Source organism: Oxynema mangrovii CENA135, from assembly GCF_016632315.1.
Classification (GTDB): Bacteria; Cyanobacteriota; Cyanobacteriia; order Cyanobacteriales; family Laspinemataceae; genus Oxynema; species Oxynema aestuarii.
Genome location: NZ_JAEOXH010000002.1, coordinates 1,066,906 through 1,182,248, shown reverse-complemented (window position 1 = coordinate 1,182,248; position 115,343 = coordinate 1,066,906). Strand labels below are relative to the sequence as shown.

87 protein-coding genes and 2 pseudogenes (1 of these 89 running past the window's edge) are annotated in these 115,343 nt (G+C 50.3%); 49 read left to right on the top strand and 40 right to left on the bottom strand.

Translation table 11 applies throughout. The features are described from left to right. Positions 1–1,934, bottom strand: partial view of a bifunctional arginine dihydrolase/ornithine cyclodeaminase gene (gene argZ / locus JJD41_RS18755; protein ID WP_200669010.1) — the 5' portion only. 178 nt of this gene lie to the left of the window's left edge; the window shows 1,934 of its 2,112 coding nt (coding positions 1–1,934); it begins with the start codon at positions 1,932–1,934; its stop codon lies beyond the left edge, outside the window. Between the two features lie 731 nt (positions 1,935–2,665). On the opposite strand from argZ, the gene JJD41_RS18750 reads away from it, so the two are divergent. Together JJD41_RS18750 and JJD41_RS18745 are read left to right on the top strand one after the other, a co-directional pair. Next, positions 2,666–4,876 (top strand): serine/threonine phosphatase, encoded by a 2,211-nt coding sequence (locus tag JJD41_RS18750; RefSeq protein ID WP_200669009.1) that lies wholly within the window; start codon positions 2,666–2,668, stop codon positions 4,874–4,876. Between the two features lie 13 nt (positions 4,877–4,889). Further along, positions 4,890–6,104: a protein kinase domain-containing protein gene (locus JJD41_RS18745; protein WP_200669008.1), complete on the top strand. Its 1,215-nt coding sequence runs from the start codon at positions 4,890–4,892 to the stop codon at positions 6,102–6,104. Between the two features lie 48 nt (positions 6,105–6,152). On the opposite strand, the gene JJD41_RS18740 is transcribed toward JJD41_RS18745, so the two are convergent. Beyond that, complete coding sequence (locus tag JJD41_RS18740) at positions 6,153–7,334, bottom strand: CAP domain-containing protein (protein WP_200669007.1); 1,182 nt, start codon at positions 7,332–7,334, stop codon at positions 6,153–6,155. Between the two features lie 368 nt (positions 7,335–7,702). On the opposite strand from JJD41_RS18740, the gene JJD41_RS25445 reads away from it, so the two are divergent. From JJD41_RS25445 to JJD41_RS18725, 4 genes are all read left to right on the top strand, one after another. Continuing rightward, positions 7,703–7,837: a hypothetical protein gene (locus tag JJD41_RS25445; protein WP_255547355.1), complete on the top strand. Its 135-nt coding sequence runs from the start codon at positions 7,703–7,705 to the stop codon at positions 7,835–7,837. Positions 7,838–7,981: 144 nt separating this feature from the next. Then, a complete protein-coding gene (ligA, locus tag JJD41_RS18735; protein WP_200669006.1) occupies positions 7,982–10,021 on the top strand; it encodes an NAD-dependent DNA ligase LigA in 2,040 nt (679 codons plus the stop codon). Positions 10,022–10,105: 84 nt separating this feature from the next. Continuing rightward, positions 10,106–11,248 (top strand): glycosyltransferase family 4 protein, encoded by a 1,143-nt coding sequence (locus JJD41_RS18730; protein WP_200669005.1) that lies wholly within the window; start codon positions 10,106–10,108, stop codon positions 11,246–11,248. 38 nt (positions 11,249–11,286) lie between these two features. Continuing rightward, complete coding sequence (locus JJD41_RS18725) at positions 11,287–11,682, top strand: hypothetical protein (RefSeq protein ID WP_200669004.1); 396 nt, start codon at positions 11,287–11,289, stop codon at positions 11,680–11,682. Between the two features lie 71 nt (positions 11,683–11,753). Here JJD41_RS18725 and JJD41_RS18720 read toward each other — a convergent pair whose 3' ends face one another. Together JJD41_RS18720 and JJD41_RS18715 are read right to left on the bottom strand one after the other, a co-directional pair. Continuing rightward, the gene (locus JJD41_RS18720) at positions 11,754–12,335 is read right to left on the bottom strand and encodes a CPBP family glutamic-type intramembrane protease (protein ID WP_200669003.1); all 582 of its coding nucleotides are present in this window, start codon (positions 12,333–12,335) and stop codon (positions 11,754–11,756) included. Positions 12,336–12,366: 31 nt separating this feature from the next. Then, entirely contained in the window at positions 12,367–13,284 is a 918-nt protein-coding gene (locus JJD41_RS18715) for a histone deacetylase family protein (protein ID WP_200669002.1), read from the bottom strand. An 81-nt stretch (positions 13,285–13,365) separates the two neighbouring features. Between JJD41_RS18715 and JJD41_RS18710 the strand changes: the two genes are divergently transcribed. Further along, complete coding sequence (locus JJD41_RS18710; RefSeq protein WP_200669001.1) at positions 13,366–13,869, top strand: hypothetical protein; 504 nt, start codon at positions 13,366–13,368, stop codon at positions 13,867–13,869. A 177-nt stretch (positions 13,870–14,046) separates the two neighbouring features. On the opposite strand, the gene JJD41_RS18705 is transcribed toward JJD41_RS18710, so the two are convergent. Both JJD41_RS18705 and JJD41_RS18700 read right to left on the bottom strand, forming a co-directional pair. After that, positions 14,047–14,631, bottom strand: coding sequence for a Uma2 family endonuclease (locus JJD41_RS18705; RefSeq protein ID WP_200669000.1), 585 nt, complete (start codon positions 14,629–14,631; stop codon positions 14,047–14,049). A gap of 233 nt (positions 14,632–14,864) precedes the next feature. Beyond that, positions 14,865–15,514 (bottom strand): annotated as a pseudogene (locus tag JJD41_RS18700) (Uma2 family endonuclease). A gap of 321 nt (positions 15,515–15,835) precedes the next feature. Between JJD41_RS18700 and JJD41_RS18695 the strand changes: the two are divergent. Continuing rightward, positions 15,836–17,071 (top strand): family 10 glycosylhydrolase, encoded by a 1,236-nt coding sequence (locus JJD41_RS18695; protein WP_200668999.1) that lies wholly within the window; start codon positions 15,836–15,838, stop codon positions 17,069–17,071. Between the two features lie 50 nt (positions 17,072–17,121). Here the strand turns inward: JJD41_RS18695 and JJD41_RS18690 are convergent, their stop codons facing one another. Beyond that, entirely contained in the window at positions 17,122–17,598 is a 477-nt protein-coding gene (locus JJD41_RS18690) for a DUF4112 domain-containing protein (protein WP_200668998.1), read from the bottom strand. A gap of 257 nt (positions 17,599–17,855) precedes the next feature. On the opposite strand from JJD41_RS18690, the gene JJD41_RS18685 reads away from it, so the two are divergent. The 3 genes from JJD41_RS18685 (at position 17,856) to JJD41_RS18675 (ending at position 19,234) form a co-directional block, all read left to right on the top strand. Then, entirely contained in the window at positions 17,856–18,062 is a 207-nt protein-coding gene (locus JJD41_RS18685; RefSeq protein WP_200668997.1) for a hypothetical protein, read from the top strand. A gap of 28 nt (positions 18,063–18,090) precedes the next feature. Next, positions 18,091–18,252, top strand: coding sequence for a rubredoxin (gene rd / locus JJD41_RS18680; RefSeq protein ID WP_168568444.1), 162 nt, complete (start codon positions 18,091–18,093; stop codon positions 18,250–18,252). A gap of 106 nt (positions 18,253–18,358) precedes the next feature. Beyond that, positions 18,359–19,234 carry an SDR family oxidoreductase gene (locus JJD41_RS18675; protein WP_200668996.1) on the top strand — a complete coding sequence of 292 codons (876 nt, stop codon included), beginning with the start codon at positions 18,359–18,361 and terminating at the stop codon, positions 19,232–19,234. A 5-nt stretch (positions 19,235–19,239) separates the two neighbouring features. Here JJD41_RS18675 and JJD41_RS18670 read toward each other — a convergent pair whose 3' ends face one another. Then, positions 19,240–20,751, bottom strand: a complete 1,512-nt coding sequence (locus tag JJD41_RS18670; RefSeq protein ID WP_234488912.1) for a hybrid sensor histidine kinase/response regulator — start codon at positions 20,749–20,751, stop codon at positions 19,240–19,242. A gap of 511 nt (positions 20,752–21,262) precedes the next feature. Beyond that, positions 21,263–22,459, bottom strand: coding sequence for a hypothetical protein (locus JJD41_RS18665; RefSeq protein ID WP_200668995.1), 1,197 nt, complete (start codon positions 22,457–22,459; stop codon positions 21,263–21,265). A gap of 549 nt (positions 22,460–23,008) precedes the next feature. Here JJD41_RS18665 and JJD41_RS18660 point away from each other — a divergent pair. The 3 genes from JJD41_RS18660 to JJD41_RS18650 all read left to right on the top strand — a co-directional run bounded on the left by JJD41_RS18660 (position 23,009) and on the right by JJD41_RS18650 (position 27,347). Beyond that, complete coding sequence (locus JJD41_RS18660; RefSeq protein WP_200668994.1) at positions 23,009–25,411, top strand: ribonuclease R family protein; 2,403 nt, start codon at positions 23,009–23,011, stop codon at positions 25,409–25,411. Positions 25,412–25,793: 382 nt separating this feature from the next. Further along, entirely contained in the window at positions 25,794–26,045 is a 252-nt protein-coding gene (locus JJD41_RS18655) for a hypothetical protein (RefSeq protein WP_200668993.1), read from the top strand. Between the two features lie 141 nt (positions 26,046–26,186). Then, positions 26,187–27,347 carry a cupin domain-containing protein gene (locus JJD41_RS18650; RefSeq protein WP_200668992.1) on the top strand — a complete coding sequence of 387 codons (1,161 nt, stop codon included), beginning with the start codon at positions 26,187–26,189 and terminating at the stop codon, positions 27,345–27,347. On the opposite strand, the gene JJD41_RS18645 is transcribed toward JJD41_RS18650, so the two are convergent. Beyond that, positions 27,344–28,183, bottom strand: a complete 840-nt coding sequence (locus JJD41_RS18645) for a hypothetical protein (protein WP_200668991.1) — start codon at positions 28,181–28,183, stop codon at positions 27,344–27,346. The two genes, JJD41_RS18650 and JJD41_RS18645, sit on opposite strands and share 4 nt — an antisense overlap. A gap of 248 nt (positions 28,184–28,431) precedes the next feature. On the opposite strand from JJD41_RS18645, the gene JJD41_RS18640 reads away from it, so the two are divergent. Both JJD41_RS18640 and JJD41_RS18635 read left to right on the top strand, forming a co-directional pair. Continuing rightward, positions 28,432–29,052 carry a flavin prenyltransferase UbiX gene (locus tag JJD41_RS18640; protein ID WP_200668990.1) on the top strand — a complete coding sequence of 207 codons (621 nt, stop codon included), beginning with the start codon at positions 28,432–28,434 and terminating at the stop codon, positions 29,050–29,052. 112 nt (positions 29,053–29,164) lie between these two features. Next, entirely contained in the window at positions 29,165–30,016 is an 852-nt protein-coding gene (locus tag JJD41_RS18635; RefSeq protein WP_234488911.1) for a LapA family protein, read from the top strand. Between the two features lie 55 nt (positions 30,017–30,071). Here the strand turns inward: JJD41_RS18635 and JJD41_RS18630 are convergent, their stop codons facing one another. Next, a complete protein-coding gene (locus tag JJD41_RS18630; protein ID WP_200668988.1) occupies positions 30,072–30,959 on the bottom strand; it encodes an alpha/beta fold hydrolase in 888 nt (295 codons plus the stop codon). 180 nt (positions 30,960–31,139) lie between these two features. Between JJD41_RS18630 and JJD41_RS18625 the strand changes: the two genes are divergently transcribed. Next, on the top strand, positions 31,140–32,093 hold the full coding sequence (locus tag JJD41_RS18625) for a putative 2-dehydropantoate 2-reductase (protein WP_370583881.1): 954 nt from the start codon (positions 31,140–31,142) through the stop codon (positions 32,091–32,093). A 99-nt stretch (positions 32,094–32,192) separates the two neighbouring features. Further along, on the top strand, positions 32,193–33,215 hold the full coding sequence (locus tag JJD41_RS18620) for an acyltransferase family protein (protein WP_200668986.1): 1,023 nt from the start codon (positions 32,193–32,195) through the stop codon (positions 33,213–33,215). A 160-nt stretch (positions 33,216–33,375) separates the two neighbouring features. Here the strand turns inward: JJD41_RS18620 and JJD41_RS18615 are convergent, their stop codons facing one another. Continuing rightward, positions 33,376–34,221 (bottom strand): prohibitin family protein, encoded by an 846-nt coding sequence (locus tag JJD41_RS18615; RefSeq protein WP_168568456.1) that lies wholly within the window; start codon positions 34,219–34,221, stop codon positions 33,376–33,378. 179 nt (positions 34,222–34,400) lie between these two features. Here JJD41_RS18615 and JJD41_RS18610 point away from each other — a divergent pair, with 179 nt between their 5' ends. Together JJD41_RS18610 and JJD41_RS18605 are read left to right on the top strand one after the other, a co-directional pair. Continuing rightward, on the top strand, positions 34,401–36,713 hold the full coding sequence (locus JJD41_RS18610; RefSeq protein ID WP_200668985.1) for a spermidine synthase: 2,313 nt from the start codon (positions 34,401–34,403) through the stop codon (positions 36,711–36,713). A 125-nt stretch (positions 36,714–36,838) separates the two neighbouring features. Then, positions 36,839–38,332 (top strand): CIA30 family protein, encoded by a 1,494-nt coding sequence (locus tag JJD41_RS18605; protein WP_200668984.1) that lies wholly within the window; start codon positions 36,839–36,841, stop codon positions 38,330–38,332. Between the two features lie 83 nt (positions 38,333–38,415). Here the strand turns inward: JJD41_RS18605 and JJD41_RS18600 are convergent, their stop codons facing one another. The 7 genes from JJD41_RS18600 to JJD41_RS18570 form a co-directional block, all read right to left on the bottom strand. After that, positions 38,416–39,378: a glycosyltransferase family 2 protein gene (locus tag JJD41_RS18600; RefSeq protein ID WP_200668983.1), complete on the bottom strand. Its 963-nt coding sequence runs from the start codon at positions 39,376–39,378 to the stop codon at positions 38,416–38,418. Positions 39,379–39,420: 42 nt separating this feature from the next. Then, on the bottom strand, positions 39,421–41,490 hold the full coding sequence (locus JJD41_RS18595) for an AAA family ATPase (RefSeq protein ID WP_200668982.1): 2,070 nt from the start codon (positions 41,488–41,490) through the stop codon (positions 39,421–39,423). Further along, on the bottom strand, positions 41,487–41,660 hold the full coding sequence (locus JJD41_RS18590; RefSeq protein ID WP_200668981.1) for a hypothetical protein: 174 nt from the start codon (positions 41,658–41,660) through the stop codon (positions 41,487–41,489). The genes JJD41_RS18595 and JJD41_RS18590 overlap by 4 nt, the downstream gene beginning before the upstream one ends. Positions 41,661–41,757: 97 nt before the next feature. Beyond that, complete coding sequence (locus JJD41_RS18585; protein ID WP_200668980.1) at positions 41,758–46,677, bottom strand: tetratricopeptide repeat protein; 4,920 nt, start codon at positions 46,675–46,677, stop codon at positions 41,758–41,760. A 229-nt stretch (positions 46,678–46,906) separates the two neighbouring features. Next, entirely contained in the window at positions 46,907–48,274 is a 1,368-nt protein-coding gene (locus tag JJD41_RS18580) for a DNA phosphorothioation system restriction enzyme (protein WP_370583900.1), read from the bottom strand. A 164-nt stretch (positions 48,275–48,438) separates the two neighbouring features. Beyond that, the gene (locus JJD41_RS18575) at positions 48,439–49,140 is read right to left on the bottom strand and encodes a pirin family protein (protein ID WP_200668978.1); all 702 of its coding nucleotides are present in this window, start codon (positions 49,138–49,140) and stop codon (positions 48,439–48,441) included. Between the two features lie 66 nt (positions 49,141–49,206). Then, positions 49,207–49,443: a CDGSH iron-sulfur domain-containing protein gene (locus tag JJD41_RS18570; RefSeq protein WP_200668977.1), complete on the bottom strand. Its 237-nt coding sequence runs from the start codon at positions 49,441–49,443 to the stop codon at positions 49,207–49,209. 160 nt (positions 49,444–49,603) lie between these two features. Here JJD41_RS18570 and JJD41_RS18565 point away from each other — a divergent pair, with 160 nt between their 5' ends. After that, positions 49,604–49,945, top strand: a complete 342-nt coding sequence (locus JJD41_RS18565) for a winged helix-turn-helix transcriptional regulator (protein ID WP_200668976.1) — start codon at positions 49,604–49,606, stop codon at positions 49,943–49,945. A 57-nt stretch (positions 49,946–50,002) separates the two neighbouring features. Here JJD41_RS18565 and JJD41_RS18560 read toward each other — a convergent pair whose 3' ends face one another. Next, positions 50,003–50,995 (bottom strand): aldo/keto reductase, encoded by a 993-nt coding sequence (locus JJD41_RS18560; protein ID WP_200668975.1) that lies wholly within the window; start codon positions 50,993–50,995, stop codon positions 50,003–50,005. A 197-nt stretch (positions 50,996–51,192) separates the two neighbouring features. On the opposite strand from JJD41_RS18560, the gene JJD41_RS18555 reads away from it, so the two are divergent. After that, entirely contained in the window at positions 51,193–51,399 is a 207-nt protein-coding gene (locus JJD41_RS18555) for a hypothetical protein (RefSeq protein WP_234488910.1), read from the top strand. A 273-nt stretch (positions 51,400–51,672) separates the two neighbouring features. Here JJD41_RS18555 and JJD41_RS18550 read toward each other — a convergent pair whose 3' ends face one another. Continuing rightward, positions 51,673–52,143 (bottom strand): tetratricopeptide repeat protein, encoded by a 471-nt coding sequence (locus tag JJD41_RS18550; protein WP_200668974.1) that lies wholly within the window; start codon positions 52,141–52,143, stop codon positions 51,673–51,675. Positions 52,144–52,318: 175 nt separating this feature from the next. On the opposite strand from JJD41_RS18550, the gene JJD41_RS18545 reads away from it, so the two are divergent. The 6 genes from JJD41_RS18545 to aroF all read left to right on the top strand — a co-directional run bounded on the left by JJD41_RS18545 (position 52,319) and on the right by aroF (position 63,834). Further along, positions 52,319–53,209, top strand: coding sequence for an isocitrate lyase/PEP mutase family protein (locus tag JJD41_RS18545; RefSeq protein WP_200668973.1), 891 nt, complete (start codon positions 52,319–52,321; stop codon positions 53,207–53,209). A gap of 524 nt (positions 53,210–53,733) precedes the next feature. Continuing rightward, positions 53,734–54,114, top strand: a complete 381-nt coding sequence (mgsA, locus tag JJD41_RS18540; protein WP_200668972.1) for a methylglyoxal synthase — start codon at positions 53,734–53,736, stop codon at positions 54,112–54,114. 100 nt (positions 54,115–54,214) lie between these two features. Continuing rightward, positions 54,215–54,901 (top strand): magnesium protoporphyrin IX methyltransferase, encoded by a 687-nt coding sequence (gene bchM, locus JJD41_RS18535; protein ID WP_200668971.1) that lies wholly within the window; start codon positions 54,215–54,217, stop codon positions 54,899–54,901. A gap of 193 nt (positions 54,902–55,094) precedes the next feature. Continuing rightward, on the top strand, positions 55,095–58,595 hold the full coding sequence (locus JJD41_RS18530; protein WP_200668970.1) for an AAA-like domain-containing protein: 3,501 nt from the start codon (positions 55,095–55,097) through the stop codon (positions 58,593–58,595). Between the two features lie 395 nt (positions 58,596–58,990). Beyond that, positions 58,991–62,491: an AAA-like domain-containing protein gene (locus JJD41_RS18525; RefSeq protein WP_200668969.1), complete on the top strand. Its 3,501-nt coding sequence runs from the start codon at positions 58,991–58,993 to the stop codon at positions 62,489–62,491. 491 nt (positions 62,492–62,982) lie between these two features. Beyond that, positions 62,983–63,834, top strand: a complete 852-nt coding sequence (gene aroF / locus JJD41_RS18520) for a 3-deoxy-7-phosphoheptulonate synthase (RefSeq protein ID WP_200668968.1) — start codon at positions 62,983–62,985, stop codon at positions 63,832–63,834. Between the two features lie 65 nt (positions 63,835–63,899). Here the strand turns inward: aroF and JJD41_RS18515 are convergent, their stop codons facing one another. Then, a complete protein-coding gene (locus JJD41_RS18515) occupies positions 63,900–66,293 on the bottom strand; it encodes a glycoside hydrolase family 31 protein (RefSeq protein WP_234488909.1) in 2,394 nt (797 codons plus the stop codon). 194 nt (positions 66,294–66,487) lie between these two features. Here JJD41_RS18515 and JJD41_RS18510 point away from each other — a divergent pair, with 194 nt between their 5' ends. Next, positions 66,488–67,312: a hypothetical protein gene (locus tag JJD41_RS18510; protein WP_200668967.1), complete on the top strand. Its 825-nt coding sequence runs from the start codon at positions 66,488–66,490 to the stop codon at positions 67,310–67,312. A 297-nt stretch (positions 67,313–67,609) separates the two neighbouring features. Further along, positions 67,610–68,425 (top strand): hypothetical protein, encoded by an 816-nt coding sequence (locus tag JJD41_RS18505; RefSeq protein ID WP_200668966.1) that lies wholly within the window; start codon positions 67,610–67,612, stop codon positions 68,423–68,425. A 74-nt stretch (positions 68,426–68,499) separates the two neighbouring features. Here the strand turns inward: JJD41_RS18505 and recA are convergent, their stop codons facing one another. Continuing rightward, the gene (gene recA / locus JJD41_RS18500; protein ID WP_200668965.1) at positions 68,500–69,591 is read right to left on the bottom strand and encodes a recombinase RecA; all 1,092 of its coding nucleotides are present in this window, start codon (positions 69,589–69,591) and stop codon (positions 68,500–68,502) included. Between the two features lie 291 nt (positions 69,592–69,882). On the opposite strand from recA, the gene xseA reads away from it, so the two are divergent. After that, positions 69,883–71,106: an exodeoxyribonuclease VII large subunit gene (gene xseA, locus JJD41_RS18495; RefSeq protein WP_200668964.1), complete on the top strand. Its 1,224-nt coding sequence runs from the start codon at positions 69,883–69,885 to the stop codon at positions 71,104–71,106. Between the two features lie 3 nt (positions 71,107–71,109). Here the strand turns inward: xseA and JJD41_RS18490 are convergent, their stop codons facing one another. The 5 genes and pseudogenes from JJD41_RS18490 to JJD41_RS18470 all read right to left on the bottom strand — a co-directional run bounded on the left by JJD41_RS18490 (position 71,110) and on the right by JJD41_RS18470 (position 77,530). Beyond that, positions 71,110–71,889, bottom strand: coding sequence for an HAD family hydrolase (locus tag JJD41_RS18490; RefSeq protein WP_200669259.1), 780 nt, complete (start codon positions 71,887–71,889; stop codon positions 71,110–71,112). Between the two features lie 605 nt (positions 71,890–72,494). Beyond that, positions 72,495–72,740 (bottom strand): annotated as a pseudogene (locus tag JJD41_RS18485) (DUF1830 domain-containing protein); the annotation flags it as partial. 726 nt (positions 72,741–73,466) lie between these two features. Next, positions 73,467–75,224 (bottom strand): bifunctional 3,4-dihydroxy-2-butanone-4-phosphate synthase/GTP cyclohydrolase II, encoded by a 1,758-nt coding sequence (gene ribBA / locus JJD41_RS18480; protein WP_200668962.1) that lies wholly within the window; start codon positions 75,222–75,224, stop codon positions 73,467–73,469. Between the two features lie 255 nt (positions 75,225–75,479). Continuing rightward, on the bottom strand, positions 75,480–76,121 hold the full coding sequence (locus tag JJD41_RS18475) for a 50S ribosomal protein L25/general stress protein Ctc (RefSeq protein ID WP_200668961.1): 642 nt from the start codon (positions 76,119–76,121) through the stop codon (positions 75,480–75,482). Positions 76,122–76,189: 68 nt separating this feature from the next. Beyond that, positions 76,190–77,530 carry an adenylosuccinate synthase gene (locus JJD41_RS18470; protein WP_200668960.1) on the bottom strand — a complete coding sequence of 447 codons (1,341 nt, stop codon included), beginning with the start codon at positions 77,528–77,530 and terminating at the stop codon, positions 76,190–76,192. Between the two features lie 233 nt (positions 77,531–77,763). Here JJD41_RS18470 and JJD41_RS18465 point away from each other — a divergent pair, with 233 nt between their 5' ends. Continuing rightward, positions 77,764–78,792, top strand: coding sequence for an adenosine deaminase (locus tag JJD41_RS18465; protein ID WP_200668959.1), 1,029 nt, complete (start codon positions 77,764–77,766; stop codon positions 78,790–78,792). Between the two features lie 38 nt (positions 78,793–78,830). On the opposite strand, the gene JJD41_RS18460 is transcribed toward JJD41_RS18465, so the two are convergent. From JJD41_RS18460 to pdxA, 3 genes are all read right to left on the bottom strand, one after another. Beyond that, complete coding sequence (locus JJD41_RS18460; RefSeq protein WP_200668958.1) at positions 78,831–80,003, bottom strand: RNA-guided endonuclease InsQ/TnpB family protein; 1,173 nt, start codon at positions 80,001–80,003, stop codon at positions 78,831–78,833. Between the two features lie 251 nt (positions 80,004–80,254). Further along, positions 80,255–80,575 (bottom strand): hypothetical protein, encoded by a 321-nt coding sequence (locus tag JJD41_RS18455; RefSeq protein WP_200668957.1) that lies wholly within the window; start codon positions 80,573–80,575, stop codon positions 80,255–80,257. Between the two features lie 290 nt (positions 80,576–80,865). Beyond that, complete coding sequence (pdxA, locus tag JJD41_RS18450) at positions 80,866–81,927, bottom strand: 4-hydroxythreonine-4-phosphate dehydrogenase PdxA (protein WP_200668956.1); 1,062 nt, start codon at positions 81,925–81,927, stop codon at positions 80,866–80,868. A 140-nt stretch (positions 81,928–82,067) separates the two neighbouring features. Between pdxA and JJD41_RS18445 the strand changes: the two genes are divergently transcribed. The 3 genes from JJD41_RS18445 (at position 82,068) to JJD41_RS18435 (ending at position 83,829) form a co-directional block, all read left to right on the top strand. Further along, a complete protein-coding gene (locus JJD41_RS18445; RefSeq protein ID WP_200668955.1) occupies positions 82,068–82,634 on the top strand; it encodes a plasmid pRiA4b ORF-3 family protein in 567 nt (188 codons plus the stop codon). Positions 82,635–82,795: 161 nt separating this feature from the next. Continuing rightward, a complete protein-coding gene (gene lepB / locus JJD41_RS18440; protein ID WP_200668954.1) occupies positions 82,796–83,368 on the top strand; it encodes a signal peptidase I in 573 nt (190 codons plus the stop codon). Between the two features lie 143 nt (positions 83,369–83,511). Continuing rightward, on the top strand, positions 83,512–83,829 hold the full coding sequence (locus tag JJD41_RS18435; RefSeq protein WP_200668953.1) for a DUF1825 family protein: 318 nt from the start codon (positions 83,512–83,514) through the stop codon (positions 83,827–83,829). Positions 83,830–83,967: 138 nt separating this feature from the next. Here JJD41_RS18435 and JJD41_RS18430 read toward each other — a convergent pair whose 3' ends face one another. Beyond that, on the bottom strand, positions 83,968–85,893 hold the full coding sequence (locus tag JJD41_RS18430) for a penicillin-binding protein 1A (RefSeq protein ID WP_200668952.1): 1,926 nt from the start codon (positions 85,891–85,893) through the stop codon (positions 83,968–83,970). Positions 85,894–86,362: 469 nt separating this feature from the next. Here JJD41_RS18430 and tyrS point away from each other — a divergent pair, with 469 nt between their 5' ends. From tyrS to JJD41_RS18415, 3 genes are all read left to right on the top strand, one after another. Next, positions 86,363–87,595: a tyrosine--tRNA ligase gene (gene tyrS / locus JJD41_RS18425; RefSeq protein WP_234488908.1), complete on the top strand. Its 1,233-nt coding sequence runs from the start codon at positions 86,363–86,365 to the stop codon at positions 87,593–87,595. A gap of 87 nt (positions 87,596–87,682) precedes the next feature. Next, entirely contained in the window at positions 87,683–88,390 is a 708-nt protein-coding gene (gene pyrF / locus JJD41_RS18420) for an orotidine-5'-phosphate decarboxylase (RefSeq protein ID WP_200668950.1), read from the top strand. Between the two features lies 1 nt (position 88,391). Next, positions 88,392–89,006 (top strand): hypothetical protein, encoded by a 615-nt coding sequence (locus JJD41_RS18415; protein ID WP_200668949.1) that lies wholly within the window; start codon positions 88,392–88,394, stop codon positions 89,004–89,006. Between the two features lie 24 nt (positions 89,007–89,030). Here the strand turns inward: JJD41_RS18415 and JJD41_RS18410 are convergent, their stop codons facing one another. Beyond that, on the bottom strand, positions 89,031–89,759 hold the full coding sequence (locus JJD41_RS18410) for a uracil-DNA glycosylase (protein ID WP_200668948.1): 729 nt from the start codon (positions 89,757–89,759) through the stop codon (positions 89,031–89,033). Positions 89,760–89,833: 74 nt separating this feature from the next. Next, positions 89,834–90,594 (bottom strand): IS5 family transposase gene (locus JJD41_RS18405; RefSeq protein ID WP_200664346.1). Its coding sequence is split into 2 segments (ribosomal slippage): positions 89,834–90,168 and positions 90,168–90,594, totalling 762 coding nucleotides; the frame shifts between segments, so codons are not numbered across the junction. 301 nt (positions 90,595–90,895) lie between these two features. Here JJD41_RS18405 and JJD41_RS18400 point away from each other — a divergent pair. Next, positions 90,896–91,552 (top strand): phosphoribosyltransferase, encoded by a 657-nt coding sequence (locus JJD41_RS18400; protein ID WP_234488907.1) that lies wholly within the window; start codon positions 90,896–90,898, stop codon positions 91,550–91,552. Between the two features lie 90 nt (positions 91,553–91,642). Next, a complete protein-coding gene (locus JJD41_RS18395) occupies positions 91,643–91,939 on the top strand; it encodes a hypothetical protein (RefSeq protein WP_200668947.1) in 297 nt (98 codons plus the stop codon). Between the two features lie 96 nt (positions 91,940–92,035). Here JJD41_RS18395 and JJD41_RS18390 read toward each other — a convergent pair whose 3' ends face one another. Both JJD41_RS18390 and JJD41_RS18385 read right to left on the bottom strand, forming a co-directional pair. Continuing rightward, positions 92,036–94,741: an adenylate/guanylate cyclase domain-containing protein gene (locus JJD41_RS18390; protein WP_200668946.1), complete on the bottom strand. Its 2,706-nt coding sequence runs from the start codon at positions 94,739–94,741 to the stop codon at positions 92,036–92,038. 36 nt (positions 94,742–94,777) lie between these two features. Then, positions 94,778–95,173: a VOC family protein gene (locus tag JJD41_RS18385; RefSeq protein WP_200668945.1), complete on the bottom strand. Its 396-nt coding sequence runs from the start codon at positions 95,171–95,173 to the stop codon at positions 94,778–94,780. Between the two features lie 272 nt (positions 95,174–95,445). Between JJD41_RS18385 and JJD41_RS18380 the strand changes: the two genes are divergently transcribed. The 4 genes from JJD41_RS18380 (at position 95,446) to mtnA (ending at position 100,888) form a co-directional block, all read left to right on the top strand. Then, on the top strand, positions 95,446–96,168 hold the full coding sequence (locus JJD41_RS18380; protein ID WP_200668944.1) for a choice-of-anchor W domain-containing protein: 723 nt from the start codon (positions 95,446–95,448) through the stop codon (positions 96,166–96,168). A 321-nt stretch (positions 96,169–96,489) separates the two neighbouring features. Then, entirely contained in the window at positions 96,490–98,394 is a 1,905-nt protein-coding gene (dxs, locus tag JJD41_RS18375) for a 1-deoxy-D-xylulose-5-phosphate synthase (RefSeq protein WP_200668943.1), read from the top strand. Between the two features lie 173 nt (positions 98,395–98,567). Continuing rightward, positions 98,568–99,809, top strand: coding sequence for an NAD(P)/FAD-dependent oxidoreductase (locus JJD41_RS18370; RefSeq protein ID WP_200668942.1), 1,242 nt, complete (start codon positions 98,568–98,570; stop codon positions 99,807–99,809). A 17-nt stretch (positions 99,810–99,826) separates the two neighbouring features. Next, positions 99,827–100,888, top strand: coding sequence for an S-methyl-5-thioribose-1-phosphate isomerase (gene mtnA, locus JJD41_RS18365; protein ID WP_200668941.1), 1,062 nt, complete (start codon positions 99,827–99,829; stop codon positions 100,886–100,888). On the opposite strand, the gene JJD41_RS18360 is transcribed toward mtnA, so the two are convergent. Further along, on the bottom strand, positions 100,876–102,027 hold the full coding sequence (locus tag JJD41_RS18360; RefSeq protein WP_200668940.1) for an ABC transporter ATP-binding protein: 1,152 nt from the start codon (positions 102,025–102,027) through the stop codon (positions 100,876–100,878). The genes mtnA and JJD41_RS18360 overlap by 13 nt on opposite strands. 93 nt (positions 102,028–102,120) lie before the next feature. Next, entirely contained in the window at positions 102,121–103,317 is a 1,197-nt protein-coding gene (locus tag JJD41_RS18355; RefSeq protein ID WP_200667598.1) for an RNA-guided endonuclease TnpB family protein, read from the bottom strand. 522 nt (positions 103,318–103,839) lie between these two features. On the opposite strand from JJD41_RS18355, the gene JJD41_RS18350 reads away from it, so the two are divergent. The 4 genes from JJD41_RS18350 to JJD41_RS25785 all read left to right on the top strand — a co-directional run bounded on the left by JJD41_RS18350 (position 103,840) and on the right by JJD41_RS25785 (position 111,119). Next, the gene (locus tag JJD41_RS18350; protein WP_200668939.1) at positions 103,840–104,850 is read left to right on the top strand and encodes a LysR family transcriptional regulator; all 1,011 of its coding nucleotides are present in this window, start codon (positions 103,840–103,842) and stop codon (positions 104,848–104,850) included. A gap of 45 nt (positions 104,851–104,895) precedes the next feature. Further along, positions 104,896–106,290, top strand: coding sequence for a serine/threonine-protein kinase (locus tag JJD41_RS18345; RefSeq protein WP_200668938.1), 1,395 nt, complete (start codon positions 104,896–104,898; stop codon positions 106,288–106,290). A gap of 1,311 nt (positions 106,291–107,601) precedes the next feature. Continuing rightward, on the top strand, positions 107,602–110,340 hold the full coding sequence (locus tag JJD41_RS18340) for a sensor histidine kinase (protein WP_200668937.1): 2,739 nt from the start codon (positions 107,602–107,604) through the stop codon (positions 110,338–110,340). Continuing rightward, positions 110,337–111,119, top strand: a complete 783-nt coding sequence (locus JJD41_RS25785) for a DALR anticodon-binding domain-containing protein (RefSeq protein ID WP_200668936.1) — start codon at positions 110,337–110,339, stop codon at positions 111,117–111,119. The genes JJD41_RS18340 and JJD41_RS25785 overlap by 4 nt, the downstream gene beginning before the upstream one ends. A gap of 226 nt (positions 111,120–111,345) precedes the next feature. Here JJD41_RS25785 and JJD41_RS18330 read toward each other — a convergent pair whose 3' ends face one another. Continuing rightward, complete coding sequence (locus JJD41_RS18330; protein ID WP_200668935.1) at positions 111,346–112,230, bottom strand: Cof-type HAD-IIB family hydrolase; 885 nt, start codon at positions 112,228–112,230, stop codon at positions 111,346–111,348. A 383-nt stretch (positions 112,231–112,613) separates the two neighbouring features. Here JJD41_RS18330 and JJD41_RS18325 point away from each other — a divergent pair, with 383 nt between their 5' ends. Beyond that, positions 112,614–114,077 (top strand): DASH family cryptochrome, encoded by a 1,464-nt coding sequence (locus JJD41_RS18325; RefSeq protein ID WP_200668934.1) that lies wholly within the window; start codon positions 112,614–112,616, stop codon positions 114,075–114,077. 92 nt (positions 114,078–114,169) lie between these two features. Here JJD41_RS18325 and JJD41_RS18320 read toward each other — a convergent pair whose 3' ends face one another. Then, positions 114,170–115,240 carry a transporter substrate-binding domain-containing protein gene (locus tag JJD41_RS18320; RefSeq protein ID WP_200668933.1) on the bottom strand — a complete coding sequence of 357 codons (1,071 nt, stop codon included), beginning with the start codon at positions 115,238–115,240 and terminating at the stop codon, positions 114,170–114,172. Positions 115,241–115,343: the final 103 nt, after the last annotated feature.

The window sequence follows — 115,343 nt, the reverse complement described above, 5'->3', positions numbered from 1 at the left end:
GTCATATTCCCCACCCCGATCGCGTGCAGCATCGTCGAAAGCATCAGGATCGTATCGGCCCCTTCCAACAACTCGGCGTATTGTTCCTGAGCTTTGATGATATCGGTTTCCGTATCCGGGAGCGGACCGTCATCGCGAATGGACGCCGCCAGAGCAAATGGCACCTTGTTCTTAACGCATTCGTAAAATACGCCCCGGGTGAGAACCCCTTGTTCGACGGCTTTGGTGATATTGCCACAGCGACGGATCGTGTTGATCGTTTTGAGGTGGTGGCGGTGTCCGCCGCGAACGGCGACCCCTCGTTTCATATCCACGCCGAGGGAAGTACCCATCAAGGCTTGTTCGATATCGTGAACGGCGATCGCGTTCCCGCCGAGGAGCGCTTGTACGTAACCTTCGCGGATTAATTGGGCCAAGTGGTCGCCGCCTCCGGTATGGATGACCACCGGCCCGGCGGTGACGACGACTTTACCGCCGCGATCGCGAATTTGCCGCAACTCCCAAGCGACTTGTTCGACGACGAGTTCGACCCGCCGTTCGCTGGAAACATTGCCGGACATAAAGCTAAATTCGTGTTTGTCGCGATCTCGCTGGGCCATTTTGCGGATCGTGCGGATCCCGACGACATCGACGACGACTTCTTCCCCGACTTGGAGATCGCGCAACAGTTTGCAGCGCGCCACCGGACCGGAGGGCGATCGGGTCACGGCGATCGCGCCGTCCATACGCTGATTTTGCACCTTCACCCAGCGACCGTCAATTCGCACCTCGGTCGGGTAAATCGTACTCACGTAGAAGTCATCCGGTGCCACTCCCGCCTGTTCCACCGGGAGTAATTCGGCATTGCGTTCCGCTTCCGGTAAGTCTACCGCTCCCAAGGGAATTAACTGAGCCAAAATCTCTTCTAAAATGCCGTGAGAAGGGGCCGACACTTTAATTTCCGCCGTAGACGTACTTTGTCGCTGTTCCCCGAGTTGGAACTTGAGAACTTGGAAACTGCCCCCCCCTTCGACAATTAAATCTAACGCCCGATTGATCGCTCCGGAGTCGAGTAAGTGACCTTCCAGGCGCACGGTTCGACTTTCCACGGGGCTGTTGGCGTGGATCGCCACGTCCATCGGTTCCGTAGTTCGGAGGGTCAAACATTTCGCGGCCCCTCCGGCTTTAATAAATTCGCTCAGTTGGGTTTGGATGACTTCAAAACCGACTTGTGCGAGACGATCTTTGAGGTCGTTACTGACTTTATTCATGACGATCGCCCGTTCGACGTTGACCGCATTGCAGGCAAAATTAATCGCGTCTGCCTCGCCGACGACAATGCGCTTGTGTTCGGGAACCCGCATTTCGATAATTCGATTCGAGTAAAAATCGAAAGCGGGAGGATAATACAGTAAGTAGCCGTTGCTTAACGGACAAAAACAGGTATCGAGGTGATAGAAGCGCTCGTCTACCAGTTGCAAGGAAACGACTTCGATATCGAGCCATTTGGCTAAATAGGAATGGGAATCGAGTTCGGAACGGAACCCGTAACCCGCCCACAACCAGCGTCCTTCGCGATCGAGCAAGGCGTCGCCCGCCCCTTCAAAGGGCAAGTCTTTGGGAAGTTCGTAAACGTTATATCCTTGTCGTTCGAACCATTCTTTGAAGTGGGGTTCTTCTCCCTGCCGTTCGGGATGGAAAAAGCGGCTGAGGACGACGGAATTACCCAAGACTAAGCCCGCATTGGCGGTAAAGACCATATCGGGCCATCCCGGTTGAGGATCGACTAAATCGACGATCGCTTGCTCTTTGAGGATCGAATACAGGTTCTGCCACTGTTCGACGGCGCGATCGCGCGAGGATTTGTGAATGTTCCCCTCCATCCAGGGATTAATCACATAATCCACGTCGTAGTGTTTTGGAGAACACATTAAAATACGGATATCGGAGTTCATATTCGCGCTATTTCAGTAGTTAATGTTACAATTTCTAGACATTTTCTAGTAGATTCCGATGGCAAGACGAGAACTCTTCTCGGCTAAATCTTTGACATTCAGCCTTCAGAATTGAACCGAACGACAATCAAAAATCCAACGTTTCATTCTATCACGCCCTTTTCCCCTCGTCGCCCCCGTTTTTCGCTGGGTTAACGGGATGCGGTGGCGCTTCCCCGGGGGCGATCGGGTCGCCTTTGCGCAGGAGAATCGCGGGGGGATATTTCGTGCATAAAAATCGGAAATATGGCTAAATTGTTAACCCTTTCTTCTCAGCTTTGAAGAGCAATAGAGCCATATTTATTTTATGTTTTTATCGGATAAAGTTGCCTGAAATCGTCGCGACGATCGCCTCGCCATCTTTCGGGTCTGCGAGAGAGAACGCCGCCAGGGGGAAAGGACGCACCCAAAAAACCCCCTAGCGTATTGCGGCTAGGGGCGACTAGGAGTGCATCTATATTTACTTCTTCAGACGATCTCGCGGCGGTCGGGGAACTTTTGCAAAACCTGGGGCGATCGCTATCCCGAGCGGGGGCAACAAAACTGCCATTTTGCCGTCCCTCCTGCCAGGATTCTCGGTTTGGCGTAGACTGTTTTCAATAGTCGTCATTTGAGAACCCCACGCGATCGGGCGCCTCGTTCCGTGCCAGTTCTAGGATTGCCGTGTCGCCTTTCAGATTGGAAATTGCACCATGCTAGTCTGTCCCCACTGTCAGTTTGAAAACCCCAACACCAATAACTTTTGTCAAAATTGCGGGACCTCTCTGACCCACAAAAATTGTCCGCAGTGCGGGGCCCGAGTGCCCCTTGGCGAGCTGCACTGTCACGAATGTAAGGCGCTGACGGGTCAAATCTGGCGGGCGATCGTCTTGCACGAGTCCGGCGTTGAAGTCGAAGATCTGCCCTCTCCAGGGACGAATTTGCACGAAGTCCCTGCCGCCACGGTTAGAGAACCCCTCCCCCAGCTTGACGATTCCCCCATAGAACTCCCCGAGGTCTTGGAAACGCAACCGTCCGCAATCGAGGCGGAAACCGTCGAGGAGGAAACGCCCCTAGAGGGAGCGGCGGAAAGCCTGGATGCCGAGAGTCCCGAGGGCGGCGAGGCGGTCGCGATCGCGCCAGAAGGGGAAACCGAACGGGCCGAGGAGGAAGAAGCAGAGCAGGCGATCGCCCCCGAACCTCCCTCGGACGGGGAAGACGAGGCGATCGCCGCGAACCGCTCCGAGGGCGAACCGCAAGCCCCCCAAGCTCCCGAGATCGGGACGAGCGAGACGGAAATCGGAGCTTATCTCGATGCCCAACAACGTTATCGGTTACTCGAACCGATGCCGTTGTCAGAACAGGTGAAAACCGAGATCGAGGTCAAAGTGTTAGATTGTCAGCCCTTGCAACAATCCCCGTTAATCGCCTTAAATGCTCAACCCCTAGAACAATTTGGCCGGGAGAGCTTCGAGCGATCGCTCAATCTCGGCAATCCGGGCTGGACGTTGGCGATTCCGGAATTAGCTAAAGCTCATTTAGCCTTGCACTCGGAATTTTACCCGCTTTTAAGCGGCATTCACGATGCCTGGCAGCAGGACGATCGCGCGGTGTTGCTCCTCGAAGACCGCTCCCACCTGCCCCAGGCGATCGATCGCCCGCAAAGGGGCGCAGAAGATCCGTTGCCAATCCTGCACTGGCTCCAGGAAATGAGCCAATTGTGGGCGGCGTTAGAACCATGGAACTGCTGTCAAACCCTGCTCGAACGATCGAATTTGCGCCTCGATGAAGAAGACGAATTGCTGTGTCTGCAACGGCTCTATGCTGACGATCCCCTCGATCCTCCCACGTTGACTGAATTAGGGCGAGTCTGGCAAACGGTCTTTATCGGCGATCGCCAACCGCCCCAAGACGAAAGCGGCGCCCGGACTTGGGAAGCGTTGACCGAGGCGATCGATCGCCTGGAAGCGGGAGAAATTGAAACGATCGCCGAATTGCAAAAGACCCTCGACGCGATCGGCGATCGTCGTCCCGCCTTCTCCTACACTTTAAGCGAGTCAGAGGTTGACTTCGACCATGACGACGATGCTGACGTGACCATGGTCATGCCGATGCGCTTGGTTTCGCTGGAAGCCGTCGGAGCGACGGATATCGGACGGCAGCGCACCCACAACGAGGACGATTTCGGTCTCGAAACCCAACACAGCCGGATGCAGAGTTCGCGATCGCGATCGGTCGGCTATCGCGGCACTTACATTCTCTGCGACGGCATGGGCGGTCATGCCGGGGGCGAAATTGCCAGCGCCCTCGCCGTAGAAACCTTGCAAGACTATTTCAAACGTCACTGGCGTCTGTCCCTTCCCAATGCCACCACGATCCGCGATGGCGTGCTGACGGCCAATCAGGCGATCTACCAGCGCAACCAACTCGAAGACCGCGACGGCAGCGCCCGCATGGGAACTACTTTGGTGATGGTGTTGGTGCAAGAAGCCCAAGTGGCGATCGCCCATGTCGGCGACAGTCGCCTCTATCGCTTTACCCAGGACGAAGGACTCGAACAGCTTACCTTAGATCACGAAGTCGGCCAGCGCGAAATTCAACGGGGGATCGATCCCGAAACCGCCTACTCCCGTCCCGATGCTTACCAGCTCACCCAAGCCCTCGGCCCGCGCAATGAAGATTTTGTCAGACCGGACGTGGCTTTTCTCGACTTGAGTGAAGATACTTTATTCATTCTCGCCTCCGACGGACTCACCGATAACGATCTGTTGGAAACCCACACGGCAACTCACGTGGCGCCCCTACTCGATCGCGACGCCAATCTCGATCGCGGCGTCCGCAGCCTGATCGATTTGGCCAATACTTACAACGGTCACGACAATATTACCGCGATTGTCGTTCGGGCTTTAGTCGAATCGGACTGAGGGAGGCGTCGCCGTGATTGTCCTGAGCTTATTGGACGGGCGCCATCGAGCGCCCCAACAACAATGGCATTTCGATCGCGAGTCCCTAATTCGGGTCGGTCGCGCGCCGGATAACGAAGTTGTGCTAGACGATCCGGTGGTTTCCCGGCACCATCTTGAATTGCGTCGCCTCCAACGAACGGCGGGGGTCGCGGGCTGGCAGTTAATCAGTCACGGGACGAACGGAACTTTTGTTAACGGTCAGTTAGTTTCTCAAATTTGGCTCGCAGACCGTTGTTTGATTCAACTGGCCCGAGGCGGTCCGATTTTACAGGTTGGCTTGAGTGCGACCGTCCCCAGCGTGTCGGTTTCGGCGCCCTCGCAAGCGGCTTGTACCCACGAGAACAACCCACCCAATACCCTGTTTTGCATTCACTGCGGCGAACCGATTTACGTCGATCGCACGATCCGCCAGTATCGGGTGTTGAAAACCCTCGGACAAGGCGGGATGGGAACCACTTACCTCGCCTGCACTCCTTCCTTACCGGGTGGCGGACGCCCGCAACTGCTGGTGTTGAAGGAAATGAATGCCGACATGACCCGCATTCCCAAGGCGATCGAGTTATTCGAGCGAGAAGCTCGGGTTTTGGAAGGGTTAAATCATCCCGGAATTCCCAAGTTTTTCGATTTTTTTGTGGAACAGGGCAAGAAATATTTGGCCATGGAGATGATCCACGGCGAAGATTTGGAACGCCGGGTGTTTCGACAAGGCCCGATTATCTTGCCCCAGGCGATCGATTGGATGTTACAAACTTGTGAGGTTTTGAATTATATCCACTCGCAAGCGCCGCCGATCATACACAGAGATATCAAGCCCGCCAATTTGTTAGTTCGCAACCTCGACAATCGGATCGTGGTTTTGGATTTTGGCGCCGTTAAAGAAATTGGCACCGCACCGGGAACTTGCATCGGCGCGCCGGACTATACCGCCCCGGAACAAAATCGCGGCGAACCCCTGATTCAGTCGGATTTATACGCGATCGGGGCGACTTTAATCTTTTTGCTGACTGGGGAGAGTCCTCAGAAGTTTTATCGCCTGCTGCCGGACGGTTACGGCTTCAATATCGCCTCAGATCCGAGGATTCCTCCCGAGGTCGCCGCTACGATTACCAAGGTGACCCAACCGCGACCGAGCGATCGCTATTCGTCGGCGATCGAATTGGCCGAGGCGTTGAGACCTTTTGTATAAAACAGGCGGCGATCGCCCCCGTCAGTTTTTCTCACCTAAGTCCGCCCGTCACATCGCAAAAACATGATAGGCCACCCCTTCATAATTATAATTCGGTAAGCTCTCCATCACGACATCGCGCTCTTCTGGCGATGGCGTATAGAAATGCGTTCCCGTCACCGCATTGAAAAACCGATAAAGCGGTGTCGTTCCCAGTTCCGACTCAGGATATGCCTGATACGCCACCCCTTCGTAATTGTATTGGGGTAGGCTAGAGCGAACATGGTTCATCTCCTGTTCGGAAATCGTAAAAAAGTGCGTTCCCGTTTGGGTATTGAAAAAACGGTGAATCGGTGCAGTCTCCGACGTCGGAACCGCAGGAGTAGAGAAACTGCTGCCCTCATAATTATATTGCGGCAAACTATTTCTAATATTATCCCGTTCCTCTGGCGATGCCGTATAAAAATGAGTTCCCGTCAGGGTATCGAAAAAACGATAAATCCCTTGCAAAGGAATGGTAGTTGTCTCCGATCTCGGTGGGGCTACCTGTGGTATTGACGGAACGGGTTCTGCAATCGGTGGGGTCACCTGCGGTATCGGCGGTGGCGGCGGTGGCGGCGGTGGTTGAACGGGTTGTTCAATTGGTGGTGTTACATTGACTGGTTCACTCGGTGGCAGTGGCAGTGGTGGTGGAAGGGGTTGTTCCGGTTTTAAAGACGTGACTGGAGGAGCGATCGGATCTCGCGTAGGTTCTCCGGTCGGATCGCCTTCTTCACCAAACCATAAAACAGCATATCCTTCGTAAATACCAACCCCTAACGCATTCCAGTTGCGTTGACTCCAGTCTCCATTTGGACCGGGTTGATTGAGAATGACTTGCCGATGACCCTCAGTGCTATTTTTCCAGCCATCGAGAGCAACTTCGGCAGTCATGTCAGGGCCATTAAAACCGGGATAACCCATGACATTTTCGTAACCTAGACCGGGATAATCCGTGTTGAACCTTTGTGGAGCATTCCACATCACATTGGGGTTATTTGAAAATGAAGCATCACTCCAATCGTGAGTGACCCGTCCGATATTTTCCGCTAAATCGAGAACGTGACGGTTTGCGACCAGGGTGAGTGCTTTTGAGAGGCGAATGGCAGGTAAACCGTTTTCTGCCCGATATTCGTTGACGAGATCGAAAAGTTTGACCTCTTCGGGTTCTAAGTTATCAAACTCGGAGGGAGCATAAATATCGATCGCCATTGTCGGTGACCTCGCAATCTTCTATCGATTGATTGAGTCAGCCCTCGCCAATTATGCACGGCCATGAGTTGATTAGATTTTTTTTGCAACAATCATTTACAATTTAATGGAGAATTCCTCTTGCTCGCGATCGATGCTTCCTGAGTTTGCAGCTTATCAAAGCACGATCGCGATTCGGATCGGCGAGCGATCGCGCGAATAGAATCGAGAAAAGTAGCTAGAAAGGTCTGTGATTCTCCGGTCAATTTTCCATCGCTATAAGCCTTGGGAGGGGGAGCATCTTGCTCCCTATTTAGGTTGCAAATTACTAAAGAAAACTATATGCATTTTAAAAGAGAAACAGCTTAAGTCAAAATAATATCTTACCAATGGGACAAATTGGCGATGGGCGATCGACATTAGAGATCGATATTCGAGAACGACAAATCGAAATTTATCGTTCCGGTGGGGAGGTAGAGTTTCTGACCCATCCCATTCACCTTTCGGGAAAATCTTTGACCTGAATTTATCTTGAATTTAAGTTCGATTGGGGATCTGTGACTGACAACGATCGCCCGTTGCCCGTGGTATTTTGATATTTTTAGAAAATTGAACTTAGATACAATAAGACCGACCATCCAGCCGTAGACCTTCAAGGAATTGCGATCGTGTCAACGCCCTCAGTGGAAACCCAAGAGTGGGTCAAACAACTGCGAAAACAACTGCAGAAAGCCAGTTACGCCTACTACGTCCTCGACAATCCCATTATGGAAGATGCGATTTACGATCGCCTCTACCGGGAATTGCAAGACTTAGAAAACCAATACCCGCAACTGGTGACGCCGGACAGTCCCACCCAGCGTGTCGGCGAACGACCCGCCACCCAATTTCAATCGGTTCGTCACAATATCCCCCTCTACAGCCTCGAAAATGCCTTTAACGTCGAAGAGTTCGCCCAATGGCAGCAACGGTGGCAACGGGTCGTCCCCAAAGAAGAATTTGCGTATGTCTGCGAGTTAAAAATTGACGGTTCGGCGATCGCCCTCACCTATGAAAACGGGATTTTAGTACGCGGGGCGACCCGGGGCGATGGAGAATACGGAGAAGACATTACCCAGAATATAAAAACGATTCGGGCGATTCCCCTGAGTCTGACCGCAGACCCTGCGCCCGCCGTCGTCGAAGTGCGCGGCGAAGCCTTTCTACCCTTGGATGTTTTTCACAAAATCAATCGAGAACGGGAAGCCAACGGGGAACAGCCGTTCGCAAATCCGCGCAATGCGGCGGCGGGAACCTTGCGTCAGTTAGATTCGCGGGTAGTTGCCGAACGGCATTTAGATTGTTTTGCGTATACTTTGCATATTCCAGGCGAAGAAGAAACCGAGATGGCGGCCACCCAGTGGGACGCCCTGGAACAGTTGCACGCGCTGGGGTTTAAGGTCAATCCCAATCGGGTCTTATGCCGATCGCTCGATGAAGTGAGAGATTATTACGATCGCTGGGAGGGCGATCGCGAGGCGCTGCCTTATATGACCGATGGGGTGGTCGTCAAACTCAATGACAAGGGATTGCAAGCAGAACTCGGCTTTACACAGAAGTTCCCCCGTTGGGCGATCGCCCTCAAATATGCCGCCGAAGAGGCGCCGACCGTCGTGGAAGGGGTGACCGTCCAAGTCGGTCGAACGGGGGCGTTGACGCCCGTTGCGGAGTTGTCTCCGGTGCAGTTGGCGGGGACGACGGTCTCGCGGGCGTCATTACACAACAGCGATCGCCTCGCCCAATTAGACTTGCATCTGGGGGATACGGCGATCGTCCGCAAAGCTGGGGAAATTATCCCGGAAGTCGTGCGAATTTTGCCGGAATTACGCCCGAAAGGGGCAGTTCGCTTCCAAATGCCCGATCGCTGTCCCGAATGCGGCGAACCTGTGGTCAAACCGCAAAGTGAGGCGGTGACGCGCTGCATTAATGCCTCTTGTCCGGCGATTTTGCGCGGGGCGCTGATGCATTGGGGAAGCCGGGATGCCTTGGATATCAACGGGTTGGGAGAAAAACTGGTCGAGCAAATGGTCGATCGCCGCGTGGTGCGATCGGTGCCGGATTTATATGATGTTACTGTCGAAGAATTGGCGAAATTAGAGCGATTTGGCAAAAAGTCGGCGCAAAATTTAGTCAACGCGATCGCCGAGTCCAAAACTAAGCCCTGGTCGCGGGTATTGTACGGCTTGGGAATTCGCCATGTCGGTAGCGTCAACGCCCAATTATTGGCGGAAAAATTCCCCGATGTCGATCGCCTCGCCAGTGCCTCGATCGCCGATATTGAGGGGATTTACGGCATCGGTTTGGAAATTGCCAATTCAGTTTATCAATGGTTTCGCGTCCGTGCCAATCAAGGGGCGATCGATCGCTTGAAAACGGTCGGCGTGCAGTTATCGCAACAACCGCAAACAGAAACGACGGGCGATCGCGCGCGATCGTCAAACTTAACTGGAAAAACTTTTGTTCTTACCGGAACTTTACCCAGTTTAAAGCGTAGCGAAGCCAAGCAACTCATCGAAAATGCGGGGGGGAAAGTTACGGGTTCGGTCAGTCGTAAAACGGATTACGTTGTGGTGGGCGAAGATGCCGGATCGAAGTTAGCAAAAGCCCAAGAATTAGGGATTACTTTGTTGACAGAAAAACAGTTATTAGATTTGGTCAAAAATCGATAATTGATTATTCTGAGTTGCGGGCATATTGCCCGTGCTACCCTATTCTGACTTGCTCTAATTTGCGGTAAAGATGCCTGCATAACTATGAAATATGTCTTCGTTTTCCTCGAAATTTTCTCTTGGGAAGGTGGAATTCAATCTTACGTTAAAGATATTTTTCAAGCCTATGCCCAAATCGTTACCCAAACCCGAAATACCCCGCAAAATTCTTTAGATCCGGCGCGCGTTCTGCTATTGCGAGATTCGCCCGGATGTGACAATCCTTTTGAAGGTAACCCTGCACTTAAATTTTATTACTTAAAAACGTTACCGCCGTGGGTCGGACGGCTGAAATTGGCGATCGCCCTCTTGTTGCAACTGCTGTTTCGCCGACCCCAGCGCGTGTTCTGCGGTCATATTAATTTGGCGCCACTCGTGCGTAATTTTTGCAAAATACTCCGGATTCCGTACACCGTTTTAACTTACGGTAAGGAAGTGTGGGAACCGTTACCACCGCGCTATCGCAAAGCATTACAAGACGCGGACAGCATCTGGACGATCAGCCGTTACAGCCGCGATCTCGCCTGCGAAGCGAACGATCTCGACCCACAAAAGTTCGAGTTCCTACCTTGTGCGATCGACGGAAAACGCTTTACTCCAGGGGAAAAACCGCCGGAATTGCTCGATCGCTACGGCTTGAGGGGGGCGCGAGTATTGATGACCGTCGCCCGTTTGTGGTCCGGGGATATATACAAAGGTGTTGACGTGACGATTCGGGCGTTACCCGCGATCGCGCGGCAGTTTCCCGACGTTAAATATTTGGCGATCGGACGGGGGGACGACCAACGCCGTTTGGCGAAAATGGCGCAAGATTTAGGGGTGAGCGATCGCGTCGTCTTCGCCGGATTCGTACCCACGGAAGAGTTGCCCGACCATTACCGAGTGGCAGACGCCTACATCATGCCCTCTCGCGAAGGTTTCGGCATCGTCTACATGGAAGCGATGGCAAGCGGGATTCCGGTACTCTCCGGCAACGATGACGGGTCGGCGGAACCCTTACAGGACGGCAAACTCGGCTGGCGCGTCCCCTATCGCGACCCCGACGCCGTAGCCCGCGCTTGTATCGAAATATTACAAGGAGGCGATCGCCGTTGTGACGCAACCTGGCTGCGACAAGAAACCCTCACCGCTTTCGGTACGGATGCCTTCACCCGCAGAATGCAACAACTGCTGGGAGTTTCTCGGTAGTATGGAAGTGTTCGGAACTATTGAGGCACAGATCGGCCATGAACCAAGGCAGCCCTAAAATTTTCTCCCTAGACTTTTTGACCGATGTCAGCCGTTGGGTCGTTCCCTTCCTGGTCATTTGGTTTTTAGGATCGATTGGCTTAGGTTGGCTGGTCAATTCGATTTTAATTTTCTTGGGATTGTTAATGTTGACCCCAGTAATTGCTTTTCTCGGATTGCGCTGGTGGTTGGGTCGCAATCTCGTTATCGGGTCTTGTCCCGTTTGCTCTTATCAATTAACGGGTTTAAAACGTACTGAATTACAATGTCCTAGTTGTGGCGAACCCTTGCGCGTTGAAGGCGAAGGATTTGAACGCTTGACTCCGCCGGGAACGGTAGATGTAGAAGCGGTAGAAGTCTCGGCAAAGCCCATTGATGAATCTCGTTCGTCGTGACTGTCTCGAAGGTCAGTTTCAAATTTTTATTTTCTGTGGAATCTACCCGTCAGAATTCGGAATTTAACCATTCAGAATTCTGACTCTCCTAACTCGCGGATGCCTCCTAAAAGAAGTAACCAAACGACGACGATCGCCCAATGGAGAAACACTGGCGACCAAATCGAACCTGTTTTTAAATAGGCGATCGTACAGCACAGTCCTAATACACTGGCTAGGGATAGAAAGACGGGATGGGTAAAGGTATGACAGCGATCGCGTGCCAGAGTCCAGCCATTTAAGGGATGATAAATCACAAAAGCAATTAAGCTGGCGATCGCCGAAATTGAAACAGTCGTAAATGAGGCATTTTCGCTCGGGTGAGGTAATAGTAAAAGTCGAAAACAGACTTCCTCAGAAATTCCCGGAGTGAGCAAACAACTCGCCATCACCAGGGCGATCGCTTTTCTCGATTTACGGATATCGACTTGAATAAAATTGAAATAAAATCCAATCGGTAAAGCAATGACAGCATACAGTCCTAAAAGAGCAAAACAAAATAACCAATCTTGTAAATTGGGTAAAGTTGTCAAGCCGTAAACTAGGCGATCGCGCAATACATTGAATAACAACATTGCCAAAATTTCAACCCCATTAATATCTAACTCTTGCAATCTAAAATTTAAAATCTAAAATCTAAAATCCCTAAAGTCGATACTGCTGAAACACTTGCGCCGCCGCCCGATGCAACAGAGAATGACGGTAGACTAAATCGGTCATGTCGTCCGCATAACCGCCCCCGATGACACAAGCAACTGGATATCCTTGGGCGATACAAGTCGATAGCACTTGCATATCCCGCCGGAAAATTCCCGTATCGCTGAGGGCGAGTTTGCCGAGGCGATCGCCCGCGTGGGGATCCACCCCCGCATCGTACAAGACTAAATCCGGTTTGACCTGGGAAAGAATATCGGGCAAGTATTTCGCTAAAGTCTGTAAGTATTCGTCATCTTCCATCCCCACCGGGAGGGGAACGTCTAAATCGCTGGGTTGCTTGCGACTGGGGAAATTAGCCTCGCAGTGCATAGAAAATGTAAACACACTCGGATCGTCTCGGAAAATAAATGCCGTTCCGTCCCCTTGATGAACGTCGAGATCGACGATTAACACCTTTGAAACCATGCCTAATTTTTGCAAAACGCGAGAGGCGATCGCCAGGTCGTTAAAAATGCAAAATCCCGAACCGAAATCGGGAAACGCATGATGGGTTCCTCCTGCATTGTTGCACGCCAAACCACACGATAGCGCCAACTTCGCCGTCAAAATCGTGCCGCCAACCGCCCGACACGTTCGGTTCGCCAGTGGCGCACTCCAGGGCAGTCCGATCCGCCGTCGTGCCTTTGCATCTAAGGTGCCTTTGCAGTAGGCTTGCACGTACGATCGTGTATGGACGAACTCGATCCAGTCCGTCGGCGGTAACTCCGGTTCGTGAAATTGCCAGCGATGAGCTAGGTTATCTTTTAATAGCAACTCGTAAAGTAAGCCAAATTTCGCCATCGGGAAGCGGTGACCTTCCGGAAGGGGAGCAACATAATCGGGGTGATAAATAATCGGTAAATCCATAGAGATCGCCCGCTAAAACCTCGGTCAATTTACAATCTAAACTCTAAAATAGTATTGAATGTCCCTTCAAAAATAATCGATATGAAGACAATTTGGATTTCAAGCGGAGAACGCCCGGAAAATGCCGAAAATTTCGCTCGCATCAGCCAATGGTGGGCGAGTTTAAGCGGTCAAACCGTCACCTGGCGTCAGCGATTGCTCGATCCGGAGAAAGAAGTAGAACAACTGGATTGGGAACCCCAGCGTTTTGACGATAAATTTGCGATCGCCAACCCCCAAGTACGCGGAATTACTCTGTATTGGAATAAACCTGGTTCTCCAATCGAACACAATACGACCGTTCGCCAACTCGAATTAGATACCTTACGCCAACAACTTTATGTTTATCCGCAATCCCAACAAAATCTCGTCATTCGTGTCGGTCTTCCGGAAATCGAATATCGTAAATTAAAACTGAATATTTCTGAAATTGAAATTGAGGGCGATCGTCTCATTATTGCCCGCGATGGCACCCAACTGATAGAAGTTCAATTAACCCTCTCTCCCGAGCAAATTGCTCAACTTAAACGAGATTTACCTGCTTAATTTAGGAACAAATAGAGCATTTTTAATCATCCTCAGCTCTACCGATGTAGGGGTAAAAAAAGAGCCAAAACTTATTTGCCCCTACGGTTCGAGCCATCCTTAATAATTAGTAACCCCTTTAGGGAGCAAGGTGCTTCTACTCCCAAAGGGTTCGGGGACAATCCTGACTCAAGTGATTTAGGAAGCGGATTCGGTCTCGAATTCCACCTCATCGTAAAGATCGGCAAAATCCACCTTTAAATCGATACTTTTCAGGGTGAAGCTCGTATCGCTAGCATGGTAGATATGAAATAGCCAGCCCCCTTCAGAATGACGACGAAAAATTTCAACTCTTTGTTGTTTGCTATTGACTAAAACATATTCTTCTAAACTGTCTGCGGTTTGATAATCGTTAAATTTGTCGCCGCGATCGAAAGCTTCCGTACTCTCAGATAACACTTCTACGATCAGTTTGAAACAGCGTTTGTAGGTTGTAGTTTCTCGATCTTGTGGATCGCAAGTAACCAGCAAATCGGGATAGTAGAAACAGTTGGGGCGATCGAGCCGAGCTTTAATATCGGCAAAGTACACCCGGCAGTTCGTTCCTCGCAAGTGATTCCGAATAAGAACTGCTAAATTTAGAGCGATTGTATTGTGAGTGTCGGTTGTACCTGCCATGGCATAAATTTTTCCATCAATATATTCATGCTTGGTGGAGCTTTCTGCTTCTAACTCTAAATAGTCTTCAGGAGCTAAATATTGACTATCGGTAAGAGCAACCATCTTGTTTTCTCCTTCTCTGAGTTGTATTTTACAAACACATAATGCTTTTAGTTATTAAGTTTTTCGATCGCGATCGGCAGATTATCCGATTATATCGCAATTCTCGATCGCCTTGTTATTCCAGGCGATCGAATTGAAAGCTGAATCTCAAGTCAGTCAAGGCCCCATTCTCAGGGTAGATTTGTATTTCTATAAACATGACAGGTTAGATTGCCGAATTGAGACCGTAAGATTTAAATGGCATATTTTACCGAGAAAAGCCCCCATTGTAAAACTTCTAAAACACGAGTAATTTTGCGATTTAATAGGGCATCTAGATCCAACCATAAGCCGAGAAAATTTGAGAGCAGATTACCCGATCGCCCTCGTCTGGAGTGAGCAGTTGATACGCTCCATTTATTAGTACAAACCAATCGAATTTTTGCTCAAAAAATTGCCAGACGAGATATTCTAAAACTCCATTGCGACGGTAAAATTGCTGTTTGGTTCCTAAGTCAATCTCAGCACGACTTGCAACAATTTTTACTACTAATTCCAGCACCCCTTATAAATAACCGTCTTCCGTTAGTCTAGCGCGTCCTCCCACTGTTTCATCGAGGATTAAAACGATATCGGGTTGAAATTCGTTGTCTAAATCGAGACGAACCGTGGGTTCGATTCCCGATCGCACGCCGGGGGTAAAAGCGATATCAGTTCCCAACCAAGTTACGAGGGAACTGCGAGGTCTTGCGTATTGTTGAAAGCGTAAGGGAGAAGCCACGTAAACGATTCCTTCAATGAGTTCCGCTTTGTAGATATTGGGGTTAGCTTGATAGCGTCGTTCAAACTCGGGACGGGTGAGGCGATCGCCGCTTTCCAAAGGAGGAATAGGGGAAAGTTGAATGAGTCGCGATCGGGGAGTTGAGTCGTCATGGCCGTTTCCTAGAGTGAATTCGACTAAAGTAGAGGATGAGTCCGTCGCGATCGGGGCTTCTACAAAGAACCCTCGCCTAAAAAGACTATCTAGATCCTAAACATTGCACTCTTAACGGGCGACTTCGCCGCCCCAAAATTGACAAATAAGAGATCGCAATCCTACAATGAAGAAGGGCATATTTTTAGGATAATCTTGTCAGCAGCACCAACCGTCAACCCGGTAAATATGCCCGTACTGAATTGCCGTATATGTTCTAACAGTACAATTTTTCTGAATTGGCAAATAACAATGTCACGCTCTAAAAAAGAAGCCAGTGGATGTGGATGTGCTAGTATTCCTTTTTCAGTTATTTTCCTAATCGCAGGGGGAGGATATTGGTTATTTACTCAGCGAGAGCATTTAGAACTGAGTCGCTTCATTCCCTCAGATATACAAAACCAAATTCCTTTTTTAAACACCTCAGCTCCAGAAAATTCAAGCCCGACAATTTCACCTACACCTCAAGCAGAAAATTCGACATTTCAACCGCAGCCAACTTTACCGAACAATCCGCCTGCCAATCCCCAAGCCAATTCAGCGAGCAATCCCGGGAAAAATACGAGTTCAAATCCCCCCTCATCTCCACAAACGCCGTGGGAAACGAAAGAAATTAGAGGGATCTATTTAAGTCGTTACCAAGCCACCAATAACGCCAGCGAAGCAACGATCCGGCAACGAGTTCGCTACTATCGCGATCGCGGTATCAATACCATCATTCACGGGGTTTGGGGCAATGCCTGTACGATGTACAAAAGTAAAGTAATGCAGGAAAAATTCGGCTACCAAAGTTGTCCGAATGAGTTTCAAGATCGATGGCTTGATTGGCTCATTGATGAAGCGCACAAACAGGGAATGGAAGTTCATGCCTACTTTGAAAAAGGAATCAAAATAGATGAAAACAGTCCGGCATTTAATCTAGCCGTCGAACGAGGTTGGATCGTGGCTGGTGTAGACCGAACTCATCCCGGAGTCGATCATTACGTGTTAGATGTCGGTATTCCCGAAGTCTCTAATTTATTTAGGGAGATTCTGGTCGAATTCGTGACTCGATATCCCACGATTGATGCGGTTCAATGGGATGATTATTTAGGCTATCATGCCGAGTTGCCGGGACAAGTCGATCGCACCTTAGAATTGACGAATTTTGTCAAACAGGCGATCGCGGCGATGAAAGCCGCCAATCCTAATGTTAGTTTCGATGTTTGCCATCACAATCCCTATTGGGCCAAACGATATTTTGCTGCCGATTGGGAAACATGGGGCGTCGATCGCGTTTTCATTCAAGTTTATGCCGACAAAAACTTCAATGACGAACTCAAATATGTAGCGGCGAATGATGGAATTTCGATCACCGAACGACAATTTAATCGGTTTAATGAAGTCGTAAACAACCCACAAATTGAAAATATTTTATTTTTCCCCCTTTCAGGAGAACCCGAAAAAATGGCCGACAAAGTCAATACTTTGAGGAAAAATATCAACTAATTTTCCCTCAAAGATTCCGATCGAGGTTGGGCAACGTCAATAACCACGAATCACCGTAAAAGAGCGCCAAAAATAACAGTAATCAGCCACGCACTAAAGGCGATCGCCGCCACGACGAAAACGAGCAATCCGACCAGTAACAATACAATAAATGTCTTATCTGCTTTTTTCGCAGGTTGGGGCGTGTCGAGATGACTTTCAAGTAATTCCATATTTTTGATATTTGCTTTCCAAGCAACGTCAAACAAATCGCCGACAATTGGAATGGTTCCGACCACGGTTTCCAATAAAATGTTAGAAACCATTCTCACCAAACTTTCGCGAGGTAAGCCTAATTGAGCCGCAGAAAAGACAATATAGGCGGAAAGCAAGGCCCCGGCGAGGTCTCCTCCGGCGGGTAGCAATCCGAGTAAGGGATCGAGTCCAATGCGGTAAGGTGTTCCGGGAATGGGGATGGCATTGTCGAGAAGACGACTAATATTTCGCAGGCGTTGGACGGTTTTCGCTTGGCGTTCGATCGTGGCCATTTTTTTAGAGGTTAGATGTTGAATGTTAGAGCTAGAATTTCAGATTAGCTCACTCGTAGCCTTGAAAGCCGCCACTCCAGAAATGCGATCGTACTCTACCTTTGGAGGGAGGGAGTAGGGAGGGCGATCGTGGCATACTTTAGAAGAATACGAGTCCGATCGCTCAAAATTAATTTGATTTTAGCCCTCTTTTGCCCGTTTCTTCCTGGAAGCAACGGGATATCGGACTGTTGCTTATCGATTGAGGAGAATCAACCGTGCGTAAATCCCCCCAACCTGGAACGGGAAAGACCATTTTCCTCTATATTTTTGGGATTTTTTTCCTACTCAGTGCGATCGTGGTCATTCTTAAAGGAACGGGGATTCTCGGATGGATTCCCAATTATCTAATTTGGGCTTTAGTTTTAGTTTCGATTGGGTCAGGAATTTTAGCCGGAATTAAAAACGTGAGCGATCGCCGTTAAGGCAAATGACAATCTCGAAGAGGTCACCATGAAAAAATACGTTTGTACAATTTGCGGTTATGTTTACGACCCGGAAAAAGGCGATCCAGATAGTGGGATCGAACCGGGAACCGCATTTGAAGATATCCCCGAAGATTGGGTTTGTCCCGTATGTGGGGCGGCGAAAGAAGACTTTGAACTGCAAGAGTAAAGCCGCGATCGCATAAATTCGCATAAATTGGTCTAATTTCGCATCTATTTTGTCAACTTTACGTCAACTTCAAATAAGATGGGCGTAAAGCTTGAGGTATCGAGAGATGAAAAGATTGTTACTTACGGGGGCGAGTGGTTTTCTAGGCTGGAATCTGGCGCAATTGACCTCTAAAACCTGGGAAGTGTTCGGAACCTATTTCTGTCATTCTCCCTCGGTTAAAGGGATCGAATCATTTAAAGTCGATTTGCGAGATTTTCAAGCCGTTAAAGACCTCTTTAATACCGTTAGACCGGAAGCGGTCATTCATACGGCAGCTTCTTCCCAACCCAATTTTTGCGAACTTCATCCCAAGGAATCCCACGAAATTAACGTGAGCGCAACTTGCAATTTAGCGGGGTTGTGCGCGGATACGGGGATTCCTTTTGTCTTTACTTCGACAGATTTAGTCTTTAACGGCTTAAATCCCCCTTATCGAGAACTCGATCCCGTCTGTCCGGTGAGTATGTATGGGGAACAGAAAGTAATGGCCGAATTGGGAGTTTTAGAGCGCTATCCCGAGGCGGTAGTTTGTCGGATGCCTTTGATGTTTGGCGAAGCGGGACCGACGGCGACAAGTTTTTTACAACCGATGCTCGCCAAGTTAAGAAGCGGAGAACGGTTGAGGTTATTTGTGGATGAATTTCGCACCCCTGTGAGCGGTAAAACGGCGGCATCGGGTTTATTATTAGCGTTGGAAAAAGGGCGTGGTTTGCTGCATCTCGGAGGTCGAGAGTCTTTATCGCGCTACGAGTTTTTCGAGTTGGCGATCGCCGTTTTCGAGTTGAATAATGCCGCGATCGCGCCATGTTTCCAAAAAGATGTAAAAATGGCCGCACCGCGTCCGCCTGATGTCTCCTTAGATAGTTTTAAAGCAGTGGCATTAGGCTATCAAAGACCGACCCTACGGGAAGAGCTAGAACAAGTACGGTTTAAAGTTTAATTAACTCAAGCGATCGCCTTACGAACTTGAGAATTTTTGGGCGTCGAAGCAGCACGATAGGAGGCTAAATCGCTCAATTTAGACTGTTGAATCGGAATCGTAATTGTAAATTCAGTGCCGCTTTCGGGACCCGATTTGCATTCGAGAGACCCTTGATGTTTGTCCGTGACAATCTGATAGCCGATGGAGAGTCCCAATCCGGTGCCTTCTCCGACAGGTTTGGTGGTAAAAAATGGATCGAAAATCCGATTTTTCACGTCTTCGGGAATGCCAACGCCGTTATCCCTAATCCGAATAGTAACTCTATCGTCGGTTTCGTTGAGTGCCGTTTCGATCTCGATCTGCGGCGATCGCCCTTCTTCGATGGAGTTGACCGCATCGATCGCGTTAGCCAGTAAATTCATAAACACTTGATTGAGTTGTCCGGCATAACATTCGACTAAGGGTAAATCGCCGTAAGTTTTGACAATTTCGATGCTGGAATCTTTCAGCCGATGCTGTAAAATCAGCAAGGTACTTTCAATTCCTTCGTGAATATCGACGAATTTCATATCCGATTCGTCGAGTCGGGAGAAAGTTCGCAAATTTAAGACAATTTCTCGAATGCGATCGGTTCCCATTTTCATCGAATCGACGATTTTTTCCAGATCTTTGCGAACGAAGCCTAAATCGATTTCTTCTTTAAAATCCCGAATCTCTTGAGGCGTTTCGGGATAGTGGCGTTCGTAGAGTTCGAGCAGTTCTAATAAGTTCTGAACGTATTCGTTCGTATGCTCGATATTTCCGGCGATGAAACTGATAGGATTGTTGACTTCGTGGGCAATTCCGGCGACGAGTTGACCCAAACTCGACATTTTCTCGCTTTGAATTAATTGACTTTGGGTTTCTTGTAAGTGAGCGAGGGTTTCTGTGAGTTCTCGCGTGCGTTCTTCGACTCGTCTTTCCAACTCTTGATTATACGCGCGCGTGAGTTCGACTTCGTAGCGTTTGAGTAAGTTGAGATAGGCGTCGGAATGATAGCGAATGCGAGCGACCAATTCGACGCGATCGGGAAGTTTGATTAAATAATCATTGGCGCCATTGCTGAAGGCTTCGGCTTTCTTTTGGGGGTCGTCATTGGTCGAAAGCATGACGACGGGAACTTCTCGTGTTGACTCGTGGGCTCGCAAAAAGCGCAGTAGCACTAACCCATCAACGTCCGGCATCAGCAGGTCGAGTAAAATGACCGTGGGTTGAATTTTTTCGGCCAGAGGAATGACTTGTGCGCCATCTTGGCAGTAGTGAAATTCGATATCGGTTTCGTATTTGAGTAACCGTTTGACGGCTTCGGCGACGATCGGGCGATCGTCTACTAATAAAACGACGATACCTCCTCGGTCATTGGTAGATTCTGTCGTGGGCGATCGCCTTTCGATTCCCCTCGTATTGGTTGTGTGCATGACGCTGTTCTCCATCAAGTTGTTGAGTTTTTTCGCGGTGAAATTTTGCAGACCGTACACTGACGCTGTTGTTTTCATTTTTTGAGATGCTTACCGAACTTCACCGGATTCAACCTCAGATTTTTAACTTGATTGAATATTTTTGAGATTTCAGCTAAAAAGATTACTTTTAGGCTTAAAAGTTCCAATTACTCGATGAAAATCGCGATCGCCACTCGCTTACATTTTTAAAATATATTGGTTATCGTAAGCCTTCGGCTAAACTTTTGTAAAGATGTTGGGGAAAAGATCTGTCTTTAGACAGATCGAATCCGACCTTTGCGCTAATATTAAGTTTTTGCAGTAAAATCGATCGCTGAATTGTCAATAAATTTCTCAAAATTTATCCGTAATTTCAGTAGTTTTGACGAGAGAAAATCAGTAAATTCTCGTCAGTGAAATCACGGGCGGATGGAGCGTCGATCGCCCGTCACCTCTTGGATGCGATAGGGACGGAAAAGAGAAGGGGTAGCGATCGCCCTCGGCAAGATAGAGGCGCCGGAGTAGCCTCCGGGTGCCGTGGCGATCGCCGCGAACGGCTCAGTCGGGTTTAGGTATCCGGCTGGGTTTTGAGGTATTCGTAAAAATCGAGCAGTTCTTCCGGGGAAAGTTCGGAGCGCGATCGCTTGCCGTTATAATGCATCTCCAGATGTTTGCGTCCTTGGTCCGTGGTCCAGCCGAGACGGCGGATTTCAATGGTGGTTTTCGCAATCAAATTGGACAGATCCGCAGGTTCCTCCTCCGGATCGGTCTCGGGCGCCGCCGAGGCGATCGGCGTCGGTTTGGCGGGGGTGGGACGCTCTGGGGCAGGTGCACTCCCAGGGGAGTCAAACTCGTCGAAGTCGCGACTCGGCATCGAAGGCGCCTCGCGATCGCTCCGGGAGGGTAAAGGTACGGTCTGGGAAGCGGAATCTGACGCGACGGTTTCTTCCCAAGGCTCCTCCGACGTGCTGGCCGACTCCCATCGACTGGGGGGAGGGGAAGCGGGACGGGCCGGATGGGGCGATCGCTCCCAACTGGGGTGACTGACTGGAGAAACCGGAGTTCTTCCCGGGTCGCCGACCGAAGCAGGTCCGCCGAGACGCTGGCCGCCACTCAACGGATCCGAACCGCCAAAACTGCCGGGAGTTTCGACGGATAAAGGCCGACGGGAAGGGATTTCGCGGGAAACACCCGATAAAGACACGTCCAATCCCAAGGCCGATAAAGCCCTCAAACGGGCGCGGTCTTCCGCTTGTTCGAGGCTGTCATCCGTGGCCATGCCCGTAGCGACGGGATGACCGTCTACTTCCACGAGGACGCGAACGACATATTGACCTTCGTGGATTTTGAGCAAATCCGAAATGAGACTGCCCGTGGGATAACGAGCGCGAAATTCACTTAACATCATCGAGTTCTGAGAGTGGATATACAACATGCGAACCATAGACCCCTCCAACGCCCCAGGGGAGACGACGGGGGAGGCCAGACCTGGCCGAGGCGATCGCGGACAACGGCAAACCGGAGCGGCAAATAAGTTAAAAGGGCGACAGACCTGGGACAATGTTATTTTACCGAGAGACGGGGAGGACGCGGGGGAACGACGACGGCTTCGCCCGCCGGGGCGATCGCGATCGAGAAGGGTTAAAAACAGTCTTTTGCCGACCCATCCCAAGAGTCGTGCAGAATGGGGCTGCTTATTGGGTAGAATAGTTTGCAGATGATTGGTTTTCGACGGCATGGCGTCGAGCGAGGAACACCACCCCACGTCCAGCAGCTCCAGCTCAACCCCGCGATTCGGATTCTAGGGTTCCCACTCCGTTAACGGATCGAAGCCACTGGCGAACCGAAATCCGATCGAGTTCCAGCCTGCCACCCGCTCCGTGTAGTTCCTGTCGGACGTCAACTACACCCTGAGTGACATCGGGACGAAACAGAGCGATTCTCGCGATCGCCACTGTCAGTCACTCGTGCTGTGCCATCGTCGTGATGCGTACTACGCCCGTCTCGATCCGCGAAAGTGCGGCACGAGGGACTGAAAAACCGAACAGCCAGAGAATGCGGGCTGGACAATCGCCAAGGTCAGGTTTCTGGGGATAGGGATATCCAGGGGTTGCACGACCGATCGAGGTGGAACTCACCGCATGTTCCCCATCGGGTCAACCGGGATGGTGTAGGACGTTGGCTCTCGGCACAATTGAGCGGCCTCGTCGCTTTGTCCACATCCAATCAAACCGGGAAAGAATGTAGGGTCGTCCCGTCATTTCTTTCTCAGTTGAAGATCGCGAAAAGTCAAAGAAGAAGGATCGATCGCCGAATGGAATTTTCAATCGCTACACTGCTGGCCAATTTTACCGATGATAAGTTGGTCGCACCCAAGGTCCTAGAGAAAAAATTGGGATGCCAAGATCGCACGACTCTGCGAAAACTCCAGATCGCTTTAGATGCCCTGGAGAAAATTGGCATCTTAGTCAAAGATAAAGGTCGCTATCGGCGAGCGTGGGACGATAATCTGGTCGAAGCCAAACTCCGTTGTTCTAGCAAGGGATTTTGTTTTGCGATTCAAGATAAAGAAGGGACGGAAGATATTTATATCCGCGAATGCCATCTGAGCAATGCTTGGAATGGCGATCGCGTCTTGGTCAATATCATTAAAGAAGGGAGTCGGCGGCGATCGCCCGAAGGCGAAGTCCGCTTAATTCTCGAACGGTCCAACCCGTCCGTACTCGCCCGCGTCAAACAAGAAGGTCCCCAATATAAAGCCGTTCCTTTAGACGACCGTCTTTTATTTGAACTCGATATCAAAGCTAATGGCGTCGAACTCGAAAAAGCGATCGAACATCTCGTTCACGTAGAAGTCGTTCGCTATGCCCTCGGGCCGTATCCTCCCCTCGGTCGCGTCGCACAAATCCTCGGCAGCGACGCCGAAGAAGCTAATGACTTGGATATCGTCTGCTGCAAGCACGACTTACCCCGCTTGTTTGCCGACGTCGCCCACGCCGAGATCGATAGCTTGCCCAAACAACTGCGTAAAGCCGATCTCAAAAACCGTCTCGACTTACGCAAAGTCGAAACGATCGCGATTTTACCTCAAGCCGTCAACGGCAGCGATCGCCCCCTGGTCGAACGGGCCTTTACCATCGAAAGCCTCAAAGACAATAAATTCCGCTTGGGAATTCACGTCTGCGATGCCGCCTTTTACATCAAACCCGATACCGCCCTCGATCGCGAAGCGCGCAAACGCGGCACCACGGTTCACCTCGGCGAGACCATTTTACCTTTACTTCCCGACTCCCTCGCCCGCGATCGCTGTTCCTTCCTCCCGGGCGAAGACCGCCTCGCCATCTCGATCCTGATTGTCGTTGACGAAGACGCCAATGCGATCGAATACGAAATCCAACCCAGCGTCGTCCATCTCGATCGCTACGTCACCAACGCCGAAGCCGACCCGATCCTTCAGGAAATGGCCGGACATACCGAACTGCAAGGTATCCCCGAATGGTGGCGCGACGTTCAACAGCAACAATACTCGAGCGAAAAACCCGAAGCCATCTCCGAAGAAATCGCCCAAATGCTCGAACAACTGTTTGCTTTGAGCTATTCGCTGCAACAACGACGCCGGGAAAATGGGGCGTTCGAGTTGAACTTACCCCCGAATCAATACGGGATTTGTCCCTCGCCGTACCAAGATGAAGGCATCCAAGGCGTCGTCAGCGCCTGCTCGCACCTCAACACCGAAGGCATGTTGAGCGAATTTATCATCTTGGCGAATCACCTCGTCGCCCTTCACGTACAAGAACTCGGCGTTCCCGCCGTTTATCGCGTGCAACCGCCACCGGACCTCGATGAAGTCGAAGATCTGATTAAATTGGCGAGTAATATGGGGGTCGAAATTCTCCTCGACGACGAAGAAGATGTGACCTCTGTAGACTATCAGGATTTTACCGAAGTCTTCGCCGCCTCTACCTGCGAGCGCGTGCTGACCTACCTGCTCGAATCGACCTTAAAACCGACCGCCTACAGTACGATTCCCTCATCTCATTTCGGTTTGGCGATGGAGTGCTACACTCACTGCAACTCGCCGTTGCAACGCTATCCCGATTTGTTGATGCAACGCTTGCTACACGCCGTATTCGATATCGGGCGCGATCGCAAATCCACCCGCTCCAAAGACCGGGTAAACCTCCATCACAGCAGTTGTCACGGTCAAATTACCTGGAACGTCCTGCCTCCCGACGTTCACCACGAATTCGAGTCCGATTTCAGTTCCGTGGTCGGTCACCTCACCGAACGGGAAAAGTTAGTCCAAGAAGCGGAAGCAGATCTCGAAGGGTTGAAAAAAGCCGGACTGATGAAAGAACGCACGGGGGAAACTTTCCAAGGCTTGATTACTGGAGTTCAGTCTTACGGATTTTTCGTCGAAATCGAGGTCGATTCGGATCGACGCGGCCCGTTACGCCTCGAAGGCTTGGTTCACGTCTCCTCCCTCAAGGATGATTGGTACGAGTATCGCCGCCAACAAACCTTGGTCGGACGCAAGAACCGCAAGCAATACAGCCTCGGGGATTGGGTCGAAGTGCAAGTTAAAAGCGTCGATTACTACCGCCAGCAAATCGATCTGGTGGCCGTTGGCGGGGGTAGCGAAGCTCCCAGTACCGACGACGACATCGATTATCGTCCCCGCGATCGCAATTACGATTACGAAGACGACGAAGATTAATTATTTACGCCGTCGGGGAATGGCGGTACTTCGATCGAAGTCGTTCATTCCTCGTTCGGGCGATCGCGATCGACCCGAGCTCCTCTGTGAGCTTGGGTTAGTTTTTAGATTTGAGATTTAGGTTGAGGTCGCCGTCATTCTCGACCGTTTAGCTCGAAAAACTGAGAAATACTCTCGTAATCTTTCTTAAAGTGAGTTAAGCGTTCGCACCCTCTTGTATGCCCCGTTTCACGGTAACCGAGGCGCGACGATCGCCCGTCCCTTAAACCTCGCTTCAATCTCAGGGATTGGGACCATTTTAGAATTGCCTTTATTTTCTCACGCCAAAACTGAGAAAATGCATTACAATAACATCAATTTATACAGCTATTGAGAGGATCTCATGCTCAATCCGAAACTCGTTCTCAGCTTACTCCTGGGCGCCCAAGCGAGCGTGTTACTGCCGGGTATGTCTCAGGCGGCGATCGCCGAATTGTCCTCAGACGGGTCGGCTTCCTCGTCTCCGACGGCGATCGAAATCGAAGTCAACGACTTAGACCGTCGGGCGTCCGAACCGATGTTAATGGCGGACAACGACAACGATAACGACGAAGACTACGACACCAACAACGACTACGACGCCAATCAAGCGTAGTCAACGGCGATCGAGGTTGGCGATCGCATAGCGTTGATGGGGAAATAAAGCGGAGACATCACCTGGGGGGATGCCGATCGCCCGAACATCCAATCTAACCATCGGGTCGATTCACATTTTCGATGCAGAACCCACCCAACAATGAGTTACTTACAAACCTTATTTACACCCCATTCTCTCGAAGATTTTTTTACTCGCCATTGGACGCAAAAAGCCCTTCACGTTAGCGCCCGAGACCCGGAAAAATTCAAGTCCTTATTTTCCTGGAAAAAACTCAATTATTTACTCAACTATCACGGTTTGCACGCACCGGATTTGAAGTTTGCTCCCGCCAGTAAAAGCTTCGGAGAAAGTCGAGATTTACGCGACTGGCGCGATCGCCTCAACCAAGGGGCGACCTTAATTATTAATAGCTTAGACCGCCATTGTCCGGAAGTGGCGGAGGCGATCGCCCTCGTGCGCGACGAAATTGGCTATCGAACCCAAGTCAATTTATATTGTTCCCCCCCGCGACAACAAGGGTTTAACTGCCATTACGACACTCACGAAGTTTTAGTCTTACAAATTGAAGGGGAAAAACAGTGGTTTGTCTATTCCGAAACCATTCCCTATCCCGTTTCCGAAAGTCGCAGCCGCGACCGACTGCCCCCGGAGAGTCCACCTTATTTAGAATGCACGTTAAAAGCGGGAGATTTGCTTTATATCCCTCGCGGACATTGGCATTATGCCTTAGCAGGCGATCGCGCCTCCTTGCATTTAACCGTCGGGATTGACTGCCAAACTGGACTCGATTGGTGGGAATGGATCGCCCGAGAATTGCAAGACGATCCGCAATGGCGGCAAAATTTGCCCCTCACCTGGGAGGGGAATCGCGATCGCCTCGAACGGCAATTGCAACAGTTATCCGAACGGGCGATCGCCTTGTTTCAAGACCCGGAAATGCGACAAAAATATATTGAAGATCTCGCCTACCGCGATCGCCCCCCCTTACCGATCGACCTGCCGAGTCAACTCGGTATCGGCATTTTCGATAACCCCTGGGAAAGCGAATTTATCTGGGTTTTTCGCGAAACAATGGAGGTTAAAAAGCTCGATTCGGATTACTATCAATTACGAATTGCTTCTAAAAAAATAACCCTCAAAGGTCTGCGCGATCGCCTCGCCGACGGGTTGTTTAAACAAGAGCGCTTTAACTTATCCGATTTAGCCGAAGCGGTGCCAGAAGCCGACTTTTATAGTGAAATCGTCCCGGCGATCGAACGCTTGGTGACCGAAGGAGTTTTGCAAGTACGCGCGGATTAACGATCGCCGCCGAAAATGGCTTCGGTGCGATCGGCCAGTTCGGCGCCAAATCCTGCTAAAAATAATAACAATCCCGCGCGATCGCCCGTCGGAAAAATGGCCAACTGCACCGCTTTATACATTTGCCGTTCCCACTGGGGAAAGGCGCGCGCAAAATACTCGTAACTCAAGTACAGATCTCGCGTATAAATGCCTTCGCGAACCATCACCAACTCAAATCCGGCGCGAACTAAGCGACGACAAATCCAACGACAGCGACGGCGAACTTGTCTGTCGAAACTGAGTTGACCGGGGGACAAATTGCGTAAAAAATCGAGGGTTTGTACCAGATCGTCCTTTAAAGAAACAGCGTAAGTCACCAAAGCGCGATCGGGTTTGACGGGAGGCAAGATCGGATTGAAATCGCGACCCCAAACGCACAATCCCTGAGTTTTCAGTAAAGACGACCACCAACCGGGGGAAGGGGATGACGGCGAGATCTGTAGCGCCGTTTCCGAAAGGGCCGACGTTTCAACTCGGTGACAAAATTGATAGCGCTGTTGGAGATGGCGACCGATCGCCTGGAGCTGCGATCGGGCCGCTTCTAGGGGATAATTCTCTTTGAGAATCACCACGCCATCGAGATCGGATACCCGGGCGATCGCCTCTCCCCGAGGCACCGACCCGCGCAAGTACAAACTGACGGCGCGATCGTCTAACGCCTTCAAACATAAAGCTTTCCAGACCTCCACCAATTCCGTCCAGGGAGATGCGATCCGGTCCGTCCCGCATTCATTAATCAGATAACCCCGAGCATCCGTCGGCCACAACCGACCCATTTTAACCAATCGAGACATGGTGAAAACTCTTGTTGTACAAGCATTGTATCGGAGTGGCGATCGCGATTCGCCATCCCCGAGTCAAGGCGCAAAAAATTTCCCCCCCACTTTCAATCTCGGACAACCCACCCATCGACCAACCGACGATCTTGCCGAGGAAATGGAGACCTGCTCGATCCTCACCTAGCCCGTGGAAGCCTACAATACAATTTACGCACTTCCTCCGAGGTTGCATTTTTTTGCCCTTGATTTGAACTGTAACCCTTTTGACTTCAGCTCCATCCAAACCCCTAATCCTCGGTATTTCCGGCGCCTCTGGCTTGATTTACGCCGCCAGAGCCGTTAAATTCCTTCTCGAAGCCGATTATGCGATCGAACTGGTCGCGTCCAAAGCGTCGTACATTGTTTGGCAAGCCGAACAAAATATCCGAATGCCCGCCGAACCCGACCGACAAGCGGAATTTTGGCGCCAACAAGCGGGAGGCGTCACCACCGGAAGCCTACGCTGTCACCCCTGGCAAGATGTCGGCGCTAACATTGCCAGTGGTTCGTTTCGCACCCGGGGGATGTTGGTGATTCCTTGTAGCATGAGTACAGTGGCCAAACTCGCGTGCGGTTTGAGTTCCGATCTGCTCGAACGGGCCGCCGACGTACAATTAAAAGAGGGCCGCCAACTCGTTCTCGTCCCCAGAGAAACTCCCTTAAGTTTGATTCACTTACGCAATTTAACGACGTTAGCCGAAGCAGGGGCGCGCATCGTCCCGGCGATTCCCGCCTGGTATCACCAACCCCAAACGATTGAAGATTTAGTTGATTTTGTCGTGGCCCGCGCTTTAGATCGATTCGAGATTGATTGTATTCCTATTCGTCGTTGGGAGGGACATTGAGGTAAGACGGGGAAGATGGCAAGGGTTCTCGCATCGATTGACTCGCAACTTCCTGAATCTAAAATCTAAACTCTAAACTTCTCTCATGCGTGATTTTCGCAATATAGTATTTTTGGTTATTCTTGGAGGGTTAATTATTTTTACTCTCCAAAATCTCCAACCGAGTTTATCTTTAACTTTTTTAGGTTTAAAAACCGTTCCCCTTCCCCTGTCGCTTTATGTGGTGGGGGCGATCGCCCTCGGATTTACCACCGCTTGGATGATGTGGGCGCTGTTTTCCGCGTCAAATCTGTCGGGACGACGGCGGGGGACACGGCGATCTAGCCCGCCGCAATGGTCCGACGAACCGGATTTACCCCGATCGCCCGCCAGCAGCCGAGATCGCCGCGATCGGGTTGAAGCGCGTGTCAATCCCTCTGGGGCGCAAACCTACATCCAAACCGATGCGGACAACCGTCTGGGACGCGGGAGAGAAGACGAGGCAACCCATTTACAAGATTTAGAAGGAGAACCAGAGGAAAACTGGATCGAGGAAGACGATCGCGCGATCGCCTCTCCTTCCAAGGAATATGAAGTCGAACGACCGCCCACCCGTCAATCCTGGTCCGGTTCGATCTACTCCTACACTTATCGAGAGGGAGACCGACCCCCTGCATTCCCTGTTTCCCGTGCAACTTCTGGCGAAACCGAGGAAAAATCCGAGGAACCTTGGGACAATTGGGAAGGTGAAGACGGTGCACAAGATCTCGAAAGTGACGAGTCTGAATCCGTCAACCCGACAACGGCGACTGATACGGGCGATCGCGTCGTAGACGCCCCCTATCGCATGACGACCCCGCCGAGTCAAACTGAAAGCAATAAGGAAGAGAACGCCGACGAAGAGAACGCCGACGCGGAAGAGATCGAGACCCCTCAGGATTGGGAGAACGATTGGAAAACTCCCAAGAAAAAAACGGAGTGGTAGAGGGGATAACGCCGTAGGGGCGGCAGATTTTTGAGGGTTCGCCCCTACGGTGGACTTAGGAAAGCCCCGCCAACCAGTTCAAAATCGCTTCATTGACGATTTCCGGGCGTTCGTCGTGAGGACAATGCCCCGTTTTCGGGATCGAGATAAACTGCAACGGTAGCGATTCACTGCGATCTTGAAATACCTGACTTCCGGCGATCGGAGTCCACGGGTCGTCCTCACCCCACAGAACCAATAAGGGACGGTCCACTTTGTCTAAAAACGTGGCGGGGGGTTCTCCCGGGGGCGCCGTCAAAATCGACGCGAACACCGATTGCGCCCCCGGATCGCACGACGGACGATAGAGGAGTTCGACGAGTTCTTCCGTCACGGCTTCGCGATTGCCGTACACTTGGCGCAACGTATTGCGAATCCGGTGTTTTTGGCGAATCCGATTAAAAATAAACGGGCCGAAGGTCGGCGAACTGACTAATTTTGTAAACGTTCCCATGACGACGCGCAAGGGAAAATAGAGTTCTTCCGGTCGGTGATTGAGTCCTCCCGCGCAGTTAATCAAGACGCCACCGAGGGATTTTTCCGGAGCATTGGCGACGGTCATCAAACTGAGTAAGGCGCCAATCGAGTTCCCGACAAACACCGCAGGTTCTCGCACTTGTTCGCTCCAAAAGTCGGCGATCAGCTCTTCCCACAGTTCCAAACTGTAGGCGATCGCCGCCTTGTCCGACCCGCCAAATCCGAGCAAGTCTAAAGCAAAAACCCGATAACCGCCGCCAGCGAGGACGCTAATATTTTTGCGCCAGTGACCGATGGACGCACCGAATCCGTGAATGAGAACTAACGGGCGCCCGCTTCCTTTGACGGTGTACTGGATTTGATGCCCCTTCCACGTCCAAGTGAGTTTTTCTAAAGGTTCAGCCGAGGTCAGCTCTTGAGTTAGCACAGCCTATTTTGTTAAGTTTCGTAAATACCTTGTTAATTGTAACGCAGGGGATCCGTCGTGCGGGCATCCTGCGCGCTTGCGATCGCAAAATCATCGCAAAATTATCGCAAAATCATGAAGATGACCGTTGCTGTTGCCCTCTAAAATCTCCAATTTCCAATCTCCAATCTCATGACACAAATGACTACACAAACTCGACAACAACGCCGTTACGCCGTGATTGGAACCGGGGCGATCGGTGGTTTTTATGGTGCTAAATTACAACAAGCTGGGTTTGACGTTCATTTTCTGCTCAATCGCGATTATCAATGGGTGCGCGATCGCGGCTTAGTGGTTGAATCGGTCAATGGCGATTTCACCTTACCCGAAGTGAACGCCTATCAACAGCCCCAAAAAATGCCAAAATGCGATGTTGTTATTGTTGCTTTAAAAACGACGGCCAATTATTTATTACCGCAATTATTGCCGCCTGTTGTTAAAGATAATGGGGTCGTTGTGCTGCTACAAAATGGGTTGGGGGCAGAAGAAGAAGTCGCGCAAATTGTCGGCAGCAATCGCGTGATGGGAGGTTTATGTTTTATTTGTTCTAATAAGATCGGCCCGGGACATATTCGCCATTCGGATTATGGCGCGATCGAATTGGGAGATTACGGCGAAGGTTACCGTCCGCGCGGGATTACGGATAGAATGCAGGCGATCGCCCGAGATTTTAATCAAGCGGGAATTACGATCCTCGATTCCGAAGATTTGCTCGCATCTCGTTGGAAAAAATTAGTTTGGAATATTCCTTTTAATGGGTTATCGGTGATTCTCGATGCTAAAACTGATGCGTTGATCGCCGATCGCGCGACCCGTTGTTTAGCCGAAGATTTAATGCAAGAAGTCGTCAACGGTGCGGCAGCTTACGATCGCGCGATCGCCCCGGAATTCGTGCAAGAAATGCTCGATAAAACAGTGAAAATGAAGCCCTATTTAACGAGCATGAAATTAGATTACGATCGCCGACAACCGTTAGAAGTTGAGGCAATTTTTGGTAATCCCCTCAAAAAGGCTGCTCAAGCCGGGGTCAGATTACCCAAAATTGAAACCCTTTACCAACAACTTGTATTTCTCGACCGTCGAAATCGGCGTTAAAGTCTATTTTTGACGGAGAAATCACAAATATTTGTACTCCCTCGCGATCGCGATGTTACCCTAACAACAAAGGGAGACGGGCGATCGGTGGGGGACATCATGTTTAAGCGAATCCAATGGATTGATATTTGGAAAGGAATCGGGATTGCGACGGTGGTGGTCGGTCATGTGGTCGATCGCGATAGTTTAACTCACGATTATATTTTTTGGTTCCACATGCCTCTATTTTTCTTTATTAGCGGGCATCTATACCGACAGCAACGGTATTTTAAAAATTACTTCAGGCGCAAATTTCGTCATTTAATTATTCCCTATATTTCCTTTTTATTCCTCTTCAGCATTCCAGAATATTTGGCCTATTTTTTGCAATTTGTTCGCGATCCGAGTCTTTCACTGATTTGGGATACATTAATTGTGACCCTTCGTAAAATTTATGGCGGGCGATCGCTAAGTCTATGGTTTGATGTTTTCTGGTTTATTACTTGTTTATTTTTTACTCAGCAAATTTATAACTTACTTTATCTGAAATACAAGCGAAGAAAGCTATTATTATTTTTAATAATATCGGGCTGTTACGGATTAGCTTTATGCGACTCTTATTTTTTAGAAAATTGGCGTTTTCCCTGGAATATCAATGTAGTGGCGATCGCTCTATCATTTTATGGTTTAGGTCATTTTACCTCTCGATTGAGCGCCAATAAATACTTTTTTTTGGTCGCGGCGGCGATCGTGGCGATCGCCGCAATTTTCGCCGATCGCTCTTTAGGATGGAATTTAGATTTTGATATGAAATACAAAGATTATGGCATCCCTCTGTTGAGTTGGGCGATCGCGATCGCGGGAATTACAATGACTTATCACCTCGCGAAGGCGATCGACGGGACGACCTATTTGGGGATCGTCTTTGCCGAATTAGGTAAAGCATCAATGGCGATTATGTATTTACACCAACCGATCCAATTTACAGTATTAAAATACTCTCCTGTTCAAAATCCACTATGGCGATCGCTGGCAACTTTAATCTTTTCTTATTTGATCTATCGCTTGCTGGCGCGATCGTCCTTATTCCGAAAACTATTTTTAGGCAACCACCACAAAACTTATCGCTTGAATGCGTTGTGATTAAATCTCTCTAATAATTCTCTATCAATTTTATCTGAGTTGGTTTTTATTCATTCCAAAATTGATAAAATTAGGACACGGGTTAACCGTGTCCCAATTCATTAAATAAAATCCATTTAAAAGCCAAGCTTCATCAAGTTCACTCAACTTTCAATTAGCTTTATTTAGCCTCTTGAAAACGCTGTAAATTGAACAAGAAAGGAACGCTACTAGATTCGCCACCCATGACCAAAACATTGGGCATTTGAGCGCCACCTTCGCGCCAAGCTTCGATCGCCTCTTTTTGTAAAACCAGTTGACCGCCTTGCGCTTTGAGGGTTTCTGCTAACAAGCGTTGCGCTTCCGCCTTCCCTTGAGCCCGATTAATTTCTGCTTGGGCTTCTTGTTCCGCTTCCCGAGCAATATAAACCGCTCGTTGAGCACGCTGTTCGGCAATTTGTTTATCTTCAACTGCCTTAGCAAACTCTGTGGAAAAATTCAGATCGATGACGCTCGTATCGAGAATAATCACCCCATATTTTTCGAGCCGAGAACTCAAAGCTATGTCAAAATCGCTCTTTAATTCACTTCGTTTGGTAATCGATTCTTCCGCAGTGCGGATGGCTGCGGCAATTTTGAATGCTTCTTGAGTTTGTGGGGAAATAATTTTAGAAACTAAGTTTTCTAAAGTGCCTTGAGTTCGGCGAATTTCCACCACTCGCGTCGGGTCGAGACGAAAGTTAATTGCAAATCGTGCCTTGAGATCTTGCAAATCTCGGGTCGCACTTTGGGCGGGAACTTCATATTTCTGAACGGTTACGTCATAAATATCGACTTTCGACACTAGCGGGGGTTTGATGTGAATACCTTCGAGTAACGCCCCATCACGAGCTTTTCCGAGAATACTGATGACTCCCGCTTCCCCGGGATTGATAATCACAAAAGAACTCGAAAGAACTAAAATTAACAGTGCGAGTAAGACGCCACCTAGGATCGCTTGCCAACTTTGCCCGTACTGATTTTTCAAGGCTCAATCTCCTTTTTGTGTTCGTTAACTGTCATTGATAATTCTAGGGTAGCAATTTCACCTGCCATGAGTCACGGATCGGCGATCGTTGCCAAAATTTTTTATTATTTTATGGGTATTTTGTCAAGAGAGGTTAATTTCATCTAAAATTTAAAGATTCAATGTAAAAAAGATCTAATATGTTAATCGTCTTCTCTTTCACTTTATTTTTAAGTGCTTTACTACTATTTTGCATTCAGTTTGCGATCGCCAAAAGCATTTTACCCCTATTAGGGGGATCTCCTAGTGTTTGGAATACAACACAATTCTTTTTTCAGACTTTGCTCTTATTCGGTTATGGATATAGTTATTTAATCAGTCGATGGCTGAGCGTTCGCCGTCAGGCGATCGCCCATATTCTTATCCTTCTGTTGCCTCTGTTGCTACTACCAATTTCAATCGATCGTCAGTGGATTCCTCCATCAGACAGTAACCCAATTCCCAGTTTATTAGGCTTACTATTTACCTCGGCGGGCTTGCCTTTTTTTGTCGTTTCGACCACTGCCCCCTTACTGCAAAAATGGTTTTCATGTTGCGATCGCCCGGATAGCGAAGATCCTTATTTTCTCTATGCTGCTAGTAACTGCGGCAGCGTCTTGGGCTTAGTCGGTTATCCCGCGATCGTCGAACCCAATTTAACTTTAAATTCTCAATATTATTGGTGGGCGATCGGTTATGGTGTTTTAATAGCTTTAATTATTATTTGTGGCTTTTATTTAATTTATAAAGAAAGAAATAGTAGCGATCGAAACAATTCGCAAATACAATTTAAAAATCCAGAAATACCGCCGAATGCAATGCAACAGGCTCGATGGGTCATTTTAGCCTTTATTCCGTCCAGTGTACTGTTAGGGTTCACGACTTATTTAACAACAGACTTGGCGGCTATTCCTCTATTATGGGCTATTCCTTTAACCCTTTATCTTGCTTCTTTTATTCTAACCTTTTCGCGACGTTTAAAACTTCCTTACCATACTTTAACGGCTTTACTTCCCCTCTTTCTCAGTGTTCAAATTATTCTAGATCTAGCCCAATTCATGCGACCGCTTTGGCTAACGGTTCCCTTACATTTAACGGGATTTTTTGTTGCAGCTTGCGTCTTTCATGGTGAGTTAGTTCGCGATCGCCCATCTCCCCAATATTTAACTACATTTTATCTTTGGATTTCCGTTGGTGGCGTACTTGGTGGCTGGTTTAACGCGATCGCCGCCCCCTTAATTTTTCCAACGGTTCTGGAATATCCGTTAATCTTGTTATTAGCTATTTTAATCCTGCGATCGCCCGATGGTAAAAAGACATCGAACGAAGAAGATATTCAGAATACAATAACTAATTATAACGACTTAGAACAGTTATTATCTCGACGACGCGATCGCCGCCAACAACAAGCTAAGCTTCGAGATCGAAACTGGCTTTTCAACTTAAAAACTAGCCGACGGATCGGTTTTGGTTTATTGTTTGGAGGTTTAATAGTTTGTTTTAGTTTTACTGAATTTTGGGAAAATTTAACGGGCTATATTCTATTCTTGATTTTACTTTTGATTGGCTTTAAAGTATTTAATTTTTCCAAAACTACTTTAATATTAGGATTAATTTTCACCTTTCTCATCGGTCAATTCTATCTTGCCAATCTGGGTGGTATTGTTGCCAGCGATCGCAGCTTCTTTGGGATTAATCGGATTGTTTACGATCGCGAAGCAAATTATCGCAGTTTATTACATGGAACGACATTACACGGCAAACAAAGTTTAGATCGAAAACGGAAAAGAGAACCCTTAACTTATTTTTATCCCACTGGCCCGATCGGACAAACCTTTGAGATGCTTAACCGAGGCGATCGCCTGTCTGATGTAGCGGTTCTCGGTTTGGGGATTGGAACTCTCGCCGCTTACGCTCAAGCGGGACAAGAATGGACGTTTTACGAAATCGATCCAATCGTCGTTGAATTTGCCACTAATCCCGATTACTTTACTTTTTTAAAACAATCCGATGCTCCTTTTTCGATTATTTTAGGTGATGGTCGTTTGAATGTAGCTAAAGCCCCCGATCGTGCTTACGATTTATTAGTCATGGATGCCTTTAGTTCCGATTCAATCCCCGTACATCTCGTCACTCAAGAAGCAATCGAACTCTATTTTACAAAATTGCGCGATCGCGGCATTCTAGCGATTAATATTTCTAATCGATTCATCGATTTAGCTCCCGTTCTCGGCGCGATCGCGCGGCAGTTAAATCTAGTGACTTTACAGCGTGTAGAACGCGAGATTTCAGACCTTGAAAAATCACGGGGAAAATCCCCCTCAAATTGGGTATTGTTAGCGCGCGATCGCTCCGACTTTGGTGAATTAGTTGGCGATGCTAACTGGGAGGCGATCGCCCTGAAAAAAGATGCCCCCGTATGGACGGATAACTTTTCTAATTTGTTGAGTGTGTTGCGAATCTTTCACGAATAAATCGTTATATTGACTCTACTTAAGCCATCAAAAGCCCATCGAGGCGATCGACCCAATCCCTGCATATTTTAGCGAGATTCGTAATAATAAGAAGGAGAAGCTAACACAGACGGGAGGATGTAACCGTGGCAGATCGACAGCGTCAAAAGTGGGATGCAGGACGATTTTTTAAAACCCTCGCCTATTTTCGAGTCATTCCCTTTTCCGGTTTTTTTGAATGTATCGCCAACCTCTTCGGTCGCTCGTCTAAATCGAGTGCGATCGCACCCACTCCACCCGGTATCGTTCTCGTCGTGGGAGCGACCGGAGGCGTCGGTAAGCGTGTTGTGAGAAAATTACAAGAACGTGGCTATAAAGTGCGATTGTTAGTGCGAGATCTGAACCGGGGACGGCAAATTTTAGGCGATCGCGTCGAAATGGTCGAAGGCGACCTCTTATTACCCGAAACCTTGGGCGATCGGCTCGTGCACGATATCAGCGCCGTCATTTGTTGTAGCGGAACCAAAGTGCAACCCAAAGAAGGGGATACTCCCAACCGTGAAAAATACTATCAAGGCATCAAATTTTACATGCCTGAAGTCGTTGACGTTCCCGAACTTGTCGAATATAAAGGCATTCGTCACCTCGTCGATGCAACCCGCCGCCAACTCAATCAGTTGGGAAATCCGGGCAGTAAAATACTATTTGATTTTCGCAAAGTCACTCAAGACCTCAAAGAAACTTGGGGTGTTTTAGACGATATTGTGATGGGTGGTGTCAGTGAAAGTAACGTCCGAATCGTCGAAAATACAGCCTTATTTACCGGAAATGTTTCGACCTCTAATTCTGGCGGGTTTGTCTCCATTCGTACCCGAAATTTCGATCCACCTTTAGATTTATCGTCTTATCAAGGGATCGATCTACGAGTCAAAGGAGATGGAAAACGTTATAAATTTATCCTGCGAAATGAAAGCCAATGGGATAGCCGTTCTTACTGCTACTCTTTCGATACAGTCAGCAATATTTGGTTTACGGTTCGCATTCCTTTTGCCGATTTAATTCCCGTGTTTCGTGCTAAAACAGTTAATAATGCACCACCGTTCGATCCAAAAACAATTTACTCGATCCAATTAATGCTGAGTAAATTTGAATATGACGGCGAACTCAATCCTAAATTTGAACCGGGATTTTTTCAGCTACAAGTCGAATCGATTTCCGCCTATGGCGCTCAAGAAAAACCGCAGTTCGTTCACGTCAGTTCTGCAGGGGTGACCCGTCCCGGTCGTCCCGGCTTGAATTTAGAAGAAGAACCGCCTGCAGTGCGGATGAACGACCAACTTGGCGGTATTTTAACGTGGAAGTTACGCGGTGAAGATGTCATTCGCGCCAGTGGAATTCCTTACACGATCGTGCGTCCTTGTGCGCTGACTGAAGAACCAGGCGGGAAAGATTTAATCTTCGATCGCGGCGACAATATAAAAGGAAAAGTTTCGCGAGAAGATATTGCAGAACTCTGCGTGCAAGCATTAGAAAATTCGCAAGCTGTCGATCTAACTTTTGAAGTGAAGGAAGGAACGGAAAAACGACCGGAAAAATACGATCTTTCTCAATTAGAGAGCGATCGTATTGCGATGATTTGATTGTTTTTTGTAGAGTTTTTAAGCCTCTTAAAGACAGAAAGGCGGGCAACAGGCTCGCCTTTTTTTACTTACGATTGTCAAAATTATTCAAAAGGTCGATCTAACCATTCAATCTTTTTTGCTTTTTCGGATAATTGACTTTCTCGTTGTCCGGCTAATCTAGCGGATAAACACAATAAACCAATAGGAGTTTTGAAAAAATCGATCGCCGAACTGCGACGGGCGATCGCCTTTCCCGTAGCTATGGGTACCTCTTTAAGTAACCAGCGAGTGAGGCGATAAAGGTATTCGCGGCGATCGCTTTCTCGCATTAATTCGACGCCGTAGAGTTCGTGTAAGTAGCGGTTCGATTCGCCGTAACGTCGCCACTGACTGCGTAAACTTTTTAAGGTCGAGCGATGACGATGTTTGACGATCGCCTCCGCAGAAAACTCAATTTCCCAATTCGTTTCTCGTAACATTCGCCAGCAAATATCTGCATCTCCTCCCGTTGTTAAATAGGGACGAAATAAGCCTATTTCTTCAAAGATCGATCGCCGAATAGCCAGATTTGCAGTTTGTCCGTAAGCACAAAATGGGTGAGAAAGAGTATGTTTCTGTGAAAGAGTTTCTTCGAGATCCGCATATTTTTCGAGTAAGCTTTTACCCGGTAAAGCTTGAATTTCTCCCGCTACAATACCGATATTTTTTTTAGCAAAAGGTTGAATTAAGGTAGATAACCAATGGAATTCTGGGCGACAGTCTGCATCGGTAAAGGCGATAATTTCTCCCCTGGCGGCGCGAATTCCAGCATTGCGGGCGGCGTAAGAACTTTGAATGCAATTTTCGCTTAAATAATGAAGGGCAATTGTATTGCTTGGATCGGCGATCGCCGCTTGAATAATTTCTGCACTGCGATCGCTACTATTGTTATCCACTATCCAATATTCAACACGATCGCTTGGGTAGGTTTGCGATCGCAAGCAATCGATCGATTCTTCTAAATCTTCCTCGCCATTATAGACGGGAATCACGACGGAAACTTGAGGAGTAGATGAAAAGTTCATTTTCCAAAAATAAGTCAAAAAAGAAGCATTAGAGCGATCGATCTAATTCTCAGAAAATACTTCAATGATTTCTGTATATTCAAAATCATTAGGACTTTTACGAACCAAAGGATAACTTGCAGATTTTAGATGAATTTCATCTTCTTCACAATCCGCTTTTGGAGAATAATAAACCAGTATATATTCCTTGCCGATACAATCGGACATTTCTCGCTCTACTTCTCCTCTCCACTGCGTTTTTGTGACTAAAACCACCAGTTGATTTGCTAGTTTAGGAATGCAATTAGCAACCTGACGCCGATAAATTTCGTCCAAACTACCGAATGGCGAATCCATGACAATCGGAAACATACTACTGTCGGGACCCATCAGCATTCTATTTTTACTCCATTCCCGAACGCGATCGATAATTCCACCGATAAAAGATAAGCTTAAAATTTGATTTTCTCCCGTAGATGCAGCAACGGGCAATTCAATTCCGGCGGTATTTTCAACTAAAGTTAATTCGTATTTCTCGCTCAATTTCGGTAAATAAGGAGTAAAAGAAATTTGACTGAAAAGTTCTTGCACTCTTCGTTCTAATTGTAAGCGAAATTGGCGATCGATGCGCGATCGCACTTCGCTTAAGCGTTGCATGGCGTCGAGGGTAGCGGCGATGCGGCGTTGGGCGAGGGTTTGCTTGGCTTCGAGCATTTGATGTTTGGCAATGCGATCGCCTAAATGCTCGATTTCAGTTTTTAAATTTTCTCGTTTTTGCTGGTTAATCCCTTGTTGTAAGGTCAACTCTCGAATCGAGGCTTCTGTTTCGTCGAGTCGTTGCTGTAATTTTTGAATATCTTCATTTGGAAAAGTACGCAGCTTTTTTTTCAAGTCGTCGAGTTGAGTTTCAATTCGCGAAATTTCCATGCGATGCTGATTAATTTTTGCTTGTTCGCGATCGGTTTCTTCCCAAAATTGGGGAATTTGTTTTTCAATTTCTTCAACTTGAGCGCTCATACGAATGGCACTTTCTTCTACTTCTGCAATTCCCGCTTTATCCATCCAAGCACAAACCCGTTCGTGGGAGTCGGTTCCCGCTAACAGTTCGGAACCGCAAATACAGCGTTCTCTGGCGAGTAACTGTTCGACAAACTGCCGCTTAATTCCAGTTGGTAATTCTCCCTTTCGACGCAAGTCTTCAACGAGGGTTTGAAAGTTGGCGATCGCCTCATTCAGAAATACCATATATCCCCGAGTTGCCACGGCATTTTTAAAATTATTTCTCGCTTGAATAAGTGCGTGTCTGGTTTCCCGTTCTCGCTTTTCTAGTTCCTGCCGTTTTTCTTGCCACTGCTTGCCATCATCGAGTTGGCGCAGGCGATCGCCCAACGTTTTTTTAACCGTTTCTTGACTATCTAACTCCTGACAAATGATATCGTAATCGTGCTTTAATCGCTCTCGTTCTTCACTGAGTTTGTCTTTATCTTTCAGCAATTTTTGAGTTTCGGGATCTCCAATATCTTTTAATTCTTGTTCTAAAGCATTGATACAAGCTTTTAAATGATCGATCGAGCGATTTAAAATTTTAATACCGAGTAATTCTTTGGTAGCTTCGGCAATTTCTGACTTTTTATCCAAACGGACAATCTGTTCGATCCGTTCTCCATCAAAAAAGAAGTATTGATGCAGACTTCCTGGCAAAATCGCACCGATAATTTCTTCCGGTTGGCGATCGGGATAATGCCAGCGCCCGTCATCTCCAGCAATTTGCAAAAATACTTCCTTATCCGTTTGCTCGATCGCCCCGAACTCGTCTTTATAGGCGCGAAAAGCCCGACGGACTCGATACCTTTTGTTTTCGTGGTCGAAGTCTAAGGAAACCCAGCAATCAATTGCCTGACGGGGTTTTGCTTCGGCGATCGCGCGCTTATTTACCAATTGTTCGGGTGCTGCGAATGCGGCTGAAAACTTCTCGTAGAGGACCCAAGTAAAGGCATTGAGTAAAGTTGTTTTCCCCGATCCGTTATTACCGTAAATAACAGTAGTATTTTTAGAACCGTTTGCTAATTGAATCTCTGGGGTTTTGCCGTAAAATTGGCGGAAATTATTGAGTTCGATCGACCGCAATCTCATTGTACTTCTTCCTTAACAATATTTAAAATATCTTCATTAATGTAACGGGGACTTTTTTGATACAGTTTGGCTCTTTCCGCTTCCAAAACTCGCTCTATAATTTGGCGAATTTCTGGCGGTGCGCTCGTAATCGGTTCTTGAATGTCTTCTGAATTTTCATCACGATCCATCAATTTTCACCCCAATTTCTCCATTACAGCCGCGCGATCGCGGGTTCACTTCTTTTCTTACTATAGCGCTTTTCTGTGTGAACGACCTACTCAGTTGTTAACGCCAATCCCCTTGCAATGTAAAAGCAGCCCAATAATAAGGCAACTTCCACTCCGTTTCCCGTTGCATTTCTAATTGAGCCGCTCTTAATGCTGCTGTTGGCGATAATTTTTCGACAAACATCAAACGGTAAAATCGAGACATCATTTCTGCAGTAGCCACATCATCCACATTCCACAAACTGACGATAACCCGAGGCGCACCCGCATACATAAATCCGCGCGTTAAACCGACTAATCCCTCGCCGCGCACGGGTTTTCCCAACCCGGTCTGACAGGCGCTTAAAACAACTAAATCTGCCTGTAAATCTAAATTAAAAACATCATTTAACCGTAAGAAACCATTGCGAAAATCTCCTCGTTCGTCGAACATTGATAGCAAAATTCCCGAAAGATTGGGATTGACGTTATTCAGTAATCCGTGAGTGGCAAAATGGAGAATTTTATAGTCGCGTAATTGTGGGTCGGTTGCTGCGGTACGATTGGCAGCAAAATCAACTGCATAACTGCGTTGTGAGGACTCAACTAAGGCGAGAATTGCTTCAGCTTCCGTGCGCGTTCCCGGGAGTCGAGTCCAGCGTCCGATGTCTGTTTGTCTCGTCGCGCGATCGAGGGTGTATTGTTCCCACTTATTTCGATCGTTTTGCGCGATTAAACTGGGAGTTTCTAAACGCTTGTCATCAGGATTAAAGACCGGATCGGCAAAAATGGCGATCGTTTTGGGGGCAGGGTTTCGGTCTTGAGTTTCTCGCCGCAAAATGGCTAAAGTTGATGCCGAAGGTAGATTGACTATTTCACGCTCGATCGCCAAGGGAGAATACTTGTTATTTCCCGAAGGATCGGGTAAAGAAATGGCTGAAAATGGAAGGTAATTTAAAATGCCATCGGCCACAATTGATAAGCGGCGATCGCCGAAGCGATCGGCTGCTGGAGTTAATAACATTTCATAAACGGTTCCAGAAGCTTTAGCCAAAATTTTAGGATCGCTAAAACTTTGAATTAAATATTTACGAAACGTTTCGACTGCTTCTTCAATTTCGGCTTTTGGTGGCAATTGATAGCTTGTTACTCCTTCTCGACCGACAGCCCATAAAAAACTACGTTTTTCGCCGAGGAAATAGTGCAGTAATAGAGTACGATCGTCGATCGCCTTTTCCTGAATTTCTGTTGTTGTTAAAGGTTGGGGTTGAGTTAAATCTGCATAACTCGGGCTAGCTTTGCGAATTTCGGTTTGCAGTTCTTGATATTTTTGCAGCAAATATTGACGTTCCATTTCAATTGCTGCAGCTTGCTCTGAGGTATATTCACTATTGTAAAGAGTAACCCGACGACGTTCGATCGCATCCAATTCTTCCTGTAACTTGCGTTCGGCGATCGCCAATTCCGGATCGATGCCTTTATGAATGTCGATCTCAGCTTCTGCAAGCAAGTCTAAAAGACTGCGAGCTTTCGAGCGTTCGGCAATCTCAAAAGCTCGCATATTGTAACCTTTTGAGGGATTCTTTTCATGCAGTTCCATTAACAGGTCGATATAAAATTCATAATATTCCTGTTTGGATGCAAAAAAGTTTTGACGATCTTCTGGAGAAACCCGAGTCCTTCGTTGCTCTTCTATCAATTTTAAAGCTGTTTCAATCGAAGTTAAAGCTTCCTCAAAATTTCCATTATTTCTCTCGATCTTGGCTATACCAAGCCAATTTTCTGCCTGATTTTCGGGGTTATGATTATTGTAAACTTGGAGAGATTTTTGGAATAACGCTAAAGCTTGATTTGAATCACCCAATTGAGAATAAACTTTACCTAGATCGGTATATAAATAGAAACGAGAATATTCGTTTAAATTCAATGCCCGATTGAAAGCCTCTAAAGCTTTTTCTAATTCGCCTAATTCGGCATACAGCTTACCAATTTTTCTGAGATTAGAATGCAATTGAAAATCAGAACTGCTCTGATGGGAAAGATCGACCGATTTTTGGTAAAGTTCTAAAGCTTTTTGTACGTCACCTAATTGTTGATAGACTGTAGCGATTTGCGTGTAAAGATCGATTTTTTTGCTATATTCTCCTTCAATATCTTGATAAATTTCTAAAGAGCGATTGTAGAGATCTAAGGCTTTTTCCCAATCTCCTAACTGCATGTAAACCGAGCCGAGATCGAATAAGGTCGTTCCCATGCGCTGACGATCGCCAATTTCGCGAGAAAGAACGAGAATGCGATCGAAAAACTCTAATGATTGTTGATAATTTTTAAGATATAAATAAGTTTTACCAATAGTTCGTAAGGTATTGAGTTCGCCCTCAATAAATCCCACTTTTTGGTAAACTTCCCGTGCTTCATTAAAAAATTCAAATGCTTTTTTACCATCGCCCAGATCCGTATAATCCTCCCCAATCCGAATCAGACCGATCGCCGCACGGTCAACTCCCAGTTCCTCGTAAAATTGGCGATAGAGATTAAAGGATTCTAGGGCTTTTTCAGGATTGCCAACACGGTAACATAATTGGCCGATTTCCCTGAAAATTTCTCGATCTTTTAACCGTTCTGTGGCTTCAAATTGTCGAGCATAGTTTAAACTACGATCGCAAAATTCTAAAGCTTTTTCAGGTTCTTTCAAATAAGCATAAATTTCCCCAATCGCCATTGAAATATCAAGAATTCGCCCTTCTTGGAAAGGAGCCTCTAATTCTTCGATATAAATCGGTAACGCTCGATTGTAGGCGTCTAAAGCTTTTTCGAGATCCCCTAATGTCGTGTAAGTTTTAGCAAGTTGATAAAGGCTCCACGCTTCTCCCGGACGATCTCCATTTTCTTGATAAACTTTATGGGATTGTCTAAATGCTTCAATGGCTCGATCGGGTCGATCTAATTTATAATAAATTTCGCCAATCGTCCTCCATGTATTCGATTCGCTTTCAAGATCGTTTAATTGTTGATAAAGCGGAATCAGTTTTTGATGAAATTCTAAAGCATTGGCGCGATCTTCCAATTCAAAATATTGTTCAATAATCTTTTTTAATGTATTGGTTTGTGTTTTAGGATCTCCCGATTGTTCACCAAGACTTGCGGCTTTTTTGAAGGTGAACAATGCCGTTTCACGATCGCCTAACAGATAGTACGTTTTAGCGAGATCTATCAATGTCGAAATTTCTAATTCCGGATCGTCGAGATCTTCGTGAACTGCCGCAGCTTTTTGATAAAAAGATAAAGCTTTTTCTAGATCTCCCAAACTATCAATATAAAAATAGGCAATGGTTTCAAGAATTTCTAATTCTCGTTGACGATCGCCCAGTTTTTGATAAATTACCAGCGCACGATCGAGCGCTTCTAATCCTTTTTCTGGGTCTCTCAAACCATAAGTATAAAGAAAGGCGATCGACTCACTCCATAACTGAGCTTCGCCTTCGAGATCCCCCGTTTCTTGATAAAGCGCGATCGCTTCTTTTAATACAGGTTCAATTCTTTCCGGTCGATCTTGTTTTTTGTAGCGTTCGGCAATAGCCAGTAAAAAACTTGTTTCTGCTTCGAGATCGCCCACTTTTCGATAAATCGATCGCCCTTGGCTGTACGCTTCCGATTCACGATCGCGCTGTTCGAGGCGATCGTAAATTCCAGCCGTTGCAAATAAAATCGTCGCCTGACGGTAATCAAATTCTAAAGCTTTTTCCGGGTCTGAAAGTTGCTTGTAAAGTTCGCTCGCTGCTGCCAAACTGATTAATTGTTGACGGTAAAACTCTAATGCCTGCGGCCAGTTTTGAAGTTGAGCATAAATCAAAGCGACGCGATCGCAAATTTCCGATTCGGACACGGAATCGCCGAGTTCTCGATAGATAGTTAAAGCGCGATCGTACAATTTTAATGCCGTTGATGCATCTCCTGAAAATTCATACCTTTCTGCTAAGGTTTGCAAAGTGAGAGCCACCCCTTGACGATCGCCGATTTCTGTAGCAAGGGTTAAGGCGCGATCGTGGAAATTCAATGCTTTTTCTCGATCTTCCGACCACCATTGTTGAACGGCAAAGTTCAACAGTTTTATCTGATTTTTGACTAGGATAAATTGCTGAGAATGTTGAGGATTACTGGGTTGATTTAACGCTTCATAAATAGCGATCGCGCGATCGAAAGATTCCGAGCCAATTTGTGGCTCTTGATATTCAATCGAGAGATATAATTCAGCTAATTTTCCCAAAACTAATGCTTGTCCGGGACGATCGCCAATTTCTTCATAAATTGCTAGAGCTTGCTCGAGGAATCGATCGGGGCGATCGTCATTCAAGTAAGACACTCCAGCCATACTCATTAAAACAGTGGCTTCGCCTTGACGGGCGGCTATATTTTGATTTGTAGAACGTTCGTTAATCTCCTGAAAAATAGCGAGGGAACGGCGATAAAATTCTTGCGCTCGTTCTCGATCTTTGTCACCACTTTGTAATAAATTATTCCCGCGTTGCGAGTTGATGGCTAACTCGTGAGTAAAATCAAAATACTGCTCTCGATTCCATCGCGCTGTATTTTTAACGTGAATTCCGGCAATTTGAGCGAGGATCGAAGCTTCTGCGAGGCGATTTTCCAGTTCTCGATTGACAGTTAATGCTTCGTGATAATATTGCTGAGCGGTGTTGATAGCGCCTAGCTGTCGATACATAAAAGCTAATTGCGTTAAGGTTAACGCTGCTCGGGGGCGATCGCCGGAAGTTCGCGACAGTTTGAGTTGATTTTTCCACTCTTCGATCGCCGCTATTTTAGAGGGAATAGTGGGGTATTGGGAAAGATCTATATCGAGATTTAAACTCGGGTTGATTGGATATAAAGCTAAAGTTTTCGATCCTGTATTTTGTAACTTATCCGTGTCAGAAATTGGCGGAGAAGACTGAGCTAAACTCGAACCATATAAGAAGGTCAAACAAAATAATACAGTCAAGCTTTTTTGCAAGAGTGGCGCGATCGAATTCATATGACTCTGAGTATGTAATTGAGTAAAATTACTCTGGCCGTTTTTGCTTTTATGAGCTAAACGGTGAGTCTAGAGGATTAATAGCGATCGAAAGAATAGCCATTTGAACGAAGTTTGTGGCCGTTTTCCCTCTCGTTAAATTATAGGCGCATTTTAATTAAAACAAGTCAAGTCAAAATTGAGAGGGAACGATCGCCTACAAATCCAATAAACCGTATTTTTTTTGCAAATTTAATAACTTCAAACGGGCTTCCCCTGCGTTTTCCGCTAAATCGGCAAACTCGACAAAGCGCCGCAACTCTTTGCGGAGGAAATTGCGTTCGACTTGCATCGCATCGCGGTCTAATTCCGGCGGCATCACAATGGTATCGAACAATGTCGCCCGTTCTTTTCCCGGATGTGGGCGCAAGATGCGGCCCCGACGTTGCACGAACTGGCGCGGATTGCTGCTACTGGCGAGAATGGCGGCGGTTCTGATGGCGGGAATGTCCACCCCTTCGTCAAGACAGCGAATCGCCACTAACCCTTGTAATTGGCCGTTTTCAAACTGTCGCCGTAGATCTTCGCGTTCGGCTAGGGGCGTTTCGGCGGTGTAGGTATTGACCCGATAGCCGAGTTCGGAACCCAACAGGCGCGCTACGGCTTCGATTTGCCTCACGTTGTAGGTTCGCGATCGCCCGACGGTGCCATCGCCACAATAAAATAAGGTATGAGTTGTATCGAGGCGATCGCGCATCAACCCCCGTAACGCTTCCAATTTATTAGCCGCAGACCCGATAATCCGGGCGCGCTGCATTAACAATGCGGTCAAAAACTCATTTTCCTCGATCTTGTCCTCGTCCATCAACGCCCAACCGATGCGGGTGGTCAAGCGCGCGTAGGCTCGACTTTCCGATTCGGTGAGATAAACCAAAAGAGGATAGTAAAAATATCTAACTAACGCTCCCACTCGAATCGCATCCCCTAACGTGAGTTCGGGGGGGATTATCGCCCCGAAATAGCCGAGTAATTCATCGGTTCCCGTATCGTCAAAATAGCGTTCCGGGGTAGCTGACAGCCCCAAACGCAAGCCGACGTGACGGGGTAAACTTTCTTCTAACCTCGGCGCGCCGAGGTTGTGGGCTTCGTCGCCGACAATGAGAGTTTTGGGCGGTAAGTATTTGATTTGCGACTGAAAACTTTCTTTTAACAGGGTTGAATTGGTGGTGATAATCGTGAGAAATGTTTGGCGATCGCCGCGCACGTTGTAGAGTTGTGTGGCGAGGGAACTAAACCAATTGCGGACGCTTTCAAAGGCGAGTAAGGGTTGCAAGCCAAATTTTTCGCACTCGCGGGCCCACTGACTGACGAGGTGGCGGTAAGGACAGACGACGAGTAAAACTTGCAAGCCAATTTTAAGATAAAGTTCGGTGGCGATCGCCAGTGCGGTAATCGTTTTGCCGCTTCCGGTCGCCATTTTCAGGGTTCCGCGCCCCTGGTGGGCGAACCAACTTTCTACGGCCTGTTTTTGATAAGGACGCAAGGTAAGATCCCTGGGGTAGCGAGGAATTCCGGTCACGACGATCGCGGGTAACTTCTCGAATGTGCTGAGTGTAGTCTTTGCCGTTAATTTTCAATTTTAACTTGTTTGAGATCGAAAATAGCCAACGGGCAATAAATATCCCCAAGCGGTTCTTTTCTTCGATCGGAAAAGAACTACTTGGGGGTTAGAGTCGCTGTAGAACGCTTTTACATTAAATCAAACAAGAGTAATTCAGCCTCTGTGTTTGCTTGAAACTCCATTGTTTCCGATCGCGCGATCGCCACGCCATCTCCCGTTTTTAGAGATTGTCCATCCAGGATGATTTCACCTTTGACAACGTGCAACCAAGCGCGTCGATCCGGCTTAAAGGGATAGGTTAACTTCACTCCTGGATCGAGAATTGTGGCATAAATGTTAGCATTTTGATGAATCCAGAGCGAACCTTGTTCTCCATTTTTAGAAACAATCAAACGCCAGCGATTGTGCTTTTCTTCATCCGAAAAAACTCTCTGGTCGTATCTCGGAGTGACGCCGTTGCGATCGGCGAGGATCCAGATTTGCAATAAATGAACGCTTTCGGTAGAAGAGGGGTTATATTCACTGTGCAGCACCCCCGTTCCGGCGCTCATTACTTGAACTTCACCGGGTTTAATCGTCGATTGATTGCCCATGCTGTCTTTATGTTCTAATGCCCCGTCTAAGACATAAGTAATAATTTCCATATCTCGATGGGGGTGCATTCCAAATCCTTTACTCGGGGCGATCCAATCTTCATTGATAACTCGCAAATGATGAAATCCCATTTGATTGGGATCGTAATAGTTGGCGAAAGAAAAAGTATGGTAAGATTTGAGCCAATCGATCTGGTTTTGGCCGCGTTCTTCAGATTTACGAATGAGAAAAGTCATGATTGTTAGGACTGAAAGTGAAGGACTGAACGAGAGAAAATCGAAGCGAGATAGATTTAATTATCTCTAGAGTTTGACATGAGCGCCATCACAGAAGGGCGGATTTTGACTGTATTTACACTGACACAGTGCTACTTTTTGGGAAGTTTCTAGGGTGAATTTAGCGGGAGTCAATCCAGTCCCTTGATGGGCGCCATCACAAAAGGGTTGATTTTGCGATCGCCCGCAAGTACACCACCAATAGTCTCCGGCTTCTAAGTCTAAAACGGCAGGTTTTTTGTCGGCAATCATCGGTGCGTTCACGATCGCATTTTCCTCTCTATCGACGGGTTTAAAACAAGAGTCAAGTTCAGAATGATGGAGCTTGGTTTTCATCCTTGCTCGTGTTATTTACAATTTAGCGCTATTCCCTCTAATCTGGGAAGTATGCACTTTAAAGTAAGGTACTTACTAAAAAGTAACGATGGAAAAAGCAAAGCAAACGGAAGACCGCCTCAGTTGCGCGGTGGAAAGCACGATCGAGGCGATCGGAGGGCGTTGGAAAGTATTAATTTTACGAGAACTTTTTGAAGGAGTGAAACGCTTCGGGCAGTTGCATCGGGCGTTACGGGGAATTACTCAAAAGATGTTGACTCAGCAATTGCGGGAGATGGAAAGTGACGGTTTGATTCATCGAGAAGTGTATTTACAAGTTCCGCCCAAGGTCGAATATTCTCTAACGCCGTTGGGAGAGAGTCTCAAACCCGTTCTGGACGCGATGGACGCCTGGGGAAAACATTATTTAGCGCAAAAAGGGGAACAATAAGCTTTCTTCCGATTCTCGTCTCCCACCTCGGTCAATCTAAACTCTAAACTCCTTACCTCACGTCCAGGCGCGAAAGAAGGTGTTATCTTCCCAGGAGGACGCAGTGCGAGCTTCGATCGCGGCGATCGCCTCCTCACTTAAGGGTTGAAAGGCTCGGGCGACTTCAAAATTGGCGCTCAACTGGGCGACGTTTTCCGCCGCGATAATGCAGCAGTGGACGCCGGGTTGAGACATGGTATAGCCTAGAGCTTCTTCCATTCCGGTTAACACGCCGGGTTTGAACAGTCGTCCGTAGGCGGGAACCTTCATGGCAATGACGCCGACATCGAGTTCGCGGGCGACGGGTAGCACTTGGGTGACGAACGATCGCGGGTGGTGTATTTCGGCAGCATTGACGGGAATTAAGGTGGTGTCGAACGGATAGCGGCGCAATCCTTTAATAATGATGTCGGGTTCGTGGTGTCCGGTAATTCCGGCAAAGCGGATCAGCTTTTGGGCTTTGGCTTCTTCGATCGCCTGGATGGCGCCATCTTTAGCAAAAATGGTATCGAGTTCGCGGTCGAACGAGACGTGATGCAATTGCCACAAATCGAGAAAATCGGTATTGAGGCGGGTCAGCGATCGCTCTAACTCCCGCCAGACACCATCGCGATCGCGTGCGGCGGTTTTACTGGCGAGAAAGATTTGCTGACGATAGGAGGGCAAAACTTTACCGAGATGGTCTTCACTCGGGCCGTAGCTGGCGGCGGTGTCGAAATAGCGAATCCCCAATTCGAGGGCGCGTTCGATCAGGGCGATCGCCTCGGACTCGTGTCCGTGCCAGGATAAAGGGGTTTTTCCCGCGCCCCCCAAGCCGAAAATCGGCAGTTTTTCGCCAGTTTTCCCTAAAATCCGCTCCGGTAGGGTCGCGGTTGGTGGCAGCGATCGCGCGGTAGTTTGGGGAACCGATCGCGCGGTGGAACTCGTCTTTAAATGAGCGCAACCGACAATCCCGCCAGCGACCATCATGCTGAGGGTTAAGAAGTTACGGCGCGTCCTTTTGTTAAACATCAAAAGTTCTCCTGCGGCGAGCTTCCCTTTCGATTGTGACAGAGATCACTGGGAAGCGGGGGTCGAATCACATGGGATCTTGACAGAAAATCACTCTGGCTGATGATAAGACTCACGATCGCTCAGGGGTGGCGATCGCACCATCCAGCGCTCGAATCGCCGATAGTAGGATTGTAAGCGTTTAGGGGCAAATTTTCATGATGCGTGCTGGTGGTGTCTTCTCCGATTCCTGGATTGCCGAAGTCTTTGGTAAAGCGTGGAACGAAGGAATCGTGACCCTTAGTGAAAAAGAATATTTAATCGACGCTCTCGCCAAAAAATCGACCCTCAATCGGGAAGAAAAAGACGCGATCGAACGGTTGCTGCACGCCATCCGGCGCGGTTGGATTCAAGCGATCGAATAAGTAAATTCGTGCTTCCCCCTCAATCCTGAGTACCTTCCCCCCACGACGAGGATTGACTGGCGCGAATGAAATCGGCGAACGTCAAGCGACTCTATCATCGATCGAATATTTAAGAATCCGATATTTCTATTTTTTTTCCTCCTTTTCCTTCTAGGAACTGATAACTTTCGTGCTTCGTGAGACATCAACCACCAAGCTGCACTCTAACGGGTGCAGTTTTTTTATCCAGTTTTTCGGTGTAGTTGAGTTGAGGAAATCGGCGATCGCCCTCCCTCAACTCAGGCGCGCCGTACATTCTAAAATTAAACGTTGGTTGACCAGGGCATAAGGCTGAATTTCCAAGGCCCGACGGAAAGCGCGAATCGCCGCACGATAGTCGCCGACAGACGCATGACACAAACCCAAACCGTGCAACGCCCCAAAATGAATCGGGTTGAGTTCGATCGCCTTTTCGCAGTCGGCGATCGCCTGTCGGTACCGACCCATGGTGTAATACAGCACCGCCCGACGGTTCCACGCTTCCGCAAAATCGGGGCGATCGCGAATTAAGTCCGTCAACATCATTTCGGCAGCTTTGAGATCTCCCGAATCGATTAGCCCTTCGCAGCGTTGGAGGATTTCGACCCCAGAAACCCCTTTTTGATAGAACCAGATGCGCCAGAGTTCTTGAGTCGCCCGGTTACGAATTGCTTCATCCGGGTTTTTCAGATCTTCGAGTAAGCGTTCGATGGAAGATTGAGCCATAATCGCGCTCGGAATAACGGTTTCTATTATTTTAGAAGTTCACATTAGACGTTCTCTTTTCGCTCGCAGCTTTCCGGGCGATCGTTTCTTTAATTGAACCCCCCTTTGACTCGCGTCCCCTCTTTCTCGCTAAAATCTAAAGTCTCAAATCTCAACTCTAAAATCTCAACTAACAATGCTTCCCGGTCAAAAACTGCGACAACTTCTCGAACGTCCCGGCTTATTCGTTCTCCCGGGGGTTTACGACTGTATTAGCGCCCGGATCGCCGAACAAGCTGGATTTGAAATTGTTTTTACCAGTGGCTTCGGCATTTCCGGGGCCACCCTCGGGCGCCCGGACTACGGTTTTCTGACGGCGACGGAGATGCTTTACGCGGTCGGACGCATGGCGGAGGCGATCGATATTCCGTTAGTGGCAGATTTGGATACGGGTTACGGTAATCCGCTCAATGTCATGCGAACCGTGGGAGAAGCGGTCAAACTCGGGGTCGCCGGAATTATTCTCGAAGACCAACAATGGCCGAAAAAATGCGGGCATTTTAGCGGAAAACGAGTCATTTCGAGCCGGGAACAGGTGGAAAAAATTAAAGCGGCGGTGCAAGCGCGAGGAGACAGTGGCTTGGCGATCGTCGGACGCACGGACGCGCGGGCGCCTTTGGGTTTGGACGAGGCGATCGCCCGAGGACGCGCCTATTTTGAAGCGGGGGCGGATATCATTTTTATCGAAGCGCCGCAATCGGCAGAAGAGTTACAAATTATTGCTCGGGAGTTGTCAGATATTCCGTTATTTGCTAACGCGATCGAAGGGGGAAAAACGCCGTTACTCTCGGCGGAGGAATTGGAAGCATTGGGATATAAAATTGCCGTTTTTCCTCTGTCCGGATTGTTTTGCGCGACCTATGCCATTCGCGAATGTTTTCGACATTTAAAACAACATCGAACGACGGTAGGATACGATCGCGCCGTGGATTTCGAGGAATTCGAGCAGTTTATCGACATTCCCCACTATCGCGAACTCGAACGCCAATTCGCGATCGCCCCCGAATCGGAAAGCGACGAAACGTAAATGAACCGTCAAGGTCTCCGGAGGAAGCTACCGGAGCGATCGCCACATTCTTTATCAGAACTTTACCTGGGGCGATCGCGTGTGAAGAATTGACAAATCTCGGGCGATCGACTAGACAAAGGAAGCGCACTACAAGTAAAAAGAAAACGAGTCAATCAGTCGCTATCTCCACCCATTACTTGATTGAACTGAAAGATCGCTCGCCGTCGAGGATGCATCTGCTCTTCATCCCTTCGATCTAGAATCGAGTGAATCGCGTTTAAATTGTTTCAACATTTACGTTCTGATTTGTCGTTGTCTCCTCTCAACAAATCTGAATTTCACAGCTAAAAACCCATAGGTTCGGGACAGACCGGAATGTTAGGAGCATTCCGGTTTTTTATCGGCGCGCGATCGCCCCCCTTGGCGAACGCGCCTCAAAACGCACCTCAAACCACAAGCGGCGATCGCATTGCCATCGTCCCCAAAGCCCCTTAATGTAAACTCAAATCTAAAATCTAAACTCTAAAATCTAAACTTTCCTCATGTCTTCGACCATCGCTTTGATTGCACACGATCGCAAGAAAGACGATATCGTTGGGTTCGCGAACAAACATCGTCAATTCCTCGATCGCTATCGATTAATCGCCACCGGAACCACCGGAGGACGGATTCACGAAGCCACCGGATTGAACGTCGAACAAATGCAATCCGGTCCGCTTGGAGGAGACGCACAAATCGCCACCCAAGTCGTCGAAGGACAAGTCAAAGCCGTTATTTTCCTAATCGATCCCCTGTTCGCGCAACCCCACGAACCGGATATACAAGCCTTGTTGAGAATCTGCAACGTCCACCAAGTCCCCCTCGCCACCAACCTCGCCACCGCCGAAGCCATTTTAGCCAGTTTGGCGATCGCCGCAGATTAAACCCGCCAAAAACAGCGATTCCGGGGCGATCGGCGATCGTCCGACCCCCCCCAACGTGGTAAGTTTGAAAGCTGGGAATCATTCAGTATCCGGGATTTAGATGAACGCAGTAGACGATAAAACCGTTGTCAAAGACTATTTCAACGCCACCGGATTCGATCGCTGGCGGCGGATTTACGGCACCGAACAAGTCAACAAAGTCCAACTCGACATCCGTAAAGGACATCAGCAAACCGTCGATACCGTCATGGACTGGCTCAAAGCCGACGGCAACTTGCGCGGTTTGTCCGTTTGCGACGCCGGATGTGGGGTCGGCAGTTTGAGCATTCCCCTCGCGCAAGAGGGTGCGATGGTCTACGGTAGCGATATTTCCGAAAAAATGGTCGCCGAAGCCTACGATCGCGCCAAAGTCTTTTTCGGCCCGAACAATAATATCAGTTTCAGCGCCCAAGACCTCGAATCGATCGCCGGAAAATATCATACGGTGATTTGTCTCGACGTTCTCATTCACTATCCCCAAGAAGACGCCGCGCGCATGATTTCTCACTTATGCTCGATGGCCGAATCCCGCTTAATTCTCAGCTTTGCTCCGAAAACACTGGCGTTGAGCGTTCTCAAAAAAATTGGCGAACTGTTCCCCGGACCGAGCAAAACCACCCGCGCTTACCAACATCGCGAAACCGATGTCGTTCGGATCTTACAAGACAACGGTTTTTCGATCCAACGTCAGGGGATGACCAGTACCCGTTTTTACTATTCTCGTTTGTTAGAAGCCACGCGCGGTTAAAACACGAGGCGATCGCGTCGTATTCAATTTACCCCAAACACTCGATCGGGCGGTCATTCTGACCGTCTATTTTTTTGCCCGTTCCAGGCCATTAGCCGATCCCAAAATTGAATTCGTACAATTGAAGAAGAAAAAATCGCAGCACTCCGAGATCGTCGATCCGGCGAGCTTCTTTAATTTAATTTTTTAACCCATGAAATCTTCAGATTATCAAGTCGGTGGCAGTCTTTCCATTGACAATCCAACTTACGTCAGCCGCCAAGCCGATACCCAACTTTACGAAGCCTTAAAACGTGGCGAGTTTTGCTACGTTCTCAACAGCCGACAAATGGGAAAATCTTCCTTATTAGTCAGAACCCGTCATCGCTTGGAAACAGAAGGCTTTAAATGTACCACCTTAGACCTGACCCGGATCGGCAGCGAAAATATCCAGCCGTTGCAATGGTACAAAGGCATCGTGACCGAATTATGGCAAAAATTCGGCCTGTTAGGAAAATTCAACCTCAAAACCTGGTGGCGAGAGGAAGAAGACATTTCCTTAGTACAGCGTTTGAGTAATTTTATCGAAGACGTGTTACTCGAAAAATTCCCCGACGATCGCCTCATCGTTTTCATCGACGAAATCGATACCATTCTCAGTCTTCCCTTTTCCGTCGATGACTTTTTTGCCTTTATCCGATTTTGCTACAACCAACGATCGCTCCAACCGCAGTATAACCGGATTACCTTTGCCATTTTTGGCGTCGCCACCCCGTCGGATTTAATTCGCGATCGCCACCGAACGCCCTTTAACATCGGCACCGCGATTCCCTTGCGCGGCTTTACTTTGAGGGAAGCCGAACCCCTCGCGCGGGGTTTAGACGTCCTCGGCGAGGGTCACGACTTGTTAGAAAATATTTTATCCTGGACCGACGGTCAACCTTTTTTAACTCAAAAACTGTGTAATTTACTGTTAGAGATCGGCCAAAAAATCCCGATGTTTGCGAAAACCGATCGGGCGTGGGTTCAATCCGGAAAATATAGTTTTTGGGTCGGCTTGGTCGTGCGCACCTGTATCGTGCAGAATTGGGAAGGGCAAGACGAACCGGAACATTTAAAAACGATTCGCGATCGCCTATTAGCCGATGAAAATCGATGCGCTCGTTTGCTGGGAATTTACCAAAAACTCCTACAAGGAGTGGAAGTACCAGCCGACGGATCCCAAGAACACAATGAATTAGTTCTCAGTGGCTTAGTCGCGCGAAGAAATCATCGCTTAACCATTAAAAATCGGATTTATCGCGAAGTTTTTAATTCCACTTGGGTCGATCGACATTTGGCCGAACTGCGACCGTATTCGCAAATGATAAACGCTTGGATAGCGTGCGATCGCGCCGACCCGTCCCGACTGTTACGCGGACGAGCTTTAAAAGATGCCCAACAGTGGGCGCGGGGCAAAAGTTTGAGCGATTCCGACTATCAATTTTTAGCGGCCAGCGAAGCCTACGATCGCCAAGAAACCCAACAGAAACTAGAACTGGAACGGACCCGCGAAATTGAAGCGCGCTTGATTCAAGAACAAAAAAACACCAAACTCCAGCATTTACTCTTAAAAGTCGTCAGCGTCGCCTTCGCGATCGCCCTGATCTTGGGAGGAACCACCTTCTGGCAATACCGACGGGCCAGCGATCGCGAACGAGAAGCCCGCTACAGCGAGATTAAAGCCCTCCTTTCCGCCGCTTACGGCAATTTTGACTCGAATCGCAAATTAGACGCCTTACTCCAGGCGATCGCCGCCCGTCAAAAACTCAAAGCCCTCAGCAGCCTCGATCCCCAACTCGACCGTCAAACCCAATTGGCCCTCGGACGCACCATCTACGGCATCGAAGAATACAATCGTCTTTTAGGCCATCAGACCAGCGTCGTCAGCGCCGATTTCAGCCCGGACGGGTCCCATATTGTCACCGCCAGCAGTGACGGCACCGTCAAACTTTGGCAGGCCGACGGCACCCTAGAGCATACCTTCACCGGACATCGTGCTGCCGTCCGTGACGTGCAGTTCAGTCCCGACGGCCAGACGATCGCCTCCGGTTCCGCCGATACCACGGTCAAACTGTGGAGCCTCGACGGGACATTAAAACGGACTCTAACGGGTCATACCGCCAGCGTGTGGACGTTGAGTTTCAGTCCCGACGGTCAACAATTGGCCTCTGCAGGGGAAGACAATACGATTCGGATTTGGGACTGGCGCGGATCGGCAGTGAAAACCTTGAAAGGCCACCAAGCGGGGATTGTCGGAGTCGATTGGAGCCCCGACGGGAAAGCGATCGCCTCCGGTTCGGCAGACAAAACCGTCAAACTGTGGAGCGCCGACGGACGCTTAGAGCAAACCCTCACCGGACATCAATCTTTCGTCTGGGATGTGGCCTTCAGTCCCGATAATCGTTGGCTCGCCTCGGTTTCCGACGATCGCACCCTCAAACTCTGGACCCGGGACGGACGCTTGCAACAGACCTTTACCGGACATCGCGGTCCCATCTGGGGCGTCCGTTTCAGTCCCGACGGACGGGCGATCGCCTCCACCTCCAGCGACAACACGATTAAACTGTGGCACCTCGACGGCACCCCATTTAAAACCCTCGCCGGACATGACGCCGGAGTCTGGTTCGCCGACTTCAGTCCCGACGGTCGCGATCTCGTCTCGGTCAGTAACGACCAAACCGCCAAACTCTGGCATCTGGACAATCCCTTACTCAAACGGGCGATCGGCCACCAAGGCGCCGTTCGCGCCGTCGCCATTTCCCCCGACGGTCGTCACGTCATTTCCGGTTCCGGCGATAATACCATTAAAATTTGGACCAAAGACGCTCGATTAGAGCGAACCCTCACGGGTCACACCTCGATGGTTTTAGATGTCGCCGTCAGTGGCGACAGTCAAACGATCGTCTCCGCTTCGGTAGACGGAACCGTGAAAATTTGGAAGTTCGACGGAACCTTAGAACGCACGATCGCCGATCCCTCCGTCGCCATTCGCACGGTGGATATCAGTCGCGACGGTCAACGGATTTTATCCGCAGGGGGAGATAATACGATCAAAATTTGGAAGCGCGACGGAACCCTGTTAAAAATCCTCCAAGGACATGCGGCCCCCATTTGGGATGTTGTTTTTTCCCCGGACAGACAACGGATCGCCTCCGCCAGTGAAGATAACACCGTCAAACTTTGGGACGGCGAGGGTCGCTTGCTCAAAACCCTTCAAGTGCGAGAGGTGGGAGTATATCAAGTTGCCTTCAGTCACGACAGCCAACAGCTCGCCTCCGGCGCTGCCGACGACGCGATCGACCTGTGGACTCGTGACGGGGAGTGGCTGCAAACGTTACCCGGCGAAGGCGGCGGCATTTGGGGGATAACGTTCACTCCCGACGATCGCCGCTTGATTGCGGGTAGTGTCCGCAATACGATCTCCATTTGGACCGTGGGGGGAACTTTAATCAAAACCCTGGAGGCGCACAGTGGAGCCGTCCGCAACATCGCCATCAGTCCCGATGGCACCTGGATCGCCTCCGGTAGCGACGACCAAACCGTGATTTTCTGGAATTTAGTTGAAATTCTCAAGTTAGATGAATTGACTTATGCCTGCCATTGGGTGCGCGATTACTTGCACAGTCATGACGGACTAGACCCGGGCGATCGCGCCTTGTGTGAGGGATTGTAGATTTTAGATTTTAGATTGTAGATTTTAGATTCTTAGATTTTAGATTCTTAGATTTTAGATTCTTAGATCTAAGAGTCACAGAATAGAGCCTTGGGAAACTACGGCAACGGCTTTGTGTCTAAAATCACCAAAATTGGTATCGCTTGACAGATAAAAAATGAATAAATCAACAAAAATTGGACAAAAAGAGCGAAAAACAAGACAGTTAGGCGATCGCGCTACACCTTTCGTGACATTGCATTGCAGTTGCCCTATAGCTTCTTGTTAAGATTAACGTGAATTTTTAAAAAAATGAGTAATTGAAGGGCAAAAGGCTTAAATTAATAACAGACTGCCAACCGCCAGAAAAGCCCTCGCTCGGGTCTCGACCCCTGCTTTTTTCCTCTCTATTACTCATGAGCTTATCTTCCTATCAAGTTGGCGGCAGCCTCAGCCTCAACAATCCGACGTACATCGAACGAAAAGCCGACCGCCAACTCTACGAAGCCTTAAAAAACGGAGAATTTTGTTATGTCCTCAATAGCCGCCAGATGGGGAAATCTTCTCTGTTAGTGCGGACGCGCCACCGCCTACAAGCGGAAGGATTTCAATGCACGACCTTGGACATGACCCGCATCGGTAGCGAGAATATCGAACCGTTGCAATGGTACAAAGGCATTGTCACCGAACTGTGGCAGGGATTCGGACTGTTCGGTAAATTTAACTTAAAACATTGGTGGCGCGATGAAAATGAAATTTCCTTATTACAACGGTTGAGTAAGTTTATCGAAGAAATTTTACTCGAAAAATTACCCGATCGCCATTTAGTTATTTTTATCGACGAAATCGATAGTATTCTGACCCTCCCCTTTTCCATCGATGACTTTTTTGCATTAATTCGCTTTTGCTATAATCAACGAGCAATTCACCCGGAATATCAGCGAATTACCTTTGCTATTTTTGGCGTCGCCACCCCGTCGGACTTAATTCGCGATCGCCACCGGACGCCCTTTAATATCGGACGGGCGATCGAATTGCGCGGCTTCGACTTATCGGAAGTCGATCCCCTCATCCGAGGTTTTGAAGGTCGGGTTAAACATCCAAGAAGACTAATTGAACAAATTTTAAAATGGACCGGGGGACAACCCTTTTTAACCCAAAAACTGTGTAAATTATTACTGCAACTCCTCGCCGATCGCCCCCGGAATTCGGACTCGGAAAACGGACAGATGAAAATGTTTCCGGGAACCGAATCATTTTGGGTCGAAGATGTCGTGCGATCGCACATCGTTGACAACTGGCAAAGTCAAGACGAACCCGAACATTTACGTACCATTCGCGATCGCCTCTTGCGAAATCCCAAACGCGCCGGACGCTTGCTCGGAATTTATCAGCAAATCTTACGAGGTGTCGAGATCGTCAGCGATGACAGTTCGGAACAGATCGAACTCTTTCTGAGTGGATTAATTGAAAAAAAAGAGAACTTACTCGTTATCAGAAATCGTATTTATCGAGGAGTTTTTTGTCTCGAATGGGTCGCGCGCAAATTGCAAGATCTGCGCCCCTATTCTCAAGCGCTCGATGCGTGGATCGAGTCCGGTCAAACCGACGAATCGCGACTGTTGCGCGGACAAGCATTATTCGACGCCCAAACTTGGTCTCAAGGCAAAAGTTTGAGCGATATCGACTATCAGTTTTTAGCCAAAAGTCAAAACCTCGATCGCCGCGAAATGCATCAAGTTTTCGAGTTGGAACGGGGTAAGGCGATCGCCAAAGAAGCCAAATTACAACGGCGATTTCTCCGGGTGGTCACTGCGGCGCTCGTCATTTCTATGGGGTTGGGACTCTCTACATTCTGGCAATATCAAACGGCGATCGCCCGTCAAAAACAAGCCAGTATTAGTGAAATTAAAGCATTAGTTTCTTCGTCTCAAGGTTTATTTGCTTCCGAGCAAAAATTAGACGCCTTAGTTCAAGCACTTAAAGCCGATTTCAGGAAAAAACAACTCCACTGGAAAGATCGTCAAGTCCAGCGTCAAATCGATTCCGTTTTACGACAGGCCGTATATGGCGCGATCGAATACAATCGCTTGAATCATACCAGTCCGGTGATGGATTCGAGCATTTCTCCCGACGGTCAATTCATTACTTCGGTCAATCGGGAAGGTCGCCTCAAACTGTGGACAATTGACGGAGTTTTGTCGAAAATTATCGATGAAAGTTTGACGACCAAAACGGCGGTTGTTTTTAGTCCCGACCGTAAAAAAATCGCCGTCGGAGACAGCCAAGGAGCGATCCAACTCTGGAGTGCTAACGGAGTAAAATTACGAGAGTTTACCGGACATGAAGCGACGATCGCATCCCTGCGTTTTAGCCCGGATAGCCAATATTTACTATCTGCAAGTCGCGATCGCACGGCGAAACTGTGGACGATACGAGGGGAATTAGTTCAAACCTTTAACGGACATGACAATGAAGTATTAATCGCCGTTTTTCATCCCGACGGGCAATCGATCGCCACCGGAAGTCTCGACAGTACGGTGAAACTGTGGAAACGAGATGGAACGCTAATCAAAACATTTGCACAAATCAACGGTCCGGTAAGTGGAATTGCCTTCAGTCCCGACGAGAAAGCGATCGCGATCGGTACCTGGAACGATAAAATATTCGTCTATGAAGAAAACGCCACCGAAGCGACAGAATTACTCGGACATACTAACTCAATTCTGACGGTCACCTTCAGTCCCGACGGCGAAACGATCGCCTCCGGTGGAGATGACAACACCGTGCGGTTGTGGAGTCGTGAAGGGGCGTTAATCGATACCTTTGAAGGACATACTGACCCCGTGGTTAAAGTCGAGTTTACCCCGGACGGCCAACAATTACTCTCCGCCAGTTTAGATGGAACAATCCGATTTTGGCGCTTCACTCACCCGTTACTTACAGTTTTGAATAAGCACTCTAACTTCGTCCTCGGGGCCGGTTTTAATGTGGCGACGGGAGAGATCGTGACAGGGAGTGGCGATGACTATCTGTACTTTTGGAATCGGGAAGGAAAGTTATTACGAAAAAGCAACGATCCGCCTGGGGGATGGATGAGACTCCATCCTAAAACGGGGGATATTATGAATGTCAATGTTATCGAAAGCAAGATTAACTTGACAAAAGCGGACGGTACCCCGATCTCTACCTTGGTCGGACACCAAGATTATATTTGGGCGATTGCTTTCTCTCCCAATGACGATCGCCTCGGTTCTTTTGAAAATATCAACCGTCGCATTATTTTGTGGAAGCGTAACGGTAGTATGGTTAAAAACTGGATCGCCCATGACGACGTGATTGGCGGGATCGATTTGAGTTCCGACCGTCGTCTCGCCTCTGGCGATTGGGGAGGGGTGGTCAAAATTTGGAATCGGGATGGGGAGTTCTTGCAAAGTTTCCAGGCCCATTCCGATCGGATTATCCGAGTGACGTTTAGTCCGAATGGGGAAAGTCTAGCCACGGCGTCCGCCGATGGAACGGTTAAATTATGGGACGTTAGGGGGAAAGTCGAACCGTCCCGACATGTATTGACGACTTTAAAAGGTCACGTGTCTTGGGTGTACGACGTTCAGTTCAGTCCGGACGGTCAGAGGATCGCTACGGCGGGACGCGATCGCACGGTCAAAGTGTGGAATCGATCGGGAGAATTACTGGTTAGTTTCAGTCGTCATCAGAAATTGGTCTGGTGTATTAACTTCAGTCCCGACGGGAAATTTTTGATTTCCGCAAGTCGCGATCGTCAGGCGATTGTTTGGAATTTGGACGAGGCGATCGCGATCGATCGCGTCCGATCTGCGGGATGCGATTGGATCGGCGATTATTTAAAAACCAACCGGGACATCGAGGAAGGCGACCGGGGTTTGTGCGATGGATGACAACGGGGGGCGATTCTCCTGGGGAGAAGCTTCGCGATCGCCGCGACCCCCTTGGAAACCCCAGTCCGGAAATTAACCCTTGACAAGTCGGAAAGTTTTTGCTAGGTTCGACAATCATAGCCATCATTAATTCTCGAAATTTAACCTTAATTCGATGCACGAACGCGCCGCCTATTTTTATTTTTGGTTTAGCCAGGTTCACCGGGAGTGAATCGAGTTTCGCTTGCTCGTTACCCGGTGAACCGCAGACCAAAGGCTGCGGTTCTTTTGTTTTTAAGGTTCGCTTCGGTTTCTTGTAAGGTTCTATTCACGGTTTCGGCGATCGACATGACACGGATTGGCAACTCCTTTTTTAGCTTTTACTTTTTTTGGCTCAGAAGCGGTTCTGGGTAGGTAATTGCTGCGTCAATCGATCGCCTCCACCCGGAACTGCTTCAACGGTTCCGGGTTTTTTGTCGTCTACGTTCACTCCAGATCTTGAGGAAAACTCCATGTTAAACGCCAAACTCGCCACTCAAACCCACAATCCCTCGGTCATCCGCATCGGTGAAAGCGTCACCGTCGGCGGTGAAGACCTGCTCGTTATCGGCGGGCCGTGTACCGTCGAAAGTCTGGCGCAAATGGAGCAGGTCGCCCGCCATCTGGCCCCGAGTCCGGTACAAATGTTGCGCGGCGGCGCTTTCAAACCCCGCACCTCTCCGTACTCCTTCCAAGGATTGGGAGATGCGGGGTTAACGATTTTGTCCGAGGTCAGCCAACGCTACAACCTGCCCGTAGTGACCGAAGTGATGGCGGTGAGCCAAATTGAGGCGATCGCCGATCGCGCCGACATGCTGCAAGTCGGTAGCCGCAACATGCAAAACTTCGACCTCCTCAAGGCCCTCGGCGAAGTCAACAAACCCGTTTTACTCAAACGCGGACTCGCCGCCACCCTGGAAGAATTCGTCTTCGCCGCCGAATATATCCTCAGTTCCGGGAATCCGAACGTGGTCCTGTGCGAACGGGGGATCCGCAGTTTCGACCCCTACACCCGCAACGTCCTCGACCTCGGCGCCGTGGTCGCCCTCAAACAAATCACCCATCTCCCGGTGATCGTCGATCCGTCTCACGCCAGTGGGAAACGGGAACTGGTGGCGGGTTTGGCGCGAGGGGCGATCGCCGCCGGGGCCGACGGTTTGATCGTCGAATGTCACCCGGAACCGGAAAAATCCGTCTCCGACGCGAGACAAGCCCTTTCCCTAGAAGCAATGGTCGCCCTGGCGGAAAGCCTACGCCCGATCGCCGCCGCCGTCGGTCGCCGCCTCCCGGAAGCGATTCCCGCCGAGGTGGCGATCGCCGCCTAAACCCCCCAACCCCAACAAGTCCCCCTTTCCAAGGGGGATTGAGGGAACTCTCCCTCTCAATCCAATTACAATCGAAAGACCAGGGAACGCGATCGCCCGTCATCCTCGAAACTTTGCCGTCCGATTCCGACGACCTCGACGACCACTTCCCTCGATGGCGGCGTCCAATTGCCCTGACGTTCGCCGATCTCGACGACAATCTCGCGATCGCCCTGGCGGACCCGATAGGCGGTCGTCGCCCAATCCCCCTCGCGATACCCAAAACTCTCGCCGTCATCTTCATAATGAATAAACGTCGTCGGTAAACCACTATCTCCCGGGGGCCAAACGTTCACCGTGAGGCGATCGCCCGCCCCCTCGCCGACAAACTGCCCGACCTGCGCTAAGGGAATCACCGCCCCCGCCCTCACGTATAATGGCATCCGTTCCAACGGCGTCTCGGCTAAAATCTGCGTCGGGCCGCGATAATGCTGTCCGGTCCACCAGTCGTACCAGACTCCCGCCGGGAGATAGACCGCCTGAGTGGAGACCCCCGGACGGCAAACTGGGGCCGCCATCAGCCACGGACCGACCATCACGCGATCGGCGATCGTGTAAGTTTGCTCGTCGTCGGGGAACTCGTACAGTAACGGACGTAAAATCGGCGTTCCGGCGGTGGTCGCTTCCCAAAACAACGTATAAAAATAAGGCAGCAACCGATAGCGCAGTTCGATAAATTCGCGACAGATCTGCTCGACGCGATCGCCGAAACACCAGGGTTCGTGCGATCGCGTCCCCAACGCCGAATGACCGCGCATCAACGGATAGAGCATCCCCACTTGCATCCATCGGGCGAACAGTTCCGGCGTGGCGTTGCCGAAAAAACCGCCGATGTCGCAGCCGACAAACGGCACCCCGGATAAGCCCATATTGCACAACATCGGCAGGGACATTTCTAAATATTCCCAGCGCGATTGATTGTCTCCCATCCACACCGCCGACCAGCGCCCGATTCCCGCATATCCCGATCGCGTCAGCACGAACGATCGCGCTTCGGGACGGTGGCGTTCCATCGCCTCGGAAGAACTGCGCGCCATCAAGTGACCGTAAAGGTTGTGAACTTCCGCGTGAGTCGCCCCTTCTTCCGGCGGACCTTGGGGCGCATCTTCGGGAAACCAGATTTTCGTCCCCGGGTCGCCAAACGGGCGATCGGCGATCGCGGGTTCGTTCATGTCGTTCCAAATTCCCGCAATTCCAATCTCTGTTAGCGGTTGGTGCAAGTCGCCCCACCACTGGCGGACCTCCGGACGCACGAAGTCCGGGAATACGGCTTTATCGGGCCAAACGTAGCCGTGAAAGAGCTTTCCGGAGCGATCGCGCACCAAGTAATCCGAGGCGATCGCGCGATCGAAGACCTCGTAATCGGCGTCGGGTTCGTATTTAATCCCCGGATCGACGATCGTCACCGTTTTCAAGCCCTCGGCCCTTAAATCTGCCACCAAGGCGCCGGGGTCGCTAAAGCGATGGGGATGCCAGGTAAACACCCGATAACCGCGCATGTAGTCGATATCCAGATGGATGACATCGCACGGAATCCGGCGATCGCGGAATTCCCGGGCGATCGCGCGCACTTCGTCTTGAGACTCGTAACTCCAACGGGACTGATGATAGCCGATCGCCCATTTTGGCGGTAACGGCGGGCGTCCGGTCAACTGGGTATACGTCGCCACCACCGCCGACGGTTGCGAACCGTAAATAATGTAGTAGTCCAACTCGCCGCCGTCGGTTTCCATCCGCCAGCAGTTCGGATCTGCCTCGCCGAGGTCGAAGCGACTCCAGTAAGTGGAATTGAGAAAAATTCCGTAAGTCAACCCCGGACGCAACACCATCAGGAACGGGATCGCCTGATACATTTCGTCCGTGAGTAAGTCGTAATCGAGGGAATCGACGGTCCAATTCGTCGCCACCGTACCGCGTTTTTCTAACAGTCCAGTCCGTTGTCCCAATCCGTAAAAGCACTCTTGCGCTTCGATCGCCTTGACCGCCGTCACCCGGCGATCGCGCCAATGCATCCCCGGGGCGAGATCTCGGGCGAATTCGCGCCCTCGACCATCGACACAGGCGAGCAAACTACTCTCACGCCGTACCCGCACCTCCATGCAGTCGGTGGCGATCGCGATCTCTTCGGAGGTTTCGCTCAGCTCGAACCCCGTCGGCGTCCAGCTTTCATCTTCTGCGGCGATCGCCCACGACCGTCGCGGTTTCCACTGTCCGTCCGGACTGAGGCGTACCCGAACTAAGTTCGGGGCCAGGACGCCGACCCGGATTTTGGCCTCCCCGCAGTCAAAATCGACGTGACGCCCGTGGGTATGGAGCGATCGCACCCCACTGAGGACGGAAACCGGGCGATCGTTGCAGGGTAATTGTCGGAAGTTTTCTAACATGACGGATTGGGCAGAGGTTAACGGGCATTTGCTCATTATCTCACCTTCGTTGCTGCCAACAATATGCATTTCGATAGAGGGTCGATCCCTTCCATCGGTAGAGGCGATCGCCAGAAAACTCTCTTAGACTAAACTCAGGCTGTTTGAAATCCGAACAGTCTTTTAAATGCTTTTTAATCGTTCATTTAAGCGAATTTGTAAAATCTTATTCTGTGGAGGAACTCAATTTTATGCGCTCTTTTATGCTCGATCTCCAAAAGCAACTCAACACCCCCGTTCGTCTGCGCTTCGGGGCGATCGCCCTCGCCACCACCACCCTATTTCTCGGCGCTTGCAATCGCAGCGAACCGACGGACGTTTCCGCTCAAGGTAGGGAACCGACAACGTCCGAACAGGTTGCCCAAAATACCGAACAGTTAGTCGGCGAAACGGTCACCGTTCGCGGTGCATTCGAGCAGCAAATCGATCGCATTTCTTTCTTAATCGATGAAGGAATGACCGCCGGAGGCGAGCCGATTCTGGTGATGAATATTTCCGGTCAACCGTTCTCACTACCCCCCGAGGCAGAGGATCTCGACGTTCGCGTAACGGGTGAAATTCGCAATTTCAAGCGCATGGATTTTGAAAATGAATTCGGCTTGGATCTGCTTCCCGGAACCTACGATACTTACGAAGCGAAACCCACCATTCTCGCTAATTCGATCGAGTTAATTGCGCAACCGGGGGACGTTGCCGAAAATCCGGCAAGCTTCTACAATCAACCCCTCAATATCGAAGGGGAAGTCGAACAGATTTTGAGTCCCAATACCTTTACTTTAGACGAGGAAGAGTTAGCTGGAGCCAGCGATCTACTCGTGGTGAGCATCCTTCCCGAACAACCCTATACGGAAGACCAGCAAGTGATGGTTAAAGGGGAATTGCGTAATTTCATCGTCAGGGAATTAGAGCAAGAATACGATTTAACTTGGGATTTACAGGTCAAAGAGCAGTTAGAAGCGGAATATTCTAATAAACCCGTGTTTATCGCCACGGAAGTGATGCCCGCAGTCCAATAAATCTCGCTTGGATTTTAACTGAATCTTGGAGGGGCGATCGCGCGTTCGCAAAGCGACGCCTCCGGCGTATCGCCCCCCGCGCGATCGCGCAATAATGTTCGTCACGCCACATTGTTTGAAATAGCTTCGACAATACTCCCCAAAATACTCAATTAGAAAGAGGCGCAAACGGTTCTAAAGGGGGAGGCGATCGCTCCGCCGCGATCGTTATACTAAAAATAGCGCAAAAGGTAACGAATATCAATAGAATCTAGCCAATAACACACAATTAATACACAATAATTGGGAGAAGACTGCATGACTTTTACAACAGCTCAGAACACAAGCTTAACCCGCTCGATCTGGCGCGGTGGGGCAATTTCCCTCGTCCTGACGGGATTGCTGCTGCCCTTCGCCGCCCCTCTGCAGGCGGGCGAACTCAAGCGCTCCGATCGCAGTACCATCGAGAACATCGAAGAACGCAGCGATCGCTACCTCGGTCAAGAAGTCACCGTGCGCGGCGAAGCGGCTAACCTCGTCGAACCGAATACATTTAAACTAACTTCAGATAACTTTTTAGAAGGCGAAGAAATCCTCGTCATCAACAACTCGGGGGAACCCTTCGTCCTCCCCTTCGACGATGGCGTCGCCGTTCAGGTGACCGGAGAAGTCCGCGAATTAGAAGTCGCCCAACTCGAAAGAGATTTCGATATCGAGTTTTGGGAATCGGATTTATACTTAGAATATCAGCAACAACCCGCGATCGTCGCGGAATCCATCGCCTTAGCTCCCGACCCGGGCGACATCGAAGACTATCCCAATCGCTTCTACAATATGAATTTAGCCGTCGAAGGGGAAGTCGAAGAAATTCTCGCTCCCGGCGTCTTCAAACTCGAAGAACACAATTTCCTCGATCTCGGGGGCAGCGATTTGCTCGTCATCAACCCGACCGTGGGAGATTTCGTCAGAAATGGTGAAGATCTCGTCGTCACGGGGCAACTGCGTTCCTTCGATCTCTACGAACTCGAACGCGATTACAATCTCGATTGGGATTTAGGCGTCCAAGAGCAAATCGAAGCCGAATTTACCAACAAACCCGTGTTAATCGTCGATGAAATCTACTCCACCGACTAAATGGAGCGACTATCGAGCGAAACATTAGGGTGGGCGAAAGATCGCCCACCCTAACTGCATTTCGGCGACGCTAATTATTCGTTATCTTCGTATTCTTCGTATTCCTCATACTCCCCATCTTCCCCGTCGTTGCTCGATTTACCGACGGAATTCGCGGACACGACCACGCCGAGTTCGAGCTGTTCTCGCACTTTCTGTTCGACTTCGAGGGCCATTTCGGGATTTTCTTCTAAATAAGTGGTCGCATTATCCCGTCCTTGACCAATATTGTCGCCGTTGTAGTTATACCAAGCACCTTTACGATTGATGACTTTGGTTTCTTCGGCGAGGTCGAGCAAGCAACCGAGGCGGGAAATGCCTTTACCGAAAAGAATGTCGAATTCGGCAATCCGGAACGGCGGGGCAACTTTATTTTTAGCGACTTTAACTTTGGCGCGAATCCCGTATTCTTCCGATCCTTTCTTCAGAGTTTGGATGCGGCGGATGTCGAGACGGACGGAAGCGTAGAATTTGAGGGCGTTCCCCCCGGTGGTGGTTTCCGGGTTGCCATAACCGCCGATTTTTTGGCGCAATTGGTTGAGGAAAATGACGGTACAGCCGGATTTACCGATATTTCCGGTGATTTTACGCAAGGCGTGGCTCATCAAGCGCGCTTGCAAGCCGATGGAGGCATCTCCCATCTGTCCTTCGATTTCGGCGCGAGGGACTAAGGCGGCTACGGAGTCGATCACGACGATATCGACGGCGGCGGACCGCACCAGTTGGTCGGCAATTTCGAGGGCCATTTCCCCGGTGTCGGGTTGGGAAACGAGCAGGTTGGCGATATCGACGCCGACTTGGGACGCATAGGTGGGGTCGAGGGCGTGTTCTGCGTCTACGAAGGCGGCGACGCCTCCCATTTTCTGGACTTCGGCGATCGCGTGGAGGGCGACGGTGGTTTTACCCGCACTCTCCGGTCCGTAGACTTCGATCACTCGTCCTTTGGGTAAGCCGCCTCCCAAGGCTAAATCTAAGGTCAGGGCGCCACTGGCGATCGTTTCGACTTTCATCCGGGTGGCGTCCCCGAGGCGCATGATCGAGCCTTTGCCAAAGCTGCGCTCGATCTGGGTCAGCACCATTTTGAGGGCTTTCTCTTTTTCGGGGTTAAGGGTAGTTTCTATAGCCATTCGTGTAAATTGGGAATCGTAGGTGTGTTGAATTTCTATTCTAGTTTAGAGCCCGGTCATTGTGGATTTTGGATTTTAGATTTTGAAGTTGAGCGGGCATTGTAGCGCGGAACCGGGGGAAGTTAAGGACATCATAGGGGAGTTTGAGCGGGGATGGGACGGGCAATCCTAAAGTCCGTATAAATTTTTTTTGAGCGATCGCCCCGGTTGGGAGGATGCGCGATCTCGGCAGTCGGAAACAGGTTTTACAATGCACGTACAGGCTAAATCACAAGACAAACGACAGAATTGATGAGCGATCGCCCGGTTTCAGAACAAGCGGTCTCGGTGGCGGGACTGAACCAATACATCCAATCTCTCTTGGAACTCGACCCGCAATTGCGACAAATTTGGGTGGTCGGCGAGGTCTCTAGCGCCAACGACCACCGCAGTGGTTTATTTTTTACGTTGCAAGACCCGGAAGGAACCGCATCGATCCGGTGCGTGGTCTGGAATTCCCATCGCAGCAGGTTGGTGCAAGTTCCCCTCAAGGGGGAGCAGGTGATGGTGTTGGGTTCGGTGGGTCTGTACCCGAAGCGCGGCGAGTACCAACTGACGGTGTGGCAGGCGTTTCCCGGTGGGGAAGGCTTGCAGGCGTTGCGCTATCGCCAGTTACGATCGCGCCTGGAAGCCGAGGGCTTGTTCGATGCCCTTCGCAAGCGTCCCCTACCCGCGCACCCGCAGACCCTGGCGGTGGTGACGTCGCCCCAAGCGGCGGCGTGGGGGGATTTGCAGGCGAGTTTGAGCGATCGCTATCCGGGTTTACAGGTGCTGCTGTCTCCGGCGACGGTACAAGGGGCGCGGGCGCCGGAGGAGATCGCCCGCGCGATCGCCCGGGTGGAAGCGGACGGACGGGCTGAAGTGCTGATCGTGACGCGCGGTGGCGGGGCGTCGGAAGATTTGGCCTGTTTCAATGACGAACGGGTGGTGCGCGCGATCGCCAGTTGTTCGATCCCGACGATTTCGGGAATCGGACACCAACGGGACGAAACTCTATCCGACGAGGTGGCGGACGCCTGCGCCCATACGCCGACGGCGATCGCCGAGTTAGCGGTTCCGGAGTGGAGCCAATTATACAAGGAACACCGCGATCGCCTGGGGCGCTTGTCCGAGGCCGCGCGCCGCCAGTTGGATCGGGAGGGCGATCGCCTCGATCGCGCGCGATCGCGCCTGCAACGCCTGCCCCTCGACCGTCAGCTTCGCTTGCAACAACGGGATCTCGCCCGCCAGCAACAACGGCTGCTCGCCGCTACCCGCCGTCAGCTCGATCGCCGCGAGCAACACTGTGCGAGTCTGCGCGATCGCCTCGCCAGTCTCGACCCCCATCGGGTTTTACAGCGCGGTTACGCACTGGTTCGCACCCCGGGGGGGGCGATCGTGCGATCGCCCGCCGATTTATGTCCCGGCGAAGAAGTCGTCGTCGAATTCGATCGCGGTCGGATGACGGTTAAAATTATGGACCTGCTCGACGAGTGAGCCTCACGTCTGCGCCTCGCTCGCCTGTCGGTGAACCTCGCGCGCCAAAGCCATATCGAAATAGGTGGAGTTTCCGACTTCTCCCGCCAGCACGGTAAATGGGTTGTCCGGTTCGCCGAGGTGGTCGATCGTCAGTGCTGCCTTGGGGAACGGGTAACGGGCGGTATAGTTATTCACCGTAATTACAGTATTCAATCCCGCCCCGGTGGCGGCGGTCAAGCCTTGGGGCGAATCTTCGATGACCAAACAGCTTTCCGGCGCTAAGTCCATCTGTTCCAAAACGTAATCGTAGATATCCGGGGCGGGTTTTTTGCGCTCGACAATATCTCCGGCGGCGATCGCTTCAAACCATTGGGGACTGTCCGGGGCGATCGCGTGTTCGATCAAGGCGATCGCGTTTTCCGGGGCCGACGTGGTGGCGATCGCCAGTCGGATCCCTTGCTGTTTGGCTTCTTCGAGCAGGCGCCGCACTCCCGGACGTAAGGGAATTTGGCCGCTCGCACTCAGGGCGCGAAAATGTTCGGTTTTGATCGCGTGCAGTTCGGCAATCCAGCGATCGCGATCCTCGGGTTCTCTAAACGGTGGCTGATATTCTTGCAGGTAAAATGCAATTCGCTCTTTCCCCCCGGCAACTTCTAGCAGTTGGCCGTATAATTCGACGGTCCAATGCCACTCCAATCCGGCATCGGCAAAGGCGCGATTGAAGGCAACTCGATGACCGTCCCGTTCGGTTTCGGCGATCGTCCCGTCCACGTCAAAAATTAACGCCTTGAGTTCGCTCATCTTTTGCTGGTCTCCCTTGCGCGATCGGATCGAACCGACGGTCATGGAAAGCTCGTTGACCGTCGGTTTTTCAATGTAGAGCGGGGAATGCTCCCTAACTCCTTTTATCAGATTTTAGAGTTCTGTGGCCCGCGATCGCGCGATCGCAACCCCACAAAGATGAGCATGAATACTCCTCCACCTGCTACGCGAGGTGGCGGTGTCTTGATTAGAAGGGTTTATCCCTCCCGACAGGCGGTATTCTCGCCGTGTTCTGGGAACTTTTGCCCAGAGACACCCCCAAGTCGTTTCCGCTATGGGGCTTGGAGTGAAACTTTGACCCGGAGTCCGACGTGTATCAACCGACTCCACAGGATTTACAGGGTGCTTCTCCCTCAGTTGAGAGGTCGTGTCTCCGGGGTGTTCGGAAATCTCAGTTCCGCCCTTTACCGTACCGCTCAAGATGTATAGCATCCTAACATAGAAACCGCCGCTCCTTAACCCCCACCTGTTCCTAGGTGGGGGAATGCGTCGCTATTTTGGTTCAAGAAGGGAATTCGTCGTGCCGATCCCGTCGAACTCCCCGCGACAATGGCTTTCAGGAAACGATTTTCTCAATTACACGCCAGACGAGTGCAATGGATCGTATCGGATAAAATTGCCCCCGCCATGCCTCCGGTATGAATTTCTAACTGGGCTTGCGGCAGTGCCTCGAACATCAACCGTTGACCGGGAAAGACGACCCGCTCGAAGTAGCGATCGGGGATATTCGAGATCCGGGCGATTTGGATTTTGCTCGTCGTGTTGACGTAGCAGCAAAGAATTTCTTTGGACGAATCGGTTTCCGGTAGGGGAGTTTCTAACTGTGCCATCATCATTTTGCCTCTCAACTTTGCCTCTCAGGTGCGATCGCGCGGCAGCCCAGTGCCACCGAATGTCTTTTTAAAAGATTAACATTTTGTTACTCTTTTGATAAATACCTTAATATTGTGTTAACATTTGAAATTCTTTTCCTGAATCTTTATCGGACTGGGGGGATCGAGGAGGCGAAGATCGCCGGAGCCTGACGCTATTGACGGCAGTAATTTGAGTTAGTTTCTCCCCCTCGCCATCGATCGCAACAAATGCGATCGTCCGATCTCGGATCGAGAGAATTTCAAATTCGTAACCAATTCGAGTTAGCGCGAACTTTCCCGAATATTCTCTGGGGAATCTGCGATCGTCCTTACTTAGCTATGCTAACGCAGTCGGCGGGGATTGGGTTGCGATCCCCGTGCAGTTTTTGTATAGATTTCGATCGCAAACCGATGGGTGCGATCTCGGTTTGGGCGATCGTCAAATCGCCGAATTGGAGAACGGATCGAGCGCCGTTGAGAGAAAAAAAATGCCTCTTCCAACTGGAAACATCCCGATTTTTCCCTTCATAAATGCAAGGGATTTGGGGGATTTTACCCAGAGCCGTTCGCGCCGCAGGCTCCCCGAATTCAATCTTTATCAAAATTGGCGTTTTCCGGGGGCGCCCGTTAACCGCTTCAGGGGTCTAAAATTGACCCCCAAGCGGCCATTTTGAGAGCGACAATCGGGAGAACAGCGATCGCCTAGGATGGCGGCGAAGTTGACGAATCGAGTGGGCTTCCTTCCGCATCGAAACAATAGATCGTCTGTGCTTCGAGGCGATCGCACACCGACGACGGCATCTGAGAGAGCGAAAAGGTCTGACGCTTGAGTTGAACCCCGAGATTTCTAAGGGGATCCACCCCCGGCGACACCAAAAATTCCAACCGTTCCATATCGAACCACATCGCCATGCGATCGAGAATCTGGGCGATCGCCTTCAAATACGGATGTCCCGGTTGCCTAAACCAATCCGGCGTCGCCAAATTCGCTTGGTCGAGTCCCAAATGAAACGTCAATTGCGGTTTGCCAAACAACGCCACGGTCACGGGTCGTTTTTCCTCTTGCAACACCAGATGTTCGGCTTCTGCTAATTGGCGAATTTTCTCCAAATGGTCGTACCAGCGTTGCACCCGCACGTCATTGCTTGAGGGTTCGTCCGCCGGATGTCGTAACTGTTCTTCCCGCCAGTGCAGCGCCACGGTCAGCAAATAGGTTTGTAGCAACATGTGACCGAGTTTTTCCGCCTTCGTCGCTAGATAGGTACAGTTATACGGATTGGCTTCGATCAACAACGGCACGCGATCGACCATCTCCAAGCCGTAGCCCTTGAGTCCGGCAATTTTGCGCGGGTTATTGGTAATCAAGCGAATTTTACTCACGCCCAAATCGTTGAGAATTTGAGCGCCGACGCCGTAATTGCGCAAATCTGCCGGAAAACCGAGCCGTTCGTTCGCTTCCACCGTATCCAAGCCCATATCTTGCAGGGAATAGGCTTTGAGTTTATTAATCAGCCCGATGCCTCGTCCTTCTTGGCGCAAGTAGACGACCACCCCTTCCCCGGCATTTTCAATCATTTTGAGCGCCGCTTGCAGTTGCATCCGACAGTCGCAACGTAGGGAACCGAGGGCATCTCCGGTCAGACATTCGGAATGAACCCGAACCATGATCGGTTTATCTTTAAAATTGGTCGGATCGCCTTTGACAATGGCCACGTGTTCGGAATCGTCGAGGCTGTTGTGATAGGCGTAAATCGAGAATTGGCCGAATTCCGTGGGTAACGCCGCCACGGTCTCCCGCCGGATAAAACGCTCGTGTTGGAGGCGGTAGGCGATTAAATCGGCAATGCTGATAATTTTGAGTTGATGGGTGTGGGCGTATTCGATCAGCTCCGGTAAGCGCGCCATCGACCCATCCGGGTTTTGGATTTCGCAAATGACCCCCGCCGAGTAAAGTCCGCTCATGCGGGCGAGATCGACTGCCGCTTCCGTATGTCCGGCGCGTTTGAGTACGCCCCCTTCCCGGTAACGCAGGGGGAAGATATGACCGGGACGGCGTAAATCGCTCGGTTGGGTAGTGGGGTTGATGGTCGCTTGGATCGTGCGCGATCGATCTTCGGCGGAGATTCCGGTGGTGACGCCGAGATGGGGGGCGGCGTCGATGCTGACGGTGAAGGCGGTTTGATTGCGATCGGTGTTGTTGGTGACCATTAAGGGGAGGTCGAGTTGGTCGAGGCGATCGCCTTTCATGGCCAAACAAATCAATCCCCGTCCGTGAACGGCCATAAAATTGATGATTTCCGGGGTCGCAAATTGGGCCGCACAAATCAAGTCGCCTTCGTTTTCGCGATTTTCGTCATCGACGACCACCACCATCCGTCCGGCAGCGATTTCGCTCAAGGCAGATTCGATCGAGTCAAACTCGAAATGTTCTGTTTTTGAGGCGTTATCCGAGTGTTGCACGGCGAAATTCCAGCAGGTAGACTTAAGGTTTTCTTATCTCTCTTATTAACAATTGTAGCCGTTTTAGCCGTCGCGAGGCGATCGCGCCCCGGTCGATCGTTCGGATTTTACTCCGGCGCTACATGCAAAAAAGCCCGCACGGGCGGGCTTCGATAATGGTTGAGTTGGCGATCGCGCAGCCAGCCAGATCGCACAGTTCTGGTGCGTTCCGAAGTCTGAATGCTGAATCTTGTACTCGTTCGCGGGCAGGTTGGGCTACTCTTCGCCGTAAGATTCCAGAAGCGCCGCCGTGGTCGGATCCAATTCGGCGCCTGCTTCTTCTTCCTCTTCCGCTTTACCCATGCCTCGGGGTACCAGGATGTTCGCCAAGGTGCGTTCGGGTTCGATTTGGGCGACGACACCTTCGGGAAGGACTAATTCGCCCACGTGCAAGGAGCCGCCGAGTTCGAGACCGGAAACGTCTACGTCGATCGCCTCGGGAATGTTATCGGGGGCGCATTGAATCGGTAATTCGTTAATCACGCATTCCAAGACACCGCCTTCTTTGGCTCCGGCAGGTTCGCCGACGTAGTTAACGGGAACAACCAGATCGATCGTATCTTGCGCGGCCACCGCAAAAAAGCTGATGTGATAGATGCTATTTTTCCAAGGGTGGGTCTGGACTTCGCGCAGGATGGTTTTCCCTTTCCAGGACAGATCGGGGATGCTCAGGTCGATGAGCGTGTTGTTGACTGCCGCTTGTTTGAGCAAGTTTTGAGCGGTTTTGGCATCGATGGTCAGGGAAATCGATTCGGCGCCGTTGTGACCGTAGAGGTTGGCGGGAATCAAGTTATTGCGGCGAAGGGCCTTCGGTTTCGTTCCTTCTTCGCGCTTGTTACATTCGACGGTGACTAACATGGTGGTAGCTTGGCTTGAGAGTGTTCAAAGGTGGGTGGGGCGATCGCGGCGATCGCGCGCCAGGGGGCTTAGGGGTTGGAATCCACTGGCGTTCCGTTGGCGTCCAACAGCGCCCGCTTCGGTCCGTGAATCGGGTCTTCGACGATAATCGTCTGGTCGCGACTGGCGCCGAGGGAAACGATCGCGATCGGTACTTCCATCAACTCCGCCAAAAACTTGAGGTAAGCGAGCGCCTCTTTTGGCAGGTCGTCGAGGGAACGGCAGTCTGCAGTAGACTGCTTCCAACCGGGCAGAGTTTCGTAAATCGGCTTGCACCGGGCAAACTGACGGGCGCTATTCGGGAAGTTCTCGCATCGCTGTCCGTCAATTTCGTAAGCGACGCACACTTTAATCTCGTCGAGTTCGTCGAGAACGTCGAGTTTGGTGATCGCCAGACAGTCCATCCCGTTAATGCGAACCGCATAGCGTCCGATGGTGGCGTCGAACCAACCGCAACGGCGTTTGCGTCCGGTGGTCGTGCCGAATTCGGCGCCGCGATCGCACAAGACATCGCCGATTCCGTCGGTCATCTCCGTGGGAAATGGACCTTCTCCCACGCGAGTGGTGTAGGCTTTGGCGACGCCAATGACGCGATCTATCATCGTAGGCCCAACCCCGGCTCCAACACAAGCCCCACCCGCGACCGGATTGGACGAGGTAACGTAGGGATAGGTGCCGTGATCTAGGTCGAGTAAAGTTCCTTGAGCGCCCTCGAATAAGATATTGCGACGTTGTTGGATAGCGTCGTAGATTTTGAGAGAGGCATCGACCACGTGGGGGCGCAGGCGATCGGCGTATTGCAAATACTGCTCGATCACTTCTGTCGGATCCAACGGCGGCAATTCGTAGAGCTTTTCGAGAATCGCGTTTTTGTACTCGATACTCCAGGTGAGGCGATCGCGCAAGCCGTCGGGATCCATTAAATCCAGAACCCGGATTCCCGTCCGTTCCGACTTGTCCGCGTAGGTCGGGCCGATTCCCCGTCCCGTCGTGCCAATTTTCTGATTGCCGCGTTTCTCTTCCGATGCCACATCGATGAGGCGGTGATAGGGCATCGTCACGTGAGCGGTTTGAGAAATCATCAGGTTAGCGGTCGAAACCTGAAGCTGTTCGAGTTGGTCGAGTTCCTCGATTAATACTTTCGGATCGATGACCGTTCCCGAACCGATAATGCACTCCGTACTCGGATAAAGGATGCCAGAGGGAATCAGGTGCAACTTGAAGGTCCGATCGTTGACCACGACCGTGTGTCCGGCGTTGACCCCTCCCTGGTAACGAACGACAACATCGGCAGACTTACTGAGCAGGTCAGTAATTTTGCCTTTTCCTTCATCGCCCCACTGGGCGCCAATCACTACGACGTTAGCCAAGGGTCTTTCACGCTAAAGTTCACACAATCTACGATTATCGTCATAGCGCGTCCCCCCTGTCAAATTAATTTTTGTTAAAATCTAGCCAATTTCGCTCCCTCTCCCCCGTCCGTCGCCGATCCCGTTTTGTTCGATCCCGTCGCGCTGTTCGAGTCTTCCCTAGCGGGAACGCGATCTGCATTTGAGATCGCGTCGAACATTTTTCATTTTGAAAACACCTAGGAGAATCTGTCGTGGCTTTATATGCAGAGTTACATCGCCATCTCGGCGGTTCCGTCGTTCCCCGGATTTTGTGGCGCTACTTCCAACGGCACGATGCCGACCTGGCCGATCGCTTCCCAGAATATCCATCGTTCGAGCAGTTTTACACCCGAGCACGCAATACCCTCGACGAATATTTAGAACTGCATACCCTGGTTGAAGGAGTACAGACGGCGCAGACCTTACCTTATTTCATTTATCGATTGATTCGCGGGGCTTACATTTTCGAGAATTTGGCCTATTTAGAATTGCGCTACACGCCGTATTTGCGAACGCCGGAAGGGTTGAGTCAGACCGAACGGATCGACAAAATGGCGGAAATCGTCGAAATTGTCGGCAAAGCCTCCCAGGTGACCGAATATCCGATCGTCACCAGTCAGATTTTGTGTATGCACGCCCGATTGCCCAAAGAAGTGAACCGGGCGATCGTCGATTTGGCTCGGCAACAGGGTCAGTATGTATGTGCGATCGATTTAGCTGGGGGAGATAACCATTACGGCGATCGCCTCGACGAATTTATCGAATTATACGAATACGCGCGATCGCACGGCATCCACACCACCGGACATGTTTATGAAACCCCCGACGGCTGCCATCCCGACTTCCTCCCTTACCTCGAACGCATCGGTCACGGCATCCAAATTCCCCTCAAACACCCCGAACTGTTGCCAGACCTGGCGCGGCGCGGTCAATGCCTGGAAATCTGCCCCACCACCTATTTGAAAACCGGAACCTTAGACGACCTACAGCAGTTAAAAGTAGTGTTCGATCGCTGCTTCGAGGCGGGAGTGGCGATCGCCATTTGTACCGACAACGCCGGACTGCACAACGTGCGCCTGCCCTTCGAGTACGAAAACTTACTCACCTACAATATTATCGACTTCCGCCAGATGCAAGCCTGCCAAGCCGCCTCCTTCCGCCACGCCTTCGCCTGGCCCCACACCCAACCCCCCGGCGAAATGCTCTCCGGCTTGCTCAAAGAGCCAATTTCCAGCCTGTGAACTACCGCTATTGAATCAGAGATTACAATAGCGGCTTCCTACCCAACAGATTGCCCAATCGTAGATTTCTTGCGTCCTCTACGGTTCGGTCTTACATCCCGACAGTAGGCTTGGCCCCGCGTCCCGCAGGTCAAGAGTCGTAGCCCCTCTTCTCTGAGATTGATAGCTGCATTGAGATCGCGATCGTGACTCGTCCCACAGCTAGAACAAGTCCAATTTCTGACATCTAGTGGCAGGCTATCGATTTGATTCAAGCAAACGTTGCAGGTTTTAGAAGAGGGGAAGAATCTATCAACTTCAATATAGACTTTCCCTTCCTGTTCGGCTTTGTACTTCAGCATCGTCAAAAACATTCCCCAACCGACTTGGCCGATCGCCTTAGCCAGGTTCGGGTTTTTGAGCATGCCTTTGACATTGAGGTTTTCCACACAGATGACTTGGTTTTCGTCAACTATCCTACGCGATAGCTTGTGTAGGAAATCCTCCCGGCAACGTGCTACCTTGTTATGTACCTTAGCGACTTTCTTTCGTGCTTTATTTCGGTTGTTAGAGCCTTTCTGTTTTCTCGATAAGTCTTGCTGCTTGCGTTTCAGGTTACGCTCATGTTTAGCAATCCATCTTGGGTTGTTAAACTTAGACCCATCGGAAGTTACAGCAAAATGATTTAATCCAAGGTCTACACCGACCGCTTTTCCCTCAGTGGATGAGTCTGGATTGGGTTTCCCATCTTCAAAGAGAATGGAAGCAAAATACTGGTCGCAGCGATTTTTGGTAACTGTGACGGTTTTGAGTTTGCCTTCTATTGGTCGATGAACAACCGCTTTAACTTCCCCAATCTTCGGTAGCTTCAAGACGTTCTCCAGCACCTTGACATTTTGGGGATACTGGATGGATTGTTTGCCGTGTTTGGACTTAAATTGCGGATACCTAGCCCGCTTCTCAAAGAAGTTGTTAAAAGCGGTTCCCAGGTTAATGCAAACCTGTTGAAGGCATTGTGAATATGTCAGCTTTAACCACTCATGCTCTTGTTTGAGGCTGGGAATCTTTTTCTTGATGTCGTAACTAGATAGTCCTTTTCCAGTCTCCTGGTAGGTTTGGTTCATCAAGTTCAGACCATAGTTCCACAGCCATCTGCAATTGCCGAAGGATTGCTCCAGCGATTGCTTCTGCTGCTCATTTGGGTATAGTCTGATTTTGACGACTTTAAGCATTAAGGCAAATTACATTCACCATAAACACTCTACCATAAGTTACTGCCGCAATTCATCGACGTTGCGCTTCAATCAGAGATTTGAAGCGGAGGATTCTTGCGGATTTGGCTAAATCAATTTCACCTCAAAATTGACCCGATCCAATTAAAAGATCACTCCGAGGAAGGGCGAAAACAAATTCGCCCCTCCTGTGTCAGGCGCGAATTTGGAGATGACTGTGGCTATCAAAATCCTTGTTTTTTGACGCGGTATTAGTACAATTTATATCTTTCGAGTGCTTCATTAGCTAAAGCTCGAATAAATTCGCGACTTTGCTCTATCTCAAAACTATTATTATCACCTTTCTGACGATTACATTTCCAACACATCACTTCAAGATTTCTGAAATCAAATAATAATTCCGGACAACGAGCTTTATTGACCTTACGATCTAGGGTGATATAATGGGGGTGAAAATACAAATCTCCAGCCCGATCGATACAGTAACTCCCATCTTCATCCCGATATTGATATCCTCTTTCAATCGCTTCTGCTTTTGATGCAGTTGCATACAATTTTTGTCCGTGTACCATTTTTTGGCCACAAAAAGGACAGGGTTTACCTTTAAACTTTGCCCTGTATTGATTAGGACTAATGGTACAAAATTAGCTCTTTTTCTAAAAGCATTTGTTGGCGTGCGTCTCCTGTTTTAGAGAGCGCATTAATTAATGATTGACCAGCAGAAATGATCTCGGAATTCTGGGGATTTAGGAAGAATTTTAATTTTTCTTTGGCTTGTTCGAGTTCTGCCGTGACTTTTCTAGTTTGCTGGTTAGCTTTTTTTGTTGTTTCAACGAAGAAAGGCGTGAGACACTCTCCCCCCTCAACCGCGTTGGGCGGCGAGGCGGTGACGGCCCAACTCGGCGGCTAGGGAGAGGGCGGCTTTCATGCTGGTGGGGTCGGCGATGCCTTTTCCGGCGATGTCGAAGGCGGTGCCGTGGTCGGGGGACGTGCGGATGAAGGGCAAGCCGATGGTGGTGTTGACGGCTTTGTCGAAGGCGAGTAGCTTAACCGGGATCAAGCCCTGGTCGTGATACAAGGCGAGATAGGCGTCGTGAGCGTTGACTTCGGCGCCGTACCAGGCTTGGCCGGGTTTGACCCAGAGGGTATCGGGAGGAACGGGGCCGTCGAGATGGGCGTGGGGATGGCGGTGGCGTTGGTCTTCCAACCAGGGGATCAGCCAATCCCGTTCCTCGGTGCCGAGTTGGCCGTTTTCGCCACTGTGGGGGTTCAAGCCGGAAATGGCGACGCGCGGTCGGTCGAGGCCGAAATCGCGGTGGAGGCAGTCGAGTAAAAGGTCGAGTTTCCAGGCGAGCAGGTCGGGAGTGAGGGCGTCGGGAACTTGGCGTAAGGGAATGTGGGTAGTGGCGAGCAGGGTTCTTAAGGTCCAGCCGTTGTGAGGGGAGCGGGCGACGAAGAACATGCCGAAGCGGGAGACGCCCGCGCGTTCGGCGAGCAGTTCGGTTTGGCCGGGATAGGGGTGTCCGGCGGCTTTCCACCAGGTTTTGGCGATCGGTCCGGTGACGATCGCCTCGAATTCTCCGGCCAAAGTGCGAGCGATCGCCGCTTCCATATAAGCAAAACTGGCAGCTCCACTGCTAACACTGGGAGATCCGAGGACGATATTGTGAGCTTCGTCTTCGATTTCGATAAAGTTGAGGTCGTCCGGGTCGGCAATGCGATCGCCGATCTTTCGCAATTGTATATAAAGTTGGCGGGCGATCGCGCGGCTGCCGACGACGGTAACCTCACATTCCTCCCGGGTGCGGCGATCGTCGAGCGCTTTTAACACCACCTCCGGTCCGATCCCTGCCGGGTCGCCGAGGGTCACCGCGAGGCGAGGTCGAAGGGTTGCCGCGATCTGAGAATTTTGAGTGAGTTGCATGGGATGAGAACGAGAAACAGATCGATCGCCCCCAAACGGGCGCACTCTTATTTTAGGGGGGTTTGCGTCCTGTCGGCGATCGCCCGTCCTCAGAGGGGCGCTCTCAGCTTAAGATCGAGATATCCACAGATCGAATATCCATGAGCCAAGCCACAGTCAAAACCGAATCGGTTTACCAACTCAAAGTCAGCCTTAGCGAGAGCAACCCGCCGATTTGGCGGCGGATTCAGGTTCCCAGCCACATTACCCTGTACAAACTGCAGCGCATCTTACAGACGGTCATGGGGTGGAAAAACGCCCACCTGCACCAATTCACGATCGCGGGAACCGCTTACGGACAATCTCATCCCGAATACGGCTTGGAAATGAAAACCGAACGTCGGGCTCGTCTCGACGAACTGATTACCCAAGAAGGAGATCGGTTCATTTACGAGTACGACCTCGATGAGAGTTGGGAACATCAACTCGAACTCGAAAAAATTATGGCCCCGGAAGCCAAAATTCACTACCCCCGTTGTCTAGACGGCGAACGGGCCAGTCCGCCGGAAGATTGCGGCGGCATGAGAGGATATCAAGAATTGCTCGAAATCTTAGACAATCCCGACGATCCGGAATATGCGGAAACCGTCGAATGGTTGGGGGGACAATTCGATCCGGATGCGTTCGACCTCGAAGGGGTAAACCGCCAACTGAAAACGATCCGCTAGAGAGGCGATCGCGCGGCGCGCCTCGCCAATTGCAGCTAAAATGCCAAATTTGGGGGGAATTCGGGCGATCCGCCGGGTCTTCGCGCGACCCCGACTCCCCCGAACCCGCCCCCTCTCATCCCCATTCGTACTCGTCAATCTAGCTATTTGTGGAGCATCCCATGACATCAGAGGAAAAACAGGTCAACCCTAGCACTGCCGAGACGCACTGGTGGCCGAAAATCAGGGAAAATCTGCAAGTGTTAGGAATTGCCCTGATTTTAGCCTTAGTCATTCGGACCTTCATCGCCGAACCGCGTTACATCCCCTCCAACTCGATGCAGCCGAACTTACATATCGGCGATCGCCTCGTGGTCGAAAAAGTCAGCTATAAATTCCGTCCCCCCGAAGCCGGAGAAATCCTCGTCTTCGACCCGCCGCCCGCCCTGCAAAAATTCGGCTACAGCGAAGATCAAGCCTTCATCAAACGGGCGATCGCCACCGAAGGACAAACCGTGCAGATCGGAAGCGGACAAGTCTACCTCGACAACCGACCCCTCAGCGAAGCTTACATCGCCGAACCCCCCGCTTACGAGTGGGGACCAAAAGCCGTTCCCCCCGAGCAACTTTTCGTCCTCGGAGATAATCGAAATAATAGTAACGATTCCCACGTTTGGGGGTTTCTGCCGATCCAAAACGTCATCGGACGGGCCGCATTTCGGTTTTGGCCACTCAACCGGATCGGTTTTCTCTAAAACGGCATTTAAACGGGGAAAAAAAGATGCTACTCGGGGCGATCGCGCCTAAACCGCAACAAAAAACTGCACTAAAATATGAGTGAACCCGGTGGCATCTTCCACCATTTTGAGAAACGACAATAAGGGAAACCGAGAGCAAAATGAGCTTTTTTGATTCCGAAATCGTCCAACAAGAAGCCAAACAGTTATTTGAAGATTATCAATCCCTGATCCAACTCGGCGGCAATTACGGCAAGTTCGACCGCGAAGGCAAAAAAATGTTCATCGAGCAGATGGAAGCCTTAATGGAGCGCTATCGGATTTTCATGAAGCGATTCGAGCTTTCCGAAGACTTCATGGCTCAGATGACCGTCGAACAGCTCAAAACCCAACTGGGTCAATTCGGCTTGACCCCGCAGCAAATGTTCGAGCAAATGAATCGAACCTTAGAAAAAATGAAAGGCGAAATCGAAACATAAACTCGAACCGCCAGAATTACTAGCACAGTGGCCCGAGAGCCTCTCGATTCCGAGCGTCTGGGAAGGGCGATCGAGGACAGACGGCCAACCCCGGGCGAGATTCCACCGTCTACCCCCAATCCCTCAAACATACCCCTACTAACGCGGGCGCTCGAACTGGGAAGGCGATTTGAAGTTTTCCACAGGCATTCCCTGCATCGCTTGATGCATGAAATCCCGCCAGATCGGAGCCACAAACCCGCCCCCCGTCGCCCCGGACGCCAAGGGGGTGTAGTCGTCATTACCGACCCAGACCGCCACCGACAACTGAGGCACGTAGCCGACAAACCAAATATCCCGTTCCGAAGACGTCGTTCCCGTTTTTCCGGCAGCCGGACGACCGATACGCGCGTTCGTCGCCGTCCCGCGCGTAATCACCCCTTGCAGCACGTCATTGAGGGACGCCACTGCCCACGGATCGAGCAGCAAACGCGGTTTGGGCGTATTGTCGAGCAGCACGTTGCCCGTACTGTCCGTCACCTGCACGATAAACGTCGGATCCGAATGCCATCCGTTGCTGGCAAACGTCGCATAGGCCCCTGCCATCTCCATCGGCGTCAAGTCGATGGCGCCCAACGGCATTGAAATCACGGGTTCCATCGGGCTTTCGATCCCCAAGGTCCGACAAATTTCAATCACCTTATTGAGTCCGACTGCCTGACCGATTTTGACCGCCGGAACGTTGAGCGACGATTCTAGGGCTTTACGAACGCTGACCGCACCGGAGAACGAACCGCCATAATTGCGCGGCGAATAGTAGCCATTGCCATCGCGGTAGCTCACCGGAGTGTCGTTAACCGTCGATTCGGGAGCGAACTTACCCGACGCAAAAGCGGCGTAGTAGACAAACGGCTTGAAGGAAGAACCCGGCTGGCGGCGCGCTTGAACGGCGCGGTTGTACTGACTCTTTTTAAAATCGGCGCCCCCGACCATCGCCTTGACGAAGTGGGTACGCGGATCGACCGCCACCAGGGCGATTTGGCCGTTGTCGCGGTTGTAAAACAGTCCTTGATAGTAAAGGCGTTCGTGCCAAGCGGCGACGGTTTTTTCCGCCATCCGTTGGAAATTCATATCGATAGTGGTTTGCACGCGCATTCCACCTTTGAGCACCGCATCCCGTCCGAAGCGACGGGTGAGTTCTTGGATGACCGCATCGGTGACGTAAGGCAACTTGCTGGTACGGAAAGAGGTGACGCGACCGACGAGCAAGGGTTGCTGACGGGCTTCGGCTTCCTCTTCCGGGGTAATCCACTTGAGTTCCTTCATGCGGTTGAGGACGACCGCCTGCCGTTGTTTCGCCAACTTGTAATTGACAAAGGGACTGTAATCTTCCGGCGCTTGGATGATTCCCGCCATCATCGCCGCTTCCGCCAGGGTTAAATCGGCGGCGGACTTGTTGAAATAGCTTTGCGCGGCGGTCTCGACGCCATACAGGTTGTGACCCCAGTAGACTTGGTTGAGGTAGAGTTCGAGAATCTCGTTTTTTTCGAGAATTTGTTCGAGACGAATGGCTAAAACGGCTTCCGCCGCTTTCCGACTCAAGGCCCGTTTCGGCGAGAGAAACAAGTTTTTCACCAACTGCATCGTGAGGGTCGAACCCCCTTCCACGGTTTCGTTGGCTTCCAAGTTGGCGACGAAGGCGCGCATCACCCCGCCGGGATTGATCCCGTGGTGGAGGTAGAAATGGCTGTCTTCAATGGCGAGAACGGCCCGTTTGAGGTGAGGCGAGATTTTGTTGAGGGGGACCACTTCTCGGTTGGCTTCGTCGTGAATGCGGGTGAGAAGCTGGCCGTTGATGTCGTAGATGTAGGTGGTTTCTGTCGGGACGTAGTTGCGCAAAACCCGCACGTCGGGGAGGTTGCGGAAGCTCACCGCCAAGCCGACTAGCCCCCCGGCGACCGCCGAACTGGCGAGCATGGTCAACCCTAGCAGGGTGCCTGCCGTGACCTTGCTGATGCCTTGAAAAAAATTGAAGATCGGTGCGGAGTCTCCAGGGGGATTTTGTCCAATCGTGTTAGTAGACACGGCGATTTCACTTCCTCACTAAACAAGGCTTGATTAAGACTTCGGATTTCGCTGCTGACGCGGCTTTTGAAGAATGGGGGGGAGACGACGATCGCCCCTCCAGGAGAGGGTTCGATTTGAGGAGTCTGCGCCCGTCCGTGACCCGCGATCGCGCTGACTCGAAAGGTTCTCCAAAAGACATAGGCCACAATTTTCAGAAGGTCGGAGGGTTTCGATTTCGGAGGGGTTCGCGCCCGATTTGCCCACGACTCTAGTCCCGATCCTCAGTTGCCAAACGGCTCGATCCGGATAGGTCGAGCGGCGCGATCGCGCGATCGCAAGCCCCCAAACCCAGCGCCCCCAACAAGCTGCAATGCTATATAGATTAATTTTGGCGACTAATTTTTGCAATTATAGTAGTCTGACGGTCGAGCATTCGAGCGTTACTCCCTGTTGAATGTCAAAAGCCAATCCCGGCAAAACGCAAAGCATGGTCTGTGAACAACAAGCATCCTTGACTCAAAGTTTATCTTGGCTACACCGTGGTGTCAGCGAAATTTTTCCCGATCGCCCGGATTCGGACGACCCCAATGAAAATCTCGTCCGACGACTGGAAACGGTGGATCGTCCCTTGCGAGTCAAGTTAGGCATCGATCCGACCGGGACGGATATCCATCTCGGTCACAGTATCCCCGTGCGTAAGCTCAGAGCTTTTCAAGATGCCGGACATACTGCCGTCCTTATTATCGGCGATTTTACCGCCCGCATTGGCGATCCGACAGGCAAGTCTGAGGTCCGCCGCCAATTGACCCAAGCCCAAGTCGAAGCCAATGCTAAAACTTATTTGGATCAAGTTCGTTCTATTCTAGACTTCGATACTCCCGGACGACTGGAAATTCGTTACAATTCCGAATGGTTGTCCCAACTCGATTTAAGCAAAATTTTGGAATTGCTCGGGCAAATGACCGTCAGCCAAATGCTCGCTAAGGAAGGATTTGCCGAACGTCAAGCCCAAGAAAATCCCATCTTTCTGCACGAATTTCTCTACCCGCTCATGCAAGGTTACGATTCCGTCGCCGTCCGCGCCGATGTCGAACTCGGCGGAACCGATCAAAAATTTAACATCGCCGTCGGACGCGATTTACAACGTCATTTCGGTCAAACTCCCCAATTTGGCCTGTTGATGCCCATTCTGCTCGGCACCGACGGCACCCAGAAAATGTCTAAATCTCTCAACAATTATGTCGGGTTGACTGAAGATGCCCTGACCATGTACTCCAAACTCGAAAAAATTCCCGATACTTCAATTCCGGACTATTTCGAGTTATTGACCGATTTACCCTTGGACGAGTTGCCGGAAAATCCCCGCGATCGCCAAAAACTGCTCGCCGTGACCATCGTCAGCCAATTTCACGGCGAAACCGAAGCCCGTCAAGCCCAGAAAGACGCTCAAACCCTCGTCGGCGGTCAAACCACCCAGGCGCGATCGGTTCCCGAATTTTCCGTCAGCTCGGTCGAATTCCCCGCCAAGGTCTTTTACTTACTCAACGCCAGTGGCTTGTGTAAAAGCTCTTCAGAAGCCCGCCGCCAAATCAAAGGGGGGGCGGTTCGCATAGACGGCGATCGCGTCGGCGACGAAAATCTCACCTTTGCGTCCCCCACGGACGCCCAAGGCAAAATCCTGCAGGTCGGAAAGAAAAAATTTGTCCGGTTGGTAGAGTAAACTCCCTACAGTGCGGGCATCTTGCCCGCAACTCCCCACCCCCTCAAATCTAAAAAACTCTAAACTCTAAGCTCTAAAATCCCCTACATGTCTATCGCCGATCGCATCATCGTTCCCCTGGACGTTCAAACCCACCAAGCGGCTCTCGCCTTAGTCGATTTCCTCCCGGAAGTCTCTTTCTGGAAAGTCGGCTTGGAACTGTTCGTCAGCGAAGGACCGCAAATCGTTCGAGAACTCAAAGCTCGCCACAAACGGGTCTTTCTCGACCTCAAACTCCACGACATCCCCAACACCGTCGCCGGAGCTTGTCGCAGTGCAGCCCACCTGAACGTCGATTTACTCACCCTTCACGCAACTGGCGGTCGTCGCGCCCTCCAAGATGCCCAAGCCGCCTTGGTAGAGGTTCAAGGAGAAAACCCCCAAACGCGCTTAATGGCGATTACCTTACTCACCAGCTTGAATGCCCGCGATTTGGCCTTCGATCTCAAAGTGCCGATCGAACTGCCCCAATATGCCCTAGAAATGGCTTTATTAGCCCGGGATTGCGGCTTGCCGGGGGCGGTGTGTTCCCCCCACGAAGCCGCACAGTTACGCGAAGTTTGCGGTCCGGACTTTCTGCTCGTCTGTCCCGGGGTGCGTCCGACTTGGGCCGCGAAGGGCGACCAACAACGGGCGATGACCCCTGCGGAGGCATTTAAAGCGGGGGCGAACTACCTGGTCATCGGGCGTCCGATTACGACGGCACCGGATCCGGCGATCGCCTTCCAGCGAATTTGTGAAGAAGTTGACGGATAAGATGGTATCGATCTCCGAGGGTCTTTGGGTGGCGATCGCTTCGGCGGCGATCGTCTCGGCTTCCCCTGGGGCGATCGCCCTTCCCCAACTTTCTACCGAAACACCCACCGAGAACGATCTCCCCATCTACGAACGGCGCACCTGTCCCGCCACCCTCGAACCCCTCGTCACCCAACTAATCGCCGATTTGCCCGGATATGCAAATCGGGTCATCCAACGCACCAACCAGACTTACGTCCCCTACTACGTCATCGTTGCCGGAAATCCCCAATTCGAGCCTCTCCCCCTCGGCCCGGGGCGCACTCCCGGACCGGGTTCGACCTTGCCGGATCTCGAAAGGTCTCCCGACGCCCCCTCCCCCGAAGTCCGTCAGGCATTTCTGACCACCTTGGAACGCAATTATTTAGACCCTACAGGTCTGGTTTTAGAAGGCTATCACTGGTTATTCCTCACCCGAGCCGAGGACGGGTGGCGCTTGGTCACCATTTTCTCTCAAACCCGCCGTCTGCTTCCCGGAGAACCGCCCACCCCCCCCCAAGAAAGCAGCGACAGCGCGATCGCCCAAGCAATTCGCTTGTGGTTGCGCGACTGCCGCCATTTAGATTTTAGATTTTAGATTTTAATTTTTAGATCGAGCGCTTCAAAACTCCTCATCTTCTTGCAACAATTCGGTTAATTTATTACGAACCGCTTGAATATCTTGCCACATCAACCATTTTGGACTGCCTTCTTTGCGAGAAGGATTGCGCAGTAAATAGGCGGGATGGAAAATCGGCATACATAAAAAACCTTGCCAATCGAACCACTGACCTCGAATTTTCGTAATCCCGCGCTTCTCTCCGAGGGTTCCTTTTACCGCCGTCGCTCCAGTTAACAAGATAATTTTCGGATTCACCAAGCGCAATTGTTCTAATAAATAAGGTTTGCACGCTTCAATTTCTGGCGTCGTCGGCGTGCGGTTTCCCGGCGGACGGCATTTATTGACATTGCAAATATAAACGTCCCGTTCGGGATCGAGTTCGACGGAGGCGAGAATTTTATCTAAAAGTTGGCCGCTTTTACCGACAAAAGGTAATCCGGTTTCGTCTTCTTGCTGACCGGGGGCTTCCCCGACGATCGCGATCTTCGCTTGGGGATTGCCGCGACTGACGACCACATGAGTGCGACCTTTAGCCAGTTCGCAGCGATGGCATTGCTGGCAACTGGCGGCGAGTTCGTCGAGGCTGCTGTAGGTGCCGGAAGGAATGGCAATATTGGCGTCGGTGGGGATTAAATTTTTTTGAGAATCAGACCCTGGGGACGTGGATTGACCTGGGGATCGACCGGGATCGGACAGGTCAAATAGACTGAGCTGTTCGTTATCGGACATAATAGTTAGGGGGTGTCATCAATTATGTAGGTTGACAAAAGTGACCAAATGTGGAGGAAAGCGCCTGCGGACATTTAAGCCAGCCAAATCACGGATGCAGCCAGGTAAATGCCACCCAGGAAGTTCACCGAGCGCTTGTCATAACGAGTGGCAATCCCTCGATACTGTTTGAGCTTGGCAAAGAAGTTTTCCACCAGATGTCGGGTTTGATACAAGAATCGATCGTAATCGTGGGCTTGTTTTCGATTCTTTTTCGAGGGAATGACGACTTCAATCCCTCGCTCGTGCAACGGTTGTCTGACTCGTTCGTCGGCATCGTAAGCTTTATCCGCTAGCAGTGCCTGGACTTCCACTGATGGTAGCAACCGCTCGGCACCGACTAGATCGCTGGCCTGACCGGGAGTTAAAAAAAAGATATGGGATTCCCCAAAGCATCCACCACCGCATGAATTTTCGTACTCAACCCGCCTCGGCTACGACCGATATTTTCCTCTTCGGCTGAACTCCCTGATGCTCCAGCACTGTGCTGATGCGCTCGCACAATGGTGGAATCGATGGCAGCATATTCGTTATCGGCTTCCTCGCAGAGGACTTGGAAAACGCGCTCCCACACCCCAGTTTTTGACCAGCGAGTGAAGCGTGTGTGGACGACTCGAAAATCCCCAAAGCGTTCGGGAAGATCTCGCCAAGGAATCCCTGCTCGAAAGCGATACAACACGGCTTCGACGAATAAACGGTTATCTTTAGCTGTGACCCCAACTGTACCCGGACGACCCGGAAGCAGGTGTTCAATGCGTTGCCATTGGTCGTCTCGTAAAGCGTAACGCCGTTTCATCCCGGTTTTGAGCTATCTTGAGTGAACGGGTAGCAGGCTACACACATTTCACTATTTTTGTCAATTTTCTTAATTGATGACAGACCCTAGAAAAACAGAAAAGCATTGGCACGCGATCGCCAATCAAATCACGAATTGCTATGATTTTTAATAGTTTATAATATTTTGGATTGAAGATTTATCTATCATCCGCTTGAGTTGAAACTGCACGGGAATTATCGATAAATTGCGGTCACGAGCTGACCCGTTTGCATCCCCAATCTAAAATCTAAAATCTAAAATTCTAAGAGGGCTACAGGAATTGATCTCACCTGCCCCGTTATTCCGCGATCGCGCCGAAGCGGGAGCGCTACTCGCACGGGCGATCGAGGCTCGACTGAGCGAATACGCCCGCGAATGCCAGCGATCGCCCGAAACTGTGATATTTGCCCTACCGCGCGGCGGTTTGCCGATTGCCGCTCCGGTAGCACGTCGCTTAGGCTGTCCGCTCGATATCGTGGTGGCTAAAAAGATCGTCCGTGCGTACAATCCGGAGCTGGCATTGGGGGCGGTCAGTGCCGACGGTCACGTGTTGTGGGCGCGGCGCTGGCGAAAGTCCCCCTGGAAACAGGCGGCGGTGGCTGCCGCACGGGAGAAGGCGCGAGCGCAATACGAGTCTATGGCGGGGGTTCGGGGTTCGACGAATCTCGCTGGGGCGATCGCGATCGTCGTCGATGACGGGATTGCCACGGGGATGACGATTTCGGTCGCCGCTCGGGCGTTGCGATCGCGCGATCCGGCGCAAGTGTGGATTTGCGCTCCGGTCGCTCCTGCCGATTTAGAGGCATATTTACAAAGATGGTGCGATCGCACGGTGATTTTGGCTACTCCCGAGGAGTTTTCCAGTGTCAGCCGTTTTTATGCGGAATTTCCCCAAGTGAGTCTGGAAGAGGCGATCGCCATCCTCCAGGAATTTTAAGCGTTTTTGGCGAAGGGATCTCTACAGACTTTTCGCGATCGCCGCCAACAGTTAAAATCTAAAATCTACAATCTACAATCTACAATACCGATGAGACGCTGGCAATCGTGGTGGGAAACTCTCTTAGAATCGAGCCAAAACAATCCCCCAGTTTTTATTGAATTATTGATGTTAAGTTTGGCGATCGCCTTGCTCGGCAGTTGGGGAATGACGGAAAAATGGCCGTATTTAGTGCTGAGTTTGAGTTACGCGATCGGTGCGGCGTTATCGAGTTTAGTTCGAGAGGCGATCGCTCCTTCCGCGCAAGCGAAGCTCACCCAAGCTACGGCAGTTTTATTATTATTAGTTAGTGGGTTGAGCTTTGTAGAACTGACCCGCTATTTTTGAGGGTTTCATTTGACGATTTTGCAATACCCACCAGAAAACGTGAAACAATCAAGATATTGGTAACCAGAAAAAAATGAATTTTCCAGTTTTCCTGAGTCATTTCGATCGACCTCCCGACGATGGCGATCGCCAATCGATTGCAGCAAAGTATTCTAATAACAACCGATGGACAAAAATATAACTGCCACCAACTTTTTGTAGAAAAATACAGGACGTAGCATAGTTAAGAAACCGGGCATAATTCCAAGGAATCAGACCGAGCGATCGCAAATTCAACCGCAGTAAAAGATGTTTTAAAGCTGTTATTCCCCCACTCATCATACCTACAGCTACACCCAAAGGGATAGCAACAATAGAAAAATGGGAGCCGAACGATGCAGCGATCGCACCCAAAATGAGAGTTGTCATTCCCCCTAAACATATTGCATTGTAGAGGGTCTGCCAAATCCCTTGATTCGGCATCGTTGTTGTTGAAATCGTCATCCCCGTTAACCCGCCAATAAAGAAACCCAACATCCCACCAATCAATCCCCCAATCAATTCAGAGGCAAAAATTAAAATAGCTAACCTAGCCAAAGGGGAGAGTGGATAAGTTACAAGTAGAACCGTAGGGAAAATCTCTTCGACAAGGGTTATCCAGTAAATCAAACCGAGAATCAATCCACTTTTCAATCCCCATACCATCCCATAAATTAGCTTTTTTTTAGCCAATGTGGGTGACCATTTTAATTTCATTGAGGGTGAAATTGAAGTTCGCAAAACTGCCCAAAATGAGATAGCATTTAAGGCACTAATTAGATAAAACAATGGAAAAAACGATCCTAGATAAGCGATCGTAGATTGAAAACTGAAAAGCCCTTCAATCGCAAAAGTATCTATTAGACAGCTTGTCATGTAAACACTTGCTACAGTCGGTAAAATAGCAAAACCACCAACCAGACTAAAAATTAAACCCCCTACAGACGATCTAATTCGCTTTCCTAAAAGTCGATTGAGTAGAGTCCAGGCGATCGCAGCATAAATTCCTACACTACTTCCCCCCACCATTCCATAAACTAGAAAAACCCAATAAGGACAAGTTAGATTTGTGTGGGGAAAAACAACAGGGAATAAGAGAAGCAACACCGCACCAAAAATCGCACCGAACAACAAACAAAACTCTAGATGATACTTGAATTTTCCCCACGAATTCGGCAGCCAACTCGATTGTATTTGCTCGATCGAGAAAATAGTTTCCCCTTGTTTCTTTAATTGTTTAGCTAAATAACTTAGCCAATATTTAGTTGTTTTAAGACTGTATTTTTGTTGACCGCCGCGATGGTCGAAAAGCTTGCAAACGTAAGCATCAAATAAATGCTGGCGTCGCTCTTCCAAAGTTTCCTTTTTGATGAGATTTTCGACAGGTATGCCGCGATAGGCAAACATCATAATGCTTAGCATCAAAGGAGATCTCGCCAGTTTCTGTAAAGTTTTATCTGTCTCAATGAGTAGAGAAAGTGCGGCCAGTTTTTCGCCCCCGAAACTCAGATAAGCTCGAATTTGTTCCAGGCGCAACGGTTGCAAGTAAATTGCATCCTGTAACTGCAAGCGATGATGGAGAGCTTGATAATCGCGAAGGCGACAGCATACTATCATTTCAGTTTGTCCGTACTGATGACAGAAATCATTGATAGCTTCGACGCAAGCTTCACGACTTTCTACGCTGACTTCATCTAATCCATCAAGAAGTAACAATAAATTTTGCTCTTTTACCCATTTTTCCGCAATTTCTTTGCTGAGTTGATATTTACCCTTGAGTTCTCCTATCAACCACCGATCGATCGGTTGCTTTTTTGCCGACCAAGACGATAGATTAAAAACGACAGGAATCGCTAAAGATACATTATATCTGGCGCGATCGATTAAGGATCGGGCAATTTCTAGTAAGGTAATTGTTTTTCCCGAACCGGGTTCTCCTAAAATTAATAAAGTTCGTCCCGCACCTAAGTTGTTAAAAATATCGATCGCCCGCGTTCTCGCTGGATAACGCTGCCATGTTTGTGCAGTTTTCAAAACACTGTTCCACGAACCATCGAGCATATCCGGTCGTGGGGTTATTCCGATTTCCCATAAAAGGCGCGCTTGCAGCGAATGTTCTAACACCCCTACGATCCAATAATTGTAAACTTTATCGAGCAGAACTTGGCGGTTGCGATAGTTTTGTTTTGAAAGCCGAGTTCTCAATAAAGTTCCATAGGTATTGTTTGATTCTGTCCCCAATGAAATGTGATAAACGGGAAAAGAATTGCTGATGTTTTTGAGTTCTCTGTGACCTAAATATCTGACTTGAACGGATAGGGTTTTTTTGGTGAGATCGTAAACCGTTTTAGAAAGGCAAATCCCACCCGGTTCGGCTTGGCTTTCTAGCCGCGCTGCAACGTTTACTGTATGACCCATCACGTCATTAGAGATCGCAAAAACTTCACCGAAATGAATGCCGATTCTGTGGTATAAAATGGCTTCTGATTCTAAATTTTCTGCGTTTTTTGCTAACTCTTTTTGAATCTCAATGGCACAATTGACGGCTTGAAGACTACTGTTAAGGTTGCTGAATTTAATCAGTAACCCGTCCCCCGTGGATTTGATAACCTCACCTTGATAACGCTCGCAAATAGCTTTCATAATGGTTTGGTCGCGTTGTATTAAAGCGAGAGTTCGCGGTTCGTTACACCTCATCCTCGCGCTAAAATCCACGGCATCGCTAAAGACGATCGCGGCGAGAACGCGATCGCAACCGTCCAGCTCGCTGGTAATATTATTCATGAGTAGATGCCCCCTCCCCTGGAAGCTTTCTCTATTTTACAAGTATTCGATGGGGGGAGTCCCTATTTCTTCATATAAAATTAACCGATTGCCTGCGGGGTCGCGAGCGTAAATTTCGCGCCCGTGGGAACTTTCTTCAACTTTACTAACAGGCGGATAACCCAAGGCATTCAATTGGCCGATCGCCTCATCGAGATCGTCCACTGCAAAGCACAAACTCATCGCACTTTTTTCGATAGTTTCAAACTCTGATTCATGAGTAGATTTTGGTTTAAAAATACCCAAGCGCATTCCAGTTAACTCGAACTCCGCATAAACCCCGTGAATATACGGATGTGGCGGGCGATCGAGCAAAATTTGATAAAACTCGACGACAGGTTCAAAATCGATGACGGCGATCGCCATCCATACTTTTCGATAGTTGAGAGCCATGTTTCAATCGGTTTTTCGATAGTTTTCCTCAATAGCAGGCGGGGCGATCGCCCGGTTAAGTTTACCAGAGCTTCATAATTTAACCGAGAAAACCCCAGGTTCTTGTAAAGACTTCGTGAAATCCTTAGATCGCTCTGGTCGATTCAATTTCTACGAATTAAATTATAAATAGGGTTGGATTTAAAAGTTAGTCGCGATCGGATTCTCGGATCCGATCGCACCAGGATTTTAGGGGAAGTAATAGCCGATCGTACAGTTCCTGGAGAGAAAAAATGAACTTATCCAAAACCCTGTTTTCCTTGAGTGTCGCTACATTAGGATTATTGGCGCTTCCGAGTGCAGCCCAAGCTTTTAGTTTATCGGCGATCGATAACGACTACGACTTCAACGATTTAAACCCCAATCTCTCTTTTGTGGCTGAAGGACGATTTGGCAATAACGCCTTCAACGGAGATTACGAACTCGACATTCATGGGGTCGATACGAGCAACCCCACCCGTACCCAAGACCAGGCTAACTTCACGTGGACTAATAGTTTACTCACTGAGTTCACCCTCACGTTCGATGCCTTAACCCGGGCAGTGACCTACATCGTCGGCGGTCAAACTTTAAACGCGACGGCCAACAGCAATCCCATCAACGATATTTTCATCCGAACCCGGGCCGCCACTGCGGACACCAGCATTCTGCTGAGCAACTTATTTTTAAACGGCGTTGACTTGTTGGGTTCGTCCCTCGCCGACAATGCCGATGATGGCGTCGAATACCTGAGAATTAGTGGCGTCAGTGATAGCTTCACCCTCACGGGAACTTCCCTGATGAGTTGGACCGACAGCAACATGCCGCGTAACTCCCGTTTGGCGTATCAAATTAAAGTCGGCAGTGCCGATGGTGGCGCCGAAGCCGTTCCCGAACCCGTCTCGATTCTGGGATTGGCGTTAGGGGGCAGTGGTTTGGCGATGATGCGACGCAAACGCAACCTGCAAAAAAGCTAACCGATGCCAGATGCTGTAAGCTGACGTTCTCTCCAGGATCGAGTTTGAGGCTTTCCGAAGCTCGGCGAACTCGTTCGTGTAATCAAGTCGATTTCCCTCATCTCAATGGTTTCCCGATCGCGCGATTGTTGCGATCGGGAATTTTTATGGGGAATGGTTTCGCCGAAAGCCTGAGATTGCCTACACTGATGAAAGATCCTGATGGGTCTTGTATCCTAGTAAATCAAGCGAACTTATCAATCGATTCAGCAAATCTTATTTTAAGATCTTGCCCTTGTACTCCTGGAAAACACCCCGATTGGCTAACTTAGGTAAAAACGTATGCATCTAAGCGAATTGACCCATCCCAACCAGTTGCACGGTTTGTCGATCCCGCAACTGGAGCAAATCGCCCGACAAATTCGGGAAAAGCATCTCGAAACCGTCGCCGCTACAGGCGGTCACCTCGGTCCGGGTCTGGGTGTGGTCGAACTGACGATCGCACTCTATCAAACCCTCGATCTCGATCGCGATAAAGTCGTTTGGGATGTGGGTCACCAAGCCTACCCGCATAAAATGGTGACGGGTCGTTACAATCGTTTCCATACCCTGCGGCAAAAAGACGGCGTGGCCGGATATCTCAAACGCTGCGAAAACAAATTCGACCATTTCGGTGCAGGTCACGCCTCCACCAGTATTTCTGCCGCCCTGGGGATGGCGATCGCCCGCGACCTCAAAGGCGAACAATTCAAAAGCGTTGCCGTGATCGGCGATGGCGCCCTCACCGGAGGCATGGCCCTCGAAGCGATCAACCATGCCGGACACCTCCCCCACACCAACGTGATGGTCGTCCTCAACGATAACGAGATGTCCATCTCCCCGAACGTCGGCGCCATCCCTCGCTACTTAAACAAAATGCGCCTCAGCCCCCCGGTGCAATTCCTCAAAGACAACCTCGAAGAACAATTTAAACACCTCCCCTTTGTCGGCGACACCTTCAGCCCGGAAATGGAACGCCTCAAAGAAGGGATGAAACGCCTCGCCATCCCCAAAGTCGGCGCGGTCTTTGAAGAACTCGGCTTTACCTACATCGGTCCGGTAGACGGGCATAACCTCGAAGAACTGATTACCACCTTCAATCAAGCCCACCAGATCCCCGGTCCGGTCTTGGTTCACGTGGCCACAACTAAAGGTAAAGGTTACGCGATCGCCGAAAAAGACCAAGTCGGCTACCACGCCCAAAGCCCCTTTAACCTCGCCACCGGGAAAGCCATCCCCTCCAACAAACCCAAACCCCCCAGCTATTCCAAAGTTTTCGCCGAAACCCTGATCGAACTCGCCGAAAACAACCCCAAAATTGTCGGCATCACCGCCGCCATGGCCACCGGAACCGGACTCAACAAACTCCAAGAAAAACTTCCGAAACAATATATTGACGTCGGCATCGCCGAACAACACGCCGTCACCCTCGCCGCCGGGATGGCCTGCGAAGGAATGCGCCCGGTTGCTGCCATTTACTCCACCTTCCTACAACGGGCCTACGACCAAATCATTCACGACATTTGCATTCAAAAACTGCCCGTCTTCTTCTGCCTCGATCGCGCGGGCATCGTCGGCGCCGACGGTCCGACTCACCAGGGACTCTATGACATCGCCTACCTGCGTTGCATCCCCAACATGGTGCTGATGGCCCCCAAAGACGAAGCCGAATTGCAACAAATGCTCGTCACCGGAATCGAATATACTGACGGCCCGATCGCCATGCGGTACCCCCGAGGTAGTGGCTACGGCGTCCCCTTGATGGACGAAGGCTGGGAACCCCTCGAAATCGGTAAAGGCGAAATCCTCCGCAACGGCGACGACGTACTGATTTTGGGCTACGGATCGATGGTACATCCCGCCTTACAAACCGCCGAAATCCTCAGCGAACATGGTATCGAAGCCACCGTCGTCAACGCCCGCTTCGTCAAACCCCTCGACACCGAACTGATTTTGCCCCTCGCCAAACGCATCGGCAAAGTCGTGACCATGGAAGAAGGCTGCATCATGGGCGGTTTCGGATCTGCCGTCGCCGAAGCTTTACTCGATAACAACGTCCTCGCCCCCGTATTGCGCCTCGGCGTTCCCGACGTTCTCGTCGATCACGCCAAACCGGACGAATCCAAGGCCAATCTCGGGTTAACTCCCGCCCAAATGGCCGATCGCGTTTTACAAACGTTTAAAGTGCAACTCTCTAGCGTTCGCTAGGCAAGTCCCCCGTCAAAGTAGGGGCGATTCGCTTTCGCCCCTACAGCGATCGCACCTCTGGCAAAATTAGAAAAAGCCCCCCTCAAAAAGGGGGGTATTGCAATTTTTTTGAACAATGCAAGAGGTCGAACTCTAAACTTTAAACTCTAAACTCTAAACTCTAAAATTTCTAGATGCAAAGCTTTGATATCGTCGTTGTCGGCGCCGGACCAGCCGGGGGTCACTGCGCCCGGACGTTAGCAAAAAATGGTTACCGGGTGTTACTCGCCGAACAACATTCTAGTTTTGAAATCAATAACTTTTCGAGTGCGGCAACCCCTTTAAAAACTTTAGAATTATTCGATTTACCCGAACAAACGATCGGCAATGTTTGGGATAAATTAACGATTGTCAGTTCCAATGCGCGCAAAACGTGGACTTCACCCGAACCGTTAGGCGTCGTCTTCGATTTTGCCAAACTGCGCCAATTTCTCGCCGACGAAGTGACTGAAGCGGGTAGCGAAGTCTGGATGGGTTATCGCTATTTTAAACAGTATCGAGAGAACGGAGCAACGATCGCCGAGTTTAAGCGCAAAGGAACCACCGAACCGACCCGGGTTAAAACGAAGGTGCTCGTCGATGCAACGGGTTCGGCGAGGGCCGTAATGTATCCCCAAAAGAGAAATCGCCCCTCTTTTTCAAAAGCGAGTGGCATCGAATATTTAATTGAAGTGGAACCGGAATCTTATCGAAAATTAGATAAAGAATTAGTGTTTTTTTTGGGTTCCAAGTGGATGCCCCAGGGCTATTCTTGGGTTTTTCCGATGGAGGAAAATCGGTTAAAGCTTGGGGTAGCTCGGTATTATGGAAAGCACGCGATCGCCCCAGTTGAAAGTCAATTTAAAAATCGAATTCATTTAATTACTAAAAACTACTTAAATTTAGAAGACAATTATCAATTAATTGACGTTCACGGTTCGACATTATATTATAGCCTGGGTTTGCAAGATGTTTATTATCGAGACAATACGATCGCCGTTGGCGATTCGGTATCGACATTTAACTTTTTGGGGGGCGAAGGAATTCGCTATGCGATGCTCGCTGGAGAAGTAGCGGCTCGCTATATCGGTCAATATGTAGAAGGGGAGATCGGGGAATTTGAACCGTATCGAAAAGAATTGAGGAATTATTTTTTGAGACGTTGGCAAATTTCCGAGAGAATTGCTAAAAAAGTTTATTTCGAGTACGACGATCGCGCGATCGATCGCGGAGTTAGTTATATCGGATCGATGAACGTAGAAAATGCTCTCGATATTTTATTTGAATATAAATTTGAAAAAGCCACTCAAGGAATTCTACCCTTATTAAAACGGCAATGGATCGCGTTCTTGCAATCGATTAGAGAAAGGTTCCATTTAAAGCAATCTAAAATCTAAAATCTAAAATTGCCATCATGTCTAATTCCAACCCAGTTTATCCCGTCATTTGGCACGACGATCGCGTGTTACTCATCGATCAAACCCGCTTACCCCAAGAATATAGCGTCGTCGAAATTTGCCATTATCAAGATATGGCGGCAGCGATTCAAACGATGATCGTGCGCGGCGCCCCGGCGATCGGGGTAGCGGCGGCTTACGGGATCTATTTGGGCGCCCGGGAGATCGCCACGACCGACCGCCAGCAGTTTTTAAGCGAACTCGAAACGGTCGCCGAAACCTTGCGTCAAACGCGACCGACGGCGGTGAATCTATTTTGGGCGATCGCGCGGATGCTCAAAACGGCCCGAGGGACATTAGGATCGGTAGACCATCTCAAAGGGGTGTTACTCGAAACCGCGCAAACCATTCAGGCGGAAGACTTACAAACCTGTCGGGCGATCGGCGAACACGGGTTAAATGCGTTGCCGAAAACCCCGGAAAAACTGCGCTTGCTGACCCACTGCAATGCAGGCGCCTTAGCCACGGCGGGCTACGGTACGGCGTTGGGAGTGGTGAGATCGGCGTGGATCGCCGGACGCTTAGAACGCCTGTATGCGGACGAAACCCGTCCCCGCTTGCAAGGGGCGAAATTGACGGCGTGGGAGTGCGTGCAAGAAGGGATCCCGGTGACGGTCATTGCCGAAGGGATGGCGGCCCACTGCATGAATCGCGGGATGGTCGATGCGGTGGTGGTAGGCGCCGATCGCATTGCCGCCAATGGGGATACGGCGAATAAAATTGGGACCTATCAGTTGGCGATCGCCGCCCAAGCGCACGGGATCCCCTTTTTCGTAGCGGCGCCGTTTTCGACCGTGGATTTTGAACTCGCCAGTGGTCGGGAAATCCCGATCGAAGAGCGCGATCCGGCGGAATTATATCAAATTGGCAGCACGCGGCTGACCCCGGAAAGGGGAGTGGACTATTACAATCCCGCCTTCGACGTGACGCCAGCGTCCTTGATTGCGGCGATCGTCACCGAACGCGGGGCGATCGCCCCCGGTGAATTGGCGCAATGGCAAGGGGTTCAAGCGGGATAGAGCGTGCTTCCGGTAGCACGGTCGAAGACAAACAGGCGATCGCCGTCAAAGCTGACCGTGAGGCGATCGCCCGGTTGGGATTGTACCCGTCCCGGGGCGATCGCGGCGAAGGGGGTGGGACTTCCGGGGAACGTCAGACGCATTAACGTTTCGCGTCCGAGGGGTTCGACCAATTCGACGATCGCCGTCAACAGCGCGCGTTCGCGTTCGCGCAGCGTGCGCCTTGCGCTTAGGGACGCCTCTGGCGGATCGCCTGGGGGAGAAGACTGGGGAGAACCGATCGCGATCGCCTCCGGACGCAGACCCAGATCGAACGTCTGACCGGGAGACGGGGCGATCGCGCGGCGAAGGGCAGCAGGACAAGGCATCGTCTGTCCGGCGATCGTGAACTGTCCCTCATGGTAAGTCGCGCTGAAAATATTCATCGGCGGATTGCCGATAAACGTTGCCACCATGCGATTCGCGGGTTGAGTGTAGACCGTTTGCGGGTCGCCGATTTGCTGAATGCGACCGCCATCGAGAATCACGATGCGATCGGCGAGAGTCATCGCTTCGATTTGGTCGTGGGTGACGTAAATCGTCGTAATTCCGAGGCGTTGGTGCAGTTGCTTGAGTTCGGCGCGGGTATCGTCGCGCAGTTGGGCGTCGAGATTGGAGAGGGGTTCGTCGAGTAAGAACACCTTCGGTTCGCGGGCGATCGCCCGACCGAGGGCCACCCGTTGCTGTTGTCCGCCGGAGAGTTGTTTGGGTTGGCGATCGAGTAAGTGGTCTAGGGAGAGCGATCGCGCCACCGCTTGGACTTGTCGTTGTTGGGTTTGGCGGTCGGCCCCACGCATTTTGAGCCCGAAAGCGAGGTTATCCGCCACACTCATGTGAGGGTAGAGGGCGTAATTTTGAAAGACCATCGCCACGTCGCGATCGCGCGCCGGGATGTCGTTGACGAGACAGTTATCGATATAAATCCGCCCGCTTGTCGCCGATTCCAACCCGGCGATCGTGCGTAAAATCGTAGATTTACCGCAACCGGACGGCCCGACCAAGACCCAGAATTGGCCGTCGGGAACCTCAAAACTAATATTTTCAATGGCTTTGACGCGATCGAATTGACGGGTAATTTCTTCTAAGCGAACGATAGCCATTTGGAGAGTTTTAGAGTTCACATTTGAGCTTGGACATCGAGGACGGCGACACGGCGACGGTCAGACAGTCAACCGTGAACTACCGCTATTGAATCAAAGATTACAATAGCGGCTTCCCTCTTCACTGGGGACTGCGCTAGATAGAACTGAAGTTCTACCACCTCGTCTTACATCCCCTCCAAGGGCAGTAGAGCGAGTTCCTAACTCTAATATCCGTAAGCCTTCATTTTTGAGATTGATGGCGGCATTGATATCCCTGTCATGATGGGTTTGGCAATGTTCGCAAGTCCAGCTTCTCGCATCAAGAGACAAGCTTTTGATTTGATTGAGACATACATGGCAGGTTTTAGAAGAAGGAAAAAATCGATCGACTTCTAGATAAACTTTTCCTTCTGATTCAGCCTTGTACTTTAACATCGTACAAAACATTCCCCAACCGACATCACTAATCGCTTTGGCGAGTTTGTGATGGCGAACCATGCCTTTAACATTGAGATTCTCGACCACAATCACTTGGTTTTCGTTCACTATCTTACGGGATAGCTTGTGGAGAAAATCTTCACGACAGCGACTTATTTTGGCGTGAATCTTGGCAACTTTTACCCGCGATTTATTGCGGTTGTTGCTGCCTTTCCTTTTTCGAGCGTGTTTTTGCTGTTTTCTTTTGAGGTTTCGCGCGTGTTTATTAAAATGCTTGGGATTATTATATTTCGACCCCTCACTGGTAATCGCAAAATCGGTCAGCCCTAAATCAATGCCAATGGCTTTTCCTTCAGTTGAGAGAAGGGGAGGTTCTTTTTTACCCTCTACCAAAACTGAAGCATAATATTTACCATCTGGATTTTTGGAGAGGGTTACAGTTTTGATTTTTCCCTCAAAACTTCGATGCTGACGACAACGCACTAACCCAACTTTAGGCAGTTTGATGTAATTTCCCTCAACCTTAACATTTTGAGGGTAACTGATAGATTGCCTTCCCTGCTTGGATTTGAATCGGGGTAATTTTGCCCGGTTCTCAAAGAAGTTTCGATAAGCGGTTGATAAGTTCAACGCCACGACTTGCAAGCATTGGGAATAGACATCTTCTTTAAGCCAAGGGTATTCCTTTTTGAGGGCAGGTAATAATCCCTGAAGATAACCCCTCGATCGACCTTTTCCGGTCGATCGATAAGTCTCTTGGCACAAATTTAACGCATAGTTCCAATACCAACGACAGCAACCAAAGCTCTTGGCTAAAGTCGCTTGTTGCTCGTGGGTTGGATAGATGCGGTATTTGTACGCCTTGAACATTATCGCCGATATAGCCAGACGATCGGATTATCACTGATTTGCCGAAGAGTCGCTTTCATCCCACGATTCACCTTCGGTAGAATCGGGGAATTCCCGTTCCCATTGTTAAAATAACGCGAACCTGCATCCGTGCGTTCGCGAAGCGACGCCTTTGGCGTATCGACCCCAAATCTCCGTCAGTTCAGTGTGGGTAATATCAAAATTTTGCATAATTTATCAATCGCGCAGGGATCGAGGGATAATTAGGAGCAATCGGGGGATCGCTTCCCCCACACAACCCCCAGTCCTTGCGATCCTCGACTTGAGCCTGAAACGGGCGAAAAACCAGGCACGCAGGCGGGGTTTGGTAAACTGCACTACAACGTTACGGTATCGATCGGGAGGCTTGTGGCGAGTTATGCTATCGTCATTTTCGGTTAAGGTCACCCTAAACCGGAACGCAGCACAGTCTAACAACCGCATCCCAACCCGTTTCATCCGTTTGTTGGAACTCGACTCGTTGCCCCTTTCAGGTTTAGCAATATGTCCGATCTACCTTTCACCTTAGATCAGCTACGCATCCTCAAAGCCATCGCTGCTGAAGGGAGCTTTAAACGCGCTGCCGATAGTTTATACGTTTCCCAGCCTGCGGTGAGTCTGCAGGTTCAAAATTTAGAACGCCAGTTGGATGTGCCACTGTTCGATCGAGGGGGACGGCGGGCCCAACTGACCGAAGCGGGTCACCTGTTACTCAGTTACGGCGAAAAAATTCTGACCCTGTGTCAGGAAACCTGCCGGGCGATCGAAGATTTACAGAATTTGCAAGGGGGAACCTTAATTGTGGGAGCCTCCCAAACTACCGGAACCTACTTGCTGCCGCGCATGATCGGCTTATTCCGACAGAGTTATCCCGACGTGGCGGTTCAGTTGCACGTTCACTCTACCCGGCGGACCGCGTGGAGTGTGGCGAACGGTCAGATCGATTTGGCGATCGTCGGTGGGGAAGTGCCGCCGGAATTGCAAGATTCCCTCCAAGTCAAAGCTTATGCGGAGGATGAATTAGCGCTGATTTTACCCGTATTTCACTCTCTGGCGAAACAAGAAACCATTCAAAAAGAAGATCTTTACAAACTGCAATTTATCGCCTTAGATTCGCAATCGACCATCCGCAAAGTCATCGATCAAGTGCTTTCGCGCTACGATATCGACACGCGCCGTTTGAAATTGGAAATGGAGCTCAATTCGATCGAAGCGATTAAAAATGCGGTTCAATCCGGTTTGGGGGCGGCATTTGTGTCGATCTCAGCCATTGAAAAAGAATTGCAAATGGAGGTGCTGCACCGGGCGCCGATCGAGGGAGTCGTAGTCAAACGGATGTTGTCGTTAATTTACAATCCCAATCGCTATCGCTCGAAAGCGGCGGAAGCGTTCAGTCGGGAAATTTTACCGAAATTTTCGACCCAAGATTTGGGAGACGGCCCGGTAGAACAACCGACGGCAGCGTTAGAATCGGAGACCGTGAGCAGTGCAGCGCCCAACCCCACGGGTAAATAGTCGAGTGGCGGCGTCGCTCGCCTCCCTTTTCTATTACGAGGGTCTATGGAAATTTACTGCACTCGTCCGGGATGTCCCCGTCCCCTCAATCAGTTTGGCGATCTCGACGATCGCACGACGTTGAAAACGGTACAGCAAAAATACTGCACTGCTTGCGGGATGCCTTTAATTCTCGACGGACGTTATTTAACCGAGCGGTTGCTCGGACAGGGGGGGTTCGGGACGGCTTTTTTAGCGCGCGATCGCCGTACCCCTGCCATGCGTCTCTGTGCAGTCAAGCAGTTTCAGCCCTCCGGAGACCTGGATCCCGAACAGTTGGCGATCGCCTATACCCTGTTCGAGCGCGAGGCGATCGTCCTGGAACAACTCGGCAACCAACACCCCCAAATTCCCGATCTATTCGCCTTTTTTCCGTTAGAAGTCCCCGGGAAAACGCCGGGAACGGCGGAGCAGTTTTTTTATCTGGTTCAAGAATATATCGACGGCTCCACCCTCGAACAAGAACTAAAAACCAAAGGGTCGTTTTCCTTCGCCGACACGATCGCCATTTTTGAGGAAATTCTCTCGATTCTCGACTTCATCCACACCCGTCACGTCATCCACCGGGATATTAAACCGTCCAATATCATTCGCTCGAACGCCGGACCGCTTTACCTGCTCGATTTTGGCGCCGTCAAGCAAGTGGCGCAAACCGCAACCCTTTCCGCAGGGGGTCAGTCTACGGGGATTTATTCGATGGGATTTGCTCCGCCGGAACAAATGGCGGGACGCACGGTGTTTCCCGCAACCGATCTCTACGCTTTGGCGGTCACCTGCATCGTCTTACTGACGGGGAAAGACCCTCAAGAACTATTCGACGCTTACAGCAATCAGTGGAACTGGCGATCGCACGTTCGCCTTCCCCAGTCCGGTTCGGACACCAAACCAGCTCGATTTGCCGATCTGCTCGATCGCCTCCTGCTCGCTACTCCCAGCGAACGCTACCAGTCGGTCCGGGAGGTCTCCGACGCCCTCAATCTGCCAGCTTTGGCCGTTTCTGCGCCGCCAACCCCCGCCGCGACGCCGATGGGCGGCGCTTCCGGGTCGCCCCTTTCCCGTCGCCGTTTTTCCGATCGCGAAATCCAGATCGCCGCCCTGTTTACCGGATACGAAGCGGGTTTGGGCTGGATCGTCCTGGCGAGTCTCGATCTGCCCCCGTCGGTGAAAACGATCGCCTGGTTGCTGTTTTTATCGGCTCTTTATTTCGCCCAGGCGACCCGAACGATCCAAAAATACGACCTGGCGATCTTGGCGGGGGTGTCTCTGGCGATCGTGCTGATTGTCGAACCGTTGCGGATCGCGTTTTCCTGGATCGCCGCGATCGGTTTACCCGTCTCGATCGCGCTGTTGGCGTTCGTCCTCACTTGGGCGTGGTTGTGGCTTTACCGACACTTTTCTTGAAAGAACGGAGGCGATTTTGAGGCAATTTGGCGCTATTTTAGGGAGCGATCGCCGCGATTGGGGATCGCATGATTCAGGGTGGATTGTTCTGAGCAAATCGACAAATTGAGCGGGGTTCCCGGGGGTCGAGGGCGGCAGTTCTGCTCGACCTAGGGGATTTAAGGATCGCCCTTCGATATTCGCGACGACGGGCGATCGCGCGCCGGATCGTTCCCCACAATACAACCCTCGATCGCCGACGTTCCCGTCAATGCGATCGTGCGATTTTTCCCGGTTAAATCCCTACCGATCCCCACTTCACTCGCGCCAGTGGCGATCGCGCCATCCCCAGCTTATCGACAAGCTCTTTACTCATTTTATCCCCTCGATGTGATGCCAATTGCCGCGATCGAGGTCGGCTAAATCTCGATTTTGCTGCGCTTCGTTCCGGGAATCGCAATCGAGGTTTTCTCAATCCCCATTCGGTTGTCAACCCCCCGATCGCCCTCCCGGTCATCAGTGCATTCACTCCTCAAAAGTTGCAATAAAAGTTAAACTAAAAAATATTAATTTTTGGATTTCTAGTGACGAACATTGGCAGGGAAGGCGAACGGAGCCGAGAGAAAAAACGGGGAAGCCAGAGCCGAAAAACAACAATGGTGTGGTTTTCATGGAGCTACACCGTTCCGGGGGGCTGATTTTATCCAACCCCGAGGGAACGATTGCGGTTTCGTCAAAAAAAAGGGGCGATTTTAAAATAGAATACGAAAAAATACCGAGCTTTCAAAGTTGCCAAGTTCGGGCGATCGTAAAAATTATCGATCTATTTTCTAATTTTCTTTTCAAGAAAGCTAAGCTATAAAGTAAGAGTAGATCTTAAAATTTATAGATCCTCCAAAAGCGAACCGCTCGATCCGATGGGCGCGTCGGAAATTCGGATTTGAGGCAGTCGCCGATCGCGATCGGGTCACGCCATCCCAGCCGCCCCAGGGTTGAGACATGGGGATCCCAAACATCCCGTTCGCGCAAACGCCCTCGGCGAGGCTTGGCGATCGCCTCAAAAACGGCTGGCACGGGCAAAAATGCGGGGAAGAGCGCGTGCGGGGCTGGATGCGAACCGGGGCGACAGACACCACACCCCCCATCGTCCAGACTGCCGAAACACCTCTATTACCGAAGTCAAACGGTCGGGAGATTGCCGTGAATAGGAAACATTTATTATCAAGCCAAGCATCGAGAAATGGGAATCGTCCTCGAGAGATGGCTTCACCCGACCGTTGTCCTTGGATAGAGTCCGCTCAAATGCAGCCAGACCATTGCCAGCCTGAAATCATGTCTCGTCTCAACATTCCCCGTTCCATCCGCCACGAATTGGGCGATCGCCTCTTTTGGGATACTCCCGTCGGCATTGTTTGCGAAACCGCAGACGGAGGGATTTTGATGGCCAATCCGGCATTTTGTCGGATGACGGGGTACAGCGACAAGCAATTGCGCCATTTAGATCGAAAGGCGATCGCCCACCCGGAAGACTTCGAGATCGAACTCGACACGATCGCCCACATGGTTCGAGAAGGGGTCAAAAGTCAAGCCCTGCGCAAACGCTACATCCACCACAACGGGGGGACCGTCAGTTGCGATATCGAGGTACACCTCGTCGGGGAACCCCTCGAAGAAAGCTATTTATTAAGTTTTGTACGCGATCGCGGCGAACGGGCGATCGTCGAGCGCGAACTGCAACAACACCGAGAACGGGAAATTCTCCTCGACGAACTCTCCGCCACGATCCGGGCGACCTTCGACCTAACGAAGATCCTCGATCTCGGCGTCAATCGCTTGCGAGAAGCATTAGGCGGCCATCGCGTATTAGCCTATCAATTTAGCGCCGACGGACGGGCCGTTTGCAGGGCGGAAAATGTCGATCCGGCTTATGCCTCGGTTCGAGAACAAGTCCTCACCTTACCGAGGATCGACCCTTCCGAATTTAAAGACTACCGAAGCGGACGGGTATGGTCGATCGACGATCTCGACTATGCCAACTTGCCCGCCACCTATTTAGATCGGCTCAAACCCTTTCAAGTGCGTAGCATTATGGCAGTGGGTATTCCCCACAGCGAGAAACCTGTCCTTTCGGGACTCGACGGCGATCGATTGCCCTTAGCGGGCGATCGCCCCGCCTTCCCCTTATGGGGTTTGTTAGTCGTTCACCACTGCCACGCGCCCCGTCGTTGGCTCGACGAAGAACGCCAGTTGCTCGAAACCGTCTCCGACCGCCTCGCGATCGCCATCCAACAAGCCGAACTGGTCGAAGGACTGCAAAATTACGCCTGTCAACTGGAACGACGGGTCAACGAGCGAACCGAATCCCTGGCGCGATCGCTCAAATTCGAGCAACTGATCCGCCATCTGACCGAATCCTTACATCACGCTCGCGACGAAGACAGCGTACTCGATAGCGCCGTCGAAGGCTTAGTCAACACCTTGGGGGCGCGCTGTTGCTTCGCCTGTTTATTCGAGCCCAAAACGGAGATCTTCGAGATCCGTTCCCTGCACGGATGCGACCTGCAAGAGCGAGACCCGCAACTCGGTCAACGCTTCCCCCTCGACCACTGGCCGGCTTCCTGTCGCGATCACTTATTTAACGGCGAAATTTGTTTTCACGACCTGTTTTCGCCCGCCGCTACGCGAAAACCCGTCACGGAAAGCGAATTAGATATGGGGTTGTTGCAAACCATTTGTCCGATTATCAGCAACGGCGAGACGATCGGCATTTTAGGGTTGTGTTACGACGAAGCGATCGCCTGGTCGGCGCCGGAATTGCAATTGCTCGAACAAGTCGCCGTGCAGTGCGCGATCGCCATCCGTCAGGCGCGCCTGTTGCGCGAAGAACAATCCCTGCGCTTGAGCGCCCAATATTTTCGTTCCTTTATCGAACAATCGAAGGAAATTTTCGCCGAATACGACGATCGCGGGCGCTACTTGTCGATTAACCCTGCCGGATCGATCCTGTTCGGCTTCCCCCTCGATCGCGTTGTCGGTCATACCAATCGGGAACTCCTCGGCGAAACCGGGGAGATCTTCGATCGCGCGATCGCCCAAGTCCTAACCACCGGGCAACCTTTAGTCACCACCCTCGAACTCGGTGTGGGATCGGAAACGAAAACCTTCGAGACGGTCTGTTCGCCGATTGCCGAACAAGACGGCTACATCCATCGGGCGATCGTTATCGCCCAAGATATCAGCGACATTCGCCAGCAGTGGCGGCTTTTGCAACAGCAAAATCAAGAACTCGCCGCCATCAACCGTCTCAAAGAAGAATTCATCGCCACCACCTCCCACGAACTGCGAACCCCCCTGACCGCGATTCTCGGCTTTTCCAGCGTCCTACTCGAAGAATCCTTCGGCTTGCTCAACGACAAGCAAAAAATTTATGTCGAACGGATGCACACGAGCGGCCAGCACTTGTTAGAACTGATTAACGATATTCTCGACCTGTCGCGCATCGAAGCCGATCGCCTCGAACTCGAACCGCAATTGGTGTTCGTACACGATATTTGCGAAGGGGTCATCAGTTTGGTGCAAGAGCGCCTCAGCAATCACGGCTTGCAATTGGAAGTTGAGGTCACTCCCGAGATCGAATCGGTGGTGGTGGATCCCAGGCGTTTGAAACAGATGTTGCTCAATTTGCTCAGTAATGCGATTAAGTTTACCCCGGAAGGATCGGTCGGTTTGAAGATCGATCGCGTCTGGCGCGAACGCTACCGATCTTCAGACGGCAGAAGTCGCGAACTGCGTCAGGAAGAGCGCATCGAGTTTACGGTCTGGGATACGGGAATCGGCATCGACGAGCGCGATCGTCCCCGCTTGTTTTCGCCGTTTTCGCAAATTGACTCGTCCTTAGCCCGCCAATACCAAGGAACCGGGTTGGGACTGGCGATTACGCGCAAGTTGGCTGAACTCCACGGCGGCGAGATTTTTGTCGATTCTCAACCCGAGCGCGGGTCTTCGTTTACGATTTCTCTACCGTTGGAAATGTTTCCCCCGGTGTCGATGGCGGCTGAATCGCCCTCGTGAACCATCTCGATACCTTCAGTTTTGAGGCGATCGCCACTGCCGAAATCCGCCGCGCCACCGCCGCGAACGGTCAGTCTCCTCCCGCCTCGATTCCGTTAAAACGGGTCGAAGACTCCCAGCGCTTGCTTTACAGTTGCGCGATCGCCCTGCCATTGGCCGCCTCTGAGGGCGCAGACCCCCGGAAAATCGCCGAGGCAATCGCCGCCGCCTTCTCCCGGTCTCCTGGCCGGGATTTGGACTTTTCTATCGAAGTGGTCGGTTCCGGTTGGCTGCACTTATGGCCGAGCGATCGGGCCGTAGCGCGTCAATTGCAACGCCTGAGCGAGCTTCCCTGGGAAAGCACCTCGCCGGAGCCAATCGAGGGCATTCGCCGGGATTTGTTTCCCCTTCAGTACGCCCACGCCCGATGTTGCTCCTTGCTACAGATGGCACGACGGGACGGCGCGATCGCGTACATCGAGGGCGAACGCTTTCCCTGGCTCGATGGCGCGGGACGGCTCAACCTCTGTCGCCGCACCGAATTCGAGGAGATCGGCGCCTTGTTCGCCAGCTTGGATCGCTGCGCGAGATCCGGCGATCGCGCCGTCGTTCTCAAAGCCGCCACCGCTTTAAGTCACCGTTTCTTAAACTTCTATCGAGATTGCCGCCTTTGGGGGGACATTCAAGCGGAACGGCCCGATCTGGCGCGATCGCGGCTCGGTCTGGTCGCCGCCACCCGCCCCGTGCTGAAATTCTTACTGGAAGAGCAATTGGGAGTTTTCGCCCCCGAGGAACTTTAGGAAAAACACCGCCGTCATCGAAGTTGGGGACAGCAATGGAGCCGACCGATCCCAGAGTACTTTCGAGAAAAAATTTCGAGAAAAGTTTAATGGGGGGGTGACAAATCCAAATCTGTCCGATATAGTTACAGGTGTGTGAGGAGCGAACCAGTAAGGGTACCGAGACGAAACACGGCCAGTCGTCGGTACCCTTTCTGCATTTTTACAATTTTATAGGCTTTCCGAGTCAGAGGATGAACTCTTCGATCGCCGCCGCCACCCCATCGCGATCGACACTCGGCGCCAGCCAGTCCCCCACGGCTCGTACCGCATCCGGCGCATTGCCCATCGCCACGCCAATTCCCGCATAGTCGAGCATTTCGAGGTCGTTAAAATTATCCCCGATCGCCATCACGTTTGCCGCCGATAAGCCCAGAATTTCTTCAGTTAAATAACGAACCGCCACCCCTTTATTGACTTGAGGGTTGCCTGCTTCTAAAAAGTAGTCGTGGGATTGAGTCAGGTAGAGTTCGCCACCCCGGTAGCGACGCCGGAAGGTGTCTAGGAGTTGGGAAATCACCTCGATTTCGTGTCCCAACGCGAGCACTTTCGTCGGCGCCGAGTCCGCCACCACGGACCGCAAGTCCCCGACGGCGATCGGTTCGACCCCGGTGCGATCGCCGTAAGCGCGACTGGCTGGGGTTAACTCGCGAACGTAGAGGCGATCGTCGATATAGCAATGCACGGAAAACAGCGATCGCACCTCCGGACGGTCGAACTCATCGAGCAACTCTAACGCAATTTCCGATGCCAACGGCCAATGTCCGTGACGGCGATCTTCGGTTGGATCCGCAATCCACGCCCCTTGATAGGCAATTAACGGCAACGTCGAGCCAATTTCGCGATAGAAACGCAAGGCAGAACGGTACATCCGTCCCGTAGCGATCGCCACGGACACCCCCTGACGTTGCGCCTCGGCGATCGCCTGTTTGACGCGATCGCTCACCTGATTCGAGACCCCGGCGATCGTCCCGTCAATATCGAGAACGAGCAGTCGAATATCCTTACAATTCTCTTTACAATTCGATGAAGTCCCAGTCTGTACGGCGATATCGGTCGCTGTTTGAGTCATGACGTTTGAGCGCTTAAATTTGAAATTTACGATCGATAGTTACAGTATAATGTTATCTTGAATAAGAGCAATTTACGCGATCGTTTTGCTTGTGTTACGGGCGAACTAACTCCAAACAAAATAATTTCAAGTTTCCCTAAAATTCCCTTAAATAAGGGGATTTGACTGAACTCTGCCCTTTTAAAGCAGGCTTGGGAGCGATCGTTAATAAAAATCATCCATCTAGGAAATGCTACACATAGCTATTTTCGATCCTAAAACAACTTAGCTCATCAATTCAAGCACCATAAACAATGATTTTAAGTTGCCGAAAATAACACAATCAGGTTTATCAAGATAATTGCCTTGAAAGCGATCGTATAACTGACAATATAACTCCCAAGATGTCCCGAGAACGAATTATTATTTGGTATCGTAACGACTTACGGCTACACGACAGCGAACCCCTCGATCGCGCCCTCCAAACTGAAGCTGAAATTATCCCCGTTTATTGCTTCGATCGCCGCCAATTTAGCACCACCTCCTTTGGATTTCCAAAAACTGGAGCTTTTCGGGCTCAATTCCTGCTTGAAAGCGTCGCCGATTTGCGTCAATCCTTGCAAAAACACCACAGTGATTTAATCGTTCGCTTCGGATTTCCCGAGCAAATCATCCCTGAATTAGCGCGACATCTTCACGCCAGTGCGGTTTATTTTCATCAAGAAGTAACGGCAGAAGAAATCGCCGTCGAACAAGCCCTCAAAACGAATTTAAAGGCGATCGCGGTTCGTTGTAAATCTTTTTGGGGACAAACGTTATATCACCGCGATCGCCTCCCATTTGCGATCGATAAACTCCCCGAAATATTTACCCAATTTCGCAAAAAGATCGAACGAGAGTCCACTGTCGATCGCCCTTTTTCTACCCCCAAAACTCTACCGCCTTTACCCGCGATCGACCCTGGGGAATTACCTTCTTTAAACGAGCTCGGACTGCAACCACCGCTTCAAGACGATCGCGCCGTCATGGTGTTTAAAGGAGGTGAAACCAAGGGAATCGAAAGAGTGCAAAATTATCTCTGGACGGGCGATCGGTTAAAAACTTATAAACAAACTCGAAATGGAATGCTGGGGGTCGATTACTCCTCTAAATTTTCTCCCTGGTTAGCCCTCGGTTGTCTGTCGCCGCGTTTGATTTATCAAAATGTCAAACAATACGAAAGAGAACGAGTTAAAAATGATTCAACTTACTGGCTCATTTTCGAGCTATTATGGCGAGATTACTTCCGATTTATTGCCGCCAAACATGGCGATCGCCTCTTTTATTCTTCCGGATTACAAGGAATTTTAATTCCCTGGGAAAAAGATTGGGAAAAATTTACGCTTTGGCAACAAGGAAAAACGGGATTTCCCCTCGTTGACGCCAATATGAGAGAACTCGCCGCTACCGGATTTATGTCAAATCGCGGACGGCAAAATGTTGCCAGTTTTTTAACTAAAAACTTAGGGATTGACTGGCGTATGGGGGCGGAATGGTTCGAGTCTTTATTAATTGATTACGATGTTTGCAGCAATTGGGGCAATTGGAATTATACGGCGGGAGTTGGCAATGACGCGCGCGGTTTTCGCTTTTTTAATATTCTCAAACAGTCCAAAGATTACGATCGCGAGGGAACCTACGTGAAGCATTGGTTACCGGAGTTAGCCAAGCTACCCCCGGGGAAAGTTCACGAACCTTGGGATCTTTTACCTGTGGAACAAAAGCGCTATGGGATAAGATTGGGGGTGGATTATCCCGCTCCTATTGTTGATTTATTTAAGTCGGCGAAAGTCAATGAAATGATTTATAATAAAGCAGTGGGCAAATAATATAAAATGTTTCTAGATCGAACATTCTTGGTCTCGATCGCCATTCAATAGGTTGGTGAAGGTCGGGATTTAAAAAATGCGAGTTCTAATTTTTATAATTCCGGTTCGTTTAAAAACCAACGATTTTCTAAAGCTTCGAGTTCGCCTTCTTCTTTGAACTTCAACAAAATCCGATTGATGGGTTCGCGATAGGGACTGCCTTCGGGGAAAGCAATTCCATATTGTTGTTTGGCAAAGAGACGACCGACGACCCGAAAATCCGGGTCGCGTTTGGCACGATAAAGTAAGGTAGGGGCGTCACTGACCACGGCTCGAATTTTTTGCTGTTTCAGGGCTTGATAAGCGGCTTCGCGGGTGGTAAATTCGACTAATTGAATCGGACGCGATCGCAAGTAGGAAGCGGAGGTCGTGCCTTCAATTGCCCCTATTCTGTGTTGATATAAATCATTGGGACCTTCGATGCGCGATCGCATTTCCAAGGAGGCAATGGTTGCGGTAAAATAAGCAAATACAAAAATCGCCGCCATCATCCAAACGATCGCGATCGCCCGTCCGATAACTGACTGGGGACATTTATCGCCATATCCCACGGTGGTCGCCGTGACAAACGACCACCAAAATGCCTCCCAAATCCCGGCGAAATAGCCTTTAGGAAACATTTCCGGGTTGAGGCGGCGCTCGAAAATCCACAGTAAATGAGCGGAAACTAAAGCCGCGCCGAAGACAACGGCAAACGCTTGTAATGTGGTGCTGGAAAAGAGATAACTGGAAAAAATTTGAATGGGATTGATAGGCCGATCTAAAACTAAAATTCGCAATCCAGTTTCGTAATAACCGTGCGAAAAATCGATCGTTTGTTCTCGTTGGGCGGTAATTGTAATTCCGGCGATCGCCGCATCGACTTGTCCAGATTCTACGGCTTCTAAAACGTCGGCGACGGAATCAAAAACGACGAATTCCGACTCGTTCATTTCTAATTCAGTTTCGATCCGATCCCACAGTTCGATACTGTATCCGACAGGTTTTTCCGAGATTTCATCGACAAAAACAAACGGTTCAAATACGTTCGTCCCGACTTTCAACGATTCGGCGACACCGGGAAGACATCCCCAAAGCAAACTGCCGAAAATAAGAGCGCCAACGGTCCACGGTCGAGAAGTCACGGTATAGCCTGATAGGTTGAGTACGACAGGGGAGAGGGATCGAAAAGTGAGGGAAAGGTAAGAACAGAGGCGGCGTCAAAGCGACGGCGATCGCCCAATGTTT

Coding starts and splice junctions, on each gene's coding strand:
- JJD41_RS18750 (WP_200669009.1), top strand. CDS start 2,666: ATGCTAGTCTGTCCCCACTGTCAGTTTGAAAACCCCAACACCAATAAC.
- JJD41_RS18740 (WP_200669007.1), bottom strand. CDS start 7,334: ATGGCGATCGATATTTATGCTCCCTCCGAGTTTGATAACTTAGAACCC.
- JJD41_RS25445 (WP_255547355.1), top strand. CDS start 7,703: ATGGGACAAATTGGCGATGGGCGATCGACATTAGAGATCGATATTCGA.
- JJD41_RS18730 (WP_200669005.1), top strand. CDS start 10,106: ATGAAATATGTCTTCGTTTTCCTCGAAATTTTCTCTTGGGAAGGTGGA.
- JJD41_RS18725 (WP_200669004.1), top strand. CDS start 11,287: ATGAACCAAGGCAGCCCTAAAATTTTCTCCCTAGACTTTTTGACCGAT.
- JJD41_RS18715 (WP_200669002.1), bottom strand. CDS start 13,284: ATGGATTTACCGATTATTTATCACCCCGATTATGTTGCTCCCCTTCCG.
- JJD41_RS18710 (WP_200669001.1), top strand. CDS start 13,366: ATGAAGACAATTTGGATTTCAAGCGGAGAACGCCCGGAAAATGCCGAA.
- JJD41_RS18705 (WP_200669000.1), bottom strand. CDS start 14,631: ATGGTTGCTCTTACCGATAGTCAATATTTAGCTCCTGAAGACTATTTA.
- JJD41_RS18695 (WP_200668999.1), top strand. CDS start 15,836: ATGTCACGCTCTAAAAAAGAAGCCAGTGGATGTGGATGTGCTAGTATT.
- JJD41_RS18690 (WP_200668998.1), bottom strand. CDS start 17,598: ATGGCCACGATCGAACGCCAAGCGAAAACCGTCCAACGCCTGCGAAAT.
- rd (WP_168568444.1), top strand. CDS start 18,091: ATGAAAAAATACGTTTGTACAATTTGCGGTTATGTTTACGACCCGGAA.
- JJD41_RS18675 (WP_200668996.1), top strand. CDS start 18,359: ATGAAAAGATTGTTACTTACGGGGGCGAGTGGTTTTCTAGGCTGGAAT.
- JJD41_RS18670 (WP_234488912.1), bottom strand. CDS start 20,751: ATGAAAACAACAGCGTCAGTGTACGGTCTGCAAAATTTCACCGCGAAA.
- JJD41_RS18660 (WP_200668994.1), top strand. CDS start 23,009: ATGGAATTTTCAATCGCTACACTGCTGGCCAATTTTACCGATGATAAG.
- JJD41_RS18655 (WP_200668993.1), top strand. CDS start 25,794: ATGCTCAATCCGAAACTCGTTCTCAGCTTACTCCTGGGCGCCCAAGCG.
- JJD41_RS18650 (WP_200668992.1), top strand. CDS start 26,187: ATGAGTTACTTACAAACCTTATTTACACCCCATTCTCTCGAAGATTTT.
- JJD41_RS18645 (WP_200668991.1), bottom strand. CDS start 28,183: ATGTCTCGATTGGTTAAAATGGGTCGGTTGTGGCCGACGGATGCTCGG.
- JJD41_RS18625 (WP_370583881.1), top strand. CDS start 31,140: ATGACTACACAAACTCGACAACAACGCCGTTACGCCGTGATTGGAACC.
- JJD41_RS18620 (WP_200668986.1), top strand. CDS start 32,193: ATGTTTAAGCGAATCCAATGGATTGATATTTGGAAAGGAATCGGGATT.
- JJD41_RS18610 (WP_200668985.1), top strand. CDS start 34,401: ATGTTAATCGTCTTCTCTTTCACTTTATTTTTAAGTGCTTTACTACTA.
- JJD41_RS18600 (WP_200668983.1), bottom strand. CDS start 39,378: ATGAACTTTTCATCTACTCCTCAAGTTTCCGTCGTGATTCCCGTCTAT.
- JJD41_RS18595 (WP_200668982.1), bottom strand. CDS start 41,490: ATGAGATTGCGGTCGATCGAACTCAATAATTTCCGCCAATTTTACGGC.
- JJD41_RS18590 (WP_200668981.1), bottom strand. CDS start 41,660: ATGGATCGTGATGAAAATTCAGAAGACATTCAAGAACCGATTACGAGC.
- JJD41_RS18575 (WP_200668978.1), bottom strand. CDS start 49,140: ATGACTTTTCTCATTCGTAAATCTGAAGAACGCGGCCAAAACCAGATC.
- JJD41_RS18565 (WP_200668976.1), top strand. CDS start 49,604: ATGGAAAAAGCAAAGCAAACGGAAGACCGCCTCAGTTGCGCGGTGGAA.
- JJD41_RS18560 (WP_200668975.1), bottom strand. CDS start 50,995: ATGTTTAACAAAAGGACGCGCCGTAACTTCTTAACCCTCAGCATGATG.
- JJD41_RS18555 (WP_234488910.1), top strand. CDS start 51,193: ATGATGCGTGCTGGTGGTGTCTTCTCCGATTCCTGGATTGCCGAAGTC.
- JJD41_RS18550 (WP_200668974.1), bottom strand. CDS start 52,143: ATGGCTCAATCTTCCATCGAACGCTTACTCGAAGATCTGAAAAACCCG.
- JJD41_RS18545 (WP_200668973.1), top strand. CDS start 52,319: ATGCTTCCCGGTCAAAAACTGCGACAACTTCTCGAACGTCCCGGCTTA.
- mgsA (WP_200668972.1), top strand. CDS start 53,734: ATGTCTTCGACCATCGCTTTGATTGCACACGATCGCAAGAAAGACGAT.
- bchM (WP_200668971.1), top strand. CDS start 54,215: ATGAACGCAGTAGACGATAAAACCGTTGTCAAAGACTATTTCAACGCC.
- JJD41_RS18530 (WP_200668970.1), top strand. CDS start 55,095: ATGAAATCTTCAGATTATCAAGTCGGTGGCAGTCTTTCCATTGACAAT.
- JJD41_RS18525 (WP_200668969.1), top strand. CDS start 58,991: ATGAGCTTATCTTCCTATCAAGTTGGCGGCAGCCTCAGCCTCAACAAT.
- aroF (WP_200668968.1), top strand. CDS start 62,983: ATGTTAAACGCCAAACTCGCCACTCAAACCCACAATCCCTCGGTCATC.
- JJD41_RS18515 (WP_234488909.1), bottom strand. CDS start 66,293: ATGAGCAAATGCCCGTTAACCTCTGCCCAATCCGTCATGTTAGAAAAC.
- JJD41_RS18510 (WP_200668967.1), top strand. CDS start 66,488: ATGCGCTCTTTTATGCTCGATCTCCAAAAGCAACTCAACACCCCCGTT.
- JJD41_RS18505 (WP_200668966.1), top strand. CDS start 67,610: ATGACTTTTACAACAGCTCAGAACACAAGCTTAACCCGCTCGATCTGG.
- recA (WP_200668965.1), bottom strand. CDS start 69,591: ATGGCTATAGAAACTACCCTTAACCCCGAAAAAGAGAAAGCCCTCAAA.
- xseA (WP_200668964.1), top strand. CDS start 69,883: ATGAGCGATCGCCCGGTTTCAGAACAAGCGGTCTCGGTGGCGGGACTG.
- JJD41_RS18490 (WP_200669259.1), bottom strand. CDS start 71,889: ATGAGCGAACTCAAGGCGTTAATTTTTGACGTGGACGGGACGATCGCC.
- JJD41_RS18475 (WP_200668961.1), bottom strand. CDS start 76,121: ATGTTAGTCACCGTCGAATGTAACAAGCGCGAAGAAGGAACGAAACCG.
- JJD41_RS18460 (WP_200668958.1), bottom strand. CDS start 80,003: ATGCTTAAAGTCGTCAAAATCAGACTATACCCAAATGAGCAGCAGAAG.
- JJD41_RS18455 (WP_200668957.1), bottom strand. CDS start 80,575: ATGGTACACGGACAAAAATTGTATGCAACTGCATCAAAAGCAGAAGCG.
- pdxA (WP_200668956.1), bottom strand. CDS start 81,927: ATGCAACTCACTCAAAATTCTCAGATCGCGGCAACCCTTCGACCTCGC.
- JJD41_RS18445 (WP_200668955.1), top strand. CDS start 82,068: ATGAGCCAAGCCACAGTCAAAACCGAATCGGTTTACCAACTCAAAGTC.
- lepB (WP_200668954.1), top strand. CDS start 82,796: ATGACATCAGAGGAAAAACAGGTCAACCCTAGCACTGCCGAGACGCAC.
- JJD41_RS18435 (WP_200668953.1), top strand. CDS start 83,512: ATGAGCTTTTTTGATTCCGAAATCGTCCAACAAGAAGCCAAACAGTTA.
- tyrS (WP_234488908.1), top strand. CDS start 86,363: ATGGTCTGTGAACAACAAGCATCCTTGACTCAAAGTTTATCTTGGCTA.
- pyrF (WP_200668950.1), top strand. CDS start 87,683: ATGTCTATCGCCGATCGCATCATCGTTCCCCTGGACGTTCAAACCCAC.
- JJD41_RS18415 (WP_200668949.1), top strand. CDS start 88,392: ATGGTATCGATCTCCGAGGGTCTTTGGGTGGCGATCGCTTCGGCGGCG.
- JJD41_RS18410 (WP_200668948.1), bottom strand. CDS start 89,759: ATGTCCGATAACGAACAGCTCAGTCTATTTGACCTGTCCGATCCCGGT.
- JJD41_RS18395 (WP_200668947.1), top strand. CDS start 91,643: ATGAGACGCTGGCAATCGTGGTGGGAAACTCTCTTAGAATCGAGCCAA.
- JJD41_RS18390 (WP_200668946.1), bottom strand. CDS start 94,741: ATGAATAATATTACCAGCGAGCTGGACGGTTGCGATCGCGTTCTCGCC.
- JJD41_RS18385 (WP_200668945.1), bottom strand. CDS start 95,173: ATGGCTCTCAACTATCGAAAAGTATGGATGGCGATCGCCGTCATCGAT.
- JJD41_RS18380 (WP_200668944.1), top strand. CDS start 95,446: ATGAACTTATCCAAAACCCTGTTTTCCTTGAGTGTCGCTACATTAGGA.
- dxs (WP_200668943.1), top strand. CDS start 96,490: ATGCATCTAAGCGAATTGACCCATCCCAACCAGTTGCACGGTTTGTCG.
- JJD41_RS18370 (WP_200668942.1), top strand. CDS start 98,568: ATGCAAAGCTTTGATATCGTCGTTGTCGGCGCCGGACCAGCCGGGGGT.
- mtnA (WP_200668941.1), top strand. CDS start 99,827: ATGTCTAATTCCAACCCAGTTTATCCCGTCATTTGGCACGACGATCGC.
- JJD41_RS18360 (WP_200668940.1), bottom strand. CDS start 102,027: ATGGCTATCGTTCGCTTAGAAGAAATTACCCGTCAATTCGATCGCGTC.
- JJD41_RS18355 (WP_200667598.1), bottom strand. CDS start 103,317: ATGTTCAAGGCGTACAAATACCGCATCTATCCAACCCACGAGCAACAA.
- JJD41_RS18350 (WP_200668939.1), top strand. CDS start 103,840: ATGTCCGATCTACCTTTCACCTTAGATCAGCTACGCATCCTCAAAGCC.
- JJD41_RS18345 (WP_200668938.1), top strand. CDS start 104,896: ATGGAAATTTACTGCACTCGTCCGGGATGTCCCCGTCCCCTCAATCAG.
- JJD41_RS18340 (WP_200668937.1), top strand. CDS start 107,602: ATGTCTCGTCTCAACATTCCCCGTTCCATCCGCCACGAATTGGGCGAT.
- JJD41_RS18330 (WP_200668935.1), bottom strand. CDS start 112,230: ATGACTCAAACAGCGACCGATATCGCCGTACAGACTGGGACTTCATCG.
- JJD41_RS18325 (WP_200668934.1), top strand. CDS start 112,614: ATGTCCCGAGAACGAATTATTATTTGGTATCGTAACGACTTACGGCTA.